Annotated in this window: 98 protein-coding genes and 2 riboswitches (1 of these 100 only partly in view); of the genes, 10 read left to right on the forward strand and 88 right to left on the reverse strand. The window is 53.0% G+C overall.

All coding sequences use genetic code 11. The annotated features are described in order from the left end of the window. Positions 1 to 103: 103 nt before the first annotated feature. From IEY53_RS10240 to IEY53_RS10315, 16 genes are all read right to left on the reverse strand, one after another. A complete protein-coding gene (locus tag IEY53_RS10240; RefSeq protein WP_189024553.1) occupies positions 104 to 862 on the reverse strand; it encodes a pseudouridine synthase in 759 nt (252 codons plus the stop codon). Positions 863 to 883: 21 nt separating this feature from the next. After that, positions 884 to 1228, reverse strand: coding sequence for a peptidoglycan recognition protein family protein (locus tag IEY53_RS10245; RefSeq protein ID WP_189024554.1), 345 nt, complete (start codon positions 1226 to 1228; stop codon positions 884 to 886). Positions 1229 to 1310: 82 nt separating this feature from the next. Further along, positions 1311 to 1844: a spore maturation protein gene (locus IEY53_RS10250; protein ID WP_189024555.1), complete on the reverse strand. Its 534-nt coding sequence runs from the start codon at positions 1842 to 1844 to the stop codon at positions 1311 to 1313. Positions 1845 to 1851: 7 nt separating this feature from the next. Continuing rightward, positions 1852 to 2520: a nucleoside recognition domain-containing protein gene (locus IEY53_RS10255; protein WP_189024556.1), complete on the reverse strand. Its 669-nt coding sequence runs from the start codon at positions 2518 to 2520 to the stop codon at positions 1852 to 1854. 37 nt (positions 2521 to 2557) lie between these two features. Continuing rightward, entirely contained in the window at positions 2558 to 3763 is a 1206-nt protein-coding gene (locus IEY53_RS10260; protein WP_189024557.1) for a D-alanyl-D-alanine carboxypeptidase family protein, read from the reverse strand. Positions 3764 to 3964: 201 nt separating this feature from the next. After that, positions 3965 to 4465: a GerW family sporulation protein gene (gene ytfJ / locus IEY53_RS10265; RefSeq protein ID WP_189024558.1), complete on the reverse strand. Its 501-nt coding sequence runs from the start codon at positions 4463 to 4465 to the stop codon at positions 3965 to 3967. Positions 4466 to 4551: 86 nt separating this feature from the next. Then, positions 4552 to 5265 carry a DUF2953 domain-containing protein gene (locus IEY53_RS10270; RefSeq protein ID WP_189024560.1) on the reverse strand — a complete coding sequence of 238 codons (714 nt, stop codon included), beginning with the start codon at positions 5263 to 5265 and terminating at the stop codon, positions 4552 to 4554. Positions 5266 to 5448: 183 nt separating this feature from the next. Continuing rightward, positions 5449 to 6057 carry an SMC-Scp complex subunit ScpB gene (gene scpB / locus IEY53_RS10275; RefSeq protein ID WP_189024562.1) on the reverse strand — a complete coding sequence of 203 codons (609 nt, stop codon included), beginning with the start codon at positions 6055 to 6057 and terminating at the stop codon, positions 5449 to 5451. Further along, a complete protein-coding gene (locus IEY53_RS10280) occupies positions 6026 to 6817 on the reverse strand; it encodes a segregation and condensation protein A (protein ID WP_189024564.1) in 792 nt (263 codons plus the stop codon). The genes scpB and IEY53_RS10280 overlap by 32 nt, the downstream gene beginning before the upstream one ends. Before the next feature lie 158 nt (positions 6818 to 6975). After that, complete coding sequence (ribH, locus tag IEY53_RS10285; protein ID WP_189024866.1) at positions 6976 to 7443, reverse strand: 6,7-dimethyl-8-ribityllumazine synthase; 468 nt, start codon at positions 7441 to 7443, stop codon at positions 6976 to 6978. 35 nt (positions 7444 to 7478) lie between these two features. Further along, on the reverse strand, positions 7479 to 8732 hold the full coding sequence (locus IEY53_RS10290) for a bifunctional 3,4-dihydroxy-2-butanone-4-phosphate synthase/GTP cyclohydrolase II (RefSeq protein WP_189024566.1): 1254 nt from the start codon (positions 8730 to 8732) through the stop codon (positions 7479 to 7481). A 60-nt stretch (positions 8733 to 8792) separates the two neighbouring features. Continuing rightward, positions 8793 to 9458 (reverse strand): riboflavin synthase, encoded by a 666-nt coding sequence (locus IEY53_RS10295; protein WP_189024568.1) that lies wholly within the window; start codon positions 9456 to 9458, stop codon positions 8793 to 8795. Positions 9459 to 9480: 22 nt separating this feature from the next. Then, positions 9481 to 10581 carry a bifunctional diaminohydroxyphosphoribosylaminopyrimidine deaminase/5-amino-6-(5-phosphoribosylamino)uracil reductase RibD gene (ribD, locus tag IEY53_RS10300; protein WP_189024570.1) on the reverse strand — a complete coding sequence of 367 codons (1101 nt, stop codon included), beginning with the start codon at positions 10579 to 10581 and terminating at the stop codon, positions 9481 to 9483. Between the two features lie 227 nt (positions 10582 to 10808). Next, a riboswitch (FMN riboswitch) is annotated at positions 10809 to 10979 on the reverse strand. 117 nt (positions 10980 to 11096) lie between these two features. Beyond that, positions 11097 to 11495 carry a large-conductance mechanosensitive channel protein MscL gene (gene mscL, locus IEY53_RS10305; RefSeq protein ID WP_189024572.1) on the reverse strand — a complete coding sequence of 133 codons (399 nt, stop codon included), beginning with the start codon at positions 11493 to 11495 and terminating at the stop codon, positions 11097 to 11099. 35 nt (positions 11496 to 11530) lie between these two features. Further along, on the reverse strand, positions 11531 to 14140 hold the full coding sequence (locus IEY53_RS10310; RefSeq protein ID WP_189024574.1) for a winged helix-turn-helix domain-containing protein: 2610 nt from the start codon (positions 14138 to 14140) through the stop codon (positions 11531 to 11533). A 179-nt stretch (positions 14141 to 14319) separates the two neighbouring features. After that, entirely contained in the window at positions 14320 to 17853 is a 3534-nt protein-coding gene (locus IEY53_RS10315; protein WP_189024576.1) for an LPXTG cell wall anchor domain-containing protein, read from the reverse strand. A 265-nt stretch (positions 17854 to 18118) separates the two neighbouring features. Between IEY53_RS10315 and IEY53_RS10320 the strand changes: the two genes are divergently transcribed. After that, positions 18119 to 18874, forward strand: coding sequence for a YwaF family protein (locus IEY53_RS10320; protein ID WP_189024577.1), 756 nt, complete (start codon positions 18119 to 18121; stop codon positions 18872 to 18874). A gap of 446 nt (positions 18875 to 19320) precedes the next feature. Then, positions 19321 to 19476 carry a hypothetical protein gene (locus IEY53_RS10325; protein WP_189024879.1) on the forward strand — a complete coding sequence of 52 codons (156 nt, stop codon included), beginning with the start codon at positions 19321 to 19323 and terminating at the stop codon, positions 19474 to 19476. A 125-nt stretch (positions 19477 to 19601) separates the two neighbouring features. On the opposite strand, the gene IEY53_RS10330 is transcribed toward IEY53_RS10325, so the two are convergent. From IEY53_RS10330 to IEY53_RS10355, 6 genes are all read right to left on the reverse strand, one after another. Next, complete coding sequence (locus IEY53_RS10330; protein WP_189024579.1) at positions 19602 to 20033, reverse strand: peptidylprolyl isomerase; 432 nt, start codon at positions 20031 to 20033, stop codon at positions 19602 to 19604. Positions 20034 to 20175: 142 nt separating this feature from the next. Further along, entirely contained in the window at positions 20176 to 21507 is a 1332-nt protein-coding gene (lysA, locus tag IEY53_RS10335) for a diaminopimelate decarboxylase (RefSeq protein ID WP_189024581.1), read from the reverse strand. Between the two features lie 116 nt (positions 21508 to 21623). Then, complete coding sequence (locus tag IEY53_RS10340; protein WP_373293839.1) at positions 21624 to 23357, reverse strand: spore germination protein; 1734 nt, start codon at positions 23355 to 23357, stop codon at positions 21624 to 21626. Positions 23358 to 23899: 542 nt separating this feature from the next. Continuing rightward, positions 23900 to 24325: a stage V sporulation protein AB gene (locus tag IEY53_RS10345; RefSeq protein WP_189024583.1), complete on the reverse strand. Its 426-nt coding sequence runs from the start codon at positions 24323 to 24325 to the stop codon at positions 23900 to 23902. A 2-nt stretch (positions 24326 to 24327) separates the two neighbouring features. After that, positions 24328 to 24984, reverse strand: a complete 657-nt coding sequence (locus IEY53_RS10350; protein ID WP_189024585.1) for a stage V sporulation protein AA — start codon at positions 24982 to 24984, stop codon at positions 24328 to 24330. A gap of 160 nt (positions 24985 to 25144) precedes the next feature. Next, complete coding sequence (locus tag IEY53_RS10355; RefSeq protein WP_189024587.1) at positions 25145 to 26101, reverse strand: DMT family transporter; 957 nt, start codon at positions 26099 to 26101, stop codon at positions 25145 to 25147. Positions 26102 to 26230: 129 nt separating this feature from the next. Further along, positions 26231 to 26381, reverse strand: a riboswitch (FMN riboswitch). A gap of 203 nt (positions 26382 to 26584) precedes the next feature. Here IEY53_RS10355 and IEY53_RS10360 point away from each other — a divergent pair. Beyond that, a complete protein-coding gene (locus IEY53_RS10360; RefSeq protein ID WP_189024589.1) occupies positions 26585 to 27757 on the forward strand; it encodes a PstS family phosphate ABC transporter substrate-binding protein in 1173 nt (390 codons plus the stop codon). On the opposite strand, the gene IEY53_RS10365 is transcribed toward IEY53_RS10360, so the two are convergent. The 4 genes from IEY53_RS10365 to IEY53_RS10380 are packed head-to-tail and all read right to left on the reverse strand — an operon-like array spanning position 27741 to position 31252. Further along, positions 27741 to 28631, reverse strand: coding sequence for a metal ABC transporter permease (locus IEY53_RS10365; protein ID WP_189024591.1), 891 nt, complete (start codon positions 28629 to 28631; stop codon positions 27741 to 27743). The two genes, IEY53_RS10360 and IEY53_RS10365, sit on opposite strands and share 17 nt — an antisense overlap. Then, entirely contained in the window at positions 28628 to 29557 is a 930-nt protein-coding gene (locus IEY53_RS10370) for a metal ABC transporter permease (RefSeq protein WP_189024593.1), read from the reverse strand. Before IEY53_RS10370 ends, IEY53_RS10365 begins: the two co-directional genes overlap by 4 nt. Further along, positions 29554 to 30288 carry a metal ABC transporter ATP-binding protein gene (locus IEY53_RS10375; RefSeq protein WP_189024595.1) on the reverse strand — a complete coding sequence of 245 codons (735 nt, stop codon included), beginning with the start codon at positions 30286 to 30288 and terminating at the stop codon, positions 29554 to 29556. The genes IEY53_RS10370 and IEY53_RS10375 overlap by 4 nt, the downstream gene beginning before the upstream one ends. A gap of 1 nt (position 30289) precedes the next feature. After that, complete coding sequence (locus IEY53_RS10380) at positions 30290 to 31252, reverse strand: metal ABC transporter solute-binding protein, Zn/Mn family (RefSeq protein ID WP_189024597.1); 963 nt, start codon at positions 31250 to 31252, stop codon at positions 30290 to 30292. 252 nt (positions 31253 to 31504) lie between these two features. Between IEY53_RS10380 and IEY53_RS10385 the strand changes: the two genes are divergently transcribed. Beyond that, positions 31505 to 33130 carry an N-acetylmuramoyl-L-alanine amidase family protein gene (locus tag IEY53_RS10385; RefSeq protein WP_189024599.1) on the forward strand — a complete coding sequence of 542 codons (1626 nt, stop codon included), beginning with the start codon at positions 31505 to 31507 and terminating at the stop codon, positions 33128 to 33130. 1088 nt (positions 33131 to 34218) lie between these two features. Here the strand turns inward: IEY53_RS10385 and IEY53_RS10390 are convergent. The 13 genes from IEY53_RS10390 to IEY53_RS10450 form a co-directional block, all read right to left on the reverse strand. Continuing rightward, complete coding sequence (locus tag IEY53_RS10390; protein ID WP_189024601.1) at positions 34219 to 34611, reverse strand: VOC family protein; 393 nt, start codon at positions 34609 to 34611, stop codon at positions 34219 to 34221. Then, positions 34601 to 35092, reverse strand: coding sequence for a DinB family protein (locus IEY53_RS10395; RefSeq protein WP_189024603.1), 492 nt, complete (start codon positions 35090 to 35092; stop codon positions 34601 to 34603). Before IEY53_RS10395 ends, IEY53_RS10390 begins: the two co-directional genes overlap by 11 nt. Beyond that, positions 35089 to 36570 carry a carboxylesterase/lipase family protein gene (locus IEY53_RS10400; RefSeq protein ID WP_189024605.1) on the reverse strand — a complete coding sequence of 494 codons (1482 nt, stop codon included), beginning with the start codon at positions 36568 to 36570 and terminating at the stop codon, positions 35089 to 35091. Before IEY53_RS10400 ends, IEY53_RS10395 begins: the two co-directional genes overlap by 4 nt. A gap of 18 nt (positions 36571 to 36588) precedes the next feature. Further along, positions 36589 to 37740, reverse strand: coding sequence for an AI-2E family transporter (locus tag IEY53_RS10405; protein WP_189024607.1), 1152 nt, complete (start codon positions 37738 to 37740; stop codon positions 36589 to 36591). 218 nt (positions 37741 to 37958) lie between these two features. Next, entirely contained in the window at positions 37959 to 39830 is a 1872-nt protein-coding gene (locus tag IEY53_RS10410) for a DUF2264 domain-containing protein (protein WP_189024609.1), read from the reverse strand. Between the two features lie 74 nt (positions 39831 to 39904). Beyond that, positions 39905 to 41041 (reverse strand): glycoside hydrolase family 88 protein, encoded by a 1137-nt coding sequence (locus IEY53_RS10415; protein WP_189024611.1) that lies wholly within the window; start codon positions 41039 to 41041, stop codon positions 39905 to 39907. 101 nt (positions 41042 to 41142) lie between these two features. Then, complete coding sequence (locus IEY53_RS10420; protein WP_189024613.1) at positions 41143 to 42945, reverse strand: heparinase II/III family protein; 1803 nt, start codon at positions 42943 to 42945, stop codon at positions 41143 to 41145. Positions 42946 to 42974: 29 nt separating this feature from the next. Continuing rightward, the gene (locus IEY53_RS10425) at positions 42975 to 44582 is read right to left on the reverse strand and encodes a response regulator transcription factor (protein WP_189024615.1); all 1608 of its coding nucleotides are present in this window, start codon (positions 44580 to 44582) and stop codon (positions 42975 to 42977) included. Then, positions 44575 to 46383, reverse strand: coding sequence for a cache domain-containing sensor histidine kinase (locus IEY53_RS10430; RefSeq protein ID WP_308424217.1), 1809 nt, complete (start codon positions 46381 to 46383; stop codon positions 44575 to 44577). The genes IEY53_RS10425 and IEY53_RS10430 overlap by 8 nt, the downstream gene beginning before the upstream one ends. Positions 46384 to 46479: 96 nt before the next feature. After that, complete coding sequence (locus IEY53_RS10435) at positions 46480 to 47886, reverse strand: ABC transporter substrate-binding protein (RefSeq protein ID WP_189024619.1); 1407 nt, start codon at positions 47884 to 47886, stop codon at positions 46480 to 46482. Between the two features lie 117 nt (positions 47887 to 48003). Beyond that, positions 48004 to 48843, reverse strand: a complete 840-nt coding sequence (locus IEY53_RS10440) for a carbohydrate ABC transporter permease (RefSeq protein ID WP_189024621.1) — start codon at positions 48841 to 48843, stop codon at positions 48004 to 48006. A 26-nt stretch (positions 48844 to 48869) separates the two neighbouring features. Then, complete coding sequence (locus IEY53_RS10445) at positions 48870 to 49811, reverse strand: carbohydrate ABC transporter permease (RefSeq protein ID WP_189024622.1); 942 nt, start codon at positions 49809 to 49811, stop codon at positions 48870 to 48872. Between the two features lie 126 nt (positions 49812 to 49937). Next, the gene (locus IEY53_RS10450) at positions 49938 to 50573 is read right to left on the reverse strand and encodes a TetR/AcrR family transcriptional regulator (RefSeq protein ID WP_189024623.1); all 636 of its coding nucleotides are present in this window, start codon (positions 50571 to 50573) and stop codon (positions 49938 to 49940) included. Positions 50574 to 50825: 252 nt separating this feature from the next. Between IEY53_RS10450 and IEY53_RS10455 the strand changes: the two genes are divergently transcribed. Further along, a complete protein-coding gene (locus tag IEY53_RS10455) occupies positions 50826 to 52220 on the forward strand; it encodes a glycoside hydrolase family 1 protein (RefSeq protein ID WP_189024624.1) in 1395 nt (464 codons plus the stop codon). Positions 52221 to 52313: 93 nt separating this feature from the next. Here IEY53_RS10455 and IEY53_RS10460 read toward each other — a convergent pair whose 3' ends face one another. After that, positions 52314 to 52673 (reverse strand): (2Fe-2S) ferredoxin domain-containing protein, encoded by a 360-nt coding sequence (locus IEY53_RS10460; RefSeq protein ID WP_189024625.1) that lies wholly within the window; start codon positions 52671 to 52673, stop codon positions 52314 to 52316. 162 nt (positions 52674 to 52835) lie between these two features. Between IEY53_RS10460 and IEY53_RS10465 the strand changes: the two genes are divergently transcribed. Further along, positions 52836 to 54404, forward strand: coding sequence for a helix-turn-helix domain-containing protein (locus IEY53_RS10465; RefSeq protein ID WP_189024626.1), 1569 nt, complete (start codon positions 52836 to 52838; stop codon positions 54402 to 54404). Between the two features lie 103 nt (positions 54405 to 54507). Further along, the gene (locus IEY53_RS10470) at positions 54508 to 55527 is read left to right on the forward strand and encodes an ABC transporter substrate-binding protein (protein WP_229696078.1); all 1020 of its coding nucleotides are present in this window, start codon (positions 54508 to 54510) and stop codon (positions 55525 to 55527) included. A 520-nt stretch (positions 55528 to 56047) separates the two neighbouring features. Here IEY53_RS10470 and IEY53_RS10475 read toward each other — a convergent pair. The 13 genes from IEY53_RS10475 to IEY53_RS10535 form a co-directional block, all read right to left on the reverse strand. Beyond that, positions 56048 to 57088: an NAD(P)/FAD-dependent oxidoreductase gene (locus IEY53_RS10475; protein WP_189024628.1), complete on the reverse strand. Its 1041-nt coding sequence runs from the start codon at positions 57086 to 57088 to the stop codon at positions 56048 to 56050. A 65-nt stretch (positions 57089 to 57153) separates the two neighbouring features. Next, positions 57154 to 58869, reverse strand: coding sequence for an ABC transporter ATP-binding protein (locus IEY53_RS10480; protein ID WP_189024630.1), 1716 nt, complete (start codon positions 58867 to 58869; stop codon positions 57154 to 57156). 28 nt (positions 58870 to 58897) lie between these two features. Beyond that, the gene (locus tag IEY53_RS10485) at positions 58898 to 59872 is read right to left on the reverse strand and encodes a FecCD family ABC transporter permease (RefSeq protein WP_373293840.1); all 975 of its coding nucleotides are present in this window, start codon (positions 59870 to 59872) and stop codon (positions 58898 to 58900) included. 63 nt (positions 59873 to 59935) lie between these two features. Further along, the gene (locus IEY53_RS10490; protein ID WP_189024634.1) at positions 59936 to 60994 is read right to left on the reverse strand and encodes a FecCD family ABC transporter permease; all 1059 of its coding nucleotides are present in this window, start codon (positions 60992 to 60994) and stop codon (positions 59936 to 59938) included. A gap of 254 nt (positions 60995 to 61248) precedes the next feature. Then, on the reverse strand, positions 61249 to 65241 hold the full coding sequence (locus tag IEY53_RS10495; RefSeq protein ID WP_189024636.1) for an endo-1,4-beta-xylanase: 3993 nt from the start codon (positions 65239 to 65241) through the stop codon (positions 61249 to 61251). Between the two features lie 38 nt (positions 65242 to 65279). Continuing rightward, positions 65280 to 66302 carry an endo-1,4-beta-xylanase gene (locus IEY53_RS10500; protein WP_189024638.1) on the reverse strand — a complete coding sequence of 341 codons (1023 nt, stop codon included), beginning with the start codon at positions 66300 to 66302 and terminating at the stop codon, positions 65280 to 65282. Positions 66303 to 66336: 34 nt separating this feature from the next. Further along, positions 66337 to 67902, reverse strand: coding sequence for a glycoside hydrolase family 43 protein (locus IEY53_RS10505; RefSeq protein ID WP_189024640.1), 1566 nt, complete (start codon positions 67900 to 67902; stop codon positions 66337 to 66339). Then, positions 67903 to 68838: a carbohydrate ABC transporter permease gene (locus tag IEY53_RS10510; protein ID WP_373293841.1), complete on the reverse strand. Its 936-nt coding sequence runs from the start codon at positions 68836 to 68838 to the stop codon at positions 67903 to 67905. A gap of 17 nt (positions 68839 to 68855) precedes the next feature. After that, positions 68856 to 69821 (reverse strand): ABC transporter permease, encoded by a 966-nt coding sequence (locus IEY53_RS10515; RefSeq protein WP_189024642.1) that lies wholly within the window; start codon positions 69819 to 69821, stop codon positions 68856 to 68858. Positions 69822 to 69892: 71 nt separating this feature from the next. Next, positions 69893 to 71590, reverse strand: a complete 1698-nt coding sequence (locus IEY53_RS10520) for an ABC transporter substrate-binding protein (RefSeq protein ID WP_189024644.1) — start codon at positions 71588 to 71590, stop codon at positions 69893 to 69895. 121 nt (positions 71591 to 71711) lie between these two features. Further along, entirely contained in the window at positions 71712 to 73244 is a 1533-nt protein-coding gene (locus tag IEY53_RS10525; RefSeq protein WP_189024646.1) for a response regulator, read from the reverse strand. Further along, complete coding sequence (locus IEY53_RS10530; protein WP_189024648.1) at positions 73234 to 75057, reverse strand: sensor histidine kinase; 1824 nt, start codon at positions 75055 to 75057, stop codon at positions 73234 to 73236. The genes IEY53_RS10525 and IEY53_RS10530 overlap by 11 nt, the downstream gene beginning before the upstream one ends. Positions 75058 to 75102: 45 nt before the next feature. After that, a complete protein-coding gene (locus IEY53_RS10535; protein WP_189024650.1) occupies positions 75103 to 76629 on the reverse strand; it encodes a response regulator transcription factor in 1527 nt (508 codons plus the stop codon). Between the two features lie 375 nt (positions 76630 to 77004). Here IEY53_RS10535 and IEY53_RS10540 point away from each other — a divergent pair, with 375 nt between their 5' ends. Continuing rightward, positions 77005 to 78030, forward strand: coding sequence for an ABC transporter substrate-binding protein (locus tag IEY53_RS10540; protein ID WP_189024651.1), 1026 nt, complete (start codon positions 77005 to 77007; stop codon positions 78028 to 78030). A gap of 414 nt (positions 78031 to 78444) precedes the next feature. On the opposite strand, the gene IEY53_RS36370 is transcribed toward IEY53_RS10540, so the two are convergent. From IEY53_RS36370 to IEY53_RS10675, 29 genes are all read right to left on the reverse strand, one after another. Then, positions 78445 to 78570: an oleate hydratase gene (locus IEY53_RS36370; protein ID WP_505819928.1), complete on the reverse strand. Its 126-nt coding sequence runs from the start codon at positions 78568 to 78570 to the stop codon at positions 78445 to 78447. 75 nt (positions 78571 to 78645) lie between these two features. Further along, complete coding sequence (locus tag IEY53_RS10545; protein ID WP_189024652.1) at positions 78646 to 79218, reverse strand: TetR/AcrR family transcriptional regulator; 573 nt, start codon at positions 79216 to 79218, stop codon at positions 78646 to 78648. A 436-nt stretch (positions 79219 to 79654) separates the two neighbouring features. Next, positions 79655 to 80044 carry a hypothetical protein gene (locus tag IEY53_RS10550; RefSeq protein WP_189024653.1) on the reverse strand — a complete coding sequence of 130 codons (390 nt, stop codon included), beginning with the start codon at positions 80042 to 80044 and terminating at the stop codon, positions 79655 to 79657. Between the two features lie 21 nt (positions 80045 to 80065). After that, positions 80066 to 80821, reverse strand: a complete 756-nt coding sequence (sigF, locus tag IEY53_RS10555; RefSeq protein WP_189024654.1) for an RNA polymerase sporulation sigma factor SigF — start codon at positions 80819 to 80821, stop codon at positions 80066 to 80068. An 11-nt stretch (positions 80822 to 80832) separates the two neighbouring features. Further along, positions 80833 to 81288, reverse strand: coding sequence for an anti-sigma F factor (gene spoIIAB / locus IEY53_RS10560; RefSeq protein WP_189024655.1), 456 nt, complete (start codon positions 81286 to 81288; stop codon positions 80833 to 80835). Next, positions 81285 to 81638 carry an anti-sigma F factor antagonist gene (gene spoIIAA / locus IEY53_RS10565; protein ID WP_189024656.1) on the reverse strand — a complete coding sequence of 118 codons (354 nt, stop codon included), beginning with the start codon at positions 81636 to 81638 and terminating at the stop codon, positions 81285 to 81287. Before spoIIAA ends, spoIIAB begins: the two co-directional genes overlap by 4 nt. A 175-nt stretch (positions 81639 to 81813) precedes the next feature. Then, positions 81814 to 83007: a D-alanyl-D-alanine carboxypeptidase family protein gene (locus IEY53_RS10570; protein ID WP_189024872.1), complete on the reverse strand. Its 1194-nt coding sequence runs from the start codon at positions 83005 to 83007 to the stop codon at positions 81814 to 81816. A gap of 111 nt (positions 83008 to 83118) precedes the next feature. After that, on the reverse strand, positions 83119 to 84159 hold the full coding sequence (locus IEY53_RS10575) for an acyltransferase family protein (RefSeq protein ID WP_189024658.1): 1041 nt from the start codon (positions 84157 to 84159) through the stop codon (positions 83119 to 83121). Positions 84160 to 84361: 202 nt separating this feature from the next. Then, positions 84362 to 85324: an ABC transporter ATP-binding protein gene (locus IEY53_RS10580; protein ID WP_189024659.1), complete on the reverse strand. Its 963-nt coding sequence runs from the start codon at positions 85322 to 85324 to the stop codon at positions 84362 to 84364. Then, a complete protein-coding gene (locus IEY53_RS10585) occupies positions 85321 to 86298 on the reverse strand; it encodes an ABC transporter ATP-binding protein (protein ID WP_189024661.1) in 978 nt (325 codons plus the stop codon). The genes IEY53_RS10580 and IEY53_RS10585 overlap by 4 nt, the downstream gene beginning before the upstream one ends. A 59-nt stretch (positions 86299 to 86357) precedes the next feature. After that, positions 86358 to 87665, reverse strand: coding sequence for a M20 family metallopeptidase (locus IEY53_RS10590; RefSeq protein WP_189024662.1), 1308 nt, complete (start codon positions 87663 to 87665; stop codon positions 86358 to 86360). A gap of 79 nt (positions 87666 to 87744) precedes the next feature. Beyond that, positions 87745 to 89352 carry an ABC transporter substrate-binding protein gene (locus IEY53_RS10595; protein WP_189024663.1) on the reverse strand — a complete coding sequence of 536 codons (1608 nt, stop codon included), beginning with the start codon at positions 89350 to 89352 and terminating at the stop codon, positions 87745 to 87747. 116 nt (positions 89353 to 89468) lie between these two features. Further along, positions 89469 to 90332 carry an ABC transporter permease gene (locus tag IEY53_RS10600; RefSeq protein ID WP_189024874.1) on the reverse strand — a complete coding sequence of 288 codons (864 nt, stop codon included), beginning with the start codon at positions 90330 to 90332 and terminating at the stop codon, positions 89469 to 89471. Between the two features lie 64 nt (positions 90333 to 90396). Further along, the gene (locus tag IEY53_RS10605; RefSeq protein ID WP_189024664.1) at positions 90397 to 91407 is read right to left on the reverse strand and encodes an ABC transporter permease; all 1011 of its coding nucleotides are present in this window, start codon (positions 91405 to 91407) and stop codon (positions 90397 to 90399) included. Between the two features lie 255 nt (positions 91408 to 91662). Next, positions 91663 to 93195 carry a PucR family transcriptional regulator gene (locus IEY53_RS10610; protein ID WP_189024665.1) on the reverse strand — a complete coding sequence of 511 codons (1533 nt, stop codon included), beginning with the start codon at positions 93193 to 93195 and terminating at the stop codon, positions 91663 to 91665. Between the two features lie 207 nt (positions 93196 to 93402). Then, on the reverse strand, positions 93403 to 94050 hold the full coding sequence (locus IEY53_RS10615) for an aspartate/glutamate racemase family protein (protein WP_189024875.1): 648 nt from the start codon (positions 94048 to 94050) through the stop codon (positions 93403 to 93405). Positions 94051 to 94090: 40 nt separating this feature from the next. Beyond that, on the reverse strand, positions 94091 to 95035 hold the full coding sequence (locus IEY53_RS35010) for an aminopeptidase (protein WP_229696079.1): 945 nt from the start codon (positions 95033 to 95035) through the stop codon (positions 94091 to 94093). 21 nt (positions 95036 to 95056) lie between these two features. Beyond that, positions 95057 to 95728, reverse strand: coding sequence for an AroM family protein (locus IEY53_RS35015; protein ID WP_229696080.1), 672 nt, complete (start codon positions 95726 to 95728; stop codon positions 95057 to 95059). 45 nt (positions 95729 to 95773) lie between these two features. After that, positions 95774 to 96724: a DUF1177 domain-containing protein gene (locus IEY53_RS10625; RefSeq protein ID WP_189024666.1), complete on the reverse strand. Its 951-nt coding sequence runs from the start codon at positions 96722 to 96724 to the stop codon at positions 95774 to 95776. Between the two features lie 421 nt (positions 96725 to 97145). Continuing rightward, positions 97146 to 98477, reverse strand: coding sequence for a pyrimidine-nucleoside phosphorylase (locus IEY53_RS10630; protein WP_189024667.1), 1332 nt, complete (start codon positions 98475 to 98477; stop codon positions 97146 to 97148). 1 nt (position 98478) lies between these two features. Beyond that, a complete protein-coding gene (locus IEY53_RS10635; protein WP_189024668.1) occupies positions 98479 to 99342 on the reverse strand; it encodes a purine-nucleoside phosphorylase in 864 nt (287 codons plus the stop codon). A 51-nt stretch (positions 99343 to 99393) separates the two neighbouring features. After that, positions 99394 to 100218 carry a purine-nucleoside phosphorylase gene (locus IEY53_RS10640; RefSeq protein ID WP_189024670.1) on the reverse strand — a complete coding sequence of 275 codons (825 nt, stop codon included), beginning with the start codon at positions 100216 to 100218 and terminating at the stop codon, positions 99394 to 99396. A gap of 22 nt (positions 100219 to 100240) precedes the next feature. After that, positions 100241 to 101419 (reverse strand): phosphopentomutase, encoded by a 1179-nt coding sequence (gene deoB, locus IEY53_RS10645; protein ID WP_189024672.1) that lies wholly within the window; start codon positions 101417 to 101419, stop codon positions 100241 to 100243. 182 nt (positions 101420 to 101601) lie between these two features. After that, a complete protein-coding gene (xerD, locus tag IEY53_RS10650; RefSeq protein ID WP_189024674.1) occupies positions 101602 to 102495 on the reverse strand; it encodes a site-specific tyrosine recombinase XerD in 894 nt (297 codons plus the stop codon). Between the two features lie 157 nt (positions 102496 to 102652). Further along, on the reverse strand, positions 102653 to 102886 hold the full coding sequence (locus tag IEY53_RS10655; RefSeq protein ID WP_189024676.1) for a DUF4227 family protein: 234 nt from the start codon (positions 102884 to 102886) through the stop codon (positions 102653 to 102655). Positions 102887 to 103126: 240 nt separating this feature from the next. Further along, entirely contained in the window at positions 103127 to 103600 is a 474-nt protein-coding gene (gene fur, locus IEY53_RS10660) for a ferric iron uptake transcriptional regulator (RefSeq protein ID WP_189024678.1), read from the reverse strand. A gap of 1097 nt (positions 103601 to 104697) precedes the next feature. Then, entirely contained in the window at positions 104698 to 105330 is a 633-nt protein-coding gene (gene spoIIM, locus IEY53_RS10665) for a stage II sporulation protein M (protein WP_189024680.1), read from the reverse strand. 81 nt (positions 105331 to 105411) lie between these two features. Then, positions 105412 to 106611, reverse strand: a complete 1200-nt coding sequence (locus IEY53_RS10670) for an endonuclease Q family protein (RefSeq protein ID WP_189024682.1) — start codon at positions 106609 to 106611, stop codon at positions 105412 to 105414. Beyond that, the gene (locus IEY53_RS10675) at positions 106602 to 107174 is read right to left on the reverse strand and encodes an NUDIX hydrolase (RefSeq protein WP_189024684.1); all 573 of its coding nucleotides are present in this window, start codon (positions 107172 to 107174) and stop codon (positions 106602 to 106604) included. Before IEY53_RS10675 ends, IEY53_RS10670 begins: the two co-directional genes overlap by 10 nt. Before the next feature lie 76 nt (positions 107175 to 107250). Here IEY53_RS10675 and IEY53_RS10680 point away from each other — a divergent pair, with 76 nt between their 5' ends. Beyond that, a complete protein-coding gene (locus tag IEY53_RS10680) occupies positions 107251 to 107424 on the forward strand; it encodes a hypothetical protein (RefSeq protein WP_189024686.1) in 174 nt (57 codons plus the stop codon). A 118-nt stretch (positions 107425 to 107542) separates the two neighbouring features. On the opposite strand, the gene IEY53_RS10685 is transcribed toward IEY53_RS10680, so the two are convergent. After that, on the reverse strand, positions 107543 to 108670 hold the full coding sequence (locus IEY53_RS10685) for a tripeptidase T (protein WP_189024688.1): 1128 nt from the start codon (positions 108668 to 108670) through the stop codon (positions 107543 to 107545). A gap of 101 nt (positions 108671 to 108771) precedes the next feature. Between IEY53_RS10685 and prli42 the strand changes: the two genes are divergently transcribed. Then, positions 108772 to 108873 (forward strand): stressosome-associated protein Prli42, encoded by a 102-nt coding sequence (prli42, locus tag IEY53_RS10690; protein ID WP_189024690.1) that lies wholly within the window; start codon positions 108772 to 108774, stop codon positions 108871 to 108873. A gap of 91 nt (positions 108874 to 108964) precedes the next feature. Here the strand turns inward: prli42 and lipB are convergent, their stop codons facing one another. The 5 genes from lipB to lpdA form a co-directional block, all read right to left on the reverse strand. Continuing rightward, positions 108965 to 109660, reverse strand: a complete 696-nt coding sequence (lipB, locus tag IEY53_RS10695; RefSeq protein ID WP_189024691.1) for a lipoyl(octanoyl) transferase LipB — start codon at positions 109658 to 109660, stop codon at positions 108965 to 108967. 42 nt (positions 109661 to 109702) lie between these two features. Further along, positions 109703 to 111112, reverse strand: coding sequence for a dihydrolipoamide acetyltransferase family protein (locus tag IEY53_RS10700; protein ID WP_189024701.1), 1410 nt, complete (start codon positions 111110 to 111112; stop codon positions 109703 to 109705). An 830-nt stretch (positions 111113 to 111942) separates the two neighbouring features. Beyond that, complete coding sequence (locus IEY53_RS10705; protein ID WP_189024703.1) at positions 111943 to 112929, reverse strand: alpha-ketoacid dehydrogenase subunit beta; 987 nt, start codon at positions 112927 to 112929, stop codon at positions 111943 to 111945. Beyond that, complete coding sequence (locus tag IEY53_RS10710) at positions 112929 to 113963, reverse strand: thiamine pyrophosphate-dependent dehydrogenase E1 component subunit alpha (protein WP_189024705.1); 1035 nt, start codon at positions 113961 to 113963, stop codon at positions 112929 to 112931. The genes IEY53_RS10705 and IEY53_RS10710 overlap by 1 nt, the downstream gene beginning before the upstream one ends. A 215-nt stretch (positions 113964 to 114178) precedes the next feature. Further along, positions 114179 to 115343: the 3' portion of a dihydrolipoyl dehydrogenase gene (lpdA, locus tag IEY53_RS10715; RefSeq protein WP_189024706.1), read on the reverse strand. 257 nt of this gene lie beyond the right edge of the window; the window shows 1165 of its 1422 coding nt (coding positions 258–1422); the start codon falls outside the window, past its right edge; its stop codon occupies positions 114179 to 114181.

The following is a 115343-nucleotide window of genomic DNA, read 5'->3' on the forward strand; positions in this document are numbered from 1 at the left end:
GCCCCCTTCTGTGACGCAACTCATACTAAAGTTGTTAGGTGTGAACATCCTATGAACATTATAACGAATATTGTCACAAGATTAGGGGTTTAATTTGTGAACTTTATGTGTCCTTGCGCGGCGTTTTTGCTTTGAGCAGTCCCGATTTGGCCATTTGCTGCAAATGGTTGATTTCATCCTTGGTCAGATGACGGTAGGAGCCACGCTTCAAATTCTGCAGCAGAATATCTCCAAAGGAAATCCGTTTCAGACGCATAACGGGATGGGAGATCGCTTCAAACATGCGCCGGACCTGGCGGTTGCGGCCTTCATGGATCGTAATGCTGATGACGGCTTCTTTGTTCGCTTCATCAATGTCCTTGTACTCCACTTCTGCAGGAGCGGTCATCCCGTCCTCCAGCTTGATGCCTGTCTTCAGCTTGTCCAGTGCAGTTCCATGGGGCACACCCTTGACCGTAGCATGATAGGTCTTCGGCACATGGTGCTTCGGATGCGTGAGCAGATTGGCGAACTCACCGTCATTGGTGAGCAGCAGCAATCCTTCCGTATCGTAGTCCAATCGGCCTACTGGATATACCCGTTCATTGATTCCTTTCAAGTAATCCGTTACCACCTTGCGTCCTTTGGGATCGGAAGCGCTGGTAATGACGCCCTTCGGCTTGTTGAACATAATGTAGATTTTATTCTCGCCCCGGATCAATCTGCCGGATACCTTAATAATATCTGTTGCGGGGTCCACCTTCGTGCCAAGCGTAGTTACGAGTTCCCCGTTGACTTCCACTTTACCGGCCAAAATCATTTCTTCACACTTGCGTCTGGACGCTACACCTGCCTGCGCCAAAATTTTCTGTAATCTTTCCATTTTCGACTAGTCACCTCAGAATCAATGATAACCATCAGAGGGATAAATCACAAGTTCATTCCAAGGAAAAAATGCTCCGGGGCATGAATTGCTGTGAGTTTCGATCAGCAAAGGGGAAATTTGAAACCGGGTTGCCAGCTCCAATATAAGCTTTCCGGCTTCAAACAGCTGGTCTTTCCTTTCCTTTTGCGAGGGGATCGTGTCCTTTGAACCGAAGTCGCCTTCCAGGCAGATATGAATATAGTCCGGGTCTGTCAGCATTGGAGCCGCATAGACGGTTCCGCCCTCCCCGACCCAGAAATCGAACCCTTTACCGTTGATGGACGGACAGTGGGAATGATGCAGGATGAACCCTCTGTACCTCATGTCTGTCGCCTCCCTGTGCATTGCTGCAATAGCATATGTAGGGGAGGAAGGCGGGGTGACGCTGCCTATGCGTAAAAATCTATTATCCGAACACCAAGAGACAGACCGCGATCGCAGCAACGAACCCGACAACGTCTGAGAACAGCCCGACTTTAAGCGCATAGCGGCCGTTGCGGATGCCGACGGCCCCGAAGTATACGGTCAGCACATACAGCGTTGTATCCGTGCTGCCCTGGATGGTCGAGGCAATCATGCCGATAAGAGAATCCGGGCCATGGACGCGGATCAGATCGGTGGTATACGCCAGTGAGCCTGTCCCGGTCAGCGGCCGCAGGAGGCCCAGCGGCAGCACTTCAGCGGGAACGCCCAGTCCCTGAAGGGCGGGTGCAATGAAGCCCATCAGGTAATCCAGCGCACCCGAGGCTCGGAATACGCTGATCGCCACCAGCATGCCGACCAGATGCGGGATAATGGCAATTGCGGTGCCGAAGCCGTCTTTCGCCCCTTCCACAAAGGATTCGTAGACAGGGACTTTACGCGTAAAAGCATACAGCGGGATAAATGTGATCATCACGGGAATGGCCCAGGCTGAGATTAGACTGATTAATTGGTACATGCGACCTTCACCCTTTCAGCGAGGAAGAATTAAGGGGCTTGCCTCCGCGGGAGGCCTCCACCGTCCTGGATGCCGCCGGTGGCTTCGGCGGCTTGCGCAGCAGCGACAGCCGCCTGAACAGCCTGTCTGCCGCAATCGCAGCCAGTGTCGCCACTGCCGTGGCAGCCAGCGTAGTCCCGACGATGCCGGCCGGGTCTGCCGAGCCATAGTTGAGCCGGATCGCGATCAGCGTAGCTGGTATAAGCGTAATACTGGCGGTATTCAGCGCCAGCAAGGTACACATGGCAGGGGTGGCCGTCTCTTTGTCGGGATTAAGGGTCTGCAGCTCCTGCATCGCCTTGATCCCCATGGGAGTAGCCGCATTACCAAGCCCCAGCAGGTTGGCGCTCATATTGGAGAGGATATACCCGATGGCCGGGTGTCCTTTGGGCACATCCGGAAATAAAAAGGAGACCACCGGGCCCAGCACCTTGGCGATTTTTTTCAGCAGGCCGGCATCTTCTGCAATCCGCATAATCCCCAGCCAGAACACCAGCACACTGATTAAGCCGAAGCTCACTGTAACCCCGCTTTTTGCCCCGTCGAACACAGCGGCAGTAAATTCATCCATCCGGCCGTTCACGGCTGCAAACAAAAAACCGATCACTATCATCGAGAGCCAGATTCCGTTAATCATCGGATACGCCTCCTTTTCTCTTCACCGCTCAGCCGGTTTATTTCAGGGAGCCACCATACTCAAAAAGAGCCCGCAGCGCGCTGCCCATGGCCTGCAACCAGTTATGTGCCGGATAGGAGGCAGCCATTGTGGTACGCGAGCCCTTTGCCGGGGGCTCCGGCGGTAGAGCCTGGGGCGCGTAGAGTGGAATCCGCCCGATTTCCCGGCCGCCCAGCTCCAGCACCAGCATACCCTGCAGGCCGAAGCTGCTGTTGTTCGTGTTACGAGCCTTTGCTGCACCCTTCTCCTTTTGGAGAACCAGCTTGGTAACTACTCTGTCCCGTTCACCCTGGCCAAAAGGATAGGCAAAATCCTTTCCCGCCACATAGTTGTATCCGCTCACGGCATCGCCGCGCTCGATCATGCTGGTGAGAGGATAGTGATTAAATCCGAAATTCAGCAAGTCCGCATGGTCGTTCCAGTCATTGCCGTCATTCAGCGTAACGGCCACCAATTGCTGGCCGTTGCGGGTTGCCGAGCTGACCAGGCAGCGGAGCGCCTTTTTGGTATATCCTGTCTTGACTCCGTCGGCGCCTTCATACAGGCGCAGCATTTTATTCTTGTTCAGCCACTTGTAATCCCATTTCTCATACGGGTTGTCTGCAGTCTTCACCGGTGTCTTCACGATTTCCTTGAACACCGGATTATGAAGGGCATAGGCCGTCAGCACAGCCAGATCATTTGCACTGGAGTAATGCCCTTCGGCATCCAGTCCATGCGGATTGGCAAAATGGGAACGGCTCAGCCCCAGTTCCTCGGCTTTGGCGTTCATTAAATATACGAACCCTTCCTCGGACCCGCCAACATGCTCGGCGATGGCTGTCGCCGCATCGTTCCCGGAACGCAGCATCAGGCCATACAGCATGTTTTCCAGTGTCATTTCTTCGCCCTGCTTCAGAAATAATGAAGAGCCTTCCTTGGCAAAGGCATTTTTGCCGACGGTCACTTTGGATGTTAAATCACCATGCTCAATGGCCACGATAGCCGTCATAATTTTGGTCAGGCTGGCAATCAGCATCGGTTCATCCCCGCGGCTGCTGTATAGAATTCGTCCGGATTCCACATCAATCAGCGCCGCCGCCCGCGCATGCGTGGAGATGGTGCTGTTCTCTGCGCGAAGGGACGGGAGCGGCCCCAGCAAGAGCAGCAGGGTACACAGCAGCAGGGGAAAAGCCCATTTCAGGGTGCTCGTCTTTGTTTTCATGTTCATCCTCCGGGTTCTAATCGGTTCTTAGTCTGTGTTCCAAAAAAAATTCTGTGTTGTACAAGTATATGCAGACTGTAGATAGGGTATGTCCATTCTCCCCGGTTCCCGGTCTGCACACAAAAAGGGACACCGACCAGTAGTCGGTATCCCTAAATACAGCAAACCTCTTTCCACCCGCGCCTGTCCCTGTTGAAAACACTAATGGGTCGAGGTTTTTGAAGTGTCCTGATCAGTACCGGCTGTCTGCGGATTTTGTGTTGTTGAACGTACCGTCACTTCTTCCACGGCAGCGCCGCTGCTTTGGAACATCGTCTGAATTTTGTCGATCAGCCCCGGGGCGGAATCGATCATTTTCTCAAACAGGTGGGTTTGGTTGTCAAGCGGTACGATATGCACCCCGTCTTTGCCCACTACCAGAAAAGCGATCGGGCGGATCGAGACCCCGCCCCCGCTGCCGCCGCCGAAGGGAAGCATTTTGACGCCTGGAGTAGTTCCTGTACCGGATACGCTGGCAACCTCGTCTTCCACCCGGAAGTCACTGCCGCCGGCTGCAAATCCGAATGCCACTTTACTGATCGGCAGAATTACGCTGCCATCCGGAGTTTGGACCGGATCGCCTACGATGGTGTTGACATCCACCATGCCTTTAATATTTTCCATCGCAGTCTGCATGAGACCTTGAATCGGATGCTCACTCATATTGTTTTCCTCCTTTGGCTTCTTAGGGAATCTCTACAGCGAATATCTTCCCCACATTGTCGCATTAGTATGTAAGGACCTTGCTTTTAGGATGCACTTTTCCTGCGTGCTCTCCGGCGAATCGCCTGCAGCAGTTCCTTCCACTGTTTGAGTCCTCTCTCTGCCCGGATCACACGGACAACAAGCAGTATTCCGGCATATAGCACATAAGCCAGCGAAAGTCTGCCGGAGAACTTCATCTCGGTGTTGAAGCTTAGATTATCGTCAAACAGTGGTTTCACAAACAAACGCGGTTGTTTCTCCAGCCGAATCTGTTGTGAAAGCCAGCCAATGATTATCCATTTCAACCCCCAGAGGCCTCCGGCTGCCGTAGCGGTTCCTGCAGCATCCCCCAGCGAGAAATCTGTTGACCAGTCAAACTTTGCTATTCTGACATGGGCGAGCGTTTTGCGGAGCCACTTTTCCAGTCCTTTGGTGGCTTGTAGCGCTTGTTTCATTTCATCCACCCAAGTGTCGACCTTCTTCTTGTCAATCTGCGCTTCCGTGTCGGTTTCTTTCTTCAGCGGTGCCGCACCGCTCTCTTCCAGCTTCACCTTAAATCCCTTTTCTATCCCTTCAAAAATCACCCTAGGCAGGACATAATGAAACTTGACCCACCCATAAAGCAAGGTCACATCAAGCTCCAACCGGTCATCCTTGCCTACTTTGCGTAATACAAAGTGAAAATGAATAAAGGAAGACAGAAGCAGAATGAAACCCAGGAGCAGCACAGCGAGTAGTATTGCGAGCCATAATGTCACGGATTAACCTCCAAGCAGCCTAGAGAATGGGAACTCTTTGGATTAGTATGGCAATTAATGCTGGAAAAGATTCCGTTATAGGGTAAATAAATACGCCTCATTCCTGCGGACGCAAAAAAGCACTGTCTCACCCAAGCCACAGGGCCCCGATAAACAGTGCTGTATTTGTTACCTATGATTTCCCTATGCCTGCTCGGGTTCGGAATCCCCGAAGGTCATCTGGCTGTCCAATTTATTGAACAGCAGCTGGGTTTCTTCCTCAAGATTATCCGGGCTCTCAAAGCTTGACGGTTCGGGCAAATCTTTCAGGCTAGCGAGGCCAAAGCTATCCAGAAATGACTTCGTAGTCCCATAAAGGATCGGCCGTCCCACAGCTTCTGCACGCCCCACTTCATGAATCAGATCCTTGTTGTTCAAAGTATGGATGGCCCGTTCCGATTTCACGCCGCGGATCTCCTCGATCTCCACACGGGTGATCGGCTGGCGGTAAGCCACAATGGCCAAGGTCTCCAGTGCCGCTTGCGATAAAGAGGATCTGGATGGGGAATACGCCAGCCGCTCAAAATAATGCGCATGCTCGGACAAGGTGGCCAGCCGGTAATTCCCGGCAATCTGCACGACCTGCAGCCCCCGCTCCTGGGAGACGTAGTCCTCCCGCAGCTCTTCGAGAGCTTTGGCCGCAAGCTCGGGCCGCTGTTCGGTAATCTCGGCAATCTGGCGCACAGACAACCCTTCATCACCCGACAGGAACAGCAGGCCTTCAATAATCGATTTCAGCTCTTTGTAATTCATCTATTTGTTCTTCCCCTCTCCATTCCATAACAATGTCATCAAACAATTTCTCCTGATAACAATAGATGGCCTTCATTTTCATGAGCTCCAGAATGGCCAAAAAGGTCACTACGATCTCATGGCGGGCCATTTCATCCTCAAGCAGCGCCGAGAACCGCAGCTTTCCGCCTTTGCCTCTGCGCTGCAGCGCGTCCTTCACATCGCGAATCCGGTCCTTTACCGAAATTTCATCCCGGGTAATCCGCTGATAGGAGGTGCGTCTGGCCGCTTTGCTCAGCGCCTTGCGGAAGGCGGCGATCAGGTCAGAGGGCTGAAGCCCCTTTACGGTATGATCGATCTGCGTGGGCACGAAGGGTCCCAGATCCTCCGGCTCCTTCGTAAAAATCAGACTCCGCTCGCTTTCCATATCCAGCAAGTGTACAGCAATGCTCTTGAACTTACGATATTCAATCAGACGCTGAATCAGCTCGGCACGGGGATCGAAATCCTCGTCTTCGTAATACTCAAAATCCTCTATTTCGATGACCGGCGGCTTCGGCAGCAGCAGCTTGCTCTTGATTGACAGCAGGGTAGCTGCCATCACCAAAAATTCACTGGTAATATCCAGCTCAAGCTCCTGCATGCTGCGCAGGTATTCCATATACTGTTCGGTGATCTCGGCGACCGGAATGTCCTGGATATCGATTTCCGCCTTGTCGATTAAATGCAGCAGCAGATCCAGCGGACCTTCAAACGTCTCCAGCTTGTACAATACAGTCACGAGGTTTCCTCCAGCCTAAAAAAAGTAAAGTGCAGCGCCGCAGGGACGCTACACAAGTAGAAAGATTTCTATAATCCATGCTTTCTTCTTATACATATAAATAAGCACGTTTTGAGTGGATTCGTCAATATAAAAGTGTTCAGCCTTCTATAGCTGTGTTACTTCATCAGCTTATTCAGGTTCGCCATTTCGATGGCTGCCGTGGCAGCATCCCAGCCTTTATTGCCTGCTTTGGTTCCGGAGCGCTCAATCGCCTGCTCAATATTCTCCGTGGTCACCACGCCAAAAATCGTGGGCACTCCGGTCTTGAGGTTAATGGCCGCTACCCCTTTGGCGACTTCGTTGCACACATAATCATAATGGGTAGTGGAGCCGCGGATTACTGTTCCAAGCGTGACGACGGCATCGTATTTTCCGCTTTCCGCCATTTTTTGGGCAATCAACGGAATTTCAAATACTCCGGGAACCCAGGCTACATCCACTTCGTTGTCAGCGACGCCATGGCGTTTAAAGGCATCCAGTGCGCCCGAAAGCAATTTGCTGGTAATAAATTCATTGAAACGGCCGACCACCACTCCATATCGCAATCCCTCGGAAACTAAATGTCCTTCAAAATAATTTGGCATATTCTTCATCAACCCTTCATTAATAAGTTATTGTGTTAGGCTTTTGTATCTTCATTCTGTTCAATGTCGTCAAAAGACATCATATGGCCAAGCTTGGCCTGCTTGGTATGCAGATAATTGGTATTGTCCTTGTTCTCCGCCATTTGAATCGGCACGCGTTCAACCACTTCCAGGCCATATCCTTCCAGGCCTTTAATCTTGCGCGGATTATTGGTCAGCAGTCTGATCTGGCGAATACCAAGATCCTTCAGGATCTGTGCGCCAATCCCGTAATCGCGGAGATCGGCCGGAAAACCGAGCTTGAGATTGGCATCCACGGTATCGAGACCCTCCTCCTGCAATTTGTAGGCACGCAGCTTATTAATAAGGCCGATTCCCCTGCCTTCCTGGCGCATGTAGAGCAGCACGCCTCTTCCGGCAATTTCGATCTGCCGCAAGGCCGCTTCGAACTGCGGCCCGCAGTCGCAGCGGTGGGAGTGGAATACGTCTCCGGTCAGGCATTCGGAGTGCACCCGGACCAGCACAGGCTCATCACCGGAGATATCTCCCTTGACGAGGGCGACATGCTCCTTGTCATCCACCTCATTCGTGTAGGCAATGGTCTGGAATTCACCGAAATCGGTTGGCATACGCACCGAAACCTCGCGGGTTACCAGTTGCTCCTTCTCATTGCGGTAGTGGATTAGATCCTTGATGCTGATCAGCTTCAGCTCATGCTTGCGCGCAATCTCGACCAGATCCGGCAGGCGGGCCATGGAGCCGTCTTCTTTGACGACCTCACAGATCACCCCGGCCGGATAAGCGCCGCACATACGGGCAAGATCCACAGCGGCCTCGGTATGGCCGGAACGCCGCAGGACGCCGCCCTTCTTGGCAATCAGCGGGAACATATGGCCAGGTCTGCGGAAATCGGAAGGTTTCGCATTCGGGTCTATAATGGATTTGACGGTCATGGATCGCTCATGTGCAGAAATCCCGGTCGTTGTATCCTTATGGTCAATGGAGACCGTGAAGGCGGTGCCGTGGAAGTCGGTATTCTGGCTGACCATCGGTGTCAGCTCCAGTTCTTCAGCCCGTTCCGGCGTAATCGGCAGGCAGACAAGCCCCCGCCCTTCGGTAATCATAAAATTGATGACTTCCGGTGTAGCCCGTTCGGCAAGCGCGATGAAGTCCCCTTCATTCTCCCGGTCCTCATCATCGACCACTATGATCACTTTGCCGCGCATCAAATCATATATTGCTTCTTCTATGGGGTCCAAAACACTGTCTTTTGGGGTGTGCTGACTCATGACACTGTCCTCCTGAAGCTTTACGTGGCCATAGGGGCCTTCGTAAGCATATTCTTGAATTTATGCAAATCCGTTCGACGCCAGAAAATCACGGCTGATGCCGGAAGACCCCTCGTCTTCACCGGGTGCGGCGGCACCGTAATGCAGCAGATGATCCACATATTTGCCCAGCACATCCGTCTCAATATTTACAGTGTCTCCTGCCCGTTTATGCGCCAGCACAGTTTCGCCAAGCGTGTGGGGAATGATCGACACGGTAAAACCTGAAGCTGAGGTATGAACCACCGTCAGGCTGATGCCATCAATGGTAATTGAACCTTTGGGTATAATGAATTTGAACAGCGCTTTGCGGTCAGGCGCCACTTCAAACACCACGGCATTTTGATCACGTTTCACACTTTTGATTGTGCCTGTACCATCCACATGTCCCTGTACGATATGACCGCCGAACCGCCCGCCGGAAGCCATCGCCCGTTCCAAATTCATTTTGCTTCCGGTCCGCAGCTCCTTCAGGTTGCTGTTGCGGTAAGTCTCCGGCATGACATCGACAGTAAAATAATGATCGCCCAAGGTTGTGGCTGTCAGACATACTCCATTGACCGACACGCTGTCCCCGATCTTCAGATCTGACATAATCACGGAAGCCCCAATGTTCATCACCATCATTTCACCACCGCTGGCGACGCTCCGCAGGACGCCAATCTCCTCAATTAATCCCGTGAACATGCGATCCCTCCTCCAAAGTTAATTAGCGTACCGGAGTGCCGCTGATACACACATTATCCCCGAGCACTTCCACTTCCACTCCCTCAAGCGAGATGGCATCCCGCATCAGTTCAACACCGGGAAAAGCAAAAGTCCCTTTCTCTCCTGCTCCGCCGCCGACAATCTTGGGAGCAAAGAACAGAATCACCCGGTCAATGAGCCCGGCCTCAAGCATCGCACCATTGAGGGTGCCTCCGCCTTCCAGCAGGATGGAGCCGATCTCCAGCTCGCCAAGCGCCGTCATGGCCGACTTCAAATCCACGCGTGGGCCGGGGCCGCAGACCACTACCTGTACGCCAGCCGCCTGCAGAAGTGCTTTGGTGCCGGGATCGGCTGCACCGGTAGTGACTATAACCGTAGGTGCCAGGCCATCGCTGACTACAGCCGCTTCCAGCGGAATCCGCAGCGTGGAATCTATCACAATCCGCACCGGATTCAGCCCCGGAACCTCAAGCCTTGTCGTCAGCGAAGGATTATCCGCGATGATCGTATTCACGCCGACCATAATGCCCTGATGACGGTGCCGCAGCGTGTGTACGATCTTCCGCGCTTCCGCGTTCGAGATCCATTTGCTGTCTCCGGTCCGTGTGGCAATCCTGCCGTCCAGTGTACTTGCACTTTTAAGCGTTACGAAGGGCTGTTTCGTCAAAATATATTTGATGAATTTCTCATTCAGCCGTAAGGCACGGCCGCGCAGCAGGCCTACCTCTACCTCAATCCCCTGTTCACGAAGCATTTGAACTCCACGGCCTGCCACTTGCGGATTAGGGTCCTCACAGGCAACTACTACCCGGGTTACCCCCTCGTCGATCAGCCGCTGGCTGCAGGGCGGGGTTTTGCCGTAATGGCTGCAGGGTTCCAGCGTAACGTAAGCCGTACTCCCCCGGGCCTTTCCGGCGGCCATGTTCAAGGCATGAACCTCGGCATGTCCCGTCCCCCGCTGCAAATGTGTGCCCAAGCCAATCATGGCGCCGTCTTTGACGACAACACAGCCAACCACCGGGTTGATTCCCGTCTGTCCTTGTGCCCGTTCGGCCATATCCAGCGCCAGGGACATATAATACTCATCGTTCATCGTGTCCATCATCATCCTCCGATCTTTCAAGCCAATGACTCAGTTGCCAAGACAAAAAACACCCATTTCAAACTCCAGGGGGAGCTGAAAGATGGGTGGTTGAGAGTATACTGAGGTTCTATTTAAGATGTACGCAAATAACCGTCGGGATACGGACGGAATTGTGAAATAACGCACATAATAGTTGAAACACTGCAGCCTCGCCTGCCAGGCACAATAGGCCAGGCAAACGTCAATCTCTCCTTCTTCCATCCAGACTATACTGTCGGTCCCGGAATTGCACCGGGTCCACCGTCCGCATAAATCATGCGGTCCGGGTAGCGGACTAAGCACGCATACAGATTGTTGCACCTGTATGCAGCAGCATCACCGCCGGTAGGGAATTGCACCCTGCCCTGAAGGATATTGATCAGTTATTTGATTGGTCTTGCTGTGACTTACAACAAAATTAACACTTACTTTGTCAAAATGCAAGTGAAAATAATAAATTAACTTATTTTATGTAACTGATTGATGTGTATATTTTACAATCCGCGTTCCTGCTGTTTCAACAAATCACGAATTTCGGTAAGCAACGCCACCTCTGGCGCAGGTGTAGGCGGTTCAACTACCTCCACTTTCACCGTTTCCTTTTTCTTGAAGCGGCTGGCCAGCTTGATTACCAGGAAAATAGAGAAGGAAATGATGAAAAAGTCGACAACCGACTGCAGAAACAAACCAAAGGGTACTTTGACATTTATCCCCTCAGGGCTGAACGTCAAATCCTTCAAATCAATTCCGCCCATGATCAGACCCACAAGCGGCATGATAATATCATTCACCAGAGAAGTCACAATTTTGCCGAAGGCTGCACCAATAATAACTGCGACTGCCAGATCCAGCACATTTCCCTTTAGAGCAAAGCTTTTAAATTCCTTCCACATTCCAATCCCTCCATAAATTAGTATTATCCACCGTATCAGAATCCGGCGTGTTTGTTATCCCACTGCTTGCCGCGCCGCAACGCCTCCACCCGGTTATGGACTTGAAGTTTGCTGTAAATACGGTTGATATGCGTTTTGAGCGTGCCCATACCAATGCTCAGGGATTCGGCGATGACCTTATTGTCCATCCCCTCTTCCATACAGCAGTATATACGATATTCCTTTGCAGTTAAAAGGGACTGCAGTACCTCTCCCCGGCTTCGGCGAAAGGACTGGTCACCGCGTTCATCCGCGAAACAGGCCAGAATCCGGCGGATGTATGCCAGCGAGGGCCCGGTTTTGTCCCGTAAATAACCTTTCTGGCGCAGCCCGATATATTGCTTCAGAAGAAGGGCCAAGGACTCCCCTTTGTCGGCAAAAATCCGGATATAGTCATCGGTCTCCGCATATTGCAGGGCCTCCTCCAGGGTCAGCAGTGCCTGTTCCTGCTGATTCTGCCGCTCCAGAAGCAAGGACTGCAGAATCTGGGCCTCCAGAGCATCCATGGGCCTGTGTCCCTTTTCAGCCAGGTTTAGCAGCCTGCCTGCCAGCTCCAAGGCTTCCAAGGTCTGCCCCTCCTCCATCAACACCCGTACCAGGAACAGGTACTGGAACAGCTGATATACCGAGACCGGATCATCGGCTTGCAGTCCATGACGTTCTTTCCAGCGAAGAGCAGCATGCCTATCGCCCCGTTCAAGGGCCGAAGCTGCCATTTCCGTCTCAATAAGCAGCAGGGCTGTCCGCTCCCCCGCTGCCCGCGCCTTCTGCTCCGCTTCTTCCAGCCATCTTGCGGCAGCCGCATGCTCATTCCGGGCCCGGCAGACCCGGGATAGAAACAGATAAGCGGGAACGTAGGCTTTTTCCGGCTGATGTCTGGTCTGGGCATTCTCCTGCAAGCCACGTTTCAAAAAATCCTCGGCGGCAGCCAGTTCATTCCGCTCATAGAGCAGTTCACCATAACAGATAAGCACCGATTCCTGAATACGCATCGGAGTCATGAATTCGATCATGCCCGCAAAAAAAGGATCGGCTATTTCCCGGGGCAAATGCCTGCCGCGCTTGCCGTTATAGGATCTGAAGATGGAAGGACACAGCGGCATATGCGGCGGGGCAAAAATCAGATCCGTCCCCGACGGACTATGCTGCAGGGAGAGCCGGATATATTCGAGGCCTTTGACCACATCCAGATCATATTGGGTCGACTTGAAGTTGCGGACATAGTAGTAGCTGCCCAGATAGGCATCGCGTTCCGCTGCGCTCCATTCCGGGGAAGCTGCCTCGTAATATTCCCGGGCCAGGCGCAAGTGATTCTCCGCCAAAACCGGCTCGTTGTTCCAGAGCAGCGCATAGATGTAAGAAAAGTAAAGATAGCGGCGGCCGCGCAGCAGGTCCTCGGGGATACGCGAGAGCCAATGACGGAGTGTGGAGAACTCCTTGCGTATCATCAGTGCCTTCATTTGCTCAAGCAAAGCGATGGCATCAAGATAATAATAGCCCTTTAAATAATAGTCCACTGCGTCCTCTTCCAGCCCGTTCGCCTCGCACCAGACCGCCGCTTTGTGCAGCAGAGTCCGGGTTAATCCCGGTTCCCGCCGTTCCAGCTCTTTGTTCAGAAATTCGGCAAACAGCGGATGAAAGCGGAACCAGCTGCTGTTCTCATCCAGCGGTGTGAGGAACAGGTTCGCGGCTGCGGCGGCTTTCAGCCTTGAGCCGCTGTTCTCGTCTCCGGTCAACGCCGTGCACAAAGACCCGTGCAGACGCTCCAGCATGGAGGTCATCATCAAGAAACGCCCAGTCTCCGCATCCAGACTGCTGAACACTTCTTCCAGCAGAAATTGTCCGGTCCGGCCGGGGCCCGCAGGCAGCTCAGGAAGCAACGATTCCGGCTGCTGCAGCTGGCCGGGCGACAGAGAAGCCAGACGAAGTCCGGCTGCCCAACCCTCAGTTAGCTCAAGCAGACGTTCTGTCTGGGCCTGTCCCAGCGCTTGTTGGGGGAACTGTCCCAGAAATGCAGAGGTCTCCGCCAGATTGAACCGCAGCTGGCTGTGGTTCAGCTGCAGAACCCAACCGCTGGTCTGCCATTTGACTTTGGGCAGCGAGGTTTCCCTGCGGCTGGCAAAGCAAAGATGGAGATTGGGCGGCAGATACTCTATAAAAAAAGATACAGACTCCTGAATATGCGGATCTGTTATGTAATGCCAATCATCCAGAATGAGTACCAGGGGTTGTCTCCAGTCCTCCAGCGCATTAAGCAGCTCAATCATCAACGGTTCATAATTACCGGGTCTGAGTCCCTCCGCTTCCGACCATACCGGATAAAACCCGGGACAAGCCCTTTCAATCGCTTCCAGGATGTATTTCCAGAACAGCAGAAGATCATTATCCCGTTCATTCAGCGTGACCCAGCCCACCGCCTCTTTCAATTGTCCGGCCCATTGGGAGATTAGGGTCGTTTTGCCGTATCCCGCCGGAGCTGTCACAAAAGTGGCACGCCGCCGGAGCCCCTCGGAGAGCAGTTCAAGCAGGCGCGGGCGATTCACCGTCTGTTCCTGCACCGCGGGCATCCGCAGTTTGGAGTTTAGTAAAGGCAGTGAGTGTCCCATGATGGTTGCATCCTTTTTTGACTCCCATTATAACATTGATCACACTTGTTCAGTCCATGAGTTTATCGGAATATGCAAAGACAGCCATGGATTGAAAACAAAAAACAGCGAGTCTCCGGATAACCGGGTGGACTCGCTGCTTAGTTCATGTTTCTATCCCCATAGAGGGAAAGGGGAACCTATTCCGCTTTGTGATTCCGTTTGTATACCCGGTTCAGCACAAACCCGAGCAGGATCAGTCCCATTCCCGCCAGATACAGCGGCAACGGACTGGATTCACCGGTCTGCGGCAGCATCCCCTCATTGCTTACGGCTGTATTTGGAGCCGGAGGCGTAATTACAGTTCCAGCCGGAACTTCTTCCTCGTCAATATCGACACCGCCGGAAGGCACATCATCGTCCACCGGAATTTCTTCGTCCGGCGCACCTCCGCCTGCCGGTGGAGAAGGTGGAGACGGCTGGACATCCGGCACATTGCCAGGCCCGGCCGGAACTTCAGGATCATCAATGATTACACCTGGAACCGTAGAAGCCGAAGGCACAGGTGAAACGGGAGCACCCAGGAATCCTGATCCTGGTGTAGCCGGAGCCGAAGGGGGTACAGTTGATCCCGGTGCAGGTGTCTCATTCGACCCCGGTGGCACGGTCGGCTCCGCTGTTGGTACCGCTGTTGCCGTCGGTGCCGGTGTTGCCGTCGGCAGCGGAGTAGCTGTCGGTGCCGGCGTCGAGGTCGGTTCTGGCGTTGCCGTCGGATGATCGGCTTTGCGGTTGGTCACATTCAGCATAATCTCTGTTGCCGATCCTACGGTTACCGGATATTCCTTGGAATCCAAGACATATCCTTCGGGCGCCGCTGTCTCAATCAGCACATAGCTGCCCAGCCAAAGCTTGGCAAAGGTCGCTTTCCCCTCAGCGTTCGTCGTTGCGGTACTCATAAGCACACGGTCTGTGCTGGTTAGGCGGTATAGCTCAAAGGTGGCTCCGCCGAGCTTTTTCAAATGATCCGCATCATCGAGCTTGGTAACCGTTAAAGTCCCTCGCACCCCGCTTCCCGTTCCGGAGCCGCTGGAAATCCCGACAGTAATTTCCTTGGTCGTCTCCTGCTGGACAAGAACCTCATTGCTGCCGGTAAAGCTTACACTGTTGCTCACTTTATCTCCGGTCCGTGCCATAACCAGCGACTGATATTCCAGGATATAGGCACTGTCGATGTCATCAACAAAGCTTAGCTTAAAGGATTCCTTCCCGTCCTCGTCGGACTGAATCGCAAGAAGATAATCCGTGCCCTTAACAAGCTCGGGTCCGCTTTTCACAACATCTCCGTTAGCCGCCACAGTTGTAGGATACAGATGGAACGTATCCGGCAGCAAAATTTGATTGGGGCTTGGCGTATCGGTAATCACAGCATCCCTTACATGGGATTGACTGCGGTTGATATTCAGGCTCCAATCGATTTTCTCCCCGTTCTGCACGCCGTTTTTGTTCACATATTCGGCTCCGAAGGGGATTTTGATAGTGGCCTTAAGATCTTTGGATACCTTGTTTGCTCCATCCCATACGTTCGCGGTGTTCTCCAGTGTGGAGCCAATCAGCCTGCCTTCAAGACTGGTTGTAAACACCAGATAATAAGGAGCACTGATCGTTTTGGTAAACTCCACCACCAGCTTGTTGTCCGAACCTACACTGTAGGTGTATAAATTGCTGTTCAGTTCAGCTCCCCGCGCCGGGTCGCCGTTTTTGGCAATATTCATCTCGTACACCTTCACTGAACCCGGAACCAGAGACTGGCCGGATTTCAGGACATCGGCAATAAGAGGCTTATTGATGGTTTTTCCGTTATAGTTGGCACCTACCGTCCAAGTAATCTCCTTGGAGGAAGCATTATAGGAACCGGACTTGAACCCGTTATTCTTGACTTCAATCCGCGGGATAAATAGTCCCTTGGCTTCGGCAGAATAGGATTCTGCAGAATCATCCTTCCAGTCGATACGGGCATGGTTGATGAAATTATCCGTATTTCCGGTAAGCCAATCATTGTTGAAAAGCGTTTGGTAAGTGATCGTATGAGTGCCGGAGACCGCTGCTTTGAACTTGATTTTGAACCCCTTGCTCGGTTCCACCGGAGTTTCGTAATCCAAAGTATACTCCGAAGGATTCAGTACGGCTCCTTCAGCATTTCTGACTGTCAGCGACGACGGGATGAACTTTAGCCCGCCTGCCGGAAAAGTATCCGTGACCAGGACTTGATTCATCTGATAGTTGTCTCCGTTCAGCGTGACTTTCCAGTCAAGCGTCTGTGTCTGGTAGTTTACAACGGACAAAGTCTTGTAGACAATAACCTGCCGGATATGCTGGCTGGCCTGTTCGCTGTAAGTGCTGTCGCTTACGGTATTATAGACCGTGCTGTCATTGAATACACGATCAGTTGCTTTCGTCTGGTATTCAATCCGGTAAGGCGAGGAGATACCGTCTTTGAACTGCAGCGTAAATCCATTTTGCTTCTCCCCTGCTGCTCCAGTTACCGTGTAGTCTTGCCCTTCTGTGAGAGCATCCCCTTTAGTGGCCTTGCCTGCAGAATCCAGGGTCACCGGGTATACTTTTAAAGAATCCGGAACCAGCTCCTGCGTATCGTTGAACAAATCGGTTAGAACCGCATGCGGGCCGGAGATAGTCTTGTTGTTATAATTGTATTCAATTGCCCAGGAAATGACCTGGTTGGCAGAGTCATATTTGGTAGAATACTTCTTCAGGCTTCCACCGCGCTCCACATTCACTGTGGCCGAAGAATCAGCAGGTGTCCGGCCCTCTCCAGTGAACGTAGCCGTATTGGTGAAGCTTGAACGGCTCTCATCGGTAATCGCTGTGCTAAACTGAATACGATAGGCGCCAGTGATGACCGGATCACTGAAACGGACGCTGAGAATGCCGTCTGTAACTTCGGCCGAATATTCACTGCTGTCAAGCTGAGCTCCCTGGGATACAGACCCGTCGAGTCGAACATCAAGCGTATACACGGCAACCGTGACCGGTACATCAAGTGAAAGACCGCTTGGCAGCGGATCGGTAACCACGGCATTGCTCACAGACTCAAGCTTTTTATTGACATCTACCGTCCAGGTTATGCTGTCTGCATTAAATCCCTGGGCCCTGCCGCTTTTTTCAATGGTCGACCCGACATCCGGTTTGAAGGTTACGGTGACCGTCTGGATTCCGCCATTCACAGGGAACAATATCTGCTGCACTACACTTCCGGAAATAACCTGTTTGTTGAACTTTGTGTTAATCCGCAGCGTACCTTGCACATTGTCATGTGTCTCTATGTAGTCATTAAAGCTCATCACAACCTGATGAGTAGCCTGGCTGACGGAAAAGCTTCCTACATCTCCTTCCTCCGAGACTAAAGAACCGCCGATATCATTGTAAAGCTGGAATTGCTCGGGCAACTGAAAAGTAAACGTAGCCCCGGCTTTGTAAGGATGCCCGTTCGGCAGCGCCCAGGTATAGTCCAGCGTTACATTGGAATCCTGCGCATATACGTTACCGGTAACAGTCTGCCCATCCGGGCCGTATACTGCCATCGAGACACTGGTGATGATATCCCTGTCATTCTCGATCCCCGCTGCCTTGACTTCTGATGTAAATCCTATGCCGTAGGCATATTGCGCAACAAGCATAAGCATGACCAACATCAGGCTGATTCTTTTCTTCATCATGTTTCTGGAACCCCTCCGCTTCGTTTTTTGGATCTTTAAAAATAGTCTCCTTTTGCAGCTTATTCCCCCACTTTTTATTCATGCTCTATTTGCATGCCGAAACAGAAGTTTTTCGTATAATAACGGAAAACCCTTCCTTTTGCAGACGGATTGAGAGAATATATAGATATATACCGTGATATGAGACTATAGAATCATATATTATCTTAAATTTTTATTTTTTTGTTTAAGCATTATATTCCTGCAGCGCCAAGGAGATAAAATCATGTGTCTTTCGTCCTTCTTTACCCCCTCCAGATCTGAGCATTTCATCATGTTCTCGGCATCCCACTGGGTTGCCCTGGGCGCGGTCATACTTATATGTCTGTTGCTCTATGCCTTCAGGCTGACCCTACAATCAAGTCCCGGGCTGCGCCGGAATATCCGCCTGCTGCTGGCCCTCCTGCTGTTCAGCTGCGAAGCCGGCCTGCAGACCTGGTACGTCGCAAGCGAACTCTGGAAATCCAGTCATTCACTGCCACTGGAGCTCTGCGGCATTACGCTGTTCCTGTCCGCAGTGATGCTGTTGACGCGTAGCCGCCTGCTTTATTCGTTTCTTTATTTTGCCGGGATTGGCGGGGCATTTATTGCCGTGCTCACTCCGAATCTCGTTTATCCGTTTCCGCATTTCCGGTTCCTGCTTTTCTTTGTCGCGCATGGGGGAATCATAGTGGCCTCATTGTACATGACCTGGGTCGAAGGCTTTAGACCTACCTGGAAATCGGTTTTGTTCACCATGCTGTGTCTCAATCTGGTTGCTGCCTGCGTCTACGCCGCCAATATTTACCTGGGCTCCAACTACATGTTCCTGCTCCACAAGCCCGATACCTACTCCGTGCTGGATTACTTCGGACCCTACCCGTATTACCTGCTTGTTGAAGAAGGGTTTGCGTTCGTGGTGTTCCTGCTGATGTATGTACTGTTTTTCTGGCTGCCGCAGATATACCGGACTCGACGCTCCGGCTCTTCACTCGGCAGATGAAGTACAGCGGTTGACTTAAGCTCGGGATACAAGTCGCAACCCATCCTGCTGGGATGGGTTGCGGACTCAGCTGACCTTATTTGCTGAATATAAACCTATTGTCCGTTTATGCGGACTCAGGAGCCCTTATCTCATGATCTCTAGTTCCCCATAATGAATAATGGAGCATATAGCGGATCCTAAGTCCTCATGGCGACAAAAATGGGCTTGTTTCGCTAAATAACGCTCCTCCTGTCCGCTAGCCCGCTTAACACCCTACTGTGGTAGAGAGTCAGATTTCCCACCCTCCAAAAAAGGGGATATCCCATAATCCATGAAATGGCTGCTTGGGGAGCCTCCGTTTATTAGTAGGATCAACGTATGCGCTTAAGTGGACGCTTCACAAACGGAACGTCGTTCCATTCGCTCCGCTGTTTAAGTGTAAGAACGACGCCACGTTTATGCGGATGAAGGAAGACCATATGCGAAACGGCCAGCTGAAGCCTGGATACAATGTGCAGATCGAGAAAGTCACCCTGGAGGTCGGATGGCTTTCGCTTGCTCACAATCCCGGAAAGCAAGCCACTATCAGCCAAAAAAGCAGGGCAGCGATCCTCCAATAACGGGAGAATCGCTGCCCTGCTTACTTTTTCTTGTAATTTTAATAGAGGTGGCTGTCACATGTGTAGAAAATCTACTTTTGGGGCAGCCCCGTCTTGTGACGATTATTAACGTAACAAAAACGGTCTTAAGCTTCGGTAACTTCCACGGAAGTCATTTTGTCGCGTCCTTTGAACGCATCAACATGCTCCATGCCTTCAACCACTTTGCCAAAGACAGTGTGCACGCCGTCAAGATGCGGTTGTGGGGCATAAGTGATATAGAACTGGCTGCCGCCCGTGTTCTTGCCGGCATGGGCCATAGCAAGCACTCCACGCTCATGTTTGTTCGGGTTGATCTCGCAGTCAATGGTGTAACCTGGACCGCCGGAGCCTGTGCCGTTAGGACAACCGCCTTGAGCTACAAAACCCGGGATGACACGGTGGAATACCAGACCGTTGTAGAAACCTTCGTTAGCCAGTTTCTCAAAGTTTGCTACTGTGTTGGGAGCGTCTTGGTCGAACAGATCGACCAGCACTACGCCGCCGTTTTCGAGTGTAATCTTCGCTTGCTTTGCCATATGTAAATGACCCCTTTCGAATTGACCATATTGTTGAACACGTTTATTAGTTTACTATGAAATCACGCACAAAGCAAAACAAGCAGGAGTTGCCTCCCGCTTATTTCACTTCTACATATAAGGCTCTGCTCAGAGCCTGCAGTTACTTCGCAACAGTCTGCTTGGCAATGCGCGCAGGCACAATATCATTGACAATAATATCCTGGTGGCTTTCGCGGCGCACCACGAGATCACTCTGGCCATTCTGTACGAACACAACCGCCGGACGGCGAATCCGGTTGTAGTTGCTGGCCATAGAGTAGTTGTATGCGCCCGTGCAGGCTACCGCGAGCAGATCACCGCTGTTCGCTTCCGGAAGCTCTACATCCCAGATGAGCATGTCGCCGCTCTCGCAGCATTTGCCGGCGATGGAGACTGTCTCAGTCGCAGCTTCATCCGCACGGTTGGCCAGCAGGGCCTCGTACTTGGACTGGTACAGGGCAGGACGCGGATTATCGGTCATGCCGCCATCCACTGCAACATATTTGCGGACGCCCGGGATATCCTTTTGAGTCCCCACGGTGTAGAGTGTTGTGCCGGCATCGCCGACAATGCTGCGGCCCGGTTCAACCCAAATTTGCGGGAGCTTGCTGTAAATCCCGGCAAAGTAAGTCTTCACGGCATCGGAGATGGCCCCTACATACTCGGAGACTTGCAGCGGGGTGTCCCCTTCCACATAACGGATGCCGAAGCCTCCGCCCAGGTTCACAACCTGGAATTCCACATTCAGGCCTTCCTTGACGCTGCGGGCAAAACCGGCAACGCGCTCTACAGCCAGTTGGAAGCCGTCGGTTTCAAAGATCTGTGAACCAATATGCGAGTGAACGCCCAACAGCTTCAGATTCGGCTGGCCGGCTGCAACTTTGACAGCTTCATAAGCAGCGCCGTTGCCGATATCGAACCCGAATTTGGAATCCGTCTGCCCCGTAGAGGTATATTCATGGGTATGCGCTTCTACGCCCGGCGTTACACGCAGCAAGACATTGACCGTCGCTTCCTTACGCGCGGCAATCGCTTGAAGCAATCCCAGTTCAACCAGGTTATCGACTACAAAACAGCCGATTCCGGCATCAATAGCCATTTCGATTTCGTCCGGTGTCTTGTTGTTGCCATGGAAGTGAATGCGTCCTGCGGGAAACCCCGCCTGGAGTGCCGTGTACAGCTCACCGTCAGAGACTACGTCCAGAGACAAGCCTTCCTCATCCACCAAACGCACCATTGCCATGATCGAAAATGCCTTGCTTGCATAAGCAACCTGAAAGCCAAGTCCGGAAGCTGTAAATGCCTCCATGTATTCGCGGCAGCGGCGACGGACCAATTGCTCGTCCAATATATACAGCGGGGTACCATATTCCGCTTTCAATTCCGTTACATCACACCCGCCAATCTCCAAATGCCCGGCATCGTTAATCCGGCTCGTCCCGTGTAAAAACATTGTGCAGTCCTCCAATTTCTGTGGAATATCCAAATTCCATCTGTCTTATTATATTCAGTATAGCAGACAAAGGGAACTTGATTGAATGGACTAATTTGCAGTTGATTTGTATTATCCTACGATTGCTCATCTCCCTTGGCCGGAGGTGGCATTTTCGTATTGTCGCGGGTTTTGTTGAAGGACGGCCTTGTTTTGGAATACAGCACAGGCTGGCGCAGAATAATTTCACCCATTGCTTTTGCATTAAACGGTATAAACGGCCACAAATAAGAAGAGTTGTAAGAACGATGTGTGGTCAACAGTATAATCAGCAGCGTAGTGCCGATTACGAATCCGGGCACCTGGAAAGCAGCCACAGCCAGCAAAAGCACCAGCCTGACAATACGGTTGGCCAACCCCAGCTCATAGCTTGGAGTCGCGAACATACCGATCGATGCAACGGCCATGTACAGCACCACTTCATTGACAAACAATCCTGTCTGCACAGCTATGTCGCCTACCAGGATCGCGGCAATAAGGCCCATCGCCGAACCAAGCGGGTTCGGTGTATGCACGGCGGCCATCCGCAGCAGATCCACCCCCAGTTCAACGAGCAGGAATTGCCCCAGCAGGGGAATATGCGCGGTCTTTTGCGGGCCGATAAAATCGAGCATGGGCGGCTTCAGCTCTGGATGCAGTACAAGCAGCATCCAGAGCGGCAGCAGAAACATAGAGCAGAAAATACCGATAAACCGGACCCAGCGCAAATACGTTCCTATAAACGGTGTTTGGCGGTTCTCTTCCGCATGCTGGCAAAGGTCAAAAAACGTTGTAGGGAGCACCATCACACTCGGTGAAGTATCCACGAACACAACTACCCGGCCCTCCAGTAAATGGGAGGCCACAATGTCGGGACGCTCGGAATAACGGACCATCGGATAGGGATTCCAGCCGCCGCCAACAATGACCTCTTCCAGTTGCTTGTCCGCCAGCGGGATGCCGTCGAGATTGACGCCTTTGATTTTGTCGGTCACAGCTTTGACCTGGGTCTTATCGACAATATCGTCGATGTAAGCTACGCAGACATCCGTCCGCGTCCGGCGGCCGACCTGGTGTATCTCATATTTCAGCCCGGGATCGCGCACACGTCTTCGGACCAGAGCAACATTGGTGAGCAGGGTTTCTGTAAAACCGTCGCGCGACCCGCGCACAACCCGTTCTATGGAAGGCTCATCGGGATTCCGCGACGGGTATGACCGGGTATCCATGAGAATAACTTGATTCTGTCCTTCAATGAATATGGCGCTGATGCCGGTCAGGACCTTGTTGACGGTCTCGCTTAACAGATCACCCGTTTCTACCTGGATATGAGGGATATATTCTCGCAGAAAGCTGGCAAACACATCGGCGGATAAATGTTCAGGGGTAAGATAGGTCAGACGCTTCAAGATTTCGTCCAGTATCGTATCCTTGGCAAAACCGCTGATGAACAGCAGGGCTGCCGGTTGTCCGCCAAAGGACATCTCTCTGAACACCACGTCAAACGAAGACCCCAGCCCCATAACCTCTGTGAGTGTTTTTTTGGCCGTTTCCAGCGAGCAGGGAATTTCATCATTCCCCTGCCAGTAGATGACAGACTCTTCAAGCGAATCCGAAAGCTCGCGGTCCCGTTTCTCTTGCAAAGGGTCGGTGTTGTTATTTTCCTCCTTCAGCGTGAGCTTCTCTTTTTCCTGAGTCTCTTCGGGAGTTGCCTGCTCCTCCTGCGGCTGTTTGTCCGAACCTGCCGCAGCCTTCCCCTCTACTTGCCCGCCTTGCGTGTCATCTCCGCTCTCAGTCTCCTCGTCCATGTCTTCTTCCGATTCAGGGTCCATTCCAAATAATCGGGCAAAAAAACCCTTCTTCGGCTCTTCCGGCTCCTCGCTGCCCAGCTCGTCCGCAGCCTCCGCCTCCCACTGCCCGCCGTCTGTGCCTGTATCAGCTTCCATGGAAGCAGCAGAATTCGCCGGGCTGCTGCCCGTTTCTTCCCCGGCACCTTCAGCAGCATCCGTATCCGGGAGAGTTGCTTGCTCCGGGATTGCAGGTTCCCTGCACGAGCCTCCCTCCCCGAAATCATCTCCAAGCTCATCGGCGGAACCGGCTTCCGGGGAGCCTGGTTCGGCTTCTGCTTTGGGTGCAGCCTTTGTTTTGTCCTCCTCCGGGTCCAGGACCTCCGTATTCTCCAAAACTGCGGGATCTTGCTGAGCATCCTCCGTGGCAGGGTCAGCCATATGAGTTTCGGCTTGCACTGCACCTCCTGTATTAACTTCATTCCCCGGCTCTGCCGAGACTTCCACCTCATTTTGCTGCGGGCCGTTACCCTTTACGGGTTCTACATAATCACCGCTGTGAATATATCTCACTCCATTACCCCCTCTTAACGTAGGTATACAAACCAGTCAAAAAAAGAACCCGCAACCTTGCCGGTGACCATTGCCGCGAAGAGACCAAACAAATACCGGGTCATATTCAGACGTTTGGCCAGAATGGGCAGCACATTCAGCACCTCGGTCAAGGCGGCAGCCAGCATACCGACAAAAATGCCGTCGAACAACCCTATGCCCAGTTCGATTAAAGGCCCCGCGCCTATTTTCCAGTTCCAGAAGTCACTGACCGTCCCCAGCAAGGAGCCGCCTACCATCGCCCCTTCATACCAATGGACCCGATGATAGGAAGAGGTCAGCTGGGCCAGACGCGGCACGATATCAAGCAGTACAAACAGAGCGATCAGCCCGCCGCCCACAGCGATCCCTCCGGCTATGCCCAGCAAAAGATTAAGTCCCAGCGAGATTGGCGCCGTCATCTTCAGCCCTCCGGCTTCCCGGCAGGGCCCTGACCCTGCCGTTTCATTTTGCTGTATTCCTCATTGACCACATAATGGTCGATATTTTTCTGATACAGGAACATCTCCACCTCGAGCGGGGTCGGCTCCTCGTTCCATTTTTTCTTGAACAAATGGTTGAAAAAGATCACCATCCCGAAACCGATACCCAGCGAATAGGCGACCTGGAACACATAAGGATGTTCATCCCGATGGCCTGTAATCATCTCCACAATCCGGATCTGCACCTCCTGCATGCTGACATCCGCATGGAAATTCATAATCGTCAGCGCCGAGCCGAAGAACAGCAGCAGCCAGACCAGGACAAACAGGGCCATGGAGGGCTTCCGGGCTCCGGCTGGTCCTTCAATCTGCACGATAGTCCTTCCTTCGCCAATGGCTTCAATTTCGGCTTGCGGCAGCAGCTCCTGTATGCGGGGAATGACCATCATCAGGTCGATCAGAATCAGGTTGCCGTCACTTTGTTTCGGTTCCAGCAGGAGAATGGAGTACAGGGGCTGCTCCCACTCAGGGGCGACAATTAGAGTTGCAATATCGCGGAGTGTGACCCCTTTGCCTTTCGGCACGGTGATCCGGTTCTTGAGCTGTATATAAATGGCTGGGGCAGCATGGCCGTTCATCTGCATTCCTCCTTCTGATGGTGTGTCCAGGCTCAAGATGCACGATTAACGGTAGTATGGGAGAAAAGGCTTATTTTTACTCTTACTCCAAAACAAAACGAAGAGGTGCCCCTATAGCCATTCTGGCTTATAGGGGCACCTCTTCTTGGATAATTGTTATTTATTGGACGGCACTCTGCCTGGACTGCCTGGAAGAAATAAAGAACAGCGAGGTCCAGATGAGCGCAAAGCCGACAATCTGGGGGATCGTAACCAGCTGGTTGAATACGATCCAGTTAATGACTACTCCGGTCATCGGGAAGCTAAGCTCCGCCAGCGTAGCAAAGGAAGCTTTGGTGGTACTCAGGCCTTTATAGTATAGCAGCATGCTTAGGAGTCCTGGCAGCAAGGCCTGCAGCAGCAGGTTGACGGCCACTGCCGCCGAAGCCCCAAACCCTCCGGTCATCTGCCATGGAGCTCCTTCCAGGGCTGTAATCACAAACAATAAAGGCAAGGCCATGATGAAACGCAGCGAAGTGACCGTCTCATATTTCATCGAACCCAGCAGGTAACGGCCCATGACTGTCGAGCCTCCCCACAGGGCTGCAGCGCCCAGCGCCATCAGGCTGCTGACCCCGATAAAGCTGTTGACATGGCCGAAGGGAAAGGTCCAGCCGAAGGTCAGCAAATAGGTGCCGGCCAGGGCGACGGCGATCAGCGGTCCAAAGTTCTTGGGCAGGCGTTCCTTGAGCAGCACGGCGGCAAGGCCGATGGCGAACAGCGGCTGCAGCTTCTGCAGCAGCAGCACTGCATTCAGGTCTCCGCTGGATAAAGCCATGGTGAACAATATCGTTGCTGCGGCCGAGCCGCCCCAGGAGACGACCAGAAGTGCGCCTAACTGGCGCAGGCCAACACCCTTCAGCTCGGCACGATGGCGCCATAGCACTGGTGCCGCAGCCAGAAACAGAACGACATGCTCAAGCAATACAATCTGTGAAGAGGTTAGCGACTTCAGCAGGATGATGCGGAACAGCGGATCTACTCCCCAAAGCGCGGCTCCAAGCACCACCAGCCAGAATCCGCTGCGCAGCGGCGCCGTAGTCCGCATGCCTGAAGATGAAGCAGTAACATGACTCATAAATCATTCTCCTTGTCGATACAAACCCTCGATTAGAGACCAAAAGCCCCCGGATGGCCTGAAAAAGCGGCACTCGGGGGCATTGTCAATACAGACGATCGGAATCACTATCCCGCTTCGCCTCTATCTTATGATCCTCTCTCATCCGGACTTTACCGTCGGCTCTGGAATTCCACCAGATCAGTCGTTATCCTTTGCAGGCAAAGAATAACGAGTCGCGGGCTACGTTCGCTGTGAACTTACCGCCGGTCAGGAATTTCACCTTACCCCGAGAATCTTGTATTCCGTTATTTTTTTCACAATCTCAGAATAAACCTCTGCTGCCATTTCGTCCAGTACTTTATGAAAATATACATATTATTTTCATACATCAGCCCAAACCTTCTCTGCGTGGCTTTGTTGCTGGCTGGTGGAGGTAAGCGGATTACAGTATAATTAAGCCACCTATATTTATCCATTTCTAAATAAAAGCAGGAGGTTACTGTGAAAGGATCACTTTGGACGAAATTATTGATTACTGTATTTGCAGCAGCAGGCATTGCCTTCTTGGGGTATATCGCTTCCTTTATCGTCGCCGTTATGGGCGGCCTTGCTTTTTATGTGCCGCTGGTTGTCGCTATATGTATCGCACTTGCTGTATATATGGTGCTGAATGTATTTGGACTGCTGCGTGCCCGCACCCGGCATCTGGTCTTCCTGTCCTTCCTGGGCCTGTGCCTGCTGGCAACAGCCGGGTATGAGCTTAACCGGGCTTATGTCAAGAGCCATGAGTTGGTCAGCGAACAGGAAGTGAACCTCTTGCAATATGCTCCATTCCGGAATGAAACCAAAGCCGTCTCGCTTGCTGAGTCTTCCAGTTACCGCATAGAGCATGCTCCGCCGCGCCTGGATGGGGCGACGGCCCTTTATCCGCTTTATTCAGCTTTTGTCCAGGCCGTCTATCCGGAAGGGGAATATGATCCGTATGATTTCACAAACGGCCTGGTATTATGTACCAGCACACCTGTAGCCTACAAGAACCTGATTGCAGGCGATACGGATATTATTTTTGCAGCCGCCCCCTCGCTGGCCCAGCAGAAGGAAGCACAGCGAAATGGCGTCGAGCTGAGGCTGACACCCATTGGGCGTGAAGCCTTTGTCTTTTTTGTCAACACACGTAATCCGGTGACCGGTCTCAAGGCCCAGCAGATCAAGGATATCTACTCCGGCAAGCTGAAGCACTGGAGTGAGGTGGGCGGCAGCAACGACCCGATTCGGGCTTTCCAGCGTTCCGAGGGCAGCGGGAGCCAGACGATGCTGGTGAAATTTATGGGCGATACTCCGCTAATGACCCCGCCGCAGGAGGATGTGGCCGACATCATGAGCGGCATTATTCAGCAGACTGCAGACTACCGCAATTACAAAAATGCGCTGGGGTACAGCTTCCTCTTCTATGCCTCGGAGATGAACCGGAACGGGGAAATCTCGCTGCTGGATATTGATGGCATCAAGCCGGACAAAGAGAGTATCCGCAGCGGGAAGTACCCTTTTGCCACCGAATTTTATGCTGTAACGGCAGGAAGCGACAACCCGAATATCCAGCCCTTTCTGGACTGGATCGTGTCGCCGCAGGGGCAGGAGCTGGTAGAAAAGACCGGCTTCACCTCTCTGAAGTAGCTTTCTTTCGCGCTGGGACCGTTACGTAACGTGAGATCAACCCATGTTTCGGGGACATCAGGAAGCTAAGCAAGAAAACTACACCTGTAGCAAAAGCCATGGACCCTGAGATAGACGTATCCAGCCAGGAGGCAATATAGTAGCCTGCAACCGCCGAGCCCACCCCGAAACCGCCGCTCAGTCCAAACATCACGGACAGCCGGTCCGTCCATAAATAGGCGGCTGCGGCAGGCGTAATCAGCATAGCTACTACCATTATCGCCCCCACCGCGTCAAAAGCGGCTACTGTTGTAATGGACAACAGGGACATGAAGGCGTAATGCATAACGATGACGGGGATGCCGAGGCTGGCAGCCAGGGCCGGGTCAAACGAAGTGATTTTCCACTCCTTATAAAAAGCAATAATGGCAACCACGACGATGAGAAGGACTGCCGACAAAATCAGTGTCGCTTCCGGAATATCTCCAATCCAGGGAAGACGAACCGTTGTCCAGGGCACGAAGGTAATCTCGCCCATCAGCGCATGCTTGACATCCAGATGGGCATTGCCAACCTGCGTGGCAATCAGAATTACCCCGACCGCAAACAGCGTAGTAAACACCACACCAATCGACGCCTCGCCCTGAACCCCGCGGGACTGCAGCCACTGAATCAACACCGAAGTCAGCAGCCCGGCTATGACCGCACCGATCAGCATATGGTAACCGCTGAGCTCACGGGTCACCAGAAAAGCGACCACGATACCCAGCAGTACCGTATGGCTGATCGCGTCGGCCATCATTGCCATTCTGCGCAGAATAAGCAGCACGCCGATCATTCCGCAGGAAAGCCCGACCAGCGCTGCCGTCAGCAGAATCCATGCTGTGTAACTCATTGCAAACCACCCTCCTTGACCATTGATTTCTCGGCTTCTGCCGGAAGCGCACGAGGGCTTCTTTTTTGCATACGCTGTTGAATAGCCGTTACTACGAGTCCTTTGCGGGCTCCGAACAGCAGGGAGACAAGGAACACCGCCGAAGACGAAACTACGATGAACGGCCCTGTCGGCCAGCCTTTACCCATCGTACTGATCAGCGTACCAGCTACCCCCGCCCCTCCGCCGATGAACGCCGAACCGATCAGCATCCATTTGAAGGAATGGGTCCAGTAACGGGCACTCACCGCCGGAATAATCAGCAGAGCTGACATCAGGATGACGCCAACCGCCTGAATCCCAATGACGATCACCAGGACCAGTACGCCTGTATACAAGCTGTTCATCAGCCCGGATGGCAAACCAATCCCTTTGGCAAACTGCGGATCGAACAGATACAGCTTCCACTCTTTAAAGGCCGCATAGACCACCGCAATCACCAGCAGCCCGAGGATTCCCATCGTATAGACATCGCTTCGTACCATGGATGCCGCCTGCCCAAAAATAAATCCGTCCAGGCCGCTTACATTGCCGCCCCCGGTCCGGTTGACTATGGTAAGGAGCATGATGCCCAGTCCGAAAAATACCGATAGCACAATACCCATTGCAGTATCTTCCTTGATCCGGCTGCTGGACACGACCCACTGCACCAGAAAAGCGCCGATCAATGCGCTGAGCGCTGCCCCCAGAATCAGTATGGGCAACGCCTTCACTCCGGTAATGGCAAAAGCGATTACCACACCCGGCAGCGCCGCATGCGAAAGCGCATCGCTCATCAGACTTTGCCGTTTCCAGTAGGCCAGAGTGCCGATCATCCCGGAGGCCACCCCGAGAATCAGCATGCTTAACAGCACCCACCAGGCATTGGGAGAGAGCAGCAGTGTCATGAGGGCACCTCTTTTCGCCAACGCAGTCCAGCCCCGTAGGTCCGGTATACGTTGTCTTTGGTAAAAATCTCCGCAGTCTCGCCATAATTCATCACACGGCGGTTCAGCAGCAGCACATGATCGAAATAATCCTCGACGGTCTGCAGATCATGATGAACGACCATAACCGACTTGCCCCGGCCTTTGAGCTCCCGCAGCGTGGTCATTATCGCTTGTTCCGTGGCGGCGTCAACGCCAGCCAGCGGCTCATCCATGAAATAAAGCTCGGCGTCCTGCACCAAAGCGCGGGCCAGGAATACCCGCTGCTGCTGGCCGCCGGACAACTGGCTGATCTGCCGGTCCGCATAATCGGCCATGCCCATTTGGGCCAGGGCTTGCAGCGCCTGCTGGCGGTGTCCGGCTTTGGGCCGCTTCAGCCAGCCCACAGCTCCGTACAGGCCCATCAGCACCACATCAAGTGCATCTGTGGGGAAATCCCAATCCACCGAACCTCGCTGTGGAACGTACCCGATCTTACGGCGCATCTTGGACAAGGGCGCTCCGGCAAAGGTGACCGTGCCGCTTAATTTCGGGTGCAGCTCCAGCATGGTCTTGAGCAGCGTCGATTTGCCTGCGCCGTTCGGACCGACAATGCCGGTCAACGAGCCTTGCGGCAGCTCGAAGGATACGTCTTCGAGCACATTATTTTTACGATAAGAGGCCGATAAGTCTGTAACCGCAAGTCCCTGCATCCTAATTCCCCCCTTTGCTAAGCGCGTCTGCAATCGTCTTCACGTTGTGCCGGTACATGCCGATATAAGTTCCTTCCGCTGTCCCTGCATCCCCCATCGCATCCGAATACAGCTCACCGCCCAGCTTGATCTTCAGGCCTTTGCCCGAAGCCCCCTCGATAACGGCATTGATGGAGCTTTGATTGATGCTGCTTTCCACGAATACTGCCGGAACCTTATATTCCATGAGCAGATTGATCGTATCCTCGATATCCGTAATTCCAATCTCATCCTCCGTGCTGAGCCCTTGCAAGCCCACAACCTCCAGTTCATGCATCCGTCCAAAATAACCAAAAGCATCATGTGCGGTCACAAGCACTCTCTGCGCCTGCGGAATACCGTCCATTTGCGCTGCCGTCTCTGTCTTCAGCTCCTCAAGCTGTTTGAAGTACGCCGTTTTGTTTTGTTCAAAATAATCCGCATGCTCCGGATAGTGCTCCTTCAGCCCGGCCGTTGCCGTCTCCAGCGCAATTCTCCACAGATCAATGTCAAACCAGACATGGGGGTCGATGTTCCCCTGCTCATCTTTCAGCAGACGATCCTCCGGTATGGACTCGGCTACGGCGACCACCGGCTTGTTTTTGCCGATCTGCCCGAAGACCTCCGCCATATTCCCCTCCAGGTGCTGTCCGCTGTAGAATACCATGTCCGCAGAGCTCATCTTGCCGATATCCCCTTGGGTAGCATTGTACAAATGCGGATCGACACCGGGACCCATCAGGCTTGTTATGCTAACCTTATCCCCGCCGATGACCGTTAGCGGCTCGGCAATCTGAGCGATGGTGGTTACAATCGAAATTTTGCCGTCTGCGGCGTTCCCGCCCTTTCCTTCCCCATTGGCTGCACACGCTGACAGCGCCAGTGAACAGACCAGCAGCAGCACCATACCCAGCTTGATTTTCTTACCGGTTATACTCTTCTTCATCCTTCTTTCCTCCTTCATTTCTCTACGCCAATTTGTGGTTCATACAATTTCAATAGGGGATGTCCATGCATTAGGACAAATATGTTTCCCTCAGGAAAAACTTATTCTTATACACAAAATTAATGCCTATCTGCAAGTTTGTCAATCCTCTTGTTAAAAATTTATACATTTTCACTGGTGAACAACCGATAATATTAGTAGAAAAATGATCTGATACATAAGATGACTAGACATGACAGGCAGGGATGGATTATGAAAAAAATCGGGCTGGGGGTGTTGCTTCTGTTCCTGCTCCTATTTGCAGCAGCAGCAGGAACAGGGCACGCCGATCGGGCAGAGACACACATTTATTTGGACGGCCATGAACTTGCGGTAGCGAAGGATGCCGGGGTACAAATTATGAACGGCAGCGTTATGGTGCCGCTTCGGCTCGTGGCCGAACAGCTGGGTTATGCGGTAAAGTGGGACAACACCGCCAAGACCGCTTCGATCCGCCAGGGAGAAACCACATTGAAGCTTAAGTTGAATCATGCGGTTGCGGAAGTGTCGGGTAAAGAGGTCCCGCTCGAGCAGCCGCCTACGCTTAACGGCAGTCTTACTCTGGTACCCTTGCGGTTTGTCGGGGAAGCGACCGGAGCCGCTGTCAAGTGGGACAACCTCACCAAAACGGTCTATCTGACCTCACCGGCCAAGACATCCGCCCAGGGTACACCTGCAGCAAGCAGCGGGAAACCGGCCGGTGCGGCAAGCGGAATCAATGGGGAAAGCAATGCTTTGGCCGGACTGACCGGCATTACATTCAAGGACAACAAGCTGCAGCTTGCCTTGAACGGCAGCGTATCCCCCCGCGTCTTCGCGATGACCGGCAATGACCGGATTGTGGTAGATTTGCCGGACACGGCATTTGCAGCGGATTTCACCCGGAATATGGCAAATACGGAGAGCCATGACGGGCAGATCGCGGTTATCGGCAATCCCGATGTTTCCGCTGTCCGGTATGCTCTGTTCAGCAGCACGCCCTCTGCGATCCGGGTCGTTATCGACCTGAACAACCCGAGAGCCTATACTGTGACAAAAGGCAAGGAAGGATCTGTCACAGTAGAGCTGACCGGAACAAGTCCGGTCTCTCCGCCTGTGCAGACGCCCGCCGCTACGCCGTCTCCAGCGGCTCCAACTTCCATTGCATCGGCAGCTCCTCTTGCTTCGGTACCCCCTGGTGCTACGGCGACTCCTGGTTCTTCGGCAACTCCTGGTGCTTCGGCCACTCCTGTTCCCTTGGCTACTCCCACTGCCCCGGCAGACGGTACAAGCACAATGGCACCGGATGGCAAGACGCTGGTAGTCATCGATGCGGGACATGGCGGTAAGGACCCCGGAGGCATCAGCCTGGGCAAGCAGAAGGAGAAAGACTTCACGCTGGCCACGACCCTGAAAATCCGGGAGCTGCTGAAGAACGATCCCAATATTGAGCTTGTCCTTACCCGCAGTGATGACAGATACCCAACCTTGCAGGAGCGGACCAAATTGGCCAACGAGTTGAAGGCCGATCTGTTCATCTCCATTCATGCCAATAGTATCCCGGAAGGCAGCTTGAGCAATCCGAGCGGCACGGAGACGTATTATACTCGCCCGGAAAGCCTGGAATTCGCGAACATTGTCCACAAACACCTGGCAGCGGCCAGCAGCCTTGCGGACCGGGGAGTACGTCAGAGCAGCCTGCATGTTACCCGGGAAACCAAGATGCCCGCGATCCTGCTGGAATGCGGATATCTCAGCAATGCCAAAGATGAAGCACTGCTCTACTCGGAGGATTTCCAGCAACAAGTCGCCGAGGCCGTTGTGGCCGGAATTAAGGAGTATGTACTTTTTCACAGCTAAGAAGACAAACAAACAGCGATTCCCCAAGAAACGGAGAATCGCTGTTTTGTGTGTTTGTGTGCAGCTCACTACTACCCATTACGGGCAAACGAAAACCATCCGACCTCAAGCGTACTTTCGGTAACCTCCTACACAGCACTATTATGATGTTTTGTTCTATGCTGGCTCGAGCAACGCCAGTCTTTGTGATGCAGTCTGTCTTTTCACTGCAATCTGTTCACTGCATTTTGTACATCAAAACGCGAGTGAATCCGGCTTATTTTCGATTAGAGTGCATTTACTGCATCAGAAACAGCAGCCAGGGCTGAAAAACCCAGGTAAATTAAATTACTACTGCACGAAATACATCAGAATGGACTTTAGAGCTCTCTGAGAGCGATTGTGCTGCACATAATGCATTAGAATCGCATTAAGCACTGACAAGCTGCGGAAGTTACTCCATTGCCCCTAGTTTTTCCATCGGCTCTTCACTTGCAGCACCATTATCGCTCAGGAGATATACACATTTTCAGGCCAAATAAAGGTAAACCTTACGAACAAACGAAAGCCATCCGACCTCAAGCGTACTTTCGGTAACCTCCTACACAGCACACAGCACTATTATGATGTTTTGTTCTATGCTGGCTCGAGCAACGCCAGTCTTTATGATGCAGTCTGTCTTTTCACTGCAATCTGTTCACTTCCTCTTCAGTTTGTTCACTGCATTTTGTACATCATAACGCGAGTGAATCCGGCTTATTTTCGATTAGAGTGCATTTACTACATCAGAAACAGCAGCCAGGGCTGAAAAACCCAGGTAAATTAAATTACTACTGCACGAAATACATCAGAATGGACTTTGGAGCTCTCTGAGAGCGATTGTGCTGCACATAATGCATTAGAATCGCATTAAGCACTGACAAGCTGCGGAAGTTACTCCATTGCCCCTAGTTTTGCCATCGGCTCTTCTCTTGCAGCACCATTATCGCTCATCAGATATACAATTTTTAGGCCAAATAAAGGTGAAAGTGAACCTAAACAAGCCAGTCTCCAATAGCTCGGATTCTGGCTTGTTGACTGGTGCTATAGGCGTTTTTACGCATCATGTATCACTTCCACACACTCATGCGTTCCGCTAAATTCGAAGTATGCAGTTCCAGCCGGGTGCCATCCGGGTCCAGGAAATTAACCGACCAGCCTATGCCGCGTTTAACAGGCCCTCTTGTAATTGGAATGTTATAAGTTCGCAGAATCTCTACCGCCTCTGCAAAATGGTCTTCTTCAATCGAGAAGGCGATGTGATCAATTCCTGCTGCATTCAAGACAGGTTCCACATATTCCGGCTGCTCCACAAGACAAATCCAGGCGCTGCCCCACTCCAGATATGCATCTTTGTTTCCTTTATGAACGACTTGCAACCCCAGAACTTCAGTATAAAAATGTAAGGATTCCCGAAGATTCTTCACGTTCACCGTCAGGTGGTTGAAACCCTTAACCTTCATAGGAATCCAGCCGGGTAAATGTAATATAATCCGTATTCACGGGCTCATGTCCCTCCAGCCTCAGATAGGAGGAAATCTGGCCGCGATGGTAGCTTCCATGCAGGGCTACATGGCTAAGGATATCCAGAATCGTCGTGCTGAACAGAATACCCTTGCTGGTGCGGTAAGATACGGCGGTGTTTAAGCCGGCATCATCAAGCGGCGAAAGAAAACTCAGATATCCTTCATGATTGTCCCTGACCAGCTGCCCGCAATCTTCAAGTCGTGTCAGCGGCCATATATTCAGCGCCGAGCTGTCTCTTCCGTTCAGACGTTCGAGCCATACTTTTTCCGCAGAGAGCAAGTGGCCAAAAAGGGTGATGAGCTTCTCAGGGAGTGCCTCCGCCCCCTGAAGCGCCAGCAGAATCTCATTATTGGCCCAGTGGACATGCGTAAACAAACGAAGCAGATGATCACGTTGGGCCTGCTGTGCAGCAGTCATAGGCTGTTCCCCATATTGCGGATCAGGCGTCTACGCTTCTCCGGGTCCGGATCATGAACAATACGGCTGTCACCATCGAATACCAGGGTAGCCCGCCCTTTTCGTTGATACGGCGGCCAAGGCAGCTCCGGTGTTCCCGGATCTCCCCGGTGCGCAAAAGCCAGCCACGCCCCCTGCATGGCTTCCGACAGCCTAGTGATAGCCGGAGTGACCTCCACACCCAGCCGCTGCAACACGGACAGGTTATTAAATACATAGGCAATCTCTGCACCATGCACGGCTTTGCCGAGTAAAGGATGGCCCGGGGAGGTCCAGTCGAACCGGTACATCCAGACCGGTGCATGATCCAGCTGATTCTGGGCAAAGGAGACGGAGTTGATCCAGAAATAGAGGTCCGTCAGAATCTCAGCCTGTCCTTCCCAGGAAGCCGGATAATGCTGTGCGATGTCGGACAGATCCCCTGTCCCCATCAGCATCTCCAGCGCTTTCAGCGATTGTTCAAAATCCGCCTGTGGCGCTCCCTCCCGGAAGAAGAGGTTGCCTTCATCCCGATTGGTGCCGATCAGCAGCGGGATCCCCTTGGCCGATCCTCCCGCTACGGCTGCTGCCGGGTCCTCCGGCAGCGAAAGAGGCTCAATGACCGGCTGGAACAACATGCTCAGCGAGCCGCCGGTCAGCTTAAGCGTCATCCGCTCCGCCGCTTCCAGTATACGCTCCGCCGGAAGCGTGTTCAGCAGCCCGCGGTCACCGCCTGGGGAGACGCCAAGCTCGGCCAGCAGCGCTGCCGCGATCTCTTCGCCCTGCCGGGGCGGCAGCGTCTGTGCCGCTCCGCTCTGCATGATCGCCCCGGCGATCAAGCCCTCCGCCGCCGGCATCGCCAGCAGGGCAGCAATGCTCATGCTGCCTGCAGACTCGCCGAATACGGTCACGCGCTGCGGATCGCCGCCAAAAGCGCCGATATTGCCCCGCACCCATTGCAGTGCCGCAATCTGGTCAAGCAGGCCCTGGTTGGAAGCGAACCCTTCTCCAAGCTGGGACAAATGCAGAAACCCGAAGGGGCCAAGGCGATAATTGATGGAGACAACAATGACGTTGCCCCGGGCAACCAGGGAACTGCCATCAAACAGCGGCTGGCTCCCGGAGCCGGTCACAAAGGTACCTCCATGAATCCAGACCATCACCGGCAGTCCTTCCCCGCCACCGGCAGGTGACCAGATATTCAGGTACAGGCAGTCTTCGGAGTGTTGCGGCCGGGTCCCGCCGAACCTTGTGCCTCTGGAATCCGCAGGCTGATGGCTGACCGGCCCGAACTCGAACGCCTCCCTGACCGTACTCCAGCTTTCGGGGGGCTGGGGGGCGCGGAAACGGAGAGCCCCTACCGGGGGAGCCGCAAAAGGAATGCCGCGCCAGACATTCACCCCGTTCTCCTGCCTTCCGGCGACTTTACCGTAAGCGGTTGTTATAATCGGTCCTTCCATAACCATCATCCTTTCGTCTTATTCCTTGTTCTCGTCAATTTTGTACAGCCCCGAACGGAACTGGAACCACTGGAAGAGGTGGGTAACGACCACCTTGAACACTGCATAACCCGGTACGGCGAGGATAATCCCGACCACGCCAAACATTTTGCCCGCGAACAAAATGACAAAAATAATCGTAATCGGGTGAACCTTCAGTGATTTACCCATAATTTGCGGAGAGATGAACTTGCCTTCAATCAGTTGGACAGCCGTCCAGACGATGATCATTTTGACCAGCATAAACGGCGATGTGACCAGGGCCACAATCAAAGCGGGAGTAATGGCAATCGCCGGACCAAGATAGGGAACCACCGCCGTACAGGCTGCGGCAATCGCCAGCACAAGCGAATATTGCAGGCCGATAATCAGGTAACCGACATAGAGCAGCGCCCCGATGCAGCAGCTGACAATGATCTGCCCCCGGATGTAGGAAGCCACTTTGCTGTTCATTTCCGACATCACCATCCGGGTCTGCGGCTGCAGGCTGTCAGGGATGAATTTTACGATAAAGTCAGGCAGCTTTTTACCGTCACGGAGCAGATAGAACAGAATAAACGGAGTCGTCACAAGCGCCAGAATAATCTCCGTAATTGCCCCCACAACGTTGCCGACGCCATTTAAGGCATTGTTCAGAAAAGAGGTTGCCCACGTGGTAACCCGGCTCGTAATTTCAGTGAAGTCCATTCCCACATTCTGCTGAATTTGCCCGAATAGCTTACTGCCCGTCAGATCAATGAATTGTGCCTGAATCTGATCACTGTATTCCGGAAAATTATCGATCAGCTCCAGCAGCTGGCTGCGGATCATAGGGATGACTGTCAGCAATATGAGTGTAATAATGCCCGCGATCAGCAGAAATAGAATCACAATGCCATAAGTACGTTTCACTTTGCTTCTTCGCTCCAGCCGGTCCACCAGCGGATTCAGCAGATAATAAGCAATTCCCGACAACAGCAGCGGTGCCGCTACCGTGTGCAGCAATACGGAAAACGGCTTAAAAAGGAACGGCAGCTTGGAGAAAATGAGCACATTTACGCCAATCAGCATTAAAACAAGTAAAAAAACAACAAATTTATTGTTCAGAAAAAATTTTCTGAATTTCTCGGGCCAAACCTGCAGCCTCTCCATTAGGTATCCCCCTGACCTGTTCTGCTTGGATGATGTGATTTTTTGCACTTTTAAATAGCATAGTCAACGCGGGGGGCGTTAGTCAAATGAATACATACGAACCCTCCCTGCTTCCCAGGCAGACCTAAGCTTTCCCTCTATAATAATCCTCAGCTTCAGAAAAATAAACAGCCCGGGGGCCGAAGAATTTCGGTGCCGGGCTGTCTGTTAATAGGTACTTATGAAAACACACGGTCAGAACGGTCGAGCGGGATATCGATCTTGTTACCGCCGGCTGTAGTGATGCTTATCTCGTGCTCGCCGATACTGAAATTTAATTGCTCTGCCGGAGATAGAGGTTTCACCGCTCCCTGTCCCGGTTCCCCCAAAACGGCTGCAATCAGAAAATGGGTTCCGGGCTTAAGATTGGCCATTAAAGTAGGAATGACCGTACGCGGCTGAAGGACATTGGTGTTGGTACTCGGCCGAATGCATTCGGCCTTCGAATAACCCGACAGACTGCGAATCGCGCTCGTCCCAAGACTGCAGCTTGCCGTTATTCCCGTTCCTTCCGTATCCCTGTCCTCTTGCAGATCCGCTTCCAGGCCCAGCGCAAATCCGCCTTCTGCGGCCTCGAGGGCCCTTGCGGTATGTATCCGGTGAATACGGATATGCCAGGGAAGTCCGGCAATAATCCAGCTCTGGATCTCGACATCGGACCAAGGCTTCCATTTGGAGAACAGCACATTGTCCTCAATCTGCGAGACTTCGTTCTGCCTCCGTACCCGGTACAGATTGTCGCCGGCCTCACTGAGCGCCAGCATAGAATCAAAGGCGCCTTGACCGATGCCCCATTCCGATCGCGGAACACTGAACCCAAAAGCCGTCGAATAAGCAAACTTCTCATATTTGGCCGAGGTATGCGTGTGGTCATTGGTTCCTAAATGCCCGCTGTTGAACGCAGCGACATGTCCGGAACCGCTGTCCCGGCAGAACACCAGATGCGCCGGCTTTTGGACAGCCAGCTCCGGCAGCTGCGGGAGCGGCAGCTCTTCCGACTGCCAGAAGGGATGCTCCGCCGGCAGGGCCAACGGCAAAAATGACTTGAGCGCCCAATAAGGCGATCCGGGCGAATTATAGTTCTCGGCCATAACCAGGTTCGGATAGGCATACCCGATCGTCAGCAGACCACCGTCATCCACAATGCCCTGGCGGAACCACCAACGCAAATTACGCAGCACCAGACCTTTCAGCACGCCCGGGGACAACACATCCACCTCGGCATAGGCAAGCGCTCCCCAGAACGCAGACTGGGCGAACCGGTACGCCAGACTCCGGCCATAAGGAAGTGCGGAACCGTCAGGTGCGAACCACTGCAGGAATTCTCCGGCGAACACCCCCGCCCGATCCTTGAACAAGCGGGCACGTTCAGGGTCTTCATCCCCCAGAAGCCGGGCATACAGCAGCCCATAATAATGAAAAGCAAAAGGCACATAATAATCCGCATGTCCGCCAACACCGTCGCTGTACCAGCCTTCGGTCAAATAGAAATCGTCAATGCGCTTCAGATTATTCTCCAGCTGTTCCGCGTCATATTCAAGCCCCGCTTTGCGGAAGCCCATATTGACCAGGATGTTAAAAAACAGCCAGTTGCAGTCATAACAGGGATGCCCATTGATTTGATTCAGCCACCGGTACAGATTGGAGCGTTCCCGCTCGTTCAGCGGACCCCAAATCCGTTCCGGGATCAGCGACAGGGCAAAACCAAAGGCCGCCATCTCCACAAGCCGCTGGTCATAATCCCCGACCTCGCCCCAGTATTCCTTATGTTCAGGATCGGTTCCATTCCGGATGCCCTCCAGGCACAGCTCCCAGAATTGATCCTCACCGTCTCCGGCCAGCAAGGGCACTACACCCCAAAGCACCCGGGAGAACCCTTCCATCTCGGCAACCGCAGGCCCGTAATGCACTCCGGTAATCCCCAGCTTCAGCCGGGCCCGTCCTTCGCTGTAATACGGTTTGAGCGGATATACAAGCTGTCTTACGGCCTCTTGCACATCCTCTTTGGTGATTAGCGGATTGGCCGCAATGGCCCCCCGATGGTTGCTCATCGATATCACTCCTGTAGTGGCAGAGGGTTACTCCGCCGGATTGAATTACGCTCTATAGTCACTATGGATTTAAGCTATTCCCAGTAAAAAGGCCCCTTGCCTTTCAGACGGGCCAATCCTTCGACATAAAAGAAGTCCCCGTAGATGAGCGGCACATCGATGTTCTGGCCGGCCGGATAGTTGCTGGTGCCGGAACGGATCAGCCCTTCTTCGTCATCATTGTCCCAGGTGCCGTAGCCTCTGTAGAGCGATTCCAGCATACGGACGGCAGGTTCCCGGTAGACGGAGCCTTCAACGCCGCCTATCTTGTCTGCCAGCAGCAACAGGCCGCTGGCCGCACAAGCTCCGGCTGACGAGTCGCGTAGCTGCCGCGAGTCGTCTGGAGCGCGGAAGTCCCACTGCGGCACATGATCCTCGGGCAGACGGGCAAGGAAGAAATGCGCTACCTGCTGCGCCGTGTGGAGATACTCCACCCTGCCGGTGTGATGGTAAGCCAGGGTCAGGCCGTAAATCGCCCATGCTGTTCCACGTGACCAGGCCGAATCGGCCGCATAACCCTGGCCGCCGATACCCTCGATGAACGCTCCGGTGTCCGGGTCAAACCGGACAATATGGTAGACCGACCCGTCCGGGCGGATGAAATGCTTCACCACAGTATCCATATGGGCTTCGGCAATATGGCGGTAACGCGGATCACCGCTGACCCCGGACGCCCAGAACAGCAGCGGCATATTCATGGCACAATCGATGATCGCATATCCTCTGTTGTCTTCGCCCTCATACCAGGGATTCCAGGCTCTGATGAAGTTGCCTTTCAGATTAAAGCGGGCCGCAAGATAATTCGCCGCCTTAAGCGCACGCACTCTGGACACCTCATGGCCGAGCAGCTTATAGGAAGCTACGCTGGTTAAAGTCCACATGAAGCCCAGATCATGGTCCAGCCGCACATACTCGTCCAGCACGGCATCCAGCCGCTGCTCACATGCCTCGGCGATGCTTCTCAGGGATTCATCGCGGCTCTCATTGTAGAGCAGCCACAGCTGGCCCGGCCAGAACCCGGCCGTCCACCAAAAGGGCTGCTCCAGTACATATTTTCCGCCTTGGCTGGCATGGGGAAATTCCGCACCAATCCTCAGGCTGTTGCGCTTTGTTTTATCCAGAGCACGGCTCCATGCTTCTTCTACCCATTCCAGCTTCATTTCTGCTGTCATCTATAGCCACCGCCATTCTTCAAATATAATGAAAAGCCATATAGGTTGAGCAAAAGAAATGCCCCATCCGCATAAGAGAACTATGGTGAATGTTTGGACTTCTAGGATAACGAGAATTGAAATTCAAAAGTATACCGCACGGATTCAGCACAGGCTCTAGCCTGAAAATCCACGCCATACCAGGTCTTCTTGGCCCCGTAGTGATCACTGAAGGTATGCTCGGAGATTTCCGGCTGGAGCAGGCCTTCATCATATATAATCTGCAGATCCCGCCCATCCGGGCCTTTCAGTACAACCATTCCCTCCCCCGGAACAGCAGGACACAACGTGACTATACGCTCAACCAGCTTGCCCGGAGCCTCCTTAAAGGAGAACTCATCGCTCAGCGTCAGGGATACCGGACCCTCCTTATGCCACTCGAAGGAACGGGTGAACCGCTCCAGTCCGCTGTACCTATAAGCCTGCGTGAGATCCAGCTGCAGTACATCCTTCTCCTTGCCCGCGGAAGCTTCCAGAACTACGGCATAAGCCTCTGGCCCCGCTGTCTGGAATTGGCCGTCTATGATGGGGACGGAATGACCTTGGGAGCCATTGCAATCGTAAGAGTACCTCATCGCCCCAAAGTATCCCGCTGTATACTCTCCGCTTCCCAGATCGGAGACATAGGCGTTTCCGTCAGCGGCAATAATGAACTGTCCCAGATCATTATGATTGTGCGGCTCATCGTTATGGCCGCCCTTGGCCGCGAACCCGAACGTGCTGTTCCCTTGACGGCAGCGGGACAAAAGCCACTGTGCATCAGGCAGATAATAGCTGTCCATTGCCCATTCTGTGTGTGCTTGCTTCGTATCCTTCCAGAGCAAATTGCGCAGGGCCGGAGCCCACCGGCTGCAATGATCCTCCGTATAGGCTGCGCGCAGCGATACCGGAGGGGCTTCCACTTCCGGAAATCTGGCAGCAACATAATGACTCAGTCCCAGATACACCTGCCCAACCGGCTGGGAATCGGAGAAGTTGGCCACCAGTTCGCCGCCCAGAAAACAGGTCTGTTGAAACTTGGCAATGTTCCTGACCTTCTCCTCCCGAAACCAGCTGATCCGGCCCCGGCTGCGCTTATCCGCCAGATCCGCATAATAGACAAAGTAACCGAAGCCGTAATTCCAGTATCCGAGCCCCTCCAGGCAAGCCCCGTCTTCGCCGAAGCCTTTAAGATAATAACCCAGACTGCGCTCCACCTTCAGCAGAATATCGGCAAGCTGCGAGGGTTCGCTGGCCAGAAGCAGTGCTGCACAGCCGATCGAGCCTGCACACACGGCCGACCAGTTATGCTCGGCCGTCTCCCAGAAGTAGGGACCTCCGGTCAGATAAGGCTCGAACAGCCGCTTGCCGACTTCCTGCCTGATCCGAAGCCGCAGCAAAGGCGGCAGACGTTCTCCCAGGAGACAATGAATTTCACTAAGTGCAAACCCGGTCTCCGCCGAGAACAAATCAATGGTCCCGGCAATTCCCGATTCCCCCAAATGTGCCGGAAGACACCAGGTGTACTCGTTGCATATAGCCCACAGGATTTCTTGAAGCCGTTCAACAGGTTCTGCTTCCGCTGGCTCCAGCAAAGCGAGAAAGACATAGGTATTCAGCATTCTTCTGCGTTCAAAATAAACACGCTCATATTCCAGCCTTGATCCGGTGCGGCCGAAGATGGAGAACAGCGCATAGGTAAGCTCAGGAACTGGCTGGGTCCGCAGCCTTTCCCCTTCTGCCCGTATCTCCGCCACCTCTTCCGCGTAGAGCGGAGATTCCCGCACCTTGCGCCAGAAGCCCTCCTGATCCCCATCCGGATAATACAGCCGCAGATCCGCCGGTTCCATTCCGGAGATGATGGCCAGCAACGTTGTCTTGTCCATGATAAGCCTTCCTTCCAGGCAAGCAGAGCCTATCCCCGGTACTCTGCCGGAGTCACACCTGCATGCGTCTTGAATGTCTTAATGAAATAGCTTTGATTGTCATACCCCAGCTGCTCACAGATTTCCCCAACCGTACAAGGTGTTCCATCCAGCAATTCCTTGGCCCGTTCCATTTTGAGTCTCGTTACGTATTCAATAAAGGTGCTCCCGGTTTCCTTCTTGAACAGTCTGCTGAAATAGCTTGCATTCAAATGCAGGTGATCTGCCACTTCGTCCAGACTGATCCGTGATCCCAGCCGCAACGAGACATACTGGCAGGCTTCCGTCACCTCCGCCCGTTTGCTGGCCCCGGCACCCGCGCCTTTGGCCGCCGCTGCCGACTCCAGATGTTTGTTCAGCCATTCCTGCAATGCCGGCAGCGAATCCAGCTCAACGATCTCCTTATGCAGCGTATCAGCCGAATAAGCGGGTCTTACCGACTGCAGCGAATGCAGCTTCAGCTTCAGGTCAAGCAGCAGCTTGAGCGTCCAGTCCTTGACCATTTCGGGCGGATATTTGTCCCGCCGGATCAGTGCAACCCATTTCTCCGAGACTTCGCGCGCCAGGGCGGGATGGCGGCCGAGCAGGACCTCCCTAAGCTCGCTGCTGGCCTGGTCATAATAAGCGAACAGACTGGGGCTTCCGGCCTCGCTCACCACCGGTTTGCTCCTCACAATTTCTCCCTGCTGGAGATAAAAACGTTGTTCCCCGCCGCCCAGCAAATGGTTCAGCTGCTGCTTCAGGCGCTCCGGCGAATCGCAGCCTTCACCGATGATGAACGACATGTGAAGCTTGAGCACCTTGAACAGCGTAGACTGGATAAGCTTCAGGCTGTCTGCCGCTTCGGCATAAATATTATATTTGAGGCCAGGCTTATAAGAGAACAGCAGAAAGGAGTCCTGGGCGGTGTACCCCACATGCAGGGCCCGTGGTTTCAGACCGTCCAGGACCTCATTCATTACATTGCTGATGGCAAAATGCAAGGTCTGATCGGAAGAGAAGCGGTATTTCACTTGATGGTAATCCTCCAGATAGACCATCACGGGCAGGCAGGCCTCCCCTCCGGCAAACAGCCCGTATTCCGCCGCCTCGCTGCGCCATTTCTCGGGAGAGAGCAGCGGCTGGTGGATAAAGTTCTTGATGTTCTGTTCCTTGCGCAGCTCCCGCGACTCGACCACCAGGTGTTTCATCCGCGTGTTCTCCCAGCCGGCCCGTGTTTCCTCATCCAGCGTCTCCTTGAACCGGCACAGCAGCTGCACCAGGTCTTCCGGGTCCAGCGCATCCTTCAGGAGATAGTCCTGGACATTCAGCCGCATGGCGGCCTGGGCATATTGAAATTCATTGTGGCAGGATAAAATCGCAATTCGTACACAAGGTTTCTGCTCCTTGATTCTTGCAGATAGCTCAAGCCCGTTCATACGCGGCATCCCGATATCCGTAATCAGAATATCCGGCATTTCCTGCTGTGCATGCTCCCAGGCGCTGTGCCCGTTCTCATGGGTCCCCATCAAGCGGAAGCCCAGCGTCTCCCACTGAATGGCGCCAGACAACAGCTCAAGAACCGGATAATCATCGTCCACCAGCATGACACTATACATCGTGTTGCTCCTCCCTGTATGGTATGTGCATCTCGATGACCGTGCCGGTTCCCGGCTTGCTGCGCACCGCGATGGCGAACCCGTCCCCAAACAGCATCCTCATCCGTTCAACAACATTATGCAGCCCCATCCCGGAAAAAGATCCCTTCGCTTCTTCCTTGCCCGAAGCCGTATCTTCACCCGCTGCGATTTTGCGGCTGATGCCAGCCAGCTCGTCTTCATTCATCCCCCGTCCATTATCCTGAACAGTCAGGACAAGGACCTGTTCCTTCATGGCCGCTGTTATACAGATCAGCCCCGGCTGCTGGCTGAGTCCATGAATCAGGGCGTTCTCGACCAGCGGCTGCAGGAAAAAGCGCGGCACTTTGATCAGAAATGCTTCCGGAGCGATTTCCAGCTGCAGCCGGGCCTCTTCCTTTTGCCGCAAATTCATCAGACCGACGTAATGCGACACCAGATCGATTTCCTCATGCAGGAAGATTTCATCCTCCTCCCGGCTAATCGTCATGCGCAGCAGCATGGAGAGGGAACCGATCATTTTGGCGCTTTCCGGATCTCCCCGCTTCATGACCTTCATGCGGATGGAATTCAGCACATTAAAGAGGAAATGCGGGTTGATCTGGGCCTGGAGCATTTTCAGCTCTGCTTTGCGCTTGCGCGCCTGGGTGTCCGACACTTCGGATATCATTTCCTGTACCCGGTCCAGCATCTGGTCGAACAGGAAGCCCAGCCGGCCAATCTCATCATTGCCCCTGACCCCGGAGCGCACCAGCAGGTTGCCCCGCTGCACCGCCGTTGTGGCCTTGCCCAGCCGCATCAGCGGCTGGGTAAACGCTCTCACCAGCGTGATGAGCAGCAGCAGAAACACAACAAAAGAAAGGAGCTGAATAACAAAGACCCGGTTAAATATCGAGCTGATATTCACAATGCTGTCTTTATAGGGCTGCATCAACACCAGCTTCCAGCCGACGGAGGATACCGGCTGCTGCGCGACCAGGAACTTCTCCCCCTTAATGGACAGCACCGAAGTCCCCTTCATGCCGGCAATCGCTTCGGAGTGCGGGAATGGCCTGCCAAGGCTGTTCGGATCTGCACTCGATACAATCATCCCTGATTCATCCAGCAGCACGACCTTTTGTCCGCCTGACAGATTGTCGAAGATGCCGTGAAGCTGGTCCTCCATAATGGTGACAGCTACATAGCCATAAATCTCGGTACTGTCCAGCCGCAGCGTCCGGGCAACCGTAACCTGATACGGATGATCAAACTTGTCGTAGGAGAAATCCGTCTCTTCCGCCCCGATCCAGTAAGAATCCAGTCCGCGGAGTCCCGTCAGCTCCTCGAACCAGGGTTTTCGCTCCAGATCCCCCGGATTAAAGTCACTGACTGAATAATTCATGAAATAGGAGCCGTTATTAAGCAGGACGGTGACATAGCTTTGTTCGCCGGCGACCGTCAGGCTGTCAAGCTGCTCCAGCACCCGGTTGGCGTTCATAAACCTCTGGTACGGGTCCTTGTCCTCATTGCCGGAGGCAACCAGCTTGAAGTAGGCCTTTAAGCCGGGATTGACCTGGACATAGTTAGCGATCATAAGCATGCCCTTCAGCCGGTTGGTCACGGCACCGTTAACCAGCTGCAGCGAATCATCGGCATTTGTGATAGCCTGGTGCTTCACCGCCTCCTGGGTAAGGGAATTATAGATAATCAAAGTGAAGGCCGTTGGCACAAGAATACAGGTAATTGCAGCCAGCATCAGCTTATGGCGGATGGATTTAGGGGCCAGCTCTCTCAGTTTATTCAACGTAATGTCCCCCTTAACAATAAAAAAAGAGGGGGACGCGAGTCCGCCCCCAATCCCGGATACAATCCTGTATCCGTTTACAAGCATTATAACAAACTATTTTTTGTTGGCGTCTATAATTTTGTTCACACGCTCCTGGGAGTTTTTAACCGTAGTGTCAACATCCTGGTTGCCGAGAATCATTTTCTCATATTCTTCATTAATCGCTTTATAGACCTCGGATTGATAGGTAGCCGGAGGAATAATTGCCGATGCTTTGGACGCCACCAGGGTAGCTACCAGAGATTCCTTGTCAACCTTCTCGGGGTTTTTGGTGCCCGAAAGAATCGTGTCGATAATGCCAGTCACCTGGTCAGAGGTCACCTTGCTCCAGGCCGGAATGTTTTTGCCTTGCACCAGCTGCCCTTCGGTCGTGTACCAGCGGACAAATTTATAGGCAGCTTCTTTGTGCTCTGATTTGGCGGCTACAGCCACATAGTCTGTTGTTACCGGCGTCAATCCATTTTCGTCGCCAGGCTTATTTTTGGGGAATGGAGCAACGGCCACATTAAAGTTAAGTGGTACCTTGTCCGTTCCGCCGATTTCCGTATTCATCCAGCTGCCGATCAGCAGCATGCTCGCGGATTCGTTGAAGAACTGTGTCCGGTAAGCCAGCTTTTGCGAGATCATGTCGGTATAGGGAACAGAGGACTGATCTTCTTTTTCCATACGGAGTCTCAGCTCAAGGGTTTCCTTGAAGTTGGGGTCGTCCAGGTTGGAGGTGCCATCCGCTTTCAGAAATTCTGCATTTTGCGGCTGATTCTCCAGCTTGAGCTTCAGAAATTCCATCCATCCCCCTGCCTGCGGGCCATGGAAGTACGTTCCGTAACGTTTTTGGGCACCTTCGCCTTTGGTCAGCTTTTGGGCATAGTCGGCAAAATCATCCCAAGTCCAGTCCTTCGGAACTTCAAGACCGGCCTCGTCCAGATGGTTTTTGTTTAGCAGCACATACCATGGATTGAACTTGCCCGGTAGCGCATAGACTTTGCCGTCCAGATGTGTGTCCACCTTGTAGTCTTCTTCCACTTTATAGCCGTCTTTGGCAATGAATTCATCAAGCGGCTCGGCCATGCCGAGTGCGACACGCTGGGCATATCCTGCGGCATCACTGAACATCAGAATATCCATCTGTGCGGAGGATGCGGCCTCAAGATCAAGTTTCTTGAAGGCTTCCTGGGTATCACCTTTCTCACTGAGCTGCACTAGCTCTACTGTGACATTGGGTTCTACCTTTTTATAAGCTTCCAGCGTGTGTTTCCAGTTGTAGGCTTCTTCTGTTCCGTAGGTGTACAAGCGCAGATTCAAGTTTTCTCCACTGCCCGTATTCGGACCGCCGGCTTCCGGCGCAGCTGCCCCGTTCCCTTCTGCAGCCTGATTAGTATTGCCTGCACCCCCGCAGCCGGACAACAAACTTAACATCAGAGCCCCCGTCATTGCGCCAGCCCATACTTTTCTTTTTACCATGATACCCCTCCTAGGTGATGAATCACTGTCTCACAAGCAAATTATAGAATACGCTTTCATAAGCGACATGAAACAATATTTACTTCTTTTGAATTATTTTGACTTCATTTTGTGATCTTAGCCTTTTACCCCGCCAAGAGCAATTCCTTCAATTACACTCTTTTGGCCAATAATGAAGACGATAATGAGTGGAAGAATCGCAGACACCGCCGCCGCCATTATCAGGGAATAGAACTCGCCGCTCATCGACGTAAATTTCTGTACGGCAATCGGCAAGGTCAGCAGCTGGTCGCTGCGGATAAAAATCAGCGGATTCGTGTAATCATTCCAGGTCCAGATAAACCGCAGAATCGCATATGTAGCCACTGCAGGTTTGACCAGGGGAAGGGCTATCGACCAGAAGATCCGGGGGTGGCCCGCGCCGTCGATTTTGGCAGATTCTATGAATTCCTGATGCAACCCCATAAAAAACTGCCTGAGCATAAAGGTCCCGAGTACGCTGAAGCTGCCGAGCAAAATCAGGCCCAGATGGCTGTCAAACAGCCCGATATTGCGGTACAGAATAAATTGCGGAATCAGAATGGCCTGTCCCGGTATCATATAGGTAATCAGGACAATCAGGAACAGGAAGTTGCTGGCTTTGAATTTGATCTTGGAGAAGCCGTAGGCTGCCATTGCCGAAACCAGGCATGACAACAACGTCGTGGTCACCCCAACCTTAATCGAGTTCCAGTAATATGTGGTAAAAGGATATTGCCCGAACCACACCTCCTTGTAATTTTCAATCACATTCCACTGCTTCGGAATCCACTGGATGGGATAAGTAAACACCTCCGACTCTACTTTAAATGAGGTAACCAGCATCCATATAAAAGGCAGCAGGAACAAAATACTTCCCGCAAACATCACGATTGTTACAATAACCTTGCGGAAGTCCAGGCCTTCGCGCATTTCCATACTCGCCCACTCCTTTATGTTCTCTCTTAATAATTGACCCATTTCTTCTGTGCGAACCATTGGCCGAGCGTAATCAGCAGCACGAACAGGAACAGCACTACCGCAATGGATGAAGCATATCCGACCTTAAGATTAACAAAAGCCGTGTCATACAAATACCAGACCATCATGGTCGTGGAGCCGATCGGACCGCCTTGTGTCATCACTGCAATGATATCAAACACTTTGAAGGTTGAAATGATACCGGTTACAAGCAGGAAAAACGAAGTCGGCGACAGCAGCGGGAAAGTAATCCGTCTGAACTTGGTCCAGCCATTCGCTCCGTCGATATCGGCGGCTTCGTACAGATCCTTGGGGATGGACTGAAGACCGGCAATATAGATAATCAGGTTGAAGCCGATGGATATCCAGATGGAAATCATCATGATCGAGATCAAGGCGAAATTCGGGTCGGCAATCCATTTCGGCGGGTCCGAGATACCGATTGCTTTTAACATTTCGTTAATCGGACCGTAGGAAGGCTGGAAGAGCACCTGCCATACCACCGCAACAGCCACCGTCATGGACACGTAAGGAACGAAGTAGGCGATCTTGAAGTAGCTTTTGAAATATACATACCGGTCAATCAAAATAGCCAATACCATGGAGACCAGCATGTAGATCGGTACCGTCAGCAGAAAAATAATATTGTTGCGCACCGAACGGATAAACATCTCATCTTCCAGCAGGTTGATAAAGTTCTGGAAGCCTACCCAGCGGATGCCTTCCCAGCCTTGTACAAAGTTCCAGTCGGCAAAGCCGAGCACCAGGGTAGCGATGATTGGAATCAGCACCAGAATGGATACGCCGATCAGCATCGGGCTTACGAACAGAAAGCCGGCGAGTGTCTCGCCCTTTTGAAGCGACCAGGCTTTGCGTCCCCCCGCAGCCGGCGGCTTTTTCGTTAAAGTCTCAATATTTTGCCCCATTGTCTGCACCTCAATTGTTTCGTTATGGTCACGCTTATCTATGTATTGATTATAAAAAAAATACCGTCAGCACTTTGACGGTATTTTGATCATATTCACGCTAATTTTTACTTCTTGCCTTACGCTCTACACTGAGTGCTGCCAGGTCAAAGCCGTTTCCAGTGTGCCCGCGATCGTTTCAAGGATTTCCGCGGCAGAGTGCCCGCTCTCATCCTCGATTCTTTCACCATGCATCGCCATTCGCTGCACCAGCGCGATTGTAGCATTGACCATCGAGATGAACAGCAGCCGGAACTGGGCCGTATCGGGAAGGGTGCCATCCCGGATGCCTTCCTCTAAATATCTGCTGTACCACCCCTTGCTGTAGATGCTCAGCCCCTCTGAATGGCTGGGGCGAATAAAGCTCTCATATTGGTCGAACATCATCGTAAACCGGAGCTCGTCCTTAAATTGCTCATAGAACTTCAGACTCGAACGAAAGATGAAGCGGCATTTCTCAAGCCCTGTGCTGCCCTTCACCTGCTCATCTAAATAGGCTCTGAATTTGTGAAGAATGGATTCCTGCACTTTGCTCAGGATGTCGGCCAGGGATTTGAAATGTTTATAAAAAGTGACCCGGCTGGTTGCCGCGCGTCTGACAATATCTACAATTGTGGTGCTCTCAATTCCCTTTTCAAGGACCAGCTGAAATGCGGATTCCAGCAAGTCGGTTCTTCGGCTGTCATTGCGATGAGGATGACTCGACAGCGCAGCTGTCTCCATAGCTAACCCAACCTTTCATATCATTCACTTGAGCCATTATAATTGCCCAGAGCGCATTTAAACTTGGATAATTCATAATAACATAAAACCCTTGTAATCTTGATTGACACCACGTAAACCCCCAAGTTACACTAACTATAGTTTACAGGGTGTCAATCCCTGAAGAATCTTCTCCATTCATTGAGTTCTATCGTATTTATCGGTAGCAGCCAAGATCAAGGAATTCATACATAACCGAAAGGAACGATTGACATGGCCAAGACGGCATTCCAGGAAGGATTTCTATGGGGGAGCTCCGCATCTGCCCATCAGATGGAAGGCGCATGGAGTGCCGGAGGCAAAGGGCCTTCTGTCTATGACATCATGCCTGTCCAGGAAGGCAGGTCCGATTTTAGCACTGCCATTGATTTTTATCATAGATACAAAGAAGATATCGCGCTTTTTGCCGAAATGGGGATGAAATGCTTCCGCTTCTCTATCTCCTGGTCCAGAGTCATCCCTGACGGGGAAGGGGACGTGAACGAGCAAGGGCTGGACTTCTACGAGAATGTAATAGACGAGCTCTTGAGCCACGGGATCGAGCCTATGATCTGTATGTATCATTACGACATGCCGCTCGATTTGCAGGACAAATATAAGGGTTGGATCTCCAGAAAAACAGTGGATGCCTTTGAGACCTATGTTCAGGCCGTGGTCGAGCGCCTGGGGCATAAGGTCAAATACTGGTTGCCGTTCAGCCAGCAGAACGCCAGCGCTTTTGCGGGATTCCTTGCCGGCACGGCTCACCTTGATGAAGCTGCGATAAATAAGCAGATTCCGCAGATGCAGCACCATATCCATATCGCTTCTTCCATTCTGGTAAAAGCAGTAAAAGCGAAATATCCCGGGGCCAAGGTGGGCGGCATGATTCATTATATTCCCTTTTACCCGGCAACCTGCAAACCGGAGGATGTACTGGCGGCGCAGAAGTTGACGGAAGCTCTGCATTTCCATACCTCTGATGTTATGGTCCATGGACATTACCCGGCTGGCCTTACCGCTGCCTGGGAGAAGGCGAAGACCCATCCGGTCATGGAAGAAGGCGATATGGAGCTCCTGGCGGCGCATACCGTTGATTTCCTGGCTTTCAGCTATTACTACACCATGCTCGTTACCGGAGACGAAGGGGTAAAGTCATCGCCGAGTTGCCTGTTACAGCGGTTCTCCAGCATTCTTAAGGGCATGGAGCAGAATCCGTACCTTGAGACTACCGAATGGGGTTGGACTATTGACCCGACCGGGCTCCGTAACGCCATGCTGAGCATGTACAGCAGATACCGCCTCCCGCTCTTCCTTGCCGAATGCGGAATTGGAGTAAAGGAGAAATTAAATGTCGGACAAACGGTGGAGGACGATTACAGAATCGGCTATCTCGCCAGCCATATTGAACAAGCCAGACTGGCCGTTCAAGAGGATGGTGTCGACTGCATGGGTTTCCTGAGCTGGGGACCCCTCGATATGCTGAGCTCCCAAGGTCAAATGTCCAAACGTTACGGTTTCATTTATGTAGACCGTGATGAGACGAATCTGCGGGACCTGAGGCGGTATAAAAAGAAAAGCTTTGAGTGGTATCGTGAAGTAATCCGCACTAACGGGGAGCATTTATAGCACAATGTTTCAATCTACTCCGGCAATGAACAAGTGGAGCAGCAGGCCTTTCCCTCCCGGGAGACTTGCTGCTTCTTTTCTGGTCAGGAGCAGCTACGTTTTTTTCTTTCCTTTGCCGCCTCTTTGATCCACGGCTTTCAGCTTCTTATTAAAAGTATATACTACATTTTCTTTCAATTGTTTCCCTTTCAAATGCTTCCGTACCAGCTTCTTGGCCAGCTTGGGCGTGATCCCTTGATACCACACCCCCTCAGGGTAGGCGATAACTACGCAGGCGTCCGAACATCTCCCATTACAGCGGGTAACCGTTGTATGGATTCGTGCCTCTGCACCCTGCTTGCCAATTTCCTGTTCAATCGCAGCTGCGACCTCTTCGCCCTTATGTTTCCGGCAGCTGCTTCCATTGCAGATCAGCAAGTGGCTTACCGTTCCTTGCAGATTCCAGGTTGTCATGGAACGCTTCGTCCCCCTTCATACACAGTCCTCCCCATACGGGGATTATTCTAAACTCTACTTATAGGAGCGCTTTCCGTCAATAGAAGACTGTCATTCTCCCGTTCATTTCGCTATAATAATAATGAGAATGATTATCAACTTAGGAGCACGAGATTAGACATGAACAATCCAATATTTTATATTCCCAAACGGATCGAACGCCTGAACCAACTCGTCATCAATGAAAATCAGCATGAACGCTGCTTCTCCTCCATCCTGTTGATTGTATGGGGTGGCAGCGGATTTATCGATGTAAACAAAGTGAGCTATTCTCTGGAATGCGGAAGCATATTGGCATTCCCCGGGACCTCCGCCCTTGAGCTGCGCCCTCAGCTGGGTCTGCACGGGATATGGATTGAATATTCCGCACTGAAGCAGGGCCAGCCGGAGTTCAGTCCGCTTAACAGCAAGCTGTCTCCGCAGCTGCAAGCCTCTAAGCAGATCCTGAGCCTCGCCGAAGATCTGTACGAAGCTTGGAGCAAACCTGACCAGAGTCAGCCTTTTGCCGTGCAACAGCTGTTCAGCGGAATGTTGTCAGAACTCTATAACGAATCGTATAACCGCTCTCTCCTGCAGTCTTCCGGCACTTGGCTGGACGTTGTCCTTCAGTATATTGATACCCATTATAATGAAGATTTGACACGGAGCCAGATGGCAGCACTTGCGAATGTCACCCCTGAGCATTTCTCACGCACATTCCGCAAGGCCACAGGTCAGACCTTCAATGCCTACATCCTGCTGCTGCGCATCCGCAAAGCTCAGCAGCGTATTTTGACCGGCGTGCCGAATCTAACGGAACTGGCCCTTGAGATCGGTTACAACGAAGGAACCTATCTGAGCCGGAAGTTCAAACAGGTCGTGGGACTATCCCCTACAGCCTACTTAAGTAAGCCTAAACGAATTGTTGCCCTGAATTACAATCATACTGCCAGTCTACGGGCTTTGGAGATCACTCCGCAGCTGGGGGCCTACTCTGCCTGGCTGGAGAGTGTGGATTACGTGCCAGCAAACCGAAGATTGTTCGTGGAGAATATGAGCTCCTCTGACATCTATGCATCCGTTGCCTCTGTCCAGCCGGATGTCATTATTAACTATAGCCAAGTCACCGAGAATAAAATCCTGCTGCCGCTGGCCCCGGTCATTGAGCTGCCCTTCAAGCAGATGAGCTGGCGTGAGCAGTTCTCAAGGATTGCCACGATCGCTGACCGGCAACCGCAGGCCGAAGCCTGGCTGGAACATTATGACGAGCTCTGTTCCAAGGCTGGGCAGCGGCTGGATCAGGCTATAGGCCTGCGGGGAACCGCCATTGTCTGGGAGATCGACGAGCGGACAGCTTACTGCTTCAGCAGCAGCTTCGGCCGGGGATGCCAGGTTCTCTACGGTGACTTGGGATTTAGCCCCCCTGCCAAAATTGTAGACAGGGGCATTGCAGATACCGGTTATATTGAAGCTTCTATAGAAGCTGTCGCCGAGTATCCGGCAGACCATATTCTCATTACGGGAATTCCATCTTCTCCGGAAGGACGTCTTCGCCTTAGCCGGTTGTTCCAATCCGAGCGCTGGCTGTCACTGGAAGCCGTACGCCGCAATCGGGTCTATCTGCTGAATCAGTCGAATTTATTCTACGGGTTCGATCCACTCTCTACAATGGCCCAGCTGCAAGTGCTGATTCGGGCTTTAACATCATAAATCTCCATGCCGGAAGATCATTTTCAGCCATGGCCTTTCAGCAAAGAAGTCTGTACAGTTGTTATTGAGAATGATAATCGTTATACATAAGGAGGAACTACCCTTGCATGACCTGAACAAACCTCGCACGCGGCGGACACGCTGGTTCGTGATCCCGCTGCTGCTGACCCTGATGCTGATCACTGCAGCTTGCAGCGCCAACTCCACGGGGAATGAGAAGACTACCGCTGAGTCAGCTGCGGCAACCCAAACTCCCGCTCCGGCAGAGACCACTCAGCCGACAGCCTCCGCGGAGACAGCCACTGTCAAGACAGTTATCACAGTGAACGGTGATATTGAGATTCCTGCCGAACCGAAGCGGATTGTCGCTGAAGAATATCTCGGCAGTCTGATTCCACTGAACATGATCCCGGTGGGCGCACCCGGTCTGACTTTGCAGAACGTGTATTTCAAAGAAGCCCTCACAGGTGTTGAAGACACCGGCGACTATGGCAAGATGAACGCGGAGAAGATTATCGCGCTGAACCCGGACCTGATTATCTCCAGCAGCGTGGACAATTACGAAACTTTGAGCAAAATTGCCCCGACAGTCATTGTCCCTTATGGTGATCTGAAGAATGCCCATGAGGAGCTTACGTACTTTGGCAAGCTGTTTGGCAAGGAGAAGGAAGCGGCCGATTGGCTGGCTGAATACGACACACGTATTGCTGCAGCCAAGGCCAAGGTGGATGCCGCAATTCCGGCGGATGCCAGCTTCAGCATCCTCGAACTCACGGATAAAGCCATCTATGCCTACGGAGACAACTTTGGCCGCGGAGGACAACCCGTCTACCAGTCGCTGGGTCGCAAGCCGCCAACCGAGGTAGCCAGTGAGATCATGGAGAAACAATGGGCGGAGTTGTCAACTGAAGTGTTGAGCAAATACGCCGGGGATTATATCATTCTGACCTCTAACCAGAAGACACTGGAAGATCTCAAGGCCGATCCTATCTGGAGCAGCCTTCCAGCGGTTAAGAATAACCAAGTCTATGTATGGAAGGAAGAGCGTTCCTGGTATTACGATCCCATTGCCGTGCTCTCTCAAACCGAGGAATTGGCCGATTGGCTGACCAGCAACAAATAAACTCTACACAAAAGGGATGTCCGCAGCCACGAGGCGTAGCGGGCATCCTTTTTGCTTTAACTTACAACATCGCGGTGTCACAATCTCATCCAGAGGCACTTTTGTCTTCCAATGGAGCTTTTTTCGCTACAACCCCTCATCCAGAAGCATTTTTGCCTTCCAATCGAGCTTTTTTCGCTATCCTCCCTCATCTAGAGGCATTTTTGCCTTCCAATCGAGCTTTTTTCACTACACGCCCTCATCCTAAGGCACTTTTGCCTTCCAATCGAGCAAAACGGCCAGTTGGGAACGGACAGCCTCTTGTTCATGGAGGGATCTGGGCAAATTTAATAATTACGGCCTGCTCTGTTCCGAAAAGATTTCATAACTACGTTCTCGGAAAGAACACTGCGGGCGTGGCTACTACCTGCACTGCACCATCCGAATAATATAAAAAACGCGCAAGGCTGACATCCGCTCTAAATGGGTGCAAGCCCTGCACGCTATAACTAATCTCTATTCTTAAGCACAGCAACCGTTCTTAATGGTCATCCACTACGCCGAGCGCTTTGTTCTTCTCCTTGAAACGTTCATTATGGGAGGACACATAAGCCACCTTGGGCGCGGAGGGGTCCAGATACAGCTTGGCGCTGTTCAGTGCCAATACGGCATCGGTGAAGGTGCCTGCGATCAGGCGCACCTTGCTCGGATAGTCCACAAAATCGCCAGCGGCGAAGATTCCGGGTAGATTCGTCTCCAGCTTGCCCGATACATTCGCACACCAATCCCCCATATCGATCCCCCACTTTTTTAACGGCCCAAAATCGCTCTTCAGTCCATGGTTCACAATGACAGCATCCACCTCAAACTGCACTGTCTCCCCGCTCTCTACATGGTTAATAGTGACCTGGTCAATGGTCTCGCCATTACTGCTGTGCAGCTGGCTAACGGCATAAGGAACGCGGACATCGACGGAGGAATTCTTCATACGCACAATATTCTTCTCATGTCCGCCGAACTGTTCCCTGCGGTGGACAACCGTGACGCTTGCCGCAACGGACTCCAGCTCATTCGCCCAGTCTACCGCCGAGTCGCCTCCGCCGGAGATCAGGACTCTTTTGCCGCGGAAGGGTTCCAGCTCCTGAACTGTGTAATGCAGGTTGGTAACCTCATAACGGTCCGCACCCTCGATTTCCAGCTTGGCCATTTGCAGAATGCCGTAGCCTATCGCCAGAATAACCGTCCGGGTCCAGTGTTGTTCTCCGCTGGCCGCAGTCAGAATGTAGGTTCCGTCTTCCTGGCGCGCCTGATGCGTGATCTGCTGTCCCAGCACAATTGTCGGCTCGAACGTCTGAGCCTGCTCCTTGAGCTGGCCAATTAGCTGATGGCAAAGGATTGGGGTGACGCCGCCGACGTCCCAGATCATTTTTTCGGGATAGATCAGCATTCTTCCGCCCAGCTCTTCCTTCGCTTCAATCAGTTTGGTCTTGAGGTCTCTCATTCCACTATAAAAAGCGGTATACATACCGGCAGGTCCTCCGCCAATGATAGTTACGTCATACAATTCCAGTTGGTTGCTCATCTTGTTCCCTCCAAAAGGTTATTCTATCTATGCTGCATCAGCCGTGCGGTGCACGGCCAAGCGGGTTAGGCTCCGAATTGCGCCCCATGCAGGCGGCTGTATATACCGGGAGTCCGGAGCAGCTCCTCATGCTTCCCTTGCTCGGCAATTCCTCCCTCGGCAACGACGACAATGCGGTCGGCATTCTTAATCGTCGCCAGGCGGTGCGCGATGACAAGCGTGGTGCGCCCTTCGGACAACTCGGATAATGCCTCTTGGATCGCGGATTCCGTCTCGGTATCCAGCGCCGAGGTGGCCTCGTCCAGAATAAGAATGGTCGGGTTCTTCAGGAACATCCGGGCGATCGAGAGCCGCTGCTTCTGGCCTCCCGACAGCTTCACGCCGCGTTCACCGATCATCGTATCCAGCCCCGCAGGCTGGGACTTGATCAGTTCTTCCAGTTGGGCACGCCGCGCCGCTTCCCAGACTTCTGCTTCCGAAGCGCCCAGACGGCCATAGGCGATATTCTCGCGAATCGTGCCGTCGAACAGGAACACATCCTGCTGGACAATTCCGATATGGGAACGAAGGGATTCCAGGGTCATGGACCGGATGTCGATGCCGTCTATTTCGATGGCCCCGTCGGTGACATCGTAGAAACGCGGCAGCAGACTGCAAAGTGTTGTTTTGCCGGCCCCGGATGGCCCTACAAGCGCAACGGTCTCTCCTGCCGTAACCGACAGATTGACGTTGTTTAGAACCTTTTCCTTGTCGCTGTATGCGAAACCTACATCCTTAAAGGTGATATTCCCCGTCAGGTTGTGAACCACGCGTGCGTCTTTAGCATCGTCCACATCCGGCTCTGTCTCCAGCAGTTCCAGATACCGTTTGAATCCGGCGATCCCTTTGGGATAAGTCTCGATGACGGAATTAATTTGCTGGAGCGGCCCAAAGAATACATTGGACAACATGACAAAAGCAATAAATTCACCGTAAGTCATCTGATCCTGAATAACGAACCAAGTTCCGCACAGGAGCACAAACAATGAGACCAGTTTCATCAGAATGAAACTGAACGATGAATTCCAGGCCATAATCCGGTAGGTCAGCAGCTTCGTAATCCGGAAGCGCTCATTATTCACCGCAAAGCGGGAAATTTCATGATTCTCATTGGCAAAAGCCTGAACCACACGGATGCCGCTCACATTGTTCTCCACACGGGCGTTGTAATCGGCAATGTCGGAGAACATGATTTTGAAGGCTTTGGACATCTTGCGGCTGAAGTACATGGACAAGTAGATCATCAGCGGCACAATGACGAACGTCAGAATAGCCAGCTGCCAATTAATGCTCAGCATGATGCCGAATACGCCGAGCAGCGTCATGACGGCAATGAACAAATCCTCCGGCCCATGATGCGCGATCTCCCCGATATCCATCAGATCATTCGTCATCCGCGATACCAGATGTCCGGTTTTGTTGTTGTCGAAAAAGTTGAAGGACAACTTCTGTACACGGTCAAACAGCTTTTTGCGCATATCCGATTCAATGTTGATCCCCAGCTTATGCCCCCAGTAGGTAACGACAAAATGCATGAATGAACTGACGATATAGATACCCAGCAGTCCAAGGCAAGAATATAGAATCCACTTCCAGTTGCCGCTGGGCAGCAGATCATCCACCACCCGGTTTACTGCCAGAGGAAAGACCAGTTCCAGCAATGCTGCGGCAATGGCACAGGAGAAATCCAGAATAAAGAGCCCTTTATATGGCCTATAGTAAGCAAAAAAACGACGCAGCATGGCAAGTATCCGCTCCTTTCTTTTTTGATCAGGACTTGGTGCGGGCTAGCAGGTATAGAAAGTACGGAGCTCCAATCACAGCAACAACAATGCCCGTAGGCACTTCTGACGGCTGCAAAATCCAGCGTCCGAGCGTATCCGCTATCAAAACAAGGAGTGAACCCAGCAGCGCCGCCGTCGGCAGCATCAGCTGATGTTTCGGACCGACCAGCCTTCTGGCCAGATGGGGACCAACAAGGCCAACGAACCCGATTCCTCCGCTCACCGCGACGCTTGCAGCCGCAAGGCCAACTGCTGCCGCAAGCAGCTTGAACTGCTCTCTGTTAACGGCTGCGCCAAGTCCCGTCGCTGTCTGCTCACCCAGATTCAGCACATTCATTACCCGGGCCTTGAAGATGACATAAGGCAAAAGAATGAGAATCCACGGCAGCAGGGATAACACAAACTTCCAGCTGGTTCCCCAAATGCTGCCGGCCAGCCAGGTGGCGACGAACTTATATTTATCAGGATCAAGCTTAAGGGTAAGTACAATCATGGCCGCACTCATCCCTGCCGCTATCGCCACCCCGGTAAGCAGCAAGCGAATGGGTGAAACCCCTTCATGACGCTTGTAGGCCAGGGAATAGATGAGGATGGCAGTGACTGCGGCGCCGAAGAATGCAACCAAAGGCAGCAAGAATACGGGGGCCGCAGCGGTTGTAGGGTAAAAGGAAATCAGCAGCATCACCATCAGACCGGCACCGGCATTAATCCCCAGAATCCCCGGATCGGCCAGTGAATTGCGGAATACTCCCTGCATTACCGCTCCGGACACAGCCAGTCCGGCACCGATCAGGACCGAGATTACGATGCGGGGCAGCCGGAAATCAAAGAGAATCAGCTCCTGCTTGGCTGTCCCGCTCCCGAACATCGTTTTTAACAGCTCTATAGGAGTTAATCTTATGTATCCCGTATTTACACTGATAATAAAAACAAGCACAATCAAAATGGACAGCACAAGCATAACGAAAAGACCCTTTTTGTTTCTGGCCTGATCGAAGGATGCGGGCGATGTTTTCTCCAGCATTTACAGTTCCCTCTTTTCTTTGCGCGCAAGGTACAGGAAGAAGGGTACCCCGATAAGCGCAATGATGGCACCAAGCGGTGTCTCATGCGGCGGGTTGATCATCCTCGCGGTAAGATCGGCAAAGACGGCAAGCAGACTGCCCAGTATAGCCGAGCAAGGAATGATCCAGCGGTAATCCACCCCGACCAGATAACGTGTCAAATGGGGAATAATCAGACCGATAAATCCGACCGAACCAACCACTGCCACCGAAGAACCGGCCAGGACCAGCACAATCAAAGCCCCCGCCAGTTTAACCAGGCCAACCCGCTGTCCAAGACCTTTGGCAATGTCTTCCCCCAGACTGAGCATTGTAATGGAGCGTGACAAGATTATGCCGCCTATAATCGCTCCGCCGACCCATGGGAGCATAATCTTGAGCTGTACCCATTTGGTACCGGCCACTCCGCCTGCATACCAGAAGGCCAAATCCTGGCCAATATTAAAATAAAGCGCAACACCCTCGCTGAGCGCCTGCAGCAGTAGACTTAATGCCGCGCCGGCCAGAACCAGCCGCGTAGGGGTAAGCCCTCCTTTGGCCATAGAACCAATCCCGTATACAATGGCAGCGCCTCCGCCTGCACCAAGAAAGGCATAGAAGATCAGATACATAAACGATAATCCGGGAAAAAAGGCAAAACACAGCGCCAAGGCAAAGCCGGCCCCCGCATTGATGCCCATCAGCCCCGAATCAGCCAAAGGGTTGCGTGTCATTCCCTGCATAATCGCTCCCGCAACTGCAAAGCTGGCACCAACCATAACCCCTCCCAGCACACGCGGAAGACGCAAATCCATAATGATCTGATGTTCGGTGATCTCCGGATTGAAATGGAAGATTGCCGTCCATACGACAGAAAGCTTGATATCGGCTGCTCCGAAGGAGACTGAGACCGCGATGCCCAGTGCAAGCGCAACCAGACCCCCGACCAAGATTAGGGTAGCTACCCATGGACGTGAACGCAACTTTTCCTGCTGCGTCTGTTTGTTAATCCCCATCCTGGTAGTCGCCTGTTGATTCATGAATGTCACCCTATTTCTATGAAATTGATTCTCATTATCATCATATTGTACTTGAGATTGCAGTATTTTGGCAATGGACAAAAGTGACCTTACTTGAGGATTTCAAAACGAATTGGGTAAGTCGAAGATAAAGCGGGGGTTATTATCGCGCGTCACCTCTAGAATCGAACAGAAACCACACATCAAAACAACCGCCCCCGCAATAAATGCGGAGGCAGCCGCCCTCATTTAATTCTTTATCTCTTCAGAAGATATTACCGCTTCCAGATGCGATACAGAATAGCCGCCGCTTCGGCACGGGTCAGGTTGTCGCTCGGCGCCAGCAGGCTGCCTTTGCCGTTGACTATACCCGCTTCCACGAGGGAGGAGACGCTTGCTCTGGCGTAGCCGGCAACACTGGCTGCGTCGGAGTATGTGCTCAGATTCGCGCTGCCGGATACCTGCTTGCCGGCTGTGCTTAGCGCCCGCGTCACCAGTACCATCATATCCTGGCGGGAGATGGAGCTGTCCGGGCGGAACGTGTGATCTGCAAAGCCATTCACTAGGCCCAGTTGCCGGGCAATGCCAATCTCCTTTGCGTAGGAGGCTTCCGGGCTGATATCGGCAAATGTTCCCGCCTGCTGGCCGTTTCCGGTCAGTTCAAGCGCTCTGACCAAGACGGCGACGAAGTCGGCTCTCTTGATGGGAGCCTCTGGAGAGAATCGGTGCTCCTCCGTGCCCCGAATAACACCACGCGCGGCCATGGCATCAACCGCCTCCTTGGCCCAGGAGAGAGGCTGCAAATCTCTAAAGGATGTAGAAGCATAAGCCACAGCATACGTGCTGAAATGGGTGGTACGGAAGACGACGGCTCCGCTCTTTGAATCATATCGCCCGTTCGGCACAGGAGCCAGACTTCCGTCTGCTTCGAGATATCTGACGACGAGACGATCCGGGCTGCCCAGCTCCTCAGCAGCCGGCGAGTATGGGATAAATACGGTCACTGGCGCAGACGGGTTGTTCCAGGCGACGGCACGGCCTCCTGCCATCATCATCAGCTCAATTACCGGATGACTGCCGATTCCATCACGAGCATTGGCTCCCATATTGTCAGAGGAGATTTTGCCGATCCTAATCGCCACTGATTCTGCGTTCACTTCTGTGTTCGAGAGCATATGGCTCGGAACCCGGATCTGGGCAAACTCTGTCTGCAGGAGCAGATCAAATATCATCTGGCCACCCAATTTTGCGGCAGGCAGCTCGATTTCGTAGGAGCCAGCCCCTATTTGCGCCGGGAGCGCAATGACAATCTGTCTCTTGCCGGCGGTGTCCGCAGTAGCCTGTTCCAGCGCTTTTGTCATGCTGTCGTCCGTGATGGATGCTTTGGCAGTGCCATTTAGCAGACTTACTGCCGGTTTGATGGTCACGGTTCCGTCGGCGCCCAATATGCTGGATGCCGGCGTGACGTTATTAGTACTGCCATTGGTGCTGTTATTGTTTCTGTTATCTCCATTGCCGTTATCTGGGCCATTACCGTTATCAGGACCGCTGCCGCCATCGGAAGTCTTGCCGGTCAGCGTCACTATGCCATACACGGAGGTATCCTGGTACCCGTTGCCTGTCGTATCGTTCCAGGCCGCGACGCTCTCACGCGCACCGGCCTTGGCGTCGTTGATCTGAACGTCGAATCCGATCTTGGCACCGTTGCCCGGCGAGATCGCCGTCAGGGGGATTTTCATCTCAACCGTATAATTCGTGCCAGACACCAGCGTCTTCGTCTCTACACCTTCCCCAATAGCTGCCGGACTAAACGACGTCTCGTTGTCGTAGTTGACCCGGTACTGACCGTCGTCCGTTTGGTAGAAGGTCGTCTTGCCATTGTTCTGATCCAGAAACACCTCGACTGAATCCTGCTCCCATGGATTCGCGCTTGATTTATCCAGTTCGTTGTCGCTTACCTCGACCAGGACATACAGGTTCTTAACGTCCCACAACGCTTTGGCTGTGCCGCTTGCGCCCTGCCAAGCCATCTGGTACCGGTTGACCTGCATTGCCGGCGCCTGTTCCCAGACACTGTCAATCGTTCCGTCAATCACTGGTGTACCATAGTTCGCTGCAGACTGATTTGCTCCGGACGTGTCCGGGGTATGCTCCGAAATGAATTTGGCCGGATCGATGACCCCGTAATAGGCCGGTTTGGCCTGCAGCTCCTTGTCAAACAGCAGCGGACTATTTTCCGTGCGCCAGCTGGCAGCATCATTTAAGCCCCAAAAGGTGACACGCGCGATGTTGGCGCTGTGTTCCTTATAGAGTTTCAACAGCTGCGCGTAGTAGTAAGCCTGCACTTCCGCTTCTTTTTCGGTAATCTTGCTATTGCTTCCGGCTCCAACGTCCAGCTCCGTCACACTGACCTCCACGCCCGCTGCAATGAACTTCTCCAAGGACAGCTTCACGTTGGTCTGGTTCGTGTTGACGTTGTAGTGCCCTTGCATCCCGATGCCGTCAATCAGCTTTTTACCCGGATGATCCGCAGTATACTTGACGTTCAGCTCCTTGACCATGCTGGCGATCGCCGTCGCCTTATTCTGGTTGTCTTCGTTGTAATCGTTGTAGTAGAGCTTGATGTCCCACTCCGGATGCTGATCCAGCACCTCGCGGGCCGCCAGAAATGCCTGCTCGACATAATCAGGACCGATCGCATTGTACCATGCTGATTTGCGCAATGCATTTTTCCAGTCGGCCGGGTTTGACGGATTGTCGTTCATAGCCTCGTTCACGACATCCCAAGAAATAACCTGATTGCCAAAGTGCTCCATAACGCTGCGGATGTGGACCCGCATATTGTCCAGCGCTTCCTCTCTGGACAATACAGTTTCAGAACCACTGTTATCCGTCTTCTTGTTCATCCAGGCTGGTGTCTGCTGGTGCCAGACCAGCACATGCCCATGTACCCTCATTCCTTCATCCAGTGCCTTATTGACAAGAGCATCAGACGCGTCAAAGGTGAAGACGCCTTTATTCTTTTGCAAGCCGTCCGGCTTCATGGCATTTTCCGCAGTCACCACGTTGTGGTGCAGCTTCAGCAATTCCAGACGTTTGCCTTCCAGATCCGCCGCAGAAACAGCATTGCCGATCAGGAAGTCATTCTGGTAGGCCTCTTTGATTGGCTTCAGATCCTTTTGAACCTCTTGCCCAATGGTGCCTGTATTGACGAAGCTGATGTCATCAATGTAGAAGGAGCCCGTCTTGCTGTCAGGTGCCTCAACGTAAATCGTCAAATGCTCGTTCCCAACGCTGTTGTACCGGTAGGTCCCCTCCAACTTCACCCAACCGTCGCTGATGTTCACGGTCTTGGACGCCACCGATTGATAACTGGCTCCGCTATCCTTGCCGACCTGCGTGGACAGTTGCAACGAAGTGCCGGCCGGATCAATCAGTTTGACCCAAGCGCTTATCCGGTATTCCTGACCCTGGTCAACGTAGGTTGCCACCTGTACCGTCGGGCCATGCCATGAATCGCTTCGATTCTCTACCTTTAGCGCCCTTGCACCGCCCTGCGTATGGTTGGCCTCATCTGTAACGGTCAGCTTCTCCGTGCCCGCTCTTCCGGCCACCGCCCCCGTCTTGCCATCCTCAAAGTCCAAGATGTTGAACGGCAGCGCCGGATTACGCGGAGTTTCCGGCCCATTACCGGTAGGCGTGACGTCTTTTATACGGAAATCGTCAAGATAGAAGCCGGCCTTGGCTGTTGAGATATCACCGTTGACATATGACTCGATCCAGATTCGGATTTCGGTCGTATTGCTTGGTACTACATAGTCTTTTTTCTCGAATGTCGTCCATCCTGTATCCCCTACTTGCTGACCCCCAATAATCCATGGATAAGTATCTTTCCCGTCTGTTTTCGTCTTTGAGGCCAGATGGTACGTGTCTGTGCCTTGCTCCGATCTGAGCTTGAATGAAATATCATAGGCATGGCCGGACTCCAGAAAATGGGCCAAGTCCAGACCCAGACTGCTTTTTCGGCTGGAGCGGTCCTTATAATGAAGCGAATAATCACCGTCCGCTGAATATACAGCGGAGACTACGACTGTGCCGTCGCCGGTCCAGCTCAGGTTCTCCCACCCCCCTGCTTCTTGATCCTCAAAGCTCTGGGATAACTCCTTGCTTGTTTCGGCCTGGACCGTCGTTGCCGGCCAATAAGCGGGAATCAGCAGAATCGCCGCAAGCCAAACCGACAGTACTCTGTTCAACCTCTTTATCCTCATACATGTTCGCTCCTTTACGATTTATACCTCCGGCAGATTCAACGGTTCGCCAGTGCAGCGATGCGTTCATAGGCCGGCTTCGGACGGTGCGATTCATCGAATAAAAAGGGCCAGTTCTTCCGGCCTCTGACCGGGAATCCGTCCAGCCAGGTATAATCGTCGGCAGCCCCCCAGAATGTGACCGCACCGATACAGTCGCGGTATTCCCGCAACAGGCGGAAAACCGCCTCGTAAAGCTCTGCTTGCCGTTCCAGCATTTCCTTGGAAGGATGAAGCAGATCGGTACGTCTGTCTTCGAACCGGAAGACAGACAGATCCAGTTCCGTCAGTTGAAGCTGAAGTCCCAGCTCTGCGTATTTCTCAATGGCTGTGCGGATGTCATCCAGCGAGGGATCGAACAGATTCCAGTGAGCCTGCAGACCTACTCCGTGGATCGGCACTCCCTGGTCCAGCAGCGAACGGACCAGACGGTAAATGCGGTCCCGCTTGCAGGGATGGGACTCATTATAATCGTTGTAAAACAGCAGGGCCTTGGGGTCCGCTTCATGCGCATATTCAAAAGCCTTGGCAATAAAATCAATTCCGGCGATTTCCAGCCATTTCGACGGGCGAAGGAAGGCCTCCTTGTCCGCCCTGTCGTCGGAGATAACCTCATTCACCACATCCCAGCAGTATACGGTATCCTTATACCGGCCAACCACTGTCTGGATATGCGAACGGAGTCGCCCCAGCAGCAAGTCGCGATCCGCCGGGCCGCCTTGACCGTTCTCGAACAGCCAATCCGGAGTCTGATTATGCCAGACCAGCGTGTGGCCTCGCATGGCCATCTGATGCTCCTTGGCAAATGCCGCCAGCCGGTCGGCGTCTTCGAAGGTGTATACCGCCTCATGCGGATGCAGACTGGAGAACTTCATTTCGTTCTCCGCCGTAATGCTGTTGAAATGGTAGGCAAGCAACGACTTCTGGCTTTCGATGGTCACAGGATTGACCGCCGCTCCGATTTGGAAATCGTCTTTGTACAGTTCTTTTAATGAAGCTTCTTGCCTCGTCGATGAGATCATTGTTCTCCTCCTTATTACAGGCTTCTCCCAAAGTTTATCTCCAGGCGGCCCGATACTCGAACCAGTCGAACCTCGCGGGCGCCCCGCTTGGGCGACCATTGCCCGTTGCGTACAGACCAATAACCACGCCGGTGAAGCACATTTTGCTCACAAAATCCTCCGGAGACAACGCCCGTGCCGGACCGGCAACCACGCTGGACCAGTTCTGGCTATCCTCCGAATAGGATAGGATATACTCCTTCTCTGTCGCTTCAATTCTGAGGAAAAGTTGTTCCGCTTCCGTCTTGCCCTCATGGACGATCCGGGACTCTCCCCGAATGGTCAGACGGGCTGTGACCCGATTGCCGTTCCCGGAGCGGGTCAGGCCGATTTCGTAATGAGCATCCTCGTCCCGGCGTACGCACAGTCCGGCCTCTTCTCCTTCGGCAGACGGCGCAAACAACAGGCAAGTGGTGAAGCTTGCCTGCGTATGCTGTTGTCTTCTGCCTGCAAAAGTGATCTGGCCGACCTCTCCGAGTCCCGGCGCCTGGCCGCGCAGCGTCAAGTGACCAGGGGTTTCAGCAAGTGAACAACAACCCTCGGCCGGATTTCGTACGAATATCCACTCGGGTCCAAGATGTTCTCCGTCAAAGTCATCCCGGCCTTCCCCCAAAGTGGCACCCGGCGCAGCGGGCGCTGCATCCGGCAGGCGGGTAACTGACATTTCCAGTGCGACACTGCCCTCGTTATTGTCGATATACGGCCATCCTTCTTTCCAGCGGACCGGAGCCAGGAAGGTCTCCCGGCCGAGTACACTGTAGCCCTCCCCGGTCAGCCGAACGCCGAGGAAAACGGCCCACCAGTCGCCGTTGGTATCTTCCACCAGGTCAGCATGGCCCAAATACTGAATCGGATGATCCAGATCCCGGTGCGTCAGGATCGGCTCCGGGCACCGCTCGAACGGACCGTAAGGCTTCTCGCTCCGTCCGATGATCTCCCGGTGTTCCTTCGCTGTTCCGCCGGAGGCAGACATCATATAATACATTCCGTTAATCTTGTACAAGTGCGGCCCTTCTGTCCATGGACCTCCGTCGCCGCGCCAGACCACTTGCGGTTCGGAGAACGCTTCTCCGGTCGCAATGTTGATCTCATACTGGATAACATGCGAGTCGTAATCGGCTCCCTGCTGGGCGGTGACGTACACCTTGCCGTCATCGTCGAAGAACAGCGAAGGATCGATCCCGCCATACGGGACAGGGATGGGCTCGGACCAAGGTCCGGCGGGATCAGTCGCCGTAACGTAGAAATTCCCGCTCCCCCTTACGTCGGTAGTAATCATGTAGAAGATGCCTTCATGATAACGAAGCGACGGTGCATAAATCCCATCAGAGCTCTTGCGGTCCGTCAGATCGAGCTGATCGGGCCGGTCCAGCACATGGCCGATCTGTTCCCAGTGGACCAGGTTCCGGCTCCGGAAGATCGGGACGCCGGGAAAATATTCGAACGAACTGCAAATCAGATAGAAGTACTCTCCCGCCTTGGTAATGCTGGGATCGGGATAAAAACCGGGAAGGATGGGGTTCGAATAACGGATCGTCTGTGTTGCCAATGAATTTTCCATTTACTCCTTGACACTCCCCACGTTAAGTCCAACGACAAAATATTTTTGCATGAACGGGTAGACCATCAGGATCGGAACCGAAGCTACCACAGTGACAGCCGCGCGAATCGAAATTGGCGTGACTTGGGTAGCGTGCTCTGCCCCGACACCATTTGCCACAGAAGGATTGCTGTTGGCGTTCACACTGGAGGATAGCAGCTTCATCAATTCGTATTGCAGCGTGCTCAGTTCCTGTCTGGATGAGGTGTACAGGAAAGCGTCGAACCAGGAGTTCCAGGCACCGACCGCAACGAACAACGCAATGGTAGCCAGCACGGGCTTACAGAGCGGGAAGATGATTCTCCAGAAAATTTTAAAATCGCCTGCTCCATCGATTCTGGATGATTCCACCAGGCTTTCCGGAATGGTGCCGATATAGGTACGGATGACGATCAGGTTGAATGCACTGATCATCGACGGCAGTACGTACACCAGAAAGTTGTTGATTAAATGCAGATCCTTCATCAAAAAGTAGTTGGGAATCAGACCTGCATTGAAATACATCGTCAGGACAAAAATCGTCGTGATGGGCTTACGGAATACATATTCCCGCCGGCTGAGCGTATAGGCCAGCATCGTGGTTAGGAAGATGTTCAACAAGGTCGAAAGAACGGTGCGCGCAACGGATATCAGAAATGCGTTATATATGGTGCCTGAAGCAAAAACCGCATTATAGTTCTGCATGGTGAATTGCCGGGGCCACAGATAAATACCGCCTCTGATCGTGTCATTTCCCGCGTTAAACGAAACAACTATCGTATTCAAGAACGGATACAACGTAACGATTACCAGAAAAATCATAAACAATGTATTGAATGTATTGAAAAGGAACGGTTCTACTCCGCTGCTCCCCGGACGGCGTCTGGAGAGCATAACTGCGTTCTTCGGGCCTGACATCTGAGTGTTTTTCATCATCATAACAGCCTCTCTTCCCCAAGCCGCTTGGCGGTCCAGTTTGCGAACAGCAGCATGGTGATGCTGACAACGCTCTTGAATATGCCTCCTGCGGTAGCCAAAGAGTAGTTACCCTGTGCTATACCATATTTGAGGACGAAGATATCGATCGTTTCCGACCAATCCACCACAAGTCCGTTGCCCAGCAAATACTGAACTTCAAAACCGGCTTCCAGAATATGTCCGATCGACATAATCAGCAGGATAACAATGGTTGCCTTAATGCCAGGCAGAGTAACGTTCCACATTTTTTGATATCGGTTGGCTCCATCGATGTCCGCCGCTTCATACAGAGCCGGATCAATGGAAGCCATGGCGGCCAAATATATGATCGTATTCCAGCCGACTTCTTTCCAGACATGTGACGCACCTACGACACCCCAGAAATATTTCCCTTCGCTTAGCCACATAATCGGCTGATCGATCAGATGCAGCTTCATCAATAAATCATTGATGATTCCGTCGGAGGCAAGTGAAGTGGCAACGATCCCGGTAACGATAATCCAGGACAGGAAATGCGGCAGATACGAAATCGTTTGGACCGTTCGCTTCCAGAACATTTTTTTGATTTCATTCAGCAGCAATGCCAAAACGATGGCAGTAGTGAAGCCCAAAATCAGATTAATGACACTCATCGCGAGCGTGTTGCGAAGCACACGCAGAAAATTGTCGTCCGTAAACAGGAATTGGAAATGCTTGAATCCAACCCAGTCTTGTTGACTGAAGCTCCGCGCCGGCTTGTAATCCTGAAAAGCCATTGTCCAGCCCCAGACCGGCAAATAAGCAAAGACAATAATATAAGCGAGCAGAGGAACCGACATGTAGATAAGCTGTCTCTGATCCTTGATGATCGCCCAGGTCAGCCGCTTGTTGTTGCGTTGTTTCTTCGGGTTGACTGGCTTGGCAACAGTTGCAATCTCCTCCATAGTATCAAACTCCCTATCCACCCTTTAATTATCGGAAAGGGGGAGATCCCCTTTCCGATTAAGGCATTGATCTATTTAACACTCCAGTTGTCAATCCTCCATTTGAGCACTTCGTTAATGCGGTCTTCATAGGATTTAATGTCAAGCTTCTGAATCGCGGAGGTGTATTCGCTCCAGACGGAGTCGAACTCAGAAGGATTTGCCAGGATTGCCTTGGGTAAATACTTGGTGGACGTCTCATTCAGCTTTGTGCTGGCAATTTTGGCCGGAGAACCTTCCACCAGGTCGACAGACCAGGCCGGATAGTAGATCGGATTCTCAGGAGGCGCACTGAAGAAGTCCACGTAGCTGTTGAATCCGTATGCCGTCAGAACTTCCTTGTCAAACGGCTTTAAGCTTGCCTGATATTCTTCAGGCTGGTTGCTCGCCGCAGTGGCGTTGCCGTCACTGAAATAACCTTCCAGCTTCGGTGCGGTGGCGTAGAAAGCATCAGCCTTGTTGGCGAGCTTCCAGGTAGCATCGGTAGTATTATCACGCTGCTCTTCCGTTCTAATGAAGCGCCCTGCATCATTGACCATGTAATCTTCGCCTTCAACACCCCAGGTCATCAGCTTCTGCCAATCTTCTGTGATCAACTTATCAAGAGCTTTAATAATTTTTTCCGGGTTCTTGGCATTGACGGTAATGCCGAAGCCATTGTTTAAGTTAAGAGATGGACGGTCGCGGTAATAATCCTTGGTACTGGAATCGTATACCAGCGGGAAACCTACATATGTCCGCTCCAGCTTTTCCTGCGTCTTCAGCGAATCCTCGGCGCTGCCGAAGTTCCAGTGCTGGTCGAACATCCCCAGTACGGCGCCGCTGGACAGCTTGGCCATGTACTGATCATAGTTTTGTGTGAACGCTTCCTTATCCAGCAAGCCTTGAGCATTGATCTCATTCAGCTTCTGATAGTACTTCTTGGCATGATCCTTGTCGGCGAAAATTTCGCCTTTGCCGTCGTTTACAACCACACCGCCATCGTTGGGATGCCCGATCAAATGCTGCGGAGCATTCAGCAATCCCCAGTTCTTCCAGTCATAGTTCAAGATTTCAAAACCAATGGTCGGCTTTCCGTCGATTGTCGGATACTTCTCCTTGTACTTTGCAATCAAATCAAAATATTCGTCCAGCGTCTTCGGAGTCGGGTAGTTGAACTCCTTCAGAACAGCCTTTTGAATCCAGAAGGCCGGTCCGCTGTAATAGGTATCAGATACTTCACCGTTATAGGCACCGTAGTTCGGCAGATAGTAGATATGTCCATCGTTAGGGTCCTTCATCTGGTTCCAATACTTTTCATAATGTTTCTTCAGGTTAGGCGCGTGCTCCTCGATCAGATCCTCGAGCGGGATGACCGCTCCGGCAGCCGTCAGCTTCGTATCCGCCGAGATTAAGTCCGGGTAGTCCCCGCCAGCAATCATAACACCGAGCTTCTGGTTCTTGTCGCCTGCAAGGAATTCGAATTTGAAGGTGACGCCAAGCTCATCCTTAATCTTTTTGTAAATCTTATTGTCCGCTGTCGGCTGCTGTCCGGCTTCACCCAAGAACACTGAAATTTCTAAAGGATTAGCTGCGTTCACTTCCTCGCTGCTGGCGTTCTTCGCTGTGGAATTCCCGGTATTCGCAGCTTTCGTGTTGTTGCCGCCGCTTGAGCAGCCGGAGAGTACAACGCCCAGCGATAAAAGGGCTGTCGCTCCGATGCGGAGCAACGATTTTTTTCTGTCCCCCATAAAGCACCTCCGAAAAGTATTGTCACCTCAGGACTGAAAGCCCTTTCATGTAACTGCTTTTATTGTAAATTTATATCCGGATGGAAACTATATTCGAATTATAGCTCTTCCCGTGAAAAGCTTAGATTTTCTTATATTCGTTCGGTGACATGCCCAAACGCTTCTCGAATTGCTTCAGGAACTGATTGTAGCTCGTGTAACCAACCCTTTCCGACACCTCGCCGTTTTTCCATTGGTTCATGCGAAGCAAACGGCTTGCCTCTTCAATTCGCAGATTATGGACCAGTTCGTTAAATCCGATGCCGTTCTTGCGTATCAGCAGTTGCCCCAGATAGGCGGGATGCAGAAAGAAGCGCTCCGCCAGCGATTTGATGGTCAGACCTTCCCGGAAATGGCTGTGGATGTAGTCGTTGATGTCCTGCACGATCCCCTGCGGCTCAGCCGGGCTCTCCTTGAGAAGAAGCTCGAAGCAGACCCTGCCGCAAGAACGCAGCATCCCGATCAGATCATCGAAGGTCAGCAGCGCCTCGTCCATATCGGGAATATCAAACAGGCGGCCTGAGGATTCACCGCCGCTGTCCATTTCCGTGCTCATATACGCCCTGATTTCGTGCAAAAAATAGACGACGATCTTGCGGACATCATCAGGATGAATGCGCATCTCCCGGAACCCTTGCTCCATCGAATCAACAATCGACCTATAGCCGGTGTAGTCAATGAGGTGGAACGCCTCCAATATGCGGTCGAGGAGTTCCACCTGATTGTGACTGTGTCCGAACCTGCTGCCTTTAATCATGTCATAGCGGATAATGCCGTTCTCTCCCGGCTTATAAAACGCATGCAGCAGCGCCTCGGCCGCCGTCCTGAAGGCGGCACCGATTCCGGTCAGCGACGTCTCTGCGGCACCGACCGCCATGAAGATGCGAAAACCCGCCAAACGGCGGGCCAGGGCTTCGATCGTCTTTGCGGCATCGGCCTCTCCACCTTGATGCGCAGAGTCGCCGAACACAATGGCGAAACGTTCCATGGACAGGTGTACCAGGCAAGCTGTCTCCAGGCCGTCCAGAAGTTCGGCGGCAATCTCGCCAGGCCGCGCAGACCGGTCCCTTGGTGTCTGCACCAGACAGACATTCCATGACTCGGCGGACCGGGAGAGTGACTTCAGGAAAGCCGTGCCCTCAGCGGATACCGGCTTGCCCAGCAGCGCCTCTTTAACCAGCTGCAATTCCTCTTCCCGGCGGGCCACCTGGCCGATATGCCGCCGTTCCCGTTCATCCTGCAGTTCACGCTGGATGGCCCGAATCTCCAATTCGGCCTCTTCTTCGTCCAGCGGCTTCAGCAGATAACGGGCAACCCTGTATTTCAGAGCTTTCCGGGCGTAATCAAAGTCACTGTATCCGGTAAGGATGATGAATTTCGTAGAGAGCTTCCCTCTTTGCCGCCACTCTCTGATCATCTCCAGACCGTCCATCACCGGCATGTGGATGTCCACCATCACAAGATCCGGTTCCAGTTCCTCCATCAGCTTCAAGCCTTCCGCTCCGTTGCCGCAGACGCCACACACCTCGAAGCCAAGCTCCTCCCAATCCACCCAAATCTGCATGCCCTCCAGTGCCCAGGGCTCGTCGTCGATCAGCAACACTTTAAACGCCATTGGCCCTCTCTCCTTCTCCATCCTGCCATTCCAGCAGCTTTAGCGGAATTTCGAAAGAAACCTCGGTCCCTTTCCCCACTTTACTAATCAGGTTGAAAATTACGCTGTCATTGTAGTACAACTCCAGCCGGCGGTAGACATTGCGGATGCCGATATTGCCTCCCGCGGTTTCCTCTTCGCTGCGCATGTTGTACAGAATTTCCTTCAACCGTTCCTCGTCAATCCCCTTGCCATTATCCGCTACGACTACGCGCAGCCGGTCATCGGTTGCTTCGACGCGGATTTTGACCACTCCGAGTCCTTCAATCGCCTGTATGCCGTGCTTGCAGGCATTCTCTGCGAGCTGCTGAATACTCATTTTCGGAATCTTGTAGCGGCGCGCCTCTTCGGCGATTTCGATGGAATAATCGAATTTGTCCCGGAACCTGAATTTCTCGATGCCGAGATACATGACGGTAAAATTCATCTCTTCCTCCAGCAGAACCAGATCGTCCTTCCAATTCAGCAAGCGGCGGAGCAGCTTCGACAAATCCTTGATAATGTCTTTGACATCCGTGTAATTGTTCTTGGTGCTGACCACAAGAAGCGCATTCAGCGTGTTGAACAGGAAATGGGGATTCATCTGACTTTGCAGCAGATTGAGCTCCGCCCGGACGCGCTCGGCTTCCTGGCTTTTTTGCTGAATCTCCAGCTTATACACATTGTTGATCAAGGAATGGATCTGGGAGGTCATCATATTGAAGTTGCGGATCAGATGGCCGATTTCATCGCGGCCCTCGTCGATTTTGATCAAATCGAACTTCTCGTTTCTTACCTTTTGCATATGACGGGCCAAACGCTTGACCCGGTGATTGTAGGAGCGCAGCATCACGTAAATGAACACCGAGGTGAGTAGTGTAATCAGGCCGGCCAGTAAGCCAAAATAGAGCTGCATATCCAGCATGGCCTTGCTGACACGCGTCCCTTGGGGCAAGCCGATCAGCTTCAACCCCCGCACATAGCTGGCATTCCCGATCGGTACGATATGCAGATCTTTGCCCGGCTCCTTGTCCATGTCGAACAAGGAATAATCGGAAGTGCTTTCGTGCTGATAACCGCTGTCCATGGATACGATAATCTCTCCCCGGTCATTGACCAGATAGAGATCCAGGTAATTCCGCTCGCGGGCGATGACATCATAGAAGCGGCTGAGATCAAAATCAATCCGCACCAGCTGCTGGTAAGCGTTGTTGACGTCATAATAATCCATTTTCTCGACGACGCTGAGATAAGACGAAATTGCTGTGGAAGTTTTAGACGCCATATCCCGGTACGCAGACACCAGCACAGTTCCATTGAACATCTGCCACTTCTGGTACCACGGGCTGGAGACGACATCGTCGTCCAGAGCATAATAGTCCCCGCCGGGCACAATACTCGGGTTGTCCGTATAAATACCAATCCGCTGAATCTGGTTGTTCACCGGAATATAGGACGTGACCCGATGACGGAGCTGTTCGTTGAATGTATTATAGAAATCCAGCGGGCTCTTATAGACATGGTCCAGGGTCTCGTACAGCAGCTTATCCGTAATCAGGGCATGGCTGACGGCGACCCCGCCGTCGATCATGCTGTGAATATCCTTTCTCGCCCGCTCCAACGAGATTTGCAGATTCTGCTCTTCCCGTTCCTTGATCAGCCCGGACATCCGGTCCATAAATAAATAATTAATAATGACAATAGGCAGCAGAATCCCGATTACATACATCAACATGAATTTGTAATTCAGCGGGATGTCGTTCACAATACTGCGAATCCGGAATTTTCTAATCATGGCTTCACTCCCCCACATTGAACATTCTTTCGGTCCGAGCCGCCTCTATTCTCGCCTCCTGTAAGCGGAAGGAAGCACTCCTGTCATACGTTTGAACTGGCATATAAAATAATCGGTGTTGGGATAGCCTGAATTCGCTGCCACCTTGGCCATACTCAACCAGCCTTGCCGCAAGAGCCTCTTCGCCTCTTCAATCCGTTTGTCGTTCAGATATTCCCGGAATGACTTGCCGGTCTGCTGCTTAAACAGCTGCCCCAAATAGTTAGGGTTCATATGGAACATCCGGCCGAGCTCCTGGAGCTGCAGCTTCTCCCGAAATTCCCGGTCCACATGCTGCACTACCCGGAAGATCGTTGAGGACTCGCTGCGTTCGTGCTGTTCCCGCAAGGCAGCCGCTCCGCTTTGACATAGCGCTAGGGCATACCGGTGAAAATCCGGATAAAAGGGGGTCTCCGTCAGCGTGCCGAACTCCGCCTCCATGCCCCGCATGAAGGCATCGGCGTCTCCACCCAGTTCCTTCAGCTTTTTGGAGACGCCCATCTCAAGGGCAGACAGCTGAATCCGGACGTATTCAATATCCGGCAGCCCGGAGGACGGCGCAGCAAGCAGGGCGTCCACAGCGGCTTCCGTCCCTTTGGGACGGTCCAAGGAGATCAGTTCGAGCAGGAAAGTCAGGGCCGCTTTGTTTACTTTCTTGGCGTAATCGTGCTGTGGAAGCTCGTTGCAATTGACAAAGCCGCCCTCTTTATGGTAGCGTTTCCATTTTAGTGTTGCCAACGCCTTCTGGTAAATCGGGCGCAGCGCAGACACGCCTCCAGGACCGCAGCCCAGCGCAGCGATTGCGGGAGCGGAAACCGCGCCCGGCCACGTTTCGCATAGCCGGCGACCAAGCGCCTCCAGCCGGTCCGAAGTACACAGAATCCCGGAAGCGACCAGTCCCACTCTTCCCTCGGAATCCTTGAACAGCTCCAGCCGCTCCGGCCCGGTGAGCTCAGCTATCCGACGCTTCAATTCGTCTTCGTTCACTCCATTTTCAACCAGCAGACAACCAATCTCCTCGCTGCTCCCGATATTTAGCAAGGCCGCCGCTTCGTTTTCAAGCTCGGCACCCGCCTCCCCCTGGATCAACCGATTGAGCAGATAATTGACATACAGGGACCGTTCATGACGGAGGACGTCCTCTTGGGCCATCTCCTCCCGGATCTTGCGGCTCAGCTGCTCCAGCACCGCCTCGATCTCCTCCTCATCAATCGGCTTGAGCAGGTAATCATCGACGCGCTGATCGAGCGCCGTCATCGCATACTCAAAGTTATCATGCCCGCTCAATATAACAAACCGCGGCGGCTTGGCCAGCTTATGCCGGGACCTGCCAATCAGCTCCAGGCCGCTGACGGAGGGCATATGAATATCGGTAAACACCAGTTCGGGCTGCAGTTGCTCAATCAGAGACCAGGCGGAGTTGCCGTTCGAAGCCTCTCCACAAACCCGAAAGCCGTATTTCTCCCAATTCACTATTGTGCGCAAGCCCTCAAGAACCCACGGTTCGTCATCCACCAACAGCACGTTCATCATCTACCCTTCGCCTCCTTCCCCAAATGAATCTTACTCTTATTTATTCTGAAAGCGTATTATTTGAAATGGTAACATATTACAATGAATTTATCCCAGGTAATAATATGAAATCAAAAGAATAGTTATATTTACTTCAAAATGCAAATTCTACAGAAAAAAATACCTAAAGCGAACTTTAAAATTTTTTGAATCTCCCCCCCTAGCCTTGCAAAAGCTCTCCTGAGGCCCGAAAAAGGAGTAGGGAAGCGGCTGGCTATCTGAATTATACTTCAAACTAAAAGTTAATTATATTGACACAGCTTGCTACTTTTGATAGATTCAATACTGATAATGATTATCATTATTATGGGAATAGATAGATATGGGGGGACCATCATGTTCAACAGAAAGTCACTATTCAGCCTTATTACCCTGCTTATGCTGTTCACAGTGGTGGCAACCGCCTGCGGCGGAGCCAACAGTCCGGCGGCAAGCACCTCTGCTCCGGCAGCTGAAGCCACAGCTGCACCGACTGCGGAAGCAGCAACATCAACGGAAGCGCCTGCCGCAGAAGCCGCTCCCGAAATGCGCAGCTTTGAAACCGCCAAAGGCCCGGTGCAAATCCCGGCGAAGCCGCAGCGGATTGTCACCGATTTCTATGGCGGTGAGCTGCTCGCCGTCGGCGCCAATGTAGTGGGCGTTGAGCCCAGCGCTTTTGACAACCCGTTCCTGACCGATCTGCTGAAAGATACCCAGGATGTCGGTTATCCGATCAGTGCGGAAAAAACCTTGGAGCTTGCTCCGGACCTGATTGTAGTGATGTACGATGATAACTATGACGCCTTGTCCAAAATTGCGCCAACGATTCATCTCCCTTACGGAACAGCTACCAACATTCAGGAAACCGTCAAGCTGTTCGGTGATATTGCCGGGGCTCCCGGGAAAGCGGAAGCTTTTATCGCTGATTTTGATAAGAAGGCAACCGAAGGCCGCGAGAAGCTGAAAGGGATTGTAAAGGAAGAAGATACGTTTGGTATATATGAGTTGACCGATAAAGGCGAGCTGTGGATCTTTGGCGACAATGCCGGACGGGGCGGACAAGCTCTCTATAATGCCCTCCAGCTCAAAATGCCTGCTAAAAACAACAACGAAAACCAGACCCTTCAGCTGTCCATGGAGCTGTTGCCGGAGTACGCTGCGGATTACATGTTCCTGACGACCTATGATCCCGAGAAAAAAGGCGACAAGCTCAAGGAATTGAAGGACTCCCCGGTATGGAAAGGCCTTGACGCCTCCAAAAACAATCATCTGTTCTACAACGATTTTGATACGTACTATCGTTACGATCCGATTGCCATCACGGCACAAATCGATCTGTTTGTCGATATGATCATTGCCCGCAGCGAAGAAAACAAGAAATAAGCAATAAGCGCCGCGATCTTTAACAAGCCCCTCGTTTCACAGGATTATCCTGATGAAATGGGGGGTTTTGTGGTATTCATGAGAATGTTTTGTAGACGGGGTGCTATAGGGAATGATACCCGCTAATTGTCGGAAATTTACTTTTCAGCGGATTGTTATAGGGAAATACACCCGTTATTTTTATGAAAAAGCCTGATTGGCGTGTTGTTGAGAAGATTAACGGGTGGGATTCCCTCTAATGTGACTGAAAGGGCCAAAGCTCTGGATTTAATGGGCGGATTTCCCTATACCCGATTGTGGCAGCCCTCCCTGGATTACAACACCTATCCAATCACCGTTCCGCTAAAATCTGTCCGAGCGTCTGGTCCAGTGGCAGCGGTTTGATGCCGTGACAGGTGTGCACCACGGTTAAAATCATGCAGATGTCATATTTGGAGGGGAACGCTCGGCTGCACTATGCCAGTTCTCAAAGGGTAACATCGAGCGCCAATAGTACCTAAGGTTGGTCTCCAGATAAGTCGGATCAAAAAACGGTTCCATTAGCGGCTTCCCGGCTGGAGGGCGTGTGCGGTCTGTAAACCGAGTGTGGACAAGTCCGCCCGGCTGAATTTTGTGTCAGTGATGAACACTTTGCTGATAGTTCTCCATACTCCTTAAGATGCTCCCGTCCATCAGCCTGCCGACCTTACAGACCAGCTCCATCGGGTCCGTATGAGCCCCCGCACGCATCCACTGGATCACCTGCTCCAAAAGCGCCAGCGTGTAGAAGTCGGCGATTTCTTCCTTAGCCTGGGGCTGGAGATCCAGCGGCTGACCCAGCTCGTTGATAATCTCAATCATGACGTCATAAATGACGCTATAGAGAAATTTCTCCAAATGCTCACGTCCGAGGGAATGAAACGTGTTCTGGCAGATCGTTTTATTGATTTGTATGTAATTCAGCACTTTAAGGAAACCCTCCTTCCAGCCGGCACAATTGCGGTATTCCTCAAGTCCTTTGATAATCTCAGTCTGATAGACCCAGCCCAGCAATTCATAAATATCGTGGAAGTGGTTGTAAAAGGTGATACGGGTCACACCGCAATCGGCGGTGAGCTGCCGGATGGTGATCTTGGGAAGCGGATAGCTCAGCATCAACTTCTTCAGCGAACGCGCCAAGGCAAACTTGGTGATCTGTGAATGCGACATAGGTACCTCCAGCACCAAAAGTGATTTTGCAATATATCTGTAAATAAGTCTATTTACAACCATTATATACCTGTTGTGATGCAGGGATCAAAGCTATGGCTTGGTGAAGACAGCTCTAAGGGTAAGGTAAGGTAAGGTAAGGTAAGGTAAGGTAAGGTAAGGTAGCTTTAAAGGCGAAGCTCTTCGTTTGTAAAAGCATTTTTCGGTTCTGCTGTATTTCGTGCAGCAGAACCTGCCGCAAAACACCGAAAACTGAATTACGCTGCATTTCGTGCAGCAGAATATAGTCAAAACGCCTCACAGCGGCAATTCAGCCGAATTCCGCTGTACAAAATACAGCAGATTGCCCATTTCTGCCGGCAACTGCTTTTTCTGCTGCACTTTTTGCAGCAGAAAGGCATCCATGAGCTATATGGGGACGCTCCCGCAATGCAGATCACTTCTGCTGTGGAGTGACGCCAGTATAGTGACGCCAGCGGAGCGGCGCCAGCGGAGTGACGCCAACGGAGTAACGCCCGCGGAGTGACGCCAGCGGAGTGACGCCCGCGGAGCGACGCCAGCGGAGCGACGCCAGTGGAGTGACGCCAGCGGAGTGACGCCAGCGGAGTGACGCCAGTATAGTGACGCCAGCGGAGTGACGCCAACGGAGTGACGCCAACGGAGTAACGCCCGCGGAGGACGCCAGTCGAGCCGCGTTGCAGCTTTGACATTTATGTGAAATCGGGAGGCGCCAAGCCCCGTCAGCCCGCACGGCAAAAAAAACCGCCCCTCCGGGGCGGCTCCACACCTTATTAGCTTCCTGCACACGTTTAGTGCTACCCGTCACCACACATTATCTACACTAAACCTACTGCGCAATCTGCTCACGGATATTGGCGAGAATTTTCTTCTCCAGCCTCGACACCTGAACCTGCGAGATGCCGAGGCGGCTGGCGACTTCGGATTGGGTCTGGTCGCGGTAATAGCGCAGGTAGACGATCAGGCGCTCGCGTTCGCTGAGTGCGCCGATGGCCTCGTTCAGAGCCAGCTTGTCGAACCAGCGCTCCTGTGACTCATCGGCGATCTGGTCGATCAGGGTGATCGGGTCGCCGTCATTCTCGAACACGGTCTCGTGAATCGAGGTCGGCGGCTTGTTGGCTTCCTGGGCAAAGACGATTTCTTCGGGTGTCACGCCGAGCGCCTCTGCGACTTCGCCAATCGTCGGCAGGCGGTCCAGAGTCTTGGACATCTCGTCCTTCATCTTGCGGACCTTGTTGGCCATTTCCTTGAGCGAACGGCTGACCTTCAGGGTCCCGTCGTCGCGCAGGAAACGCTGGATCTCGCCGATAATCATCGGCACTGCATAGGTGGAGAATTTGACCTCATAGCTGAGGTCGAATTTGTCAACGGACTTAAGCAGTCCGATACAGCCGATCTGGAACAAATCGTCAGGCTCATATCCGCGGTTCATGAACCGCTGCACCACCGACCAGACGAGGCGGATGTTGCAGCTGACCAGTGTGTCACGGGCGAGATTATCTCCGGCCTGACTAAGCGCGATTAGACGTTTGACCTCCGCATCGTCCAAATAGGTCGGCGGAGCTTTTTTTGACTCTGCATCCATGGCTCCAACCCCTAATTGTATAAAGCTTTTTTCGAGACAATGGTTTTCTTCATCGAAATGGAGGTACCGCGCCCCGGTTCACTCGTGACTTCAAATTCATCCATGAAATTCTCCATAATGGTAAACCCCATGCCCGACCGCTCCAGCTCCGGCTTCGAGGTATAGAGCGGCTGCTGGGCCAGCTCCAAATCCTCAATTCCCCGCCCCCGGTCCTCGACCGTCAGATGTACGGTTTCGTTGTCTATCGACGCCGAGATGCTGACGACTCCGCCCGGATCACTGTCATACCCGTGGATAATACAGTTGGTGACCGCCTCCGATACGACGGTCTTGAGATCATTCAGCTCGTCCATCGTGGGATCAAGCCGTGAGACGAAAGCCGCCACCACGACCCGGGCGAACGATTCGTTCTCCGAGCGTGCGGCGAACTCTACATGCATGAAGTTACCGGCTTGGCTCATAGTCATAATGCAACCTCCATATCCGAGAGTGCGGCACTCTCGTCGTCATATAAGGGCATGATTTTGAACAGGCCCGACATTTCCAGCAGCCGCTGCACAGGAGCAGTAGCATCGCATACCGCCATTTTCCCGCCTTTGGTGCGGATCAGCTTATACCTTCCCAGGATAACGCCAAGACCCGAGCTGTCCATAAACTGCAGATGCTTCAGACTAAGGACCAGATGCTCCACCTGGCCCCGCATAATCGCTTCATCCATCTCCATACGTACGTAGTCGGCTGCGTGATGGTCCAGCTCCCCTGACAAACGGACAATCAGCACACCCCGGTGATGCTCCATTTCCACATGAGAATTCATGTTTGCCACTCTCCTCTTCGTTGCTTTGAAAACCGCCCTTGAATGCTGTGACTCTGTCCTTTCAAGGACAAGGTTTTCTACGCGGCAAATCAGGAATCCTGCCTCCCGACAAAACTAGAAGAAAACCCCTATGAATCTACAGAATGCATAGAGGTTATCTACAAAATCCATCCTTTTAATCGCGGGTAAACATCGAGCCGGCCGTACGCTTAAAGAGCTTCCACCAGCCCGCCTTCGGCACAGCCTCGCCGGCCTTCAGCTCGTACTCCTTCAGAACTTCATTCCCTTGGTAAACGACCAGCTTGCCGACTGTCTGCCCTTCAGCAACAGGAGCAGTCACCTTCTCCTGCAGCACGACTTGATGGCGGATGCCTTCCTGGGCCACTCCTTTTTTCAGGAGTACCGAATAGCTCTCTTTAGCCGTAATCGGCAGCTGAGGCTTCACACCCTTGGCGATGTTCAGTGTGGCAATCGTATCTCCGGGCTTGTGAATGGTATGCATCTTATATTGCGAGAACAGGTAATCGAACATTCCCGAGACTTCACTGTTGCGCGTCTTCGTATTGGGTTCTCCCAGTACGACAGCGACTGCACGCAGACCGTCTCTGGCCGCAGTAGCGGACAAGCAGAATTTGGCTTCGGCCGTATACCCCGTCTTCAGCCCGTCGGCTCCCGTGTAGAACCGTACCAGTTTGTTCGTATTCACCAGCCAGAACGGCTTGGCGGAGTCCTTGCGCAGATAATCCTGATACGAACCGGTATATTGGATAATCCGTTCGTGCTTCAGCAGCTCCCGGCTCATGACGGCAATGTCATGTGCCGAGGAATAATGATTCTCCGCAGGCAGACCGTTGCAATTGGCGAAATGCGTATCCTTCAGGCCAAGCCCTTCCGCCCGCTTGTTCATCAAGTCGACAAAAGCACTCTCGGAACCGGCGATTTTCTCCGCTATCGCAACGGATGCATCGTTGCCGGAGGCCATGGCGATTCCTTTGAGCATCTCGTCCACCGTCATTTCTTCACCCGGCTCCAGAAAAATCTGTGAGCCGCCCATCGAAGCGGCATATTCACTGGTCCGCACCTTGTCGGTCAGCTGCAGCCGTCCTTCATCCAGCGCTTCGACCGTCAGGAGCATCGTCATAATCTTCGTAATGCTGGCCGGAGGCAGCTTGTCATGGCTGTTCTTCTCATAAATGACTGTGCCGGTTCCTGCATCCATCAAAATGGCGGAACGCGCCCCGGGTGCGAGGTCGACGGCGGCAGCCTTACTGCCGGAGTCCTTGCTTTTCTCCTCCGCATATACGCCCGAAGCCGGAGCCAAGGCTCCCAACCCAATACTTAACACAAGCAGCGCAGCGGCAAAACGCATTTTTCTCACAGTGATTCCCCTCCTGAACATTAACCTTCATTTCACAGGTACTGTGATCCAGTTTCGTCAGAACGGGTGGAAAATATTCCATGTCTGTATAAAAAGCCGTAATTAATCTCCTGCGGAAACGCCCGCCCGCACTGCAGCCTGATCCCCGTAACGCACAGCCGGCCGGCTTTTGCCGTTATGGCCGAGATACATGGTGGCTAACAGCGGAGAACGTCCTATCGCTATAGCAACAAGCAGCGGAAGCCCTACACCGATCAAGGTGAACGGCACAAGTCCGTATTCGGTATCCAAAAGGAATTTAAGCGCATAGTTGATAGGCAGATGCAGATACATAATCGCAATGGTATTGCGCCCCAGATCACCCAGCCACTTCAGCGGTACCAGCTTCGACAGCCAGAAAACAACGGAACATATGCTCAGTGAGACAAGCAGCGGAATGGCCAGATCCAGGAACAAGGCATCATACTCCTTATATTTCATGTTCAGGCTGTAGCTGATCACCCCGGTGGAATCCAGGTAGAAAGCTGCCGCAGTGAGCGAAAGCAGCACCGGAAGCGACGCTTTAAGGCCGATAAGGGCAGGTATAGCCTTCTTCCCGTAATAACCGGTGGCGTAATAGGTAATTGCCAGGAGAGCCACATCAATGTTCCAGGGGAGGTTAAAGTTCTTCAGGGAAGTTAGAGAAATCAAATGAGCGAGCAGGTAACACGAGGTAATCACCGAAATTTGTACTTTCAGATTGAAACGGGTAATAAAACCGAAGAACAGCTGCGTGAACAACAGGCAGGTAATAAACCAGAATACGCCATAGGGACCGGTCAGCGACAGTCCGCCATACGCCAGTCTCGCTATGCTTTCGACAAATCCTTTAATATTTAAAGTGTATAAGAGCACAATCGCTGCAATCAGCAGCCCGTAGGCTACATAGGGTGTCATCAGCCCCCTTGTTCGTTTCACCGCCCAGCCCGTATACTTTTCGGGAGCAATCGGCTTGAATACCATACCGCTCAGCAAGAAGAACATCGGCATTCGGAACCAGGATAAATAATGGTTGGCCATCCCTTCTCCCGAGTGGCCCATGACTACAAAAATTATGCTTAAGCCCTTGGCAGCGTCTATCCACAGCTCACGCCTTTTTTCCATTTCAATTCCAGCTCCTCCCAAATTCAGTCTCTTTTTTATAATTAGTATAGGGAAGTTTTCATAACATATCAATTTTTCGTGACTGTTTTCTGCAAATTTCACACTGAGGACCTATGCCGCATAGGTATTTATCCGCATAAAACGACAGGATTACATGGAAAAAAAGACCACCCGGTAGCACGGATGGCCTTCATTGGCTCCATTAATATAAATGGCAGGATACCTGATGGCCGGATTCAAGTTCCCGCAGCACAGGCGTCTCGGATTTGCATCTGTCCATGGCATATGGACAACGGGGATGAAAGGTGCAGCCTGTCGGGGGCGTCTCTGGATTCGGAACATCCCCGGTCAGCACAATCCGCGACTTCTTCTGCCCCGGGTTCGGCACAGGTACTGCAGACATCAGCGCCTGGGTATAGGGATGCAGAGCCTTAGCGAACAATGTCTTCGTCGGAGCCAGCTCCACAATGCGGCCCAGATACATGACCGCCACCCGGTCGCTGATGAACTTAACGACCGACAGATCATGCGAGATGAACATATAGGTAAGGCCAAACTGTTCCTGAAGGTCCTGCATCAGATTAAGCACCTGGGCCTGGATAGACACATCCAGGGCTGAGACCGGCTCATCGCAGACGATGAACTTGGGATTCAGCGCAAGGGCACGGGCAATTCCGATCCGCTGCCGCTGGCCGCCCGAGAACTCGTGGGGAAAACGCTGGGCCTGATAAGGCGATAGTCCAACCACTTCCATCAATTGCTCAACCCGGCTTTTGAGTTCATTGTTCTTCGCGGCCTCATGGGTCCGCAGCGGTTCTTCCAGGATGCGCTGCACCGTCCAGCGCGGGTCCAGCGAAGCGTACGGGTCCTGAAACACCATTTGCATATCGGTTCTGAAGCGCCTCAGTTGCTCCGTGTCCAGGCTTCGCACATTGGTGCCGTTAAATACAATCTCGCCTTCCGTCGGTTCTATGAGCCGCAGGATGGCCCGGCCTGTAGTGGATTTGCCGCAGCCCGATTCTCCGACAACAGCCAGGGTCTCCCCCTGTTCCACGGATAGGGAAATGCCATCCACCGCCTTGACGGCGCCAACCTGCTTGGCGAACAAGCCTTTGCGGATCGGATAATGCTTCTTCAAATTGCGGACTTCCAGTAAGGTGTTCATGATATTTCCTCCTCCACCAGCAGACAGCGGCAGCGGTGTCCCGGTTCCTTCTCCAGCAGCTCCGGCCGCACCTGCTCACACCGCTCGATTCTCCGCGGGCAGCGTGGGGCAAACCGGCAGCCGTTCGGAAGGTTCGCCGGATTCGGCACCTGCCCCGGAATGGAAGTCAGCCGGTCGCTGTCTCCGGCCAGCTGCGGCAGCGAGGCCAGCAGCCCTTGCGTATAAGGATGCAGTGGCTTACTGTACAACGTAGCAACATCTGTCTCTTCCACGATCTGCCCCGCATACATAATGACTACCCGGTCGCACATTTCCGCCACCACGCCAAGGTCATGGGTAATCATCAGAATAGACATGCCTTCTTTCTCCTGAAGCTCACGCATCAGGTCCAGAATCTGGGCCTGGATGGTCACATCCAGAGCCGTTGTCGGTTCATCCGCAATCAGCAGCTGCGGATTGCAGACCATCGCCATGGCAATCATCACCCGCTGGCGCATGCCCCCGGACAGCTGATGGGCATATTGCTGGGCGATTTTCTCCGGGCGGGGAATACCCACCTTGCGCAGCATTTCCACCGCCCGCTCGGCAGCTTCCTTTTTGCCGAGTTTCAGGTGAAACCGGGCTGACTCGGAGATCTGCCGGCCGATCTTGAATACCGGATTCAGGGAGGTCATAGGCTCCTGAAAGATCATCGCAATCCGGTTCCCGCGAATATTGCGGACTTCTTTTGGCGAAAGCTTCAGCATATCGCGGCCTTCAAACCGGATTTGTCCGGCAGCCACCCGGCCAATCCGTTTGGGCAGCAGCTGCATAATCGACAGCGAGGTGATGCTTTTACCGCAGCCCGATTCACCGACGATCCCCAGCGTCTCCCCCTTGCGGACGGACAAACTGACGCCGTCCACCGCACGGATGATCCCGGCATCGGTTACAAATTCCGTACATAGGCCGGATACTTCAAGCAACTCTGTCATTTTGTCCCCTCCTAACCGATTGTATAGGTCTGTCCCCGGGCTTCACTGTAATCAGCGTCTTAGGCTTGATTCTTCACCGTATTTACACCAGCTTCCACCTCTACCTCTAAATACTTAAGGGCAGTCAAGGCATATACTTTGGCACACTGGATGATCTGCCACACCGGTGCCTTCTCATTAAAGTTATGAATGGTCGACAGCTCCGCCGGACCATACTGCAATACCGGAATACGATGCGTGCGGAAATGTCTGGCATCGCTGGAGGCCCACTGGAGCACGCCATAGGCTTCCTTGCTGCTCACCTCGCTGATGCTGCTGACCAGATCGGTGACAATCTGCTCTTCCGAAGAAGTCCAGTTCGCATTGCCCTGGAAGCCGAAACCCTTCACTTCGGATTCAATGCCTGCTTCAAGCAGCAGGGAACGGGCCCGGTCCAGCACATCACGGTAATCCACACCGAAAGGCACGCGTGAATCGACCTGAATGGTGCAGCGGTCAGCCACGACATTAACTTTGGTTCCGCCCTGGATGGTGCCGATATTCACGGTGACATGGTCGAAGACCTGCCAGGCAAGCGAGCCGTCCTGCTCGCTTTCTTTCACATACTCCTGGGAGATACGGATAATTTCTTTGACTTCTTCGGGAATGTCCGGCTTGATGTCCCACAATCTTTGCAGCGCCTCTATCCCCTTGGCAGCTTTGACAATCGCACTGTCCCCTACAATCGGCGACAGACTTCCGTGGCCCGGCGTGCCTTCCACCGTGAATTCGAACCAGCAGCTGCCTTTCTGGCCGATCGTCGGATTCTGCGGTCCCGAAGGCTCTGCAATGACAGCAGCGGTTCCCGTGACAAGGCCGCGTTCCAGCACCCACGGCACTCCAAGATGGCCGCCTGTCTCTTCATCCGGCACGACGAGCAGAGCCAGATCTCCGCGCAGCGGGACCCCCAGCTTCGCCAGCAGCGTCATGGCAAAAATCTGCCCGGCCAGCCCGGCTTTCATATCGGACGCACCCCGTCCCAGCAAATAGCCGTCCTCGATAGCTCCGCTAAAGGGATCAAAATCCCAGCGGGACCGGTCGCCCGCAGGCACAACATCGGTGTGTCCGCAGAAAATCAGTTTTTTGGAAATACGGTCTTCAGCCGTTGCAGACAAGGTCGATACCAGATTCAGCATCGTTTCCGTCGCAGGATAAATAGAAGTAGCTATTCCGGCCTGATGCAAATAATCAATAATGAACGCACTGATCTCGCGCGAGTCGCCCGGCGGGTTCTCCGAAGGGAACTGAATCAGCTTTGAGCATAAGGCCAGCAGTTCGTCCTGTTGTTCGTCAATTGCAGCCAATACTTTTCTTTTCCAATCTGTCATTGTATGATCTCCTTTCAAACTTGGAAAAAGAGGGACACAGGCCAGCTGCCCGCCTGTGCTCTCTTGTCAAAAAATTATTCTATTCCTGTTTGGACAACGGGTAGAAGCGGATAACTTCATCCGGGTAGAACGCATAACCGCTGATATTTTTGTTCATGCCGACGATGCGGTTGTATTCATACAGGTAAGCCCATGGCGCTTCCGTATTGATGATCTCTTGCGCTTTCTTGTACAGCTCACTGCGTTTTTGCTGGTCGGTCTCGTTGTTCGCTTGCTCCCACAGCTTGTCTACTTCGGCATTCTGATAGTTGATATAGTTGGATGACCCTTTACCGTACAGCAGGAAGCCAAGGTGGTAGCCGGGATCATTGACAAAAGAAGTCCATTTGGAGATGTAGGAGGTCAGGTTGTTTTCCTTTTGCTTCTCCAGGAATTGGGCGCGCGCCAGCTTGTTGATGTTCATCGTTACGCCGATTTTGGCCAGTTCGGCCTGAATCAATACGGCATCGTCCTCCCAATCGTCAAATCCGGAGCCGAGGGTAAAGTCAAAGGTAAAACCATTCTCGTAGCCTGCTTCCTTAAGCAGTGCTTTCGCTTTATCCAGATTGTACTCGTACACATATCCTGCATCCGTGAAGCCCGGAGTATTGCTGGCCACCGAGCTCTTCATCTGCTTGGCCTGTCCATACATAACTCCGCTGAGCAGCTCGTCATAAGGAATTGCGTAGGAGACGGCCTGGCGAACTTTTACATTGTCAAACGGCTTAACCTTATTATTCATGGCGAAGAACAGAATCCGGTTGCTGGCATTGGACTGAATATTCAATTCATTGTTTCCTTGAAGGGAGTTAACATCCTTGGGAGGAATTTCGATCGACATATCCACGTCGCCTTTGCTTAGCAACAGCACACGGTTCGAGGCTTCTTTGGTGAACTTCAGTGTGACCTTGCCGAGCTTCGGCGCCCCTTGCCAATAAGTCTCATTGGCCGTGAACACCGCTTCGCTGGCCGGGTCCCATTTCTCCAGCTTGAACGGACCGGAGCCTGCTGCGTTCGTCTTCAGGTAATCGGCATTCTGCCCTTCCACCGCCTTCTGGTCTACGATCGAGAAGGTATACATGGCAATGATTTGCAGGAACATATGATTCGGATTATTCAGTACTACTTCCACGGTGGATTCATCCTTGGCCGTTACCGATTTGATGGCAGCCATACCGTAGAGGAAGCTTCCGGAGCTTGATTTGCCGACACGGTCAAAAGAGTAAGCCACCGCCTCGGCATCCACCGGATTGCCGCTCTGAAATTTCACTCCAGACTTAAGCTTGAAGGTGTACACCGTATTGTCGGCGGACACTTCCCAGCTCTCGGCGAGCATCGGCTGGATATCCTCGGTGTTGGCAATATCCGCACCGTCCACGTTTTTGATGCCATAGGTCACAAGCTGGTCGTAGGTAGCCAGTACCAGTGTATCCGAAGTCAGGTCATTGGCTTCAGCAGGGTCCAGCGTGGTGCCACCCTCGGAATAAGCGACGGTCAGGTTCGGCTTGACCGCAGATTCTCCTGTGGTTTCCGCTGTAGCGGAAGTGCCGCTGCTGGCAGCAGGTGTCTGTGGATTGGCGCTGTTCACGCATCCGGAGAGCAGGACTGAGAAAGCGATGAGTGGGGACAGCCATTTTACTTTTTTCATCTGTAATTCCTCCCTTTTGAAACTTAGGTTTGAATGCACGGTCTTTGAAATGCTGCTATATATTTACCGGGCAACGGCAGAGTCCGGCGGCTTGTCTCTTTAAGCCACTCCTCCGCCTATTTGCCCGAACGCAACCGTGGATCAAGCACATCCCGGAAACCGTCGCCGAGCAGATTGAAGCCCAGAATGGAAGTGGCAATAGACAAGCCGGGGAAAGTGACCAGCCACCACTGGCCGGATATAATGTACTCCCGGCCTTCAGAGATCATCGCGCCCCACTCGGCAATCGGCGGTTTGACGCCAAGCCCGAGAAAGCTGAGACTCGAAGCCGTCAGAATGGCAAAGCCCATTCCAAGGGTGGCCTGAACCAGCAGCGGCGCCAGCGCATTAGGGAGAATATGCTGGAACAAAATGACCTTGTCCTTCACGCCGATGGCCCGGCTGGCTTCGACGTATTCTTTTTCCCGAAGCGATACGGTCTGGCCGAACATCAGCCGCGCGAACTCCGGAATGCCAACGATGCCGACTGCAATCATTGCGCTGCTCAGCCCCGCTCCGATGGAGGCGGCAATCGCCATGGACAATACAAGGGACGGAAAGGACAACAGCACATCCATGAGGCGCATGATAATTGTTCCTGTGCGTCCCCCGTAATAGGCGGCAATTCCGCCCAGCGGAACGCCGATCAGGAAGGAGATCGCCACGGCGATAAGGCCGGTCCAGATACTGATCCGGGCTCCGTACAATACCCGGCTGAGAATATCCCGCCCGAAGTTGTCCGTGCCGAACCAGTGGCTGCCCGAGGGACCCTGCAGTTTGTTCGGCATATCCGTTGCATACGGATCATACGGAGCGATCCATGGGGCTATAAGGGCTGTCAATGTCCAGATCAGTATAAAGATAAGACCCAGCGCGGCCAGACGATTACGCAGAAGCAGGCGCAGGAATGTTTTGGGTTTGGGTGCAGCCGCAGGTTTCATGGCATTGCCCTGGGCTGACTGTGCAGCAGTGCTCAAATCGGTTGTCCTCCTCTCATGGCGTGGTTTACTCATAGCGGATTCGCGGATCAATCAGGCCATAGATCAGATCGACGGCCAGATTGATTCCGCAGTACAGAATCGCACTGACCAGGGTGAAAGCCTGGATCGGTGCATAGTCTGCTGCCAGAATGGAATCTGTCACATAACCGCCGATTCCCGGCCAGGAGAAGATCGTCTCTGTAATGACCGCGCCTCCCATCAGATACCCGAACTGCAGTCCAAGTACGGTTAGGGTTGGAATCAAGGCGTTAAGCAAAGCATGCTTGTAGATGACAGCCGATTCGCGAAGTCCTTTGGCCCGTGCCGTCCGCACAAAGTCCTGATCAATCACTTCCAGCATGCTGGAGCGGGTCATGCGGGCCACGATGGCCATCGTTCCGGTACTCAGGCAAATCGCCGGCAGGATCAGATGGACGATGCTGCTTTTTAAGGCAGCCATGTCTCCCGAGAGCAGACTGTCCAGAACGTATAGTCCGGTAATATGGACCGGCGGGTTCAGATCACCGCTGATCCGGCCCATCGGCGCCGGCGCCCAGCCCAGTATGGAATAGAAGATATAGATGAACATCAGCCCCAGCCAGAAGATCGGCACACAGGCGCCAATCAGGGAAAATACGCGCGAGATATGGTCAATGATAGATTCCTTGCGCGTTGCCGCTATGATGCCTACGGGAATGGCAATCAATATAGCAATCAGAATGCTGGTAAGCGTAAGCTCAATGGTAGCCGGAAACCGGGTCGCCAGGTCACTCGCCACGGAATGGCCTGTATGGTACGCGTAGCCGATATCCCCTTGAAACAATTGGCCCAGGTAAGTAAAAAATTGAATATAGAGCGGCTTGTCCAGCCCCATATCCTGGCGGATTTTGGCGATGGTCTCCTCGGGGGCCTGTTCTCCGGCCATCATGATGGCCGGATCGCCCGGCAGTACCCGGGAGAGAATAAACGTAATGACCACAATCCCCAGCAAGGCCGGAATCATCTGACCCAGTCTTTTTAATGTGTAAGCAAACAATGAATCAGCCCCTTTACTACTTCTCTGATGTCCAGCACTAAAGACCTGGGTTTCGCAGAACCCGACGTTTCATGTTAGGAACCGTGCTGTTTCTTATAATCTCTTTGGTAGTTGTGCTAATTCTACATAGAATTCAGCCGGCACTCTACGTCCCGTTCAGCTAAAAAAATGCACAACCGTTTGTCGATTGTGCACTATAACCCCACACGAATGTAATGTTTCCTGACACTATATGCCGAAAAAAAGGTCCTCCTTTTATTTTTCCTGTAAATAGTAGTAGATCAGGCATAAATGACAGACAAATTGCTCACGGGGATCGTTCAGGTCAAAGCCGGTAATATCACGGATACGCTCGAGGCGGTATTTCACCGAATTCCGGTGGATGTACAGGCTGTTCGCCGTCTCGATCAGGCTACCCCGGCATTCCAGATAATGATAGAAGGTCAGCAGCATATTGCTGTCATGCTCCTGGTCATATTGGCGCAGCTTGCCTAGCTTCCGTTCGAACAATGCAGCAAAACCCGGTCCGTTCGTAGCCTCCAGCAGGTGGTATACCTCTACATCTTCAAATCTCGTGACCCCGCCGCTTCCCGTTCCTTGTCCGAGACGGCCAGAGATGGACAGTGCCCGGCGTGCCGCATTATAGCTGGTGTGAATATCCCACAGATGCTCCGAGGTTCCCATTCCTGTACGGAAGCCACCAAGCCCTTCATTTTTATCCTGAAGCCAGTTTTCCAGTGTCTTCCCCCATGAATCCTCCTCAGTGGTGCCGGTGCCCGTACGCCGTGTATCCGGTGTCGGCAGGAACAGCACCGCCCGGTTGGAGCGGAACTCCACATGGGGAGTGACCCCGCGTCTTTTCGCTTCCCTCTCCAGGAGTCGGGTCACGTTCTCTTCCTTCGGTGCTGTCTCCCCTTCTATGACGGCCACCTCCCACTTATGGGCGGGGTTCATCCCGAGCTGACGCGCACGCCTCTCCACTTCATGGCGGGAAGGCAGGGGTGGGGTAAGCAGCTCATCAATGAAATTGCCGCGCAAGCGGACTTCGGTATCTTCAGCCACTTTTTTACGCATCAGTTCCAGCGCAAATACCAGTCTCGCCTGCTCGATCCCCACCTGCTCCATATCATCCAGCCTGTCCTTATCCACCAGCAATCTAGCAACCTGCCTCCGGTCCACGTTAATGTTCCAGGTCAGCGGCGTCTCTTTCCCGCTCCAATCAAAACCGGACGGCGAAGACACGATAATTCTGCGGTCATTGTCGACCAGAGCCACAGGCGCCTTCAGGAACTCGGCCACATTGTCGCTGACCGCCTGAATCCCGCTGTTCTCCAGAACCATTGTAGTCAGGGTGCGGTAGACTTCCTCCGCCCTGCGCAGCAGCATGGCCTGGCGCCCCAGAAGCAGCTCCATCACGGGCTGGGTAATGTCTGTATAGGGAATCTCGGGAGGAATCTCCACAATCGGCAAACCGCAAGCGTTGCTGGCTTCAATGGCCGCCTGCGGGATTTCCTTGAGGAAGCGGGCGGGCTTGATCGCCAGAGCGGCAGCACCCAGACTGTCCAGGGTATGCACCAGCGCCGTCAGCAAGGAGGGGTCGTGACGAATAGAATAGGCGGTCGTCAGCAGCATCACGCCTTCGCTTACCCAGCCTTTCAGGTCGGGAACCTCCATAATGTCCACAAAACGCACGATCCTGTCCACACCCTGTTCACCGCTGATCACTCGGGCCGTACTAAGAATAGGCAGCTGCATCAGCTCTCTTAATGTAATTCCTCTTGTGTCCATCCAATATCCCCCTTCGACTGTCCACCAGATTACATAGTCATTTTTAGATAGTTTAGCAAATATTAAGTGTGAACAAAATGGATAATTATCGGAAATTCCACTATTCCGGCCAAAAATGACGTAAAAACGCTCTCATCGAACCTGTGGTTCATGAGAGCGTCCGTTATTTCAAATCTGCCACCTCGTTATATTGTGAAACAGCGTGTACTAGTTCCGGTCCACTCCAGCCGCCGATACTGCGACTGCTGCACCCAGGGAAAGGATCGGGTCCAGTGCGCGGACGCCAAGCTCCCGCTCCAGCCCGGCCGCAAGTCCAATGGTCGCGAAGCCTGTACAGGCCAGCACAATGGCCTCCGCTCCGAGGTCCACCAGCCGCGCCGCTCCGGCAAGCGCTCCGGTACGCCCAGCCGGAGTATTCAGGTCGAGAGTAGTTACCACTCCATCTGGACGGTCCATCCCAATATAAGCTTCGCCGAGGATACTACGGATGTACGGTGGCACCTCGTTCAAAATGGTCAGAACGCCTACCTTACCGGCTGCCGTAAGTGCGAGATGGGCCGCACAAGAGCCCGCTCCCAGCACCGGTACCGAAACAGCGGCTCTAGCTTCCGGAAGTGCCGGGTCCGCCGCGCAGCTGATGCCGATTGCGGTACAGCCGCTTTGTTCCAGCTCTTGTGCCAGCCGGATAATCTTAGGCACTGCCAACGCTTCAGTCTCCTCATTATAAACGCCCATAGGCTGATCCGGAATACAGCGGCTCATTACCGACAATCCAAACCTGTGCTTGATCAGTTCCCCATGCAGGTCAATGGACGGCTGATCCGCAAGCGTAATGACACGAATGATCCCCAGCATCGCTGCCACCTCTTTTCCCACTATTCCTCATCCCAGCCGTTTAAATCAACTCTCCGGCCCGCATAATCAGCACGTCATCAATATACACATCCGGCTTCATGACAACGGCATCGATATGAACTCCTGCGGCGATGGTGCCGCCAAATGTATTATTGCTGCCAAAAGCAACATGAATCGTCCCATAGACCTTCTCATCTTCCAGCACCACTCCGGTGATTCTTGCTTTATTATTCGTGCCGATGCCGAATTCGCCAAGCCAGCGCCCATCGCCTTCGCCAAGCATCTTCAGCAGCTGTTCTCCGGCTTCGCCTTCAGCAGCACTCAATTTACCTTGCGCTACTGTCAGCAGCATGGGGGTCTTAAGCGCACCAATGCCTGCTACCGAACCATCCACCAGAATCTGCCCTTCTGCCGTCCCTTCCACAGGGGCGATATAGGCTTCGCCGGAAGGCAGATTGCCCGATTCACCCGGGTTCAGGTACATGCCTGTGCTTGGAACACCGTCGCGGCCATGGATGGGCACCGTCAAACTGTATCCCTCTTTCGCAATACGGACCGTGCTGCCGCCGCTCAGCATCGCGGTTACTCTCTCCGTCAACGCCTTCACCTGCGGATAATCTGCGTTAATGGCTCCATGGCTGAACATATCATCGGTCATGCCGGGCATTGTGGCCACGCGGGTGCCGGAAGCAGCCGCTTCCTTGCGTGCCCGGGTATGTGTCATGGAATGCTCGGTAACACATACCGCAACGTCCGCACGGATCATCGCCTCCGCAATGGCTGCTGGCGGTTCCTCCCCGGATTTGCTCCGCTCCTGCATCAGGAGAAATAGGGTTTCCGCTCCCAGCCTTTTGCCTGCCTCATAGATGGATTCGCCCAGCTCCCGCTTGGCATCATCCGCTATAACTGCCAGCACTTCATGGCTGCTTAAGCCCAGGCAGTCCCTGAGCACATTTTTACTGATTTCAATCCGTTGTTCGTTCATCGTAATCTGCTTCCTCCCGCTTTAGACCATTTCGGCTACCAGTTTGCCCATCAGGGCATTGGACAGCACTACGGGGACCCCTGCCGAGGATACCCATTCTCTATGCTGCTCCACATAACCCATACAGTCAAGTACAATCAGGTCCACCCGGCCCTGCAGCTGCCGGGCAGCCGCGCGGAATTGCTCTTCGCCCCCCGTATACGGCGATACAGCGGCAAAAGGCAGGGAAGCTGTGCCCCCGTCAGTAAACTTCTCATTCATGTGGTCCTCCTGCTCCGCGAGGGGGCCGATCAGGCCAAGACGGCGGCTGCCAATCATCGCCTTAACCGTCCCGGGAATAATCCGGTCCGGTTCAATCAGATGGGCATGCTTTGTATGCAGCTCCGGAAATACACCGGTGCAGAGCAGCAGGATGGTACGAATGCCATCAGCTTCCATACGGTCTATCTTCCCCTGCAGTGTGGACTGAATACGTTCCCGGGAGACAATGACCGCCGTTCCGTCGGACATCCGGGAAGTCAATACATATTCGCCATCGCCCGGACCAAAGGCATCGCTGATCTGTGCATGGGTAAGACCATCCAGCACCCCGGCCTGGACCAGCCGGGCGCGGCCTTCCAAATACTTCTCCAGGATAGGGGCGACATCGCTTCTGGGCGCTTGCCCAATGGTAATCAAGCCCACCGTCTTCATCTTACGGCATGCCTCCTTCCAGCCAAATTACCCCAGGGTTCAAGCTTAAAGCGGAGATACCGCCGGCTTGCCCGAGGTTTGCAGTACCTTCATCGTTCCGTACAACTGCGTAATCCGCGCAAACTCGGCTTTATTGTAGAACTCACAGCTTCCCTGTGTCACTTCTTTGGCCGTTTCCACCGCGAACCGGACCGCGGAAGCAATATCAACCTCATGGCTCGCACCCGTGCCGCAGCCGGGAACCATCGATTGGGCAGTAATCGCCAAGCCCACCACCGGTGCATCTGTAGCCACGGCTGGCTGAAGAATGGAGTTAATATGGTAGAGGTCATTCCCATAAGGCGTAATATCCTGGGTTGTCACCGGAAAAGTAACCGGCAGCTGGCCTGTCGTCATTTCCAGGATCCGCAGCAGATCCTCGCTGACCCGCAAGATATACCCCTCTTTGACAGTCGGAGAAATCGCAATCCCCTTATGATTGATCACCCGGTTGCCCTTGGTGGTGTCAATGGACAACACCGCTTCCATTTCGGGCAGCACCTCATATTCATTCATTTGCAGAATATCCACCGGTGAATCCATGAAGTCAACGGGTTCATGCGGCAAGGTTGGCGCATCCGGGCAAATATGCGTCGTAATGATGACATCCCCCTTCAGCACATCGCCTTTGGTCTGCATATCCGCCAGCTTCAGGGCCGCCGCAACTGCAGCCACTGCCCCATCCGCATCGGATACGATGCCGATCCGGCTTGGACGGGCACCGATCCCGCCGAGACGGCCTACAATACCAAAGGTAGGGGCAGAACCCCCTTTTAGTTTGCCTTCGCTGCCTTTCACGACAATTTTGATGAATTCGGTACTTCCTTTTTCCCCCTCCACCTTCTGAACTTGCACCGTTACATCCGGATAGGCGTCGAATAATTGACCGACCTTCCCACCAGTAACATAAGCGCTGTCCAGTGTGTTATAAACCGTAATTGTTTGCTGAAGTGCCATTAAAGTTCCTCCTCGGCTATGCTGCCTGCAAGTTTGATTATTCCTAGAAGCGGTAACAACATTTCCTTAAACGGCATGATCACCGCCAAGCAGAACCAGATGGGTATTATGATGTTAGAATTTATACTAACGTAATAACAGAAACGTCCACAATGTACTCCCCTGCCAAAACTACTCCCCTTTTCTTGTGCTGAACAGATAAACCTGCCGGAAGGGTACCAGCTGATGTCAGATATAGTGGCGCCCCTGCTTACTTGGTCAATAATTCCGTACCGGTTGAGCCAAATTTCTGCATAAAAAAAAGAAACCGCCCAAAAGGAGCGATTTCTTGTATGTGAGAAACTTGAACAGATGACCCGGAAGTTCGAAACCCGGATACTGGCTTTATACGCGATAACATGCGTAGCGGATAACCCAGTGGTTAGAACCGCGTTACACCCTCTTTAGTGACAATCGCGTACACCAGCGGCAGCGGAGCCACCGGTTGTGCAGAAATGCGGTAGGCTTCCAGCACCTTGTTCCGCGCTTCCTGCACCTTGCCCTCACTAGCGTGATTGACATGGAGTACAGCCAGCGTCTCGCCGGCTGCTACCGCATCTCCGACCTTTTTGGACAAATGAATGCCCACCGCCAAATCAATTACGGATTCTTTGGTCTCGCGTCCGGCTCCAAGCAGCATGGCTGCAATGCCGATTTCCTCGGCTTGAATGCCTTCTACGTAACCAGCGGCTTCAGCTTTCACCTCAATGAGGCGTTCTGCAGTCGGCAGCGTATCCGGGGACTCGATCTGCGAGACATCCCCGCCTTGGGCCCCGACCATCTGCTTGAGCTTCTCAAGCGCGGTGCCATCCTCAATATGAGTCTTGAGGATGGAGCGGGCTTCCGCTTCATCCCGGGCTTTGCCGCCCAGGACCAGCATATGGCTGCCAAGGATAAGACAGACTTCCTCGAGATCCTTGGGTCCCTGTCCCTTCAACGTGTCAATGCCTTCCTTGATTTCCAGTGCATTGCCGATGCCATAACCGAGCGGCTGATCCATATCGCTGATCACGGCTACCGTGTTGCGGCCCAGATGGCTGCCGATGTCCACCATCGCCTGTGCCAGTTTGATGGAATCGTCCAGCGTCTTCATGAATGCGCCGCTGCCGGTTTTGACATCCAGCACGATCGCATCGGCCCCGGCGGCAATCTTTTTGCTCATTACGGAACTGGCGATCAGCGGAATGGATTGCACAGTCCCCGTGACATCACGCAGGGCATACAATTTCTTGTCCGCCGGCGTAATATTGCCGGATTGGCCGATCACCGCCGCCCCAATCTCGCCGACCTGGGCGAAAAAGCGCTCGCGGTCCATCTCCACCGAGAAGCCGGAAATGGACTCCAGCTTGTCGATGGTACCGCCGGTGTGCCCGAGACCGCGGCCCGACATCTTGGCTACCGGCACTCCTGCCGCAGCCACGAGCGGCGCGAGCACGACGGTTGTTTTGTCGCCTACTCCGCCTGTCGAATGCTTATCCACCTTGATTCCGGCAATCGGGCTAAGATCCACCTGGTCGCCGGACTTCGCCATCTCCAGGGTCAGATCACCGGTCTCCCGGGCATTCATGCCTTGAAAATAGACGGCCATGGCCCAAGCCGAAACCTGATAGTCGGGAATTTCACCGCGGCTGTAGCCCTGAATCAGAAAAGCAATTTCCTCGCCGCTGAGCTCTCCGCCGTCCCTTTTTTTCTGGATAATATCGACAACTCTCATATTATACCTGTACCTCACGCACGAATGCGCGGACCAGACCGATGAATTTCGGTTTGGTTTGATTCGCTACTTTGACCACTTGCTCGTGTGTGAGCGGCTCCAGCTCATCGCCAATCGCCATATCAGTGATGCAGGTGATGCCAAGCACACGCAGCTTGCTGTGGCTAGCTACAATGACTTCAGGGACCGTGGACATCCCAACAGCGTCTCCGCCCAGGTAAGCGAGCATCTTCAGCTCAGCCGGTGTTTCGTAAGTCGGGCCGCTGATGCCGGCATAGACGCCTTCTTGCAGCACAAGCGTTTCACCGTCAGCACCTTTGACTTCGGATGCCAGCTTTTTGGCCAAGGCAATATATTCAGGATCATAAGCCCGGGACATATCGGGGAAACGTACACCCAGCTCCGGATCATTTGGTCCGATCAGCGGATTGTCGCCGGTCATGTTCAGATGGTCCGTAATCAGCATCAGGTCCCCGGCTTTGAAACCTCTGTTCATACCGCCGCCTGCGTTGGTAATCACAAGGGTCCCTACGCCAAGCTTCGCCAGGACGTACACGGGCAGCACAACCTTGCGCATTGCATAACCTTCATAATAATGAAAACGGCCCTGCATGATAATTACATCCTTGCCCTCCAGCTTGCCGATAACAAAACGTCCGGCATGGCCTTCGACCGTAGAACGCGGAAAATGCGGGATTTCTTCGTAAGGAAGGTACACGGCTTCTTCGATTTGGTCACCCAGATCGCCAAGGCCCGAGCCGAGGATCAGACCGATGCTTGGCGTGTAACCTCCTAGTCTGGACTTGATATATTCAGCCGCTTCCTTGACCTGCTGGCCATAAGCTGGGGTATTTGCTTCTGTCATAAAATGAATCCTCCCGGTATTTAGAGTGATGTTAAATGTTGTGGCGAAACCCTACATCTTCGGAATAAAGCCCAATACCAGCTTCAGGAAACGCTCGCGCACACGCTCCGCCGTCTCCATGACCTCGACATGGTTCAAAGGCTGGTCCAGAATGCCGGCAGCCATATTGGTGATACAAGAGATGCCAAGCACCTCGATTCCTGCATGGCGGGCCACAATCGTCTCCGATACTGTGGACATACCTACCGCATCCGCACCTTGGCGGCGCAGCATAACGATCTCAGCCGGCGTTTCATAGCATGGACCCAGCAGACCCGCATATACGCCTTCTTTGAACTCAAAATCCTGCTCGGCAGCCGTTGCCTTCGCAACCTCGATCAGGCGGCGGCTGTAAGCCGAAGACATATCAGGGAAACGGACGCCCAGCGCCGGGTCATTCGGCCCCGTCAATGGATTGCGTCCAGTCAGATTCAAATGGTCGGTGAGCAGCATCAGATCCCCGGGGGAATAATCGAGGTTCACTCCTCCGGCAGCATTGGTTACCAGCAGGCTGGTTACACCCAGCTCCTTCATGACCCGTACCGGAAATGCTGTAACCTCCGGCCCGTAGCCTTCATACATGTGGAAACGGCCTTTCATCATCACTACCCGGCGTCCTTCGATCATCCCGATCAGCAGCTCGCCTTCGTGGCCCTCTACCGTAGAGACCGGAAAATGCGGAATTTGATGATACGGAATGCTGATTTCATCCGTAATCAGGTCCGCCAGTACGCCGAGGCCGGAACCCAGGATCAAGCCGATCTCGGGAGCTACTGTGCTTTGATCCTTAATATAAATGGCTGCTTCCTGTATTTGTTGTTGGGTTATAATTGTCATTATTGAACCGCCTCCTTGATTTTTATTTCAGTTCTGCCAAAAAGCTTGTCCCGTACTTCGGAGCCTTCGCCCCAAAGTTGTCCGCAATCGTCGCCGCCACATCGGAAAATGTGCTGCGGATGCCCAGATTGCCGGGAGACGCAAGGCGCGGGCTGTATACGAGCAGCGGCACATACTCACGCGTATGATCGGTTCCGCTGTGGATCGGGTCATTGCCGTGGTCAGCTGAGATGATCAGCAGATCATCCTGCCCCAGTGTGGAGAGAATCTCCGGCAGCGCGGCATCAAATTCCTCCAGGGCACGCCCGTAACCTTCCGGATCGCGGCGGTGTCCGTAGAGGGAATCAAAATCCACAAGGTTCGTGAACAGGAAACCTTCAAACGGCTTGCGCAGCTCCGCTATAGTCAGCTCAATGCCATGGGCGTTGCTTTTTGTCGGATACGATGCCGTAACCCCTTCACCTGTAAAAATATCATTGATCTTGCCTACGGCAATCACATCCTTGCCGATATCCTCCAGCGCGTTCATCACTGTCGGCTCCGGCGGCTTCACCGCGTAATCGTGGCGGTTCGGCGTACGTACGAAATTGCCGGGTTCGCCTACATAAGGACGGGCAATGACACGGCCTACTGAGAACTCGGGAGCCATCGTCAGCTCACGGGCTATTGTGCAGGCACTGTACAGCTCCTCAAGCGGGATGATATCCTCATGCGCCGCAAGCTGGAACACGCTGTCCGCCGAGGTGTACACAATCCAGGCTCCGGTCTTCATCTGCTCTTCGCCGTATTCGACCAGGATTTCGGTCCCCGAAGCCGGCTTGTTCCCGATCACCTTCCGTCCGGTTGCCGCTTCAAATTTCTCAATCAGCTCTGCCGGGAAACCGTCAAAATACGTATTGAACGGAACCTCTATCTTAAGGCCCATCAGTTCCCAGTGGCCGGTCATCGTATCTTTGCCTACCGAAACTTCCTGCATCTTGCCGTAGTAGGCAGTCGGCGCCTCAACCGGTTCAAGCGGAGGCAGCGGCGCAATATTCGCCAGCCCCAGCTTTTGAAGATTAGGCAGCTTCAGTCCCGGCACCCGCTGCAAAATATGACCCAGCGTATGCGAACCCGCATCGCCAAAACCCGCCGCATCCGGTGCTTCGCCAATCCCTACGCTATCAAGTACAATAAAACCAATTCGTTTAAAAGTGGACATTAACGTCTTCACTCCTTCTCATCTGCATCTTCTTAGCTTCATCATGAAACGTGAAGAAACGGCTGTACCCGCAAGGGTATCCGTTTCGCTGTGCGCCCTAATCTGCAGCCAAGCCGCAGCCTGTTCCTTCAGTATGATTCCATCATAACGATCTTAGTCGGAAAAAGCACCCCCGGCCAGGATTACCTGGCTCTAGGATGATGGCTTTCGTAGACTTCCTTCATATTTTTGCGGGCGATTCCGCTATAGATCTGTGTCGTCGATATATCGGCATGCCCCAGCATCTGCTGCACCGAGCGCAGATCCGCACCACCTTCCAGCAGATGGGCTGCGAAGGAATGGCGCAACGTGTGCGGCGTGATATCCTCATCTATGCCGGCTTCCCGGGCGTATTTCTTAATGATTTTCCAGAAGCCCTGCCGGGTTAATCTTCCGCCCAGACTATTTAGGAACAGGGCCGGTTCATCCCGGTTCCCCCGCAGCAGCTTGTCCCGCATCCCGGCGGTGTAGACAGCCACACATTCTGCGGCGATTGCGCCAATGGGTACAACCCGCTCTTTGCCGGAAGTGCCGGTGCAGCGGGCGTATTTCATGTCGGTATGCACATCCTCCAGATTCAGCGAGATCAGCTCCGTAACCCGGATACCGGTAGCGTATAACAGCTCCAGCATTGCCTTATCGCGTATGCCTTGGGAGGAAGCTTCGTCCGGGGCACCGAGCAGCCGTTCGATTTCCGGGATCGTCAGCACCCTGGGAGGTTTTTTGTCCGGCTTCAGCGTTTCCATGTCAAGTGTGGGGTCCAAGGCAATCAGATGTTCCTTCAGTAAATAATGAAAAAAAGCACGGAGCGATACCGTATTCCGGTTAACTGTGGCCGTGGCCCGGCCGGCTCCGCGCAGCTCGCTCAGATACAGCATAATGTGGGATCTACGAATTTCTTCTGGAGCTTGAACACCCCGCGCTTCGGCAAACTCCAGGAATTGCGACACATCCCGCCCGTAAGACTCCAACGTGTTCGGAGACAGACCTTTATCCCCGGACAGATAGAGCATAAAAGGCTGCAAGTGTGACTTCATTTTTTCACGCTCCCGTCCTGCGCAGCTGCTCTTTGTGACTGTGGGCAGGCTCAACATGAGGCTTCGCAGTATGCTGCAAGTCCGGCATTTTTTGCTTGAACTCACCTTAGCTTCTTTCGACAGCCCTTAGGGGGATTCCTGCTTCCCCATGCAGCAATTACTCCCCGTACCAATAATAGAAGCGCAACCGCTGCGCTATATTCAGACCATCACCGTTTCGGGCTGTTTCCTGAAAAGCCTTGACCGCCGTTCCCTCGGGAATGCCGTAATCCTCCACCGGGCTGATCCATTCTCCAAGGAAACTCATGACGCTGTACAGCAGATAGCTCAGCGCGATCAGCAGTACCATGAAATAGAGCCGGCGCACGGTTCTGGGGATAGAGACAATCATCGCGATCCCTCCAAAAGTCAGAATGGCAGAAGCCCCCCTAAGGAACTGATACCAGGTGAACTCCCCGGCTTCTGCTCGTCCTTCACTTTATGCGCCACAATCTTATGTTATGTATCCTAAGCCCGCGTCCAATCATTTAAAAAGCTCTCTTGCGGCCTTGCAGCCGTAGAGAGCTCGTGTCGCAGACAGTTAAGCCTGATATATAGTGCGAAGCATTAAATTCTGATCTTTCAAAAAAGCTTACTCAGGACGATTCCCATTCCCGTCCGTGTTATTCTTATCCTTGCAGCGGTGGCATATGCCGTGAAAATCAAGTCTATGGTCCATGACCGTGAAATTAAATTCCCGATCCAGCCGTTCTTCAAGCGGACCCAGCCAGTCCTCGCGAATCTCATCCATACTGCCGCACTGCACACAGATCAAATGATGGTGGTGATGTTTGGCCGTATCGGTACGCAGATCGTAACGGGCCACACCGTCGCCAAAGTTGATCTTCTCTACCACATGAAGCTCACTGAGCAGTTCCAGCGTACGATATACGGTAGCCAGACCGATCTCGGGGGCTTTCTCTTTCACAAGCATAAAAACATCTTCAGCACTCAGATGATCTTCTTCGTTCTCCAGCAGCACTCTTAAGGTCGCTTCCCGTTGGGGTGTAAGCTTGTATCCTTGGGATTGTAACTGTTGCTTAATCTTGTCTATTCGGGCTTCCACCTGTCTCACTCCCCCTTGGAAAATTACCGCACCGGGCGTCAAACCACTTCTTCCATTATAGGGGGAGTCGCTTTGAGAAGTCAAACGGTTTTAGTCTGCCTTAGCAGCGGTGACAACCTCTCTTTATACTGGGGGCTGTTGATTGGATTAACGGCCAGCTGAAGTGCAGAATCGGGGTGTACAAGCATCCTGTCCTTTCACTCATACAATATTGAGTAGTTATTAGGAGAAGAAAGGTGAATGATTATGAGCATTCAATTTTTAGATATGCGCATCTCACAGGATGGAACTATAGATACACCGGGGGTGAATTTGGTTCGTTACCATCTCAGCATCGGCCATCAGAACCGCAACCTTGGGAGCCAGAAGCTTCAGCGGGGTTGCCATTGCAGGCAATGGATAATGAATTTTTTGAGCGTGTATCCCGTGACTTCGGGGATTTTTTATGTAGGTACAGATAGAATATTTCCATATTAAAATGATGGTTCCCCTTATTTCAGCAGGTATGCTGCGGAGTCCAGCAGTTACGGAGTTTATCGTATGAGCAGCAAGAACCCCGTCATGTCGATCTGTTCTAATGTATAAAGTACCTCAGAATGGTTTGAAAGAGGCTCAAACATCCAAAATGATGTATTTTGTACATTCAAAGGACAGCTACAAGGCACTTTTCGGCGAATGCTGCGGTTCCTGCTGCACCAAATACACTGAAATCCTAAAACGAGCCTCCTTTTGCCCATCCTGATGTATGAAGTGCACTCTAGCGATCTCCGCCCTAGGCTTATAACATGCCTCCCGGAAAGTGGCTTTCGAATGCGCCATCTATTCCCACCTTTTAAAGGCTGATGCTGGACTAGAACCCTTTAATGTGGCGTTATCCTTCCTCGTTCACTTAATCACGCGCTACCCTACAATTATTTTATGTATACTCCAGCCGGCTAGCAATCACAGTATCCGTTGCACTCCATGCCCTCCGGCCCCTGAAGAAAGCCCAGCAAGCTTTGCTTTCTCTGGAGCTGTATAATCCTCCGTTGATAGCTGCTTACTGGACCTTTGCCGAGACATCACATATGCATAAAACCCGCATTAAAACAATGTTTTCAAGCAATATTCACCAGCATCGGCGTCACCCATCTCATCATTTCCGGAGTAACCCAGGTCTCAAAGCTGGCCACTCCCATAACCAGCACCGCCATCAGAAAAGATAACAGGGTATACATGGCAAAAGGGCGGGTGACTCCAGTCCGGCGCTGGCCCAGCACACGGCTGCGGATCATTTGCAGGGAAAAGGCAATGGCAGCTGCACTGGTGATGAGCAGGATCGGGATCAGCACCAGATTATGCGGAGCGACCGATACGAGCGCAAACAAAAGTCCATGCCAGGAATATTGGCTGACCAGACAGCCGACGGTGAAACCGATCAGTACTCCCTTGAGGAAATCCAGAACGAGGATTCCCGGCAGTCCGATCACCGACAATCCGAGAATCCAGATCAGCCCAATCCATTTCAGATGCAGACCCGCAATGCTCCAGAACGAATCCGGAGCGGCAGGCAGCCCCTGCTGATCAACGGTGATGAAGAAATTGCCCAGATAGTCACCGATCTCCTGCTGCTGATCCATAGTCAGTGCACTCACAATCAGCGCCCCGAAGACCACCCCAACCAGGAATAATACGGCGACAAAAATATACAGAGGCGTCTGCTCCTTCATCATCAGCCTTAAATTACGCATCGGGACGTGCTCCTTTCCGGTCACATGTTACACCATATGAGGAAACGTCCCTTTCTATGACTTGTCCTTGAAGGCCAGACGTTAGGATCGGGGCTTGGCCACCTTGCCGTAGGTCCCGCCGCCGCCCGCCGTCAACGCAAGCGTACCGGAACGGGCGGCAGCGATATGTGCAGCCAGTTCTGTCCCCACTACTGCGGCAATGTCCTCTTCTGCAGCGGCATGGAGAATATTCATTTCGGTGCTAAAAGCCTGCAGCAGGAGATTCATCTTCGCTTTGCCCAGCCCCGGAATGAATTCCAGCGGCACTTGGTAATGATACGGCGGCCGGTCAGCCGGTACAAACGGGGTCTTGCGGTCGGCGATGTCGAGGATCCGGTCAAAAACCCCTTTTACCAGCTTGAGGCTGCCGCAATACGGACAACGCTCCGAGGTGGCATAAGCCTCATCAATAATGCTGCCGCACCCGCCGCAATAGGTCCGGTGGTATTTGCCCAGCCGCGGATTAAGCCCAAAGTTGGCGCTGACACGCCGCCCCTCTTTACGTTCAAGAGCCAGCTTAAGCTCGGCAAAAGAGGGTTCGGCAAGCTCCAGCACATTATACTCCCGGCCGATTTTGCCCAGGGAATGGGCATCCGAATTGGTCAGGAAGGTATAGCGGTCCAGTTCGGACAGATAACCGGCCATTTCCGAATCTGCGCTAAGTCCAAGCTCCACCGCGGCGATCCGGTCCAGGTCGAACAGGTCTGCCATCCGCTCAGCCGCACACCCATACAAGCCTTTATGAGGCGTGAAAATATGTGCGGGTATCAGCAGACCCCCGCGGCCGTAAATCTCGTCCTGCAGCTCTCTCGCCGGAACATACAGCCGCTGGGAGCTGAGGTTGACGTTCCGCATATGGCGGCTCATCCAGCCGCTAAAATCGCTCATTGCCGCCAAATCGGGCAAAAAGGCCAGCACATGGCACTCTTTACGCCCGGGTTCCCGGATCTCGATCTCTGTCCCCAGGACAATCGTTGTCCCCCGGTAGGCGATGCCTCCGCCTTTAGCGACCGTCATCTCGCCGGATTCCAGCGCATCCCGAATATCGCGGAGGACGCCCGGCGAATGGCTGTCGATGATGCCGATCAGTTCTATCCCCTTGCGCTGCGCCGCTTCTTTGGCTATTCCGGCAAAGGTAAGGTCACGGCTGCCGCTGATTTTGACCGCCTGTCCTTCCGACGTCCGCCCAATATGCACATGCAGGTCACAGTAACAGGACTTCAGCTGCGGTTCTAGTGCCATTGCCCGGTTAACGTATGCAGGTGCCAGGCATAGACTGCCATCATCGTTTTGGCATCGGCAATCCGTCCGTCGGCTATATATTGATACGCTTCCTCCAGTGTAAGCTCAGAGACCTCAAGGAATTCGTCTTCATCCAGAGCCATATCGCCCGCTTGTGCATTCTCTGTGACATACAGGTGAATAATTTCATCCGCAAAGCCCGGAGAGGTATAAAAAGATTTCAGCAGCTGTAAATCCCCGCTGTGGTATCCCGTTTCTTCCTGCAGCTCACGGCCTGCCGCTTCCAGCGGATTTTCCCCGGGGTCCAGCTTGCCGGCGGGGATCTCCACTTCGGTCCGGTGCATCGGCTGACGGTACTGCTCGACGACAAGCATTTTACCTTTGTTCAGGGCGAGAACTGCCACTGCGCCAGGATGCTTCACGACTTCGCGGGTAGCGGTATTGCCGTCCGGCAGCCGGACGGTGTCCACCTGCAGGGTAATTATTTTCCCGTCAAAAATAGGCAATGTGGACAACGTCTCTTCATCCAGCGCGGGGTTGCGGTTCTTTTCATGAATTCCCATAGATTATTGGTCTCCTTTGTCTTGGTTCTGCATAGGGTGTATTATAGCAAACTTAACGGGAAAGAAGGAAACGGACATGAACGAAATCTTCAGCCGTACAAGCTCCGCTGCCGTCATGATGGCAGGCAAACCGGATCAGATTCAAGCGGTTCTCGCCGGATGGATGGCGCAATATGGGCGTGATATGCCGCTCGTATATATCCTGTCTCTGCAGGCTGAGCATAGAAGCAGACCGTGCAAGGCCGGATAAATCGACTGAAGAAGTCAACGTTTCTGTCCTGAAAATGAAGACAAGGAGCTGTTTCCCGGGGCTATCAGGCCCGGAAAACAGCTCCTTGTCAGGTTGATCAGACTTGCCGCATGTGCGTTCAGCCTTTGGCGCTTTCTTCGATAATCGCCACAACCAGCCGAGAGGTCTGGACAATATCTTCCGCCCTGATCCGTTCCTGCGTCGTGTGAATGTGCTCATACCCAATGGCCAGATTGATCGTCGGCACCTTCAAGCCGTTGAAGATATTGGCATCGCTGCCGCCGCCGGAATGAAACAGCCGGGTGGTTAGCCCAAGCGAGGAAATCGCCCGATCCGCCAGCTGCACCACCGGATCATGCTCATTGAAGCTGAAGGCCGGATAGATGATTTCACTGCGGAATTCGCATTCCGCGCCATGCTCGCGGACGGTTGTCTCCAGCGCTTCACGCATCGCGGCAATTTGCCGTTCTACCTTCTCCTGCACGATACTGCGGGCTTCCGCATCCAGTTGTACATGGTCGCAGACTACATTCGTCGGGCCTCCGCCGGCAAATTTGCCAATGTTGGCGGTAGTCTCATGATCAATTCGCCCCAGCTTCATGGCCGAAATGGCCTTGCTGGCGACCTGAATGGCGCTGATGCCATCCTCGGGATTCACACCGGCATGAGCCGATTTCCCAAAGATCTGCATCGTCACTCTTGCCTGGGTCGGTGCAGCCACAGCAATTGCGCCAACCTCGCCGTTCGAATCCAGTGCGAAGCCGAAATCGGCATCCAGATGTTTGGCTTCCATCGCCCGGGCACCGAGCAGCCCGGATTCTTCACCGGCCGTAATGACAAATTGGATCTGCCCATGCGGCAGCTTCTGCTCCTTAACCACACGGATTGCTTCGAAGAGCGCAGCCAGGCCGGCTTTGTCATCAGCGCCAAGAATCGTGCTGCCATCGCTTCTGATCCAGCCGTCTTCCCCCAGTATCGGCTTAATTCCCTGTCCGGGAACAACGGTATCCATATGGCAGGTGAACAACAGCTTTGGTGCCGATCCGCCGTTCTCCGCAGGCCAGGTCACAAACAGGTTGCCTGCTCCATGTCCCGTTCTCTCCTGAGAATCGTCCTCGATGACGTCCAGCCCAAGCGCATTGAATTTGCCCTTCAGAACATCGGCAATCTCCCGTTCATTTCCGGTCTCACTATCTACACGGACAAGCTCCATAAACTCCTGGATCAATCGGTCTTGTACTATCATGGACTTTTCTCTCCTTCACGGATACGTTACAATGGTTATATAACTGTCCTAATACGTAATGGTATATGGTATTACTTAAACTAAATTCAAAGGAGTCACTCATGCAACGTCAAAAATGGTTCCGTATTATCGTCTATGTCATGCTCTTGGCAATGATCGCCTCAACGTTATTACTTGTTATTGAGCCTTTCCTTGCCGGATAAACGGCACAGGAACGTTATTCACAGCGGCCAGGCGTTGCCCTGCCGCTGTTTGGCCTGTTTTGCAGAGGCACGCTCCCGGCTCCAACCCCTGCTATAAAACTCCGACAGGCCTATATGGAAAATGCTTCAGAAAAAAAGGAAGCAGCTCCCGGGCCACCTGCTCCAGTTCAAAAGTACGCCCGGTGCATTCCTCCAGCGACGTCACTCCATACTCCGTAATCCCGCAAGGGATAATCCCCGCGAAGCCCTGATTGGAAATCCCTTTGGAAATGTTAAAAGCAAAACCATGGCTGGTAATGAAACCGCGCCGGAATTTGCTTTTGTTAAACTTGATGCCGATGGCACAAATCTTCTCGTCTCCAACCCAGACTCCCGTGTATTCCGGCTTGCGGTCCCCGATAATTCCGTAAGAAGCCAAGTAATCAATGATCACTGACTCCAAATCACGCAGGTATCCATGCAGATCGACACGGCTCTCTTCTCCGAGTTTCAGCAGCGGATAACCGACAAGCTGGCCGGGTCCATGGTATGTAATATCTCCTCCACGGTCGATTTCAAACAGCGCTATGCCTTTTTCTTTAAGCTGAACGCTGTCCAGGAGAAGATGTTCGGGATGATTCTGTGAACCGATGGTATAGGTCGGCGGATGCTGCAAAAGAAGAAGCCGCTCCGGCTGTTCACCGGAGTCAATGGCAAGAACCGCTTTTTTCTGCAGCTCCCAGGCTTCGCCGTATTCTACCAAAGGGGCATATGAAATTTCGAGTATACGTTTGTCCGTGTTATTCATGATTATCAGGCCCCTTATCCGAGTCTCCTGTCCTCTAAATGCTCAATACAGCTTGGTCTCCGGCGTATATCCCTCCACATTATCCTTCACACGCTGCAGGAACCGTCCGCAAATAACTCCATCCAGAATCCGGTGATCCAGGGAGAGGCAAATGTTGGCCATGGAGCGCACTGCAATCATATCATTAATAACGACGGGCTTCTTCACGATGGATTCAAACGTCAGAATCGCAGCCTGCGGATAATTAATGATTGGATAGGAGAGGATGGAACCAAAAGATCCTGTATTATTCACTGTAAACGTACCGCCCTGCATATCATCCAGGCGCAGCTTGCCTTCACGGGTCTTCTGGGCCATTTCTTCAATCTCGCGGGCCAGTCCGGCTATATTTTTCTGGTCGGCCTTTTTGATCACCGGTGTCATTACGGAATCTTCTGTGCCCACCGCCAGAGAGATATTGATATCGCGTTTAACGATGATTTTGTCCACAGCCCAGACCGAATTCATAATAGGATAATCCTTAATCGCACTTACGACTGCCTTCATCAGGAAAGCCAGATAGGTCAGATTGACACCTTCCTTGCGCTTGAACTCATCCTTGAGCTTGTTGCGCAGCACCACAAGATTCGTTACATCCACCTCGATCATGGTCCAGGCATGGGGAATTTCCGAGACGCTTTGGCGCATTCTGGTTGCAATCGTATTGCGGATCGGAGTAACGTCGATTAAGAACTCCGAACTGCTGCCCCGGCCGCCTTCCACTTCAATCGTCGGAATACGCGGGGATTCACTAAGATGCAGGCCGGAATTGCGGACCTGCTGGACCACTTCCTGCTGGTCAGGCTCCGGCTGGGGCACCTGAAAGGCGGGCTGGGGCACTGCGGCCGGAGCCTGAGTCCGTGCCGGAGCGCTTGCCGCCGAAGCAACGCCGCTTTCAATATAGGCCAGCACATCCTTGCGTGTGATGCGGCCTCCCATGCCGGTGCCCGGCACGGCAGTCAGATTAACATTATGCTCCGCAGCCAGAGTCTGGACTGCCGGAGAATAACGTGCACGCATCGGCGCAAGGGCATCGGATGCTGCTTGGGCATGGGCCGCAGGCACTGCAGCCTGCGACTGGATAACGGCAGGACGCTGCATAGCCGGAGGTGCTGCATGCGGAGCCACCTCAGCTGCAGGTGTTGCGGCAGCAGACGACGCAGGCACGGCAATACGGCAGATCACTTCTCCCACATTCACCGTCTGACCTTCCTCTGCGAGCAGTTCGCCCATAATTCCATCAAGAGTGGAAGGAAGCTCAGCATTGACTTTATCTGTTATCAGCTCACACAGCGGTTCATACTGCTCCACTGGATCACCGGGCTTTTTCAGCCATTTGCCGATCGTTGCCGATACCAGCGATTCGGCCAGCTGCGGCATGATCACATCGGCCAACGTTTGGTTGTCAGACATAATTTCACTCCTTAAAAGTTTTACGAAGCTTAACTTCTGTGATTGTCTTCGCAGTAAAACTTGCTTCGTAAGCATCAACTTAGTTTTACGAAGCTTTACTTCTGTGATTGTCTTCGCAGTAAAACCTGCTATTGCCCTTATGGAACATCTTCGCTCCACAGGAACTAGTATAGTTGGAATTCCGCCAACTAGGGCGTGTATTCAAACCCGAACCGAAGGAGAACAGAGGGAAGTAAGGGAGAAACCGGAGGAAGGTTTCCCTATTCTCCCTGCTTTGCATCCTCTCATTCCTCCCATTCCGGGGGTTTGAATACACTGCCTAATTGGACAAAAAAACTACAAAATCGAAATTTAGTTGTGTAAACCGGCTCTACCGCAAAATAAGCTGTTGACAGACTTAAACGGACTGGAGAAGCGTTATTTCGCAAAATAAGCTCATTTTGCTGGCCAAACGGACTCAGGAGCCGCTAATTGGTCTATTGGCCCTCGTTTTGGGCTAGAGTTCATGAAATAAGCGCTCCTGTGTCCGCATAAAAGGACAACATTCTTCGTTTCCTCAAATAAGGTCCACGGAGTCCGCTTCCTTGCACAGATGGTCCGGTAACCAGTTGTTGCCCGGCCCCAGTCAACCGCTGATTTGGACTTAAGCTTATAAACCACCATTAAATCGCCTGAAATTCCTGTTACACCTTCAAAATCGCCGAATTAGGCGGAAAAACTCCACCTAATCCCGATCAAATTAAATATATCGCTAATTTGGCGGGAATTATCCCACACATTCCAAAGTCAAAGTAAAGCAATCTATCCCCTCAAATCAAACACTAAAGCTCTTAATATTGCGCAAGCCGCAGCATCTCAGCCTTTACTTTATCCTTGCTCAGCATGAAGAATTTCTCCATCGGCGGGCTGATCGGCATCGCGGGCACATCCGGTCCGCAGAGACGGAAGATAGGGGCATCCAGCTCGAACAGGCAATGCTCGGCGATAATGGCAGCCACTTCACCGCCGATGCCGCCCATTTTGTTGTCCTCGTGTACAATCAGCACCTTGCCGGTCTGGCGGGCTGCGGCGATAATCGCGTCACGGTCGAGCGGCTGCAGTGTACGCAGATCCAGAATATGTGACGTAATGCCTTCCTCCTGTTCCAGCTCCTCCGCCGCCTGCATGGCAAAATGCATCGGCAGGCTATACCCGATCACTGTGATATCCGTTCCCTGGCGCAGAAGGTTCGCTTCGCCAATCGGCACGGTATAATCGCCTTCCGGCACTTCTTCCTTAATGAGCTTGTAGCATTTCTTGTTCTCGAAAAAGAGGACCGGGTCCGGATCGCGCACGGCCGCCTTCAGCAGGCCTTTGGCGTCGTATGCCGAATATGGAGCCACGATCTTCAGTCCCGGTGTTCCAAAAAAAATCGACTCCGGACACTGGGAATGATACAGACCGCCAAAGATCCCGCCGCCGATCGGCGCGCGGATGACGACCGGACAATTCCAGTCATTATTGGAGCGGTAACGGATTTTGGCCGCTTCGCTAATAATCTGATTCGTCGCCGGAAGCATGAAATCGGAATACTGCATCTCCGCAATCGGCTTCATGCCGTACATCGCAGCCCCGATGGCCACCCCGGCAATCGCCGATTCCGCCAGAGGCGTATCCAGCACGCGTTCCTCACCAAACTGTTCCTGCAAGCCTTTTGTGGTGGTGAACACGCCTCCTTTGAGGCCAACGTCTTCCCCGAGCACAAACACCGAATCATCGCGCTCCATTTCTTCTTTCATCGCCAGCCGGATGGCATCGATATATTCCATTATTGCCATTAGTTCTGCCCCTCCTTGGACGCGGATTCCCCATACACATGCAGCAGCGTATCCTCCGGTTTCGGAAACGGCGCATTGTCGGCGTATTCGATCGCCTCTTTCAGCTCCAGATTGCATTCCGCAATCATGTCCCGCTCCTGCTCGTCACTCCATAGCCCCAGTTCCGTCAGATAGCTGCGGAATGCGGCAACGCCGTCTTTGCTCCAAGCCTCATCCACTTCTTCTTTGGTCCGGTAAGCCAGATCGTTGTCGGAGGTGGAATGCGGGGACAGACGGTACATCATCGCTTCAATCAGTGTCGGCCCTTCACCCGCGATTGCCCTCTCCCTTGCTTCCTTCACGACACGGTACACTTCAAGCGGATCATTGCCGTCTACGCGTACGCCCGGAAATCCGTAGCCCAGGGCCCGGTCGCTAATCTTGCCCCCAAGCTGTTTGTGGGCTGGAATCGAAATGGCATATTGGTTGTTCTCGCACATGATGATGACCGGAAGCTTGTTGACCCCGGCAAAATTACAGGCTTCATGGAAATCCCCCTGATTGCTGGAGCCTTCCCCAAAGGTGACAAAAGAAACAAATTTCTTTCTTTGCATTTTGGCTGCCAGCGCGAAACCGACGGCATGCGGCACTTGAGTAGTAACCGGACTTGAGCCTGTTACAATTCTCAGGCGCTTGCTTCCGAAGTGGCCCGGCATCTGCCGCCCGCCGCTGTTCGGATCTTCCGCCTTGGCGAATACCGACAGCATCAGTTCACGCGTAGTCATGCCCACAGAGAGCACAAACGCATAATCCCGGTAATACGGTAAAAAATAATCCTGTTCCCGGTCCAGTGCAAACGCCGCCCCTACCTGCGCCGCCTCCTGGCCAATTCCCGAAACGTGAAAGTTGATCTTGCCGGCCCGCTGGAGCAGCAGGCTGCGCTCATCGTATTTGCGTGAGAGCAACATATATCTGTACATATCGATGACCTGGCCGTCGCTGAGTCCAAGCTGCTTATGTCTGTTAAGGGTTGTTGCCGTATTCTGGGATTCCATAAAAGATACCTCCCTGTTCATAAAACCTGAAATGATGGTTCTTAAGACCATTTATGCTCTGATCTTAAAACCAGGTACTAAGTTTTGACTTGCCCTTATTATAATCCTTTTTCACTCCAAAAGAAAAGCCGGGAAAAGGCCGATTAGCAACTATTTTCCGCCAAAGGTTGGCTTCATCCGCTGCAGAACGTCTTCTTCCGGCCCATCTTCTTTCTTTAGAAGCCAATTGCCCTTCCATCCACGGCAAGCATTGCCTCGCCGATAATCTCGGATAACGTCGGATGAGCATGAATCGCTTCACCGATCTCCCAAGGTGTAGCATCAAGCAGCTGTGCCAGTGCCGCTTCACCGATCAGGTCGGTGACATGCGGCCCAATCATCTGCACCCCCAGCAAATCCCCGCTGCTGCGGTCGGCGACAACTTTGACAAATCCGTCCTTCATTCCGTATACAATCGCTTTGCCGATCGCCGAGAAAGGGAACTTGCCGGTCACAACGTCATGGCCCAGCACCTTGGCTTCCTTCTCTGTGTATCCTACACTCGCCACTTCCGGCCGTGAATAGACACAACGCGGAACAAGATGCTGGCGATACGGATGGAGCTTCTCCCCGGCCAGATGATTCACTGCCATGATCCCTTCATGGCTGGCCGCATGAGCCAGCTGCAGGCCTCCGATACAGTCGCCGATCGCATAGATATGCGGCTCATTCGTCTGCATATTGGAGTTGACCGAGATTACCCCTTTATCGGTACGGATATCGGTATTCTCCAAGCCGATATTCTCTATATTAGCTACTCTGCCCACCGATACGAGCAGCTTCTCTGCCGCCAGGCTTTGGCTCTGCTCCCCTTTGCGGACAGTCAGCGTGACCCCGGTGTCCGTTACCTCGCAGCTCGCAGCATCGACCAGAGTGTCTGTCAACACTTTCACACCGCGTTTCTTCAGCAGACGCTGCAGCTCGCGAGCCACCTCTTCGTCCTCCTGCGGCAGCAGTTGTCCGGCCGCTTCCACTACGGTTACCTGTACACCAAAGTCGGCCAGCATGGAAGCCCATTCCACGCCGATCACTCCGCCCCCGACAATAATCATCGAGGCCGGCAGCTCTTCCAGCGTCAGCGCTTCTTCGCTGCTTAGAATCACTTTGCCATCCGGTTCTAGCCCCGGCAGAACACGCGGACGCGAGCCGGTTGCTATAATGAGGTTGGCGGAGACCACGGTCTCCATCTCGCCATCCTCCAGCTCCACCGCCACAGCGCCGCTGCGCGGGGAGAAGATCGAAGGACCGGTTACGCGCCCCTTGCCTTTAATGACCTGAATTTTATTTTTGCGCATCAAATATTGGACACCCTGATGAAGCTGCTCCACCACGGATTCCTTG

The organism is Paenibacillus albidus, from assembly GCF_014644435.1.
GTDB classification, from domain to species: domain Bacteria; phylum Bacillota; class Bacilli; order Paenibacillales; family Paenibacillaceae; genus Paenibacillus_AQ; species Paenibacillus_AQ albidus.

Coding starts and splice junctions, on each gene's coding strand:
- IEY53_RS10240 (WP_189024553.1), bottom strand. CDS start 862: ATGGAAAGATTACAGAAAATTTTGGCGCAGGCAGGTGTAGCGTCCAGA.
- IEY53_RS10245 (WP_189024554.1), bottom strand. CDS start 1,228: ATGAGGTACAGAGGGTTCATCCTGCATCATTCCCACTGTCCGTCCATC.
- IEY53_RS10250 (WP_189024555.1), bottom strand. CDS start 1,844: ATGTACCAATTAATCAGTCTAATCTCAGCCTGGGCCATTCCCGTGATG.
- IEY53_RS10255 (WP_189024556.1), bottom strand. CDS start 2,520: ATGATTAACGGAATCTGGCTCTCGATGATAGTGATCGGTTTTTTGTTT.
- IEY53_RS10260 (WP_189024557.1), bottom strand. CDS start 3,763: ATGAAAACAAAGACGAGCACCCTGAAATGGGCTTTTCCCCTGCTGCTG.
- ytfJ (WP_189024558.1), bottom strand. CDS start 4,465: ATGAGTGAGCATCCGATTCAAGGTCTCATGCAGACTGCGATGGAAAAT.
- scpB (WP_189024562.1), bottom strand. CDS start 6,057: ATGAATTACAAAGAGCTGAAATCGATTATTGAAGGCCTGCTGTTCCTG.
- ribH (WP_189024866.1), bottom strand. CDS start 7,443: ATGCCAAATTATTTTGAAGGACATTTAGTTTCCGAGGGATTGCGATAT.
- IEY53_RS10290 (WP_189024566.1), bottom strand. CDS start 8,732: ATGAGTCAGCACACCCCAAAAGACAGTGTTTTGGACCCCATAGAAGAA.
- IEY53_RS10295 (WP_189024568.1), bottom strand. CDS start 9,458: ATGTTCACGGGATTAATTGAGGAGATTGGCGTCCTGCGGAGCGTCGCC.
- ribD (WP_189024570.1), bottom strand. CDS start 10,581: ATGGACACGATGAACGATGAGTATTATATGTCCCTGGCGCTGGATATG.
- mscL (WP_189024572.1), bottom strand. CDS start 11,495: ATGTGGAAGGAATTTAAAAGCTTTGCTCTAAAGGGAAATGTGCTGGAT.
- IEY53_RS10310 (WP_189024574.1), bottom strand. CDS start 14,140: ATGGGACACTCACTGCCTTTACTAAACTCCAAACTGCGGATGCCCGCG.
- IEY53_RS10315 (WP_189024576.1), bottom strand. CDS start 17,853: ATGATGAAGAAAAGAATCAGCCTGATGTTGGTCATGCTTATGCTTGTT.
- IEY53_RS10320 (WP_189024577.1), top strand. CDS start 18,119: ATGTGTCTTTCGTCCTTCTTTACCCCCTCCAGATCTGAGCATTTCATC.
- IEY53_RS10325 (WP_189024879.1), top strand. CDS start 19,321: ATGAAGGAAGACCATATGCGAAACGGCCAGCTGAAGCCTGGATACAAT.
- IEY53_RS10330 (WP_189024579.1), bottom strand. CDS start 20,033: ATGGCAAAGCAAGCGAAGATTACACTCGAAAACGGCGGCGTAGTGCTG.
- lysA (WP_189024581.1), bottom strand. CDS start 21,507: ATGTTTTTACACGGGACGAGCCGGATTAACGATGCCGGGCATTTGGAG.
- IEY53_RS10340 (WP_373293839.1), bottom strand. CDS start 23,357: ATGGACCCTGAATCGGAAGAAGACATGGACGAGGAGACTGAGAGCGGA.
- IEY53_RS10345 (WP_189024583.1), bottom strand. CDS start 24,325: ATGACGGCGCCAATCTCGCTGGGACTTAATCTTTTGCTGGGCATAGCC.
- IEY53_RS10350 (WP_189024585.1), bottom strand. CDS start 24,984: ATGAACGGCCATGCTGCCCCAGCCATTTATATACAGCTCAAGAACCGG.
- IEY53_RS10355 (WP_189024587.1), bottom strand. CDS start 26,101: ATGAGTCATGTTACTGCTTCATCTTCAGGCATGCGGACTACGGCGCCG.
- IEY53_RS10365 (WP_189024591.1), bottom strand. CDS start 28,631: ATGAGTTACACAGCATGGATTCTGCTGACGGCAGCGCTGGTCGGGCTT.
- IEY53_RS10370 (WP_189024593.1), bottom strand. CDS start 29,557: ATGACACTGCTGCTCTCTCCCAATGCCTGGTGGGTGCTGTTAAGCATG.
- IEY53_RS10375 (WP_189024595.1), bottom strand. CDS start 30,288: ATGCAGGGACTTGCGGTTACAGACTTATCGGCCTCTTATCGTAAAAAT.
- IEY53_RS10380 (WP_189024597.1), bottom strand. CDS start 31,252: ATGAAGAAGAGTATAACCGGTAAGAAAATCAAGCTGGGTATGGTGCTG.
- IEY53_RS10385 (WP_189024599.1), top strand. CDS start 31,505: ATGAAAAAAATCGGGCTGGGGGTGTTGCTTCTGTTCCTGCTCCTATTT.
- IEY53_RS10390 (WP_189024601.1), bottom strand. CDS start 34,611: ATGAAGGTTAAGGGTTTCAACCACCTGACGGTGAACGTGAAGAATCTT.
- IEY53_RS10395 (WP_189024603.1), bottom strand. CDS start 35,092: ATGACTGCTGCACAGCAGGCCCAACGTGATCATCTGCTTCGTTTGTTT.
- IEY53_RS10400 (WP_189024605.1), bottom strand. CDS start 36,570: ATGGAAGGACCGATTATAACAACCGCTTACGGTAAAGTCGCCGGAAGG.
- IEY53_RS10405 (WP_189024607.1), bottom strand. CDS start 37,740: ATGGAGAGGCTGCAGGTTTGGCCCGAGAAATTCAGAAAATTTTTTCTG.
- IEY53_RS10410 (WP_189024609.1), bottom strand. CDS start 39,830: ATGAGCAACCATCGGGGGGCCATTGCGGCCAATCCGCTAATCACCAAA.
- IEY53_RS10415 (WP_189024611.1), bottom strand. CDS start 41,041: ATGACAGCAGAAATGAAGCTGGAATGGGTAGAAGAAGCATGGAGCCGT.
- IEY53_RS10420 (WP_189024613.1), bottom strand. CDS start 42,945: ATGGACAAGACAACGTTGCTGGCCATCATCTCCGGAATGGAACCGGCG.
- IEY53_RS10425 (WP_189024615.1), bottom strand. CDS start 44,582: ATGTATAGTGTCATGCTGGTGGACGATGATTATCCGGTTCTTGAGCTG.
- IEY53_RS10435 (WP_189024619.1), bottom strand. CDS start 47,886: ATGGTAAAAAGAAAAGTATGGGCTGGCGCAATGACGGGGGCTCTGATG.
- IEY53_RS10440 (WP_189024621.1), bottom strand. CDS start 48,843: ATGGAAATGCGCGAAGGCCTGGACTTCCGCAAGGTTATTGTAACAATC.
- IEY53_RS10445 (WP_189024622.1), bottom strand. CDS start 49,811: ATGGGGCAAAATATTGAGACTTTAACGAAAAAGCCGCCGGCTGCGGGG.
- IEY53_RS10450 (WP_189024623.1), bottom strand. CDS start 50,573: ATGGAGACAGCTGCGCTGTCGAGTCATCCTCATCGCAATGACAGCCGA.
- IEY53_RS10455 (WP_189024624.1), top strand. CDS start 50,826: ATGGCCAAGACGGCATTCCAGGAAGGATTTCTATGGGGGAGCTCCGCA.
- IEY53_RS10460 (WP_189024625.1), bottom strand. CDS start 52,673: ATGACAACCTGGAATCTGCAAGGAACGGTAAGCCACTTGCTGATCTGC.
- IEY53_RS10465 (WP_189024626.1), top strand. CDS start 52,836: ATGAACAATCCAATATTTTATATTCCCAAACGGATCGAACGCCTGAAC.
- IEY53_RS10475 (WP_189024628.1), bottom strand. CDS start 57,088: ATGAGCAACCAACTGGAATTGTATGACGTAACTATCATTGGCGGAGGA.
- IEY53_RS10480 (WP_189024630.1), bottom strand. CDS start 58,869: ATGCTGCGTCGTTTTTTTGCTTACTATAGGCCATATAAAGGGCTCTTT.
- IEY53_RS10485 (WP_373293840.1), bottom strand. CDS start 59,872: ATGCTTGTGCTGTCCATTTTGATTGTGCTTGTTTTTATTATCAGTGTA.
- IEY53_RS10490 (WP_189024634.1), bottom strand. CDS start 60,994: ATGAATCAACAGGCGACTACCAGGATGGGGATTAACAAACAGACGCAG.
- IEY53_RS10495 (WP_189024636.1), bottom strand. CDS start 65,241: ATGAGGATAAAGAGGTTGAACAGAGTACTGTCGGTTTGGCTTGCGGCG.
- IEY53_RS10500 (WP_189024638.1), bottom strand. CDS start 66,302: ATGATCTCATCGACGAGGCAAGAAGCTTCATTAAAAGAACTGTACAAA.
- IEY53_RS10505 (WP_189024640.1), bottom strand. CDS start 67,902: ATGGAAAATTCATTGGCAACACAGACGATCCGTTATTCGAACCCCATC.
- IEY53_RS10510 (WP_373293841.1), bottom strand. CDS start 68,838: ATGTCAGGCCCGAAGAACGCAGTTATGCTCTCCAGACGCCGTCCGGGG.
- IEY53_RS10515 (WP_189024642.1), bottom strand. CDS start 69,821: ATGGAGGAGATTGCAACTGTTGCCAAGCCAGTCAACCCGAAGAAACAA.
- IEY53_RS10520 (WP_189024644.1), bottom strand. CDS start 71,590: ATGGGGGACAGAAAAAAATCGTTGCTCCGCATCGGAGCGACAGCCCTT.
- IEY53_RS10525 (WP_189024646.1), bottom strand. CDS start 73,244: ATGGCGTTTAAAGTGTTGCTGATCGACGACGAGCCCTGGGCACTGGAG.
- IEY53_RS10530 (WP_189024648.1), bottom strand. CDS start 75,057: ATGATTAGAAAATTCCGGATTCGCAGTATTGTGAACGACATCCCGCTG.
- IEY53_RS10535 (WP_189024650.1), bottom strand. CDS start 76,629: ATGATGAACGTGCTGTTGGTGGATGACGAACCGTGGGTTCTTGAGGGC.
- IEY53_RS10540 (WP_189024651.1), top strand. CDS start 77,005: ATGTTCAACAGAAAGTCACTATTCAGCCTTATTACCCTGCTTATGCTG.
- IEY53_RS36370 (WP_505819928.1), bottom strand. CDS start 78,570: ATGGAACCGTTTTTTGATCCGACTTATCTGGAGACCAACCTTAGGTAC.
- IEY53_RS10545 (WP_189024652.1), bottom strand. CDS start 79,218: ATGTCGCATTCACAGATCACCAAGTTTGCCTTGGCGCGTTCGCTGAAG.
- sigF (WP_189024654.1), bottom strand. CDS start 80,821: ATGGATGCAGAGTCAAAAAAAGCTCCGCCGACCTATTTGGACGATGCG.
- spoIIAB (WP_189024655.1), bottom strand. CDS start 81,288: ATGACTATGAGCCAAGCCGGTAACTTCATGCATGTAGAGTTCGCCGCA.
- spoIIAA (WP_189024656.1), bottom strand. CDS start 81,638: ATGAATTCTCATGTGGAAATGGAGCATCACCGGGGTGTGCTGATTGTC.
- IEY53_RS10570 (WP_189024872.1), bottom strand. CDS start 83,007: ATGCGTTTTGCCGCTGCGCTGCTTGTGTTAAGTATTGGGTTGGGAGCC.
- IEY53_RS10575 (WP_189024658.1), bottom strand. CDS start 84,159: ATGGAAAAAAGGCGTGAGCTGTGGATAGACGCTGCCAAGGGCTTAAGC.
- IEY53_RS10580 (WP_189024659.1), bottom strand. CDS start 85,324: ATGAACACCTTACTGGAAGTCCGCAATTTGAAGAAGCATTATCCGATC.
- IEY53_RS10585 (WP_189024661.1), bottom strand. CDS start 86,298: ATGACAGAGTTGCTTGAAGTATCCGGCCTATGTACGGAATTTGTAACC.
- IEY53_RS10590 (WP_189024662.1), bottom strand. CDS start 87,665: ATGACAGATTGGAAAAGAAAAGTATTGGCTGCAATTGACGAACAACAG.
- IEY53_RS10595 (WP_189024663.1), bottom strand. CDS start 89,352: ATGAAAAAAGTAAAATGGCTGTCCCCACTCATCGCTTTCTCAGTCCTG.
- IEY53_RS10600 (WP_189024874.1), bottom strand. CDS start 90,332: ATGAAACCTGCGGCTGCACCCAAACCCAAAACATTCCTGCGCCTGCTT.
- IEY53_RS10610 (WP_189024665.1), bottom strand. CDS start 93,195: ATGGACACAAGAGGAATTACATTAAGAGAGCTGATGCAGCTGCCTATT.
- IEY53_RS10615 (WP_189024875.1), bottom strand. CDS start 94,050: ATGCTGGGGATCATTCGTGTCATTACGCTTGCGGATCAGCCGTCCATT.
- IEY53_RS35010 (WP_229696079.1), bottom strand. CDS start 95,035: ATGAACGAACAACGGATTGAAATCAGTAAAAATGTGCTCAGGGACTGC.
- IEY53_RS35015 (WP_229696080.1), bottom strand. CDS start 95,728: ATGAAGACGGTGGGCTTGATTACCATTGGGCAAGCGCCCAGAAGCGAT.
- IEY53_RS10625 (WP_189024666.1), bottom strand. CDS start 96,724: ATGGCACTTCAGCAAACAATTACGGTTTATAACACACTGGACAGCGCT.
- IEY53_RS10630 (WP_189024667.1), bottom strand. CDS start 98,477: ATGAGAGTTGTCGATATTATCCAGAAAAAAAGGGACGGCGGAGAGCTC.
- IEY53_RS10635 (WP_189024668.1), bottom strand. CDS start 99,342: ATGACAGAAGCAAATACCCCAGCTTATGGCCAGCAGGTCAAGGAAGCG.
- IEY53_RS10640 (WP_189024670.1), bottom strand. CDS start 100,218: ATGACAATTATAACCCAACAACAAATACAGGAAGCAGCCATTTATATT.
- deoB (WP_189024672.1), bottom strand. CDS start 101,419: ATGTCCACTTTTAAACGAATTGGTTTTATTGTACTTGATAGCGTAGGG.
- xerD (WP_189024674.1), bottom strand. CDS start 102,495: ATGAAGTCACACTTGCAGCCTTTTATGCTCTATCTGTCCGGGGATAAA.
- IEY53_RS10655 (WP_189024676.1), bottom strand. CDS start 102,886: ATGATTGTCTCTATCCCCAGAACCGTGCGCCGGCTCTATTTCATGGTA.
- spoIIM (WP_189024680.1), bottom strand. CDS start 105,330: ATGCGTAATTTAAGGCTGATGATGAAGGAGCAGACGCCTCTGTATATT.
- IEY53_RS10670 (WP_189024682.1), bottom strand. CDS start 106,611: ATGGCACTAGAACCGCAGCTGAAGTCCTGTTACTGTGACCTGCATGTG.
- IEY53_RS10675 (WP_189024684.1), bottom strand. CDS start 107,174: ATGGGAATTCATGAAAAGAACCGCAACCCCGCGCTGGATGAAGAGACG.
- IEY53_RS10680 (WP_189024686.1), top strand. CDS start 107,251: ATGAACGAAATCTTCAGCCGTACAAGCTCCGCTGCCGTCATGATGGCA.
- IEY53_RS10685 (WP_189024688.1), bottom strand. CDS start 108,670: ATGATAGTACAAGACCGATTGATCCAGGAGTTTATGGAGCTTGTCCGT.
- prli42 (WP_189024690.1), top strand. CDS start 108,772: ATGCAACGTCAAAAATGGTTCCGTATTATCGTCTATGTCATGCTCTTG.
- lipB (WP_189024691.1), bottom strand. CDS start 109,660: ATGAATAACACGGACAAACGTATACTCGAAATTTCATATGCCCCTTTG.
- IEY53_RS10700 (WP_189024701.1), bottom strand. CDS start 111,112: ATGTCTGACAACCAAACGTTGGCCGATGTGATCATGCCGCAGCTGGCC.
- IEY53_RS10705 (WP_189024703.1), bottom strand. CDS start 112,929: ATGGCAATAATGGAATATATCGATGCCATCCGGCTGGCGATGAAAGAA.
- IEY53_RS10710 (WP_189024705.1), bottom strand. CDS start 113,963: ATGGAATCCCAGAATACGGCAACAACCCTTAACAGACATAAGCAGCTT.